This is a genomic window from Streptomyces sp. WAC03905 (assembly GCF_057371075.1).
Genome location: NZ_JBXYDZ010000003.1, coordinates 4,361,202 through 4,472,832, shown reverse-complemented (window position 1 = coordinate 4,472,832; position 111,631 = coordinate 4,361,202). Strand labels below are relative to the sequence as shown.

Below are 111,631 nucleotides of genomic sequence, written 5' to 3'. Positions count from 1 at the left end.
ATCTCCTCGTCGGAGAACTGGTCGAGGCAGCCGGCGACGATCGCTTCGAGTTGGGTGCCCTCGTGTTCGCCGACGGCGCGGGAGAGCGCGAGCAGTTCGTCGGGCCGGGCGTGCCGGGAGGCGACGGGGGCGCCGGCGCCGTCGGAATGGGTGGAGGACTGGGTGGTGGACAGGCCCCAGGCTCCGGCGTCCATGGCGTCGTGGAAGAGGTCGAGCATCTGCTGCATCTGCTCGGGGGTGGGCTGTCCGCCGACGGCGTCCTCGCCCATCACGTGGCGGCGCAGGGCGCAGTGGCCGACCATGAAGCCGGCGTTGACGGCGATGCGCCCCTCAAGGGCGTCGAGGTACTCGCCGAAGGTGGACCAGGTCCAGTCGACGCCCTCCTCCAGGGCCTTCAGGGCCATGCCCTCGACCTTGCTCATCATGCGGCGCGTGTAGTCGGCGTCCTGGGGGCGGTCCGGGTTCAGCGGGGCGAGGGTGAAGCCGCAGTTGCCGCCGGCGATGGTGGTGACGCCGTGGTTCATGGAGGGCGTGGCGTACGGGTCCCAGAAGAGCTGGGCGTCGTAGTGGGTGTGCGGGTCGACGAAGCCGGGGGTGAGGACGAGGCCGGTGGCGTCCTCGCTGGTGCGGGCCCCTTCGGTGACGGTGCCGGGTTCGCCGATGACGGCGATGCGGCCGTCGCGTATGCCGAGGTCCGCGACGCGGGCGGGGGCGCCGGTGCCGTCCACGACGGTCGCGCCCTTGATCAGGTGGTCGAGCATGACGTCCCTTCACACTTTCAGCCCCGCCGGCGTTCGAGGCGCGGGGTCCGGGGCGGAGCCCGCGCCTCGAACGCCGGCGAGGCTGGATCTGTGCCCCGGCCGGAGGCCGCCGGGCGACCGCGGCCTCGGCATGCCTCCGGCCGGGGCCGGTGCGGGACGGCGGTCCGGGAAGACGCCGTCCCCGTGGGTGCCCCCGCGGGGGTCAGGCGGACTGGCGGAAGCGCGTGGTGCGGTGCACCGGGTCCGTGTCGATCTGCGGGATCACGTGCTCGCCGATCAGCTTGATCGTGGTCATCGTGTCCTCGTACGAGACGCCGGTCGGCAGCCCGAAGGAGAGCTGGTCCGCGCCGGCCTGCTCCCACCGCTTGCACTGGGCCCGCACCTCCGACGGGTCGCCGCAGATGAGGAGTTCCTCGGCGATCAGCAGCTCGATGATCTCCGCGTTGTACTCCGGCAGGGTCTCGGGCCATTCGGGGATCGCCTCGGGCCGCGGGAAGGTGTCGTGGTAGCGGAAGACCAGTGACTGGAAGCGGTTCATGTTGGCGTTGACGGCGATCTCGACGGCCTTGTCGTGGGTCTCGGCGCAGATCGCGGTGGAGGTCACCATCACGTTGTCGTTGACGAAGGCGCCGATGGCCCTCGCCTCCCTGATGGCCGTCTTGTACTGGTCCAGGACCCACTCCATGTCGGAGACCTTCTGCACGCTGAAGCCCAGCACGCCGAGGCCCTTCCGGGCCGCCATCGCGTACGAGGACGGGGATCCGGCGGCGTACCACATGGCGGGGTGGGCCTTGCCGTACGGCTTGGGGAAGACCTTGCGCGGCGGCAGCGACCAGTGCTTGCCCTGGAACCCCTCGTACTCCTCCTGGAGGAACATCTTGGGGAATTCCGCGATGGTCTCCTCCCAGATCTCCTTGGTGCCGTTCATGTCCTCGATGCCCGGGAGGAAGCCGAGGATCTCGTGGCTGCCGGCGCCGCGGCCGGTGCCGAACTCGAAGCGGCCCTGGGAGAGGTGGTCGAGCATGGCGACCTTCTCGGCCACCTTCACGGGGTGGTTCACCGGGGCGAGCGGGTTGAAGATGCCGGAGCCGAGGTGGATGCGTTCGGTGGCGTGGGCGAGGTAGCCGAGGAACACCTCGTTCGCCGACAGGTGCGAGTACTCCTCCAGGAAGTGGTGCTCGGAGGCCCAGGCGTACTTGAAGCCGGACTTGTCGGCCTGGATGACGTATTCGGTCTCCTCGACGAGCGCCTTGTGCTCTGCCTCGGGGTCGACCTTGGACCGCGCCTCAGGCACGTATCCCTGCACGAAGAGCCCGAATTCCAAGGGGTTCACCGTCCTTTGGTTTCTGACGTTGCGTCAGATTCGATGTCTCGACTGTTCCACCGCGAGGCCCGGAGCGTCAATACCTGACGACCCATCAGCAAGCCTCGCTACAGGATGCTGACGCCCGCCATCCAGCCGCCGTCGATCACGAACGGCTGGCCCGTGATGTACGAGGAGTCGTCGCCGGTCAGGAAGAGCGCCAGCTTGGCGATCTCCTCCGGCTGCCCGACCCGGCCCATCGGGACCACCCGCCGGTACAGCTCCGCCATCGCGTCCCGGGCCTCGTCGGTCATGTTCGCGGGGTCCAGCAGGCCGGGGTTGGCCATCGGGGTGTCCACCGCGCCCGGGCACATCGCGTTGACCCGGATCCCCTTGGCCGCCAGTTCCAGCGCGGCCACCCGGGTCAGGCCCAGGATCGCCGCCTTGGTCGCGGCATAGGTGCCGACGTACGCCATGCCCGTGAGCCCCGTGTAGGAGGAGGTGTTGACGATGGTGCCGCCGCCGGCCGCCTCGATCTCCGGGGCGACCGTCCTGATGCCGAGGAAGGCACCCACCTGGTTGACCCGGACCACCTGCTCGAACTCCTCCAGCGGGGTGGAGGTCAGCTCGTTGAAGCGCAGGATGCCCGCGTTGTTGACCAGGCCGTCGATCCGGCCGAAGCTCTCCTTCGCGGCGGCCGTCGCGGCCACCCAGTCCTCCTCGCGGCTCACGTCCATGCGGACGTACCGCGCGCGGTCCTCGCCGATGTCCTTGGCGACCGCCGCGCCCTGCTCGTCCAGTACGTCACCGAGGAGCACCTTGGCCCCCTCGGCGGCGAAGAGGCGGGCCTCCTGCTCGCCCTGGCCGCGCGCCGCACCGGTGATGACGACGACGCGCCCGTCCAGCTTTCCCATGCCCGTGCTCCCTGCCGCTAGTCGTTGAGGTGCGGGGCCACCTCGGCCCCGAAGGCGGTGATCTGGTCGACGAGTTCGGCGCGGTCGCGACTGCGGAAGCGGACCTGGATCTGGTCCACGCCGAGCGCCGCGTACTCCCGCAGGGACTCGGCGAGCGCCTCCGCCTTGCCGGTGAGGGTGCGGCGGCCGGTGTCCCAGCCGGGCTCGCCGACGTAGAGCGCCTCGGTGATCGCGCCGACCTCGAAGGGGGTCTCCACGCCGGCCTCGGCGCGCAGCTCGCGGATGCGGGCGATCTGCGCCGGGAGCTTCTCGCGCGGGTCGCCCTGGGGGAGCCAGCCGTCCCCGCGGAGGGCGGCCCGCCGCACGGCGGCGGGGGAGGAACCGCCCACCCAGACGGGGATCCGCTGCTGGGCGGGCCGGGGCAGCTGCCCGAGGTCCTTGAAGGAGAACAGTTCGCCCTCGAACTCCGGGTACTCCTCGGGCCCGAGCGCCGCCCGCAGCGCGTCCAGGGTCTCGTCGAGGACGGGTCCGCGGCGCGCGAAGTCCACGCCGAGGACCTCGAACTCCTCCTGGACGTGCCCGGCGCCGACGCCGAGGATCAGCCGGCCGCCGGAGAGGTGGTCGAGGGTGGCGTACTGCTTGGCGCTGATCAGCGGATGGCGCAGGCCGAGGATCGCCACGTGGCTCATGAGCCGTACGTTCTCGGTGATCCCGGCGAGGAAGGACAGGGTGGCGACCGGGTCGTACCAGACGGTGCTCATGGGCCCCGCGAGCCGCCGCGGGATCGCCACGTGGTCGCAGGTGGCGACGTACCCGAAGCCGGACCGGTCGGCGGCCCGCGCGATCGCGGCGAGGTCGGCGGCGGTGGCCGACGCCTCCCAGGGTTCGGCGTAGATGGTGCTCTGCGACTGGACCGGGAGCTGCATCCCGTGGACCAGCCGACCTTCCGGAAACACGCGCGCCATGGCGGCCCGCCTCGCCTTCGTCTGCCGATGCGTCATGTCGGTGCCGGGCCATCGTGGTACCTGACGCTCCGTCAGACAAGAGCCGCGTCACGACGGCCGGGGCATGCGGCGTGGTGCGCCCCGGGCCTGGCCCCATCGGCACGACGCCCCCTAAGGTCTCGGCCGTGGATCTGACGCTCACGCTCATCAGCGGAATCGCCTGGACGGTCGTGTACGTGGAGGCCGTCCGCGTCGGGCTGCGCGACCGGACGTACGCCATGCCGGTCGCCGCGCTCTCGCTGAACTTCGCCTGGGAGGCGATCTACGCGGTCCACGGGGTCACGGAGGGCCTCTCCGCCCAGGGCGTGGTCAACATCGTCTGGGCGGCGGCCGACATCGTGATCGTGTACACCTACCTGCGCTTCGGGCGCGCCGAGCTGCCCGGGTTCGTCACCCGGCCGCTCTTCACCACCTGGTCGCTGATGGTGTTCGGCACCGGGTTCGCCGTGCAGGCGATGTTCCTCGCCCACTTCGGCGTGCACGACGCGACCCGGTACGCGGCGTTCCTGCAGAACCTCCTGATGTCCGGCCTGTTCATCGCCCTGTACGCCTCCAGACGGGGACCGCACGGGCAGTCCCTGACCATCGGCGTGGCCAAATGGCTCGGGACCCTGGCCCCGACCGTGCTGTTCGGCGTCCTGCAGGACGCCCCGTTCATCCTCGGCCTCGGCGTCCTGTGCAGCGTCTTCGACCTGGCCTACATCGGACTGCTGCTGCGCGGCCCGCGCGCCCCCGTCAGAAGCCTTCCGGCCCCATCACGATGACCGGCTTCGCCGCCGGGTCCAGGGTCTGCAGGACCTTGCGCATGGCGTCCTTGGGGATGCCCACGCAGCCCTGGGAGGGGCCGTCGTGGTCCACGTGGAGCCAGATGTTGCCGCCCTTGTCCTCGCCGTCCGGCATGACCGGGTCCAGCGGGGACCGGCCCGGGCGGCGGTTGAAGTCGATGGCGACGACGTAGTCGAAGGACCCCGCCAGGGACTCCCCGTTCACCCCGCGCCCCGTGGCGACGAAGCCCCCGTCCTCGTCGTACGGCAGCCGCGTGCCCGGCGGCGCCGACAGCAGACCGCCCGCGTCGGTGAGCGCGAACACCCCCTGCGGCGAGGTCAGGTCGCCGTACGTGCGCTCCGTGGACCAGCCCCGGGCGCCGTTGCGCGCCGGCCAGCTGTCGGTCTTGACCCAGTCGGCCCCGGCCGCGGGACGGGTGTAGAAGGCGGCGGTGGACTCCGAGGAGTCGACGGCCCTGCCGGTGACGAGGATCAGCTGGCGCGACTCGGCCGGGATCCTCGCCAGGGTCTGCTCGCTGATCCCGGACAGGCCCTGCAGGGGCGAGCGCGGGACGTCGCGCGCCGCCCGTTCCACGGGCTGCGGCCGGGAGTCCGCGCGGGCTTGCGCCGCGCCCGCGGCCGAGTCGGGGTCCTGGGCGACGTACGCCCAGCCGGCCGTGAAGGTCAGCAGGCCGAGGGTGGCGGCCAGGGCCGCGCGACGGGCCGTACGCCGGGACGTACGGGCGGGACGGGAGCGTGCTCGGGCGTGCTTGCTCATTCAACCGACCGTACCTCAACACACCATCAGAGATGGTTTGTCCGCGTTGTGCGCGAGGGTCGCGCCACGCCGGGCACGGGGAACCGGACGCGCACCGTCAGACCGCCGTCCGGCCCCGGATTCGCCTCCGCCGTCAGCTCCGCCTCGTGCGCCCGGGCGATCGACGCGGCGATCGACAGGCCCAACCCGGCCCCCTCACCTGCGGTGTGCTGCCGTTCGGTGCGTCTGCGGAAGGGCTCCAGGAGGCCCGGGACGTCCGCCGGGTCGATCACGGGACCGGTGTTGGACACCGCCACTTCGCCGTCCGCGGAGGTGCACAGCTCGATCCGGCCACCGGGGCGGTTGTGCCGCACCGCGTTCACCAGCAGGTTGCCCAGGAGGTGGCCCAGCAGCACCCGGTCACCCGTCACCGTCAGCGGCGCGAGGGTCCGTACGACCGTCAGGCCCTCCTGCGGGCAGGCCGCCGACTCGGCGGCGGCGAGCGCCGCCACGTCCACCGGACCGGTCGCCTCCAGCCCCTGCTCGGACACCGCGAGGAGCAGCAGCGACTCGATCAGGTGCTCGCTGGAATCGGCGACCCCGATCAGCCTGGCGCGGATCCGGGCCACCTTCTCCGGCGACGGGTCCCCGGCCAGCCCGATCTCGGCCGCCGCCCGCTGCACGGCCAGCGGGGTGCGCAGCTCGTGCGCCGCGTTCGCCGCGAACCGCCGCTGCGCGGAGACCAGCTGCTCCATCCGCCCCAGCATCGCGTCGAAGGTGTCGGCCAGCTCCTTGAGCTCGCCGGGCGGGGCGTCGAGGGAGATCCGTTCGTGGAGGTTCTCCCCCGACAGCCGGCGCGCCGTCCCGGTGATCACGCCGACCGGCCGCAGCACCCGGCCGGCCATCCACCAGGCGAGCCAGATCGACAGCACGGCGAAGACGGCCAGGGCGAGCAGCGAGTACATCAGCAGCCGGTGCCGGGTCGCCTCGGTGACGGCGTCCGAGAGGTTCTGGGTGTAGGCGTACGTCTTCAGCTCCTCGGCGGTGGGCGCCTCGCCCGGTGGCCGCCGCTGCGCCGGCTCGCACAGGCGACCCGGTTGCAGCAGCGGGCCGGGCGTGGCGCCGGGCGAGGGGAGGACGTAGGCCGGGCTGACGGTGCGGACGGCGCCGCTGACGCTCGCGTACAGGCCCTGCCCGACCATGACGTAGACCAGCGCGACCAGACCGCCGCCGGCCAGGAGCAGCAGCGAGCCGTACAGGGCGGTGAGGCGGCCGCGCTCGGTGCGCGGCACCCGCGGGGACCACCGGAACGGCTTCACCGGACCGCGATCCGGTAGCCCGCGCCCGGCACGGTCTCGATCAGTGGCGGCTCGCCCAGCTTGGCGCGCAGCTTGCTGAGGGTGACGCGGACGGCGTTGGTGGAGTAGCTGGTGTCCTGCTCCCACACCTGCTCGATCAGGTCGTCGTTGCCGACCACGGCTCCCTCCGCGCGCAGCAGCGCCTCCAGTACGGCGAACTCCTTGCGGGACAGCGCCAGCCGATGCCCGTCCCGCGTCGCGCTGCGCCGGGCGGTGTCGACGGCGACGCCCGCCCGCTCCAGTACGGGGGGCAGCGCGGGGCGGGCGCGCCGGCCCAGCGCCAGGACCCGGGCGAGGAGCTCGTCGTAGGCGAAGGGCTTGGTGAGGTAGTCGTCGGCGCCGAGACCGAGGCCCTCGACGCGGTCGCGTACGGTCCCCGACGCGGTCAGCATCAGGACGCGGGTCAGCAGCCGCTCGCGCACGACCTGGCGGCAGACCTCGTCGCCGTGCAGGCCGGGCAGGTCCCGGTCCAGCACCATGACGTCGTACTCGCCCAGGCGCAGCCGGCGCAGCGCTTCCGGGCCGTCGCCCGCCTCGTCGACGGCGAGCGCGTCGCGGCGCAGGCCCTCGGCGATCATCTCCCGGAGGAATTCCTCGTCCTCCACCACCAGTACGCGCATGCCGTCCTCTTTACCGGAGGTCGGTGTTTCGCCGTTGTAAGCAGGGTGCGAGAGGGAAACGAAAGGCCCTTTCACCGCAGGCTCGGGCCCATGAAGCGATCCCTGATCATGTCCACGGCCGCGGTCGTCACCGGGCTGACCCTGTTCGCGACCGGCTGCGCGAACGACTCCTCGGAGGGCGAGGACTCCTCCGCGAGCGGTGGCGGTGGCGGCGCCGGTTCCGCCGGCGGGGCCGGGGCGGACGCCGACCGCGCCGTGAAGATGCGCCAGTGCCTGCGCGAGCACGGCGTGGACGTGCCCGACCCCGAGCCGGGCCAGGACCCGCGCGGGATGACCCTGGGCGGCGGCGCCGACCCGCAGAAGATGCAGGAGGCGATGAAGGCGTGCGGGATGCAGGGCCACGGCTCCGGCAAGGAGCCCTCGCAGGAGGAGAAGGACAAGGAGCTCAAGTGGATCCAGTGCATGCGCGACAACGGCGTGGCCCTCAAGGACCCTGAGTACAACGGCGGGGCCCGGAGCGCCGTGGAGATACCCAAGGGTCAGGAGAAGGCCTTCGAGGAGGCCCAGAAGAAGTGCGAAGCGGCCCGATGAGGACGCGCGCCAAGTGGCTGCTGGGCTCGCTGGCCGCCGTACTGGCCGTCTCGGGCGGCGGCTACGTCGTCACGGCCCAGCCGCAACGCGACGACGCCGGGCAGGGGCAGCAGCGGCGCACGGGCGGGTTGCCGCCCGCCACCGCGCCGGTGCAGCGCGGCGACCTCAGCTCGGGCCTGCAGGCCGAGGGGACGCTCGGTTACGCGCAGGAGCGCAAGCTCAACGCCGGCGGCGCGGGCGTCCTGACGTGGGTGGCGGGCGAGGGCTCGGCGGTCGAGCGGGACGGGAAGCTGTACGAGGTCAACGGCCGCCCGGTGCGGCTCCTGTACGGGTCGACGCCGATGTACCGGCCGCTGAAGGCCGGTGACAAGGGCGACGACGTCAAACAGCTCAAGCGGAACCTCCTCGCCCTCGGGTACGGCACCGGGATCGACCCGGAGGACCCGGTCTTCACGGCGGGGACGACGACGGCCGTCAAACGGTGGCAGAGGGCGCACAAGGCGGCGCAGACGGGTGAGGTCGGCAAGGAGGACGTCGCCTTCGCCTCGGGTCCGCAGCGGGTGCGCGCGAAGGACGCGGCGGTCGGCGACGAGGCGGCGCCCGGCAGGCCGGTGCTGACGGTGACGGGCACCGAGCGCATCGTCCGCTTCCGGATGGACGCGGCGAAGGCGGCGGCGGCGAAGGCCGGCGAGCCGGTCACCGTGCGGCTGCCGGGAGGCGGCAGCGCCACCGGGAAGATCGAGTCGGTGGGAGCGCCCGCGCCGGACGGCGGCTCCGGCTCCGGTTCTGGTTCCGGCGGCCCGGGTGCGGGCGGCGGGGGCGGGGCGGGCGGCGGCGACAAGAAGGCCGAGGTCGAGGTGGTCGTCACGTTCGACGAGCCGGCCGAGGTCGACGCCCCGGACCGGTCCCCGGTGACCGTCGGTCTGACCGGCGAGACCCGCAGGGGCGTGCTCTCCGTACCCGTCAACGCCCTGCTGGCTCTCGCGGGCGGCGGCTTCGGCGTCCAGGTCGTGGAGGACGGCCGGGCCCGTGAGGTCCGTGTGGACCTGGGCATGTTCGGCAACGGCCGGGTCGAGGTGACCGGCGACGCCCTCAAGGAGGGCATGCAGGTGGGGATCCCCAGGCTGTGACGGCCACGACGCGTCCCGAACCGGTCGTGGAACTGACCGGGGTCACCAAGGAGTACCCGGGCGGGGTCACCGCTCTGCGCGGGGTCGACCTCAGCATCGGCGGCGGTGAACTCCTCGCCATCGTCGGCCCGTCGGGCTCGGGCAAGTCCACCCTGCTGCACGTCGTCGGCACCCTGGACCGCCCGACGGCGGGGGGCGTACGGATCGCCGGCCACGACATCGCGGCCCTGTCGGACCGTTCCCTGTCGGCCCTGCGGTCCCGGCACGTCGGCTTCGTCTTCCAGTCCTTCCACCTGGTGCCCGGCATCAGTGCCCGCGCGAACGTCGCCGAAGGGCTGCTGTACTGCGGCCTCTCGCGGGCGGAGCGCGGCCGCCGGGCGGCGGAGGCGCTGGAGCGGGTCGGCCTCGGCGACCGGATGGAGCACCGGCCGCACGAGCTGTCCGGCGGCCAGAAGCAGCGCGTGGCGATCGCCCGGGCCGTGGCGGGCGCGCCCGACCTGCTGCTGGCCGACGAACCGACGGGCGCGCTGGACACGGCCTCCGGGGAGTCCGTGATGGAGCTGCTGCACGAACTGAACCGGGACGGAGCCACCATCGCCGTGATCACCCACGACAACGAGATCGCGGCGAGCCTGCCGCGGCAGGTGCGCATCCGGGACGGGGAGGTCGTCGCGGACCTGCGCACCGGCCCGGCCGCCCCGATCGGAGCGGCGCGATGAACCGCCGCACGGAAGCACCCGGTACGGGAGCACGCGGTACAGGAGCATCCGATACGGGATCACCCGATACGGCAGCACCCGATACGGGGTCACGCCGTACAGGACCACGCCGTACGAGGCCACGCGGTGCGGGGTCACGCGGCACGGGGTCACGCGCCGGGAAGCCGGCCGCTCGGCTGCGTCCGCCGCGGCTGTCCCCGCGGGACGTCCTGCACGTCGGCTCGGCGGGCCTGCGCGCCCGCCCGATGCGGGTCTTCCTGTCCGCGCTCGGCATCGCCATCGGCATCGCGACGATGATCGCGGTGGTCGGCATCTCCTCCTCCAGCCAGGCCAAGCTGCTGCGCGAGCTCGACCGGCTCGGCACCAACATGCTGGTGGCGACGCCCGGCCAGGGCGTGTTCAGCGGCCAGGACACCACGCTCCCCGAGGAGGCGCCCGGCATGATCTCCCGTATCCCGGGGGTCGAGTCGGTCGGCACCACCGGGGACGTCGCGCAGTCCGTACGCCGCTCCGAGAACATCCCGAAGGCGGAGACGGGCGGGATCGCGCTCAAGGCCGCCAAGGACGACCTGCTGGGGACGCTGCGCGCCTCGATGGCGAGCGGCACCTGGCTCAACGCGGCCACCGGCCGCTACCCGTCGGTGGTGCTCGGCGACGTCTCCGCGCGGCGGCTCGGCATCACCGGACCGGGGCAGCAGGTCTTCATCGGCGGCCGGTACTTCACCGTGATCGGCATCCTCGGGCCGGTCCCACTGGCCCCGGAGATCGAACGCTCCGCCCTGATCGGCTGGGACGCGGCAGAGCGGCTGCTGGGCTTCGACGGCCACCCGACGGCCGTGTACGAGCGGTCCGCGGACGACCGGGTCGCGGCCGTCCGCGAGCTGATCGCCCGCACGGCCAACCCGCAGACCCCGAGCGCGGTCTCGGTCACCGACCCGTCGGCGGCCCTTCAGGCGAAGGCCGCCACCGAGGGCGCCTTCAGCACCCTGCTGCTGGGTCTGGGCGGGATCGCACTGCTGGTGGGCGGGGTCGGCGTGGCCAACACGATGATCATCTCGGTGCTCGAACGGCGGCACGAGATCGGCCTGCGCCGCTCGCTGGGCGGCACGAAGGGGCAGATCCGGATCCAGTTCGTGACGGAGTCCCTGCTCCTGTCCGGACTCGGTGGCCTGGCGGGCATCGTCCTGGGCGGCGCGGCCACGGCGGTCTACGCCCGCGCCGGTGACCTGCCGTGGGTGGTCCCGCCGTGGGCGGTCGGCGGCGGCTTCGCCGCCACCCTGGTGATCGGCACGCTGGCCGGCCTCTACCCGGCGGTGCGCGCGGCCCGCCTCTCGCCGACGCTGGCCCTGGCGACGGCGTAGCGGGCCGTCCGACCGGTGACCGGCTCCGGGGGCGCGGGGACGAGCCCGCCCCCGGAGCCGATCACCGACGTACCCTGAACCGATGAGGCGAACTCCACGTCACGCGGCGCGCGTTGTCATCCTGTCCCCCGAAGGATCGGTGTTCCTCTTCCGCGAGAACAACGTGGAGGTGGGCATCCACTGGCTGCCGCCAGGCGGCGGCATCGACCCCGGCGAGAGCCCCGAGGACTGCGTGCGGCGCGAACTGCGCGAAGAGACGGGCTGGACCGACCTGCACCCGGAACGGCTCCTGTGCACCTGGGAGCACGACTTCACCCACCAGGGCGTACCGGTGCGCCAGCACGAGCACATCTACGTCACCACGGGCCCCCGCCGCGAACCGGTCCTGGAGTCCCCCGGCATCCACTGGCAGTGGCTCTCGGCCCAACGCCTGGCCGCCCTCGACGAACCGGTCTGGCCACCCCGCCTCTCGGACCTCCTCACCCACCCCCGCCAAGCCCCGGTCCACCTGGGCCTCCTCCCCTGACCCCGACCGGAGCGCCCTCGGGGATGAACGGGTGGTGGAGGGTGAAGGCGTGGGGTGCGGGGGCCTGGGCGTGGAGGTGTTCCAGCCGGCAGACGCCGTCCTGCCAGGTGGGTATCGCGTCGTCGGAGACCCACCAGGCGACGTGGCTCGGGTGGGCGGACCTCTCGAACCAGTCGTGGCGCCTGTTCAGCGCCGCGCGGTGCTGCCCGGCGTAGACGGCGTCGAAGGCGGCGCGCGGGGCGGTCCAGAGCGAGAGGGTCGTGGCCAGGGCGGTGGTGTCCGCCGTCCGGCCCTTGCCGTACCAGGCCGGTACGGCGAAGCCGCCCCACGGGCCCCAGTCCGCGTCGAAGAGCACGCCCCGGCCGGTGTCCGCCGCTTCGGCGTGCGCGAGGTACCCGGGCTGCCGGGCGAGCTCCCGGTACACGGCTTCGCCGTGCTCGTAGAACTCCCGCGTGAGGGGCCCGGGGTCGGCGAGGGGCGACTTCAGGACGCCGAAGGTGTACAGCGCGAGGCGGGGCATACGTCTCCCTGGTCGGGGGGCCTGATCCGGATCGGCCCGGCCCGCAGCAACTCCGGTGCGACGGCGGCCGATCGACGCGAAGGTAGCCGCCTCCGCGAGCCCTGTCGAAGTTGCGTTTCCGCGTCCCGCATGGCCCTCGCCGCCCCGCGGCGCCACAGGTCGCCTGGGCCCTGTCGTCAACGTTGCACCTGGCCCGCGGCGCCCGGCACCGCACCTCGCCGCGTTGTCGGGGCGCCCACGTACGTCCAGTACTCGGGCGCCCCTCCGCCTTGCGATGCACGGCACCGGACACCGCGGGCCTGACCGGCGCCACCTTGACGACAGGACCTAGCGGGACGTCGTGGCCTTCGCGTAGAGGGAGGACGCGTATTCGCCGAGGATCGTGCTGGTCGAGACGTCGTCGGTGTCGCCGCCCGTGAGGATGCCGACGATCTTGCCGTCGCGGGCGATCCACGCGCTGCCGCTGGTGCCGCCCGGGAAGTCCGCGCAGTCGAAGCGCTGCTGGGTCGCGCTCTCACGGACCGCGGTCGCCGTGCAGGTGCGGGGGATCTTGCGGTCGGCGGGGTAACCGGTGACGGTGACCTCCTCGCCGGCCCGCCCGGAGGTGTCCAGCACCGCCGCGCCGGTCACGTCCTCGATCCTGCGGCCCTCGGCGTCGGGGGCGAGCGTGGCGAAGGCCAGGTCGTAGTCGTCGTCCGTGCCCTCCGCCCAGCGGTCGTCCTCGAAGACCTTCTCGATCTTCCACGTGCCGTACGGGGCGGTGTCGTTGGCGTAGGCCGGTGCGAAGACGGCGGTGCCGTCGCCCTGGTCCCCGGCGAGCAGGCAGTGCCCGGCGGTGACGATGAGGTTGCGGCCGGGGCTGTGCACCACGGTGGCCGTGCAGAAGTGGTCGCTGTCCAGGCCGTTGGTGAACAGCGCCCCGGTGAAGGCGGCGGGCCCCCCGGGCGGGGGCGTCACGGCCGGCGGCAGGGTGGTCGCGGGCGGGGAGGACAGCTGCGGCTTCGGCGCGTGCGTGCGCGAGGGCGCCGTGGCCAGGAGGGAGGGCTGCGCGGCCTTCGCCCGCGCGGGCGCCGCCGCCTCGGGGGGCGGCGCGAGCTCCGCCACCAGCGCGGACGCCCCCAGCGCTGCCATCGCGCACAGCACTGCCGTCACGACGTTCCGCTTGTCCACCGGCATGATGATCCTTCCGCTTTGCCCTGGCGAAGCATGCCTTGACCGCAGGGCCGGGTGCAAGGCACGGGACGACCCCTGTGTAGCCGGTCCGTCACCGCCGGCAGACCTCGCATGCCGGCCAACTCACCCCTGATGAGGGGGCTTTGGCCGGTTCGCCTATCATCGCCTCGATTCCCGCCGCCCCCGCCGCCGCGCGGTCCCGCGGAAGGGGGATCTTGACGAGAGGCCAACGACAACTTGCGATTCACAGGCAAGCACCGGATATCCATCGTGGCCGCGGCGGCCGCGGCCGCGCTCGTGGGAACCCTTCAGCTCCCCTCCACCGCCTTCGGGACCGAGGACAGCACGAGTACCACTGGCACCACGAGCTCCACTGGCACCACGAGCTCCACCGGCTCCGCGGACAGCGCCCCGCCGGCCGGGGACGCACCCGACGTCCACGCGGAGGACTCCGCCCTGCACGGCAGCGACGGGACGGTCTTCAGGAACGGCGTCATGTCGCTCGGCGACCCGCAGACGACGGCGGCACCTCCGGCCGCCCCGAAGTCCGCCGCCCCGAAGTCCGCCGCTGCTGCGGCCGCCACCCCGGCCGCCGGGCCCACCCCACCGCAGGGCGAGGGCTGGAAGCTGAGCGGCGCCACCAAGTGGCTGACGGCCGGCTACACGATCAAGTTCTACGACCAGAAGTCCGCGGACTGGCTCGGCCCGTACGTCCGGGCGACCGCCGCGGACCTGCGCCGCATCACGAACCTGCCGGTCACCGTCGACACCAGGCCGGTCGGCTGGGAGTACGTCCGGCCCAAGGGCGAGGTGGTCGTCGGGGTGCTGCACCGCCCCTGCGTGCCGCCGGCCGGCGAGGGCACCATGGGCAGCACCGGCTGGAAGGTCGTCCGCGACGGCACGGGCACCGCCCGTCTCAGCTGCGGCTTCACCAGCTCCTCCGTCGCCGAGACGGTGACCAGCGGGCACGCCTACATCGATGACTCGTTCTTCACCGCGGCCGGCAAGCCGACCGCCGCCATGGGCGAGACGTACATGCGCAACCACGTCAGCCACGAGCTCGGCCACACGCTGGGTCTGACCCACGCCAACCGCAGCCTGAACAAGGGGGACTGCGTCAAGGGCACCGACTCGGGCCAGTTCCCGGTCATGTGCTCCCCGACCTACGCCTACCAGGACAAGCGGGCGGGCACCTACGTCCAGCAGTTCGACGTCCAGGGCCTGCGCCGCCTCGCGGCGGGCGCCGGGGCGGCCCTGTCCCCGCAGGGCCGCGTGAGCGGGATCGGCTCCCAGTGCCTGGACGCCAAGGGCGGCAAGGCCGCCAACGGTACGCAGATCCAGCTCTACACGTGCAACGGCACCGCGGCCCAGTCCTGGATCCTGGGCAAGGACGGCACCCTGCGCACGCTCGGCAAGTGCCTCGACAACGCGCGCAACGCGAGCACCAACGGCAACAGGATCAGCCTCTACGACTGCAACGGCTCCGCGGCGCAGCGCTGGTCGGTCAACGCCAAGGGGCAGATCGTCCACGTGGCGTCGGGCAAGGTCCTCGACGCGACCGGCGGCGCGACCGCCAACGGCACCGTGGTCCAGCTCCACACCGCCAACACGAACAAGCGCCAGGTGTGGGTCACCCCGAAGTAGCCCACTGCGGCCGCACGGGCCACGCCGCCCGTGCGGCCCTCGCGCCGCCCGTGCGGCCCTCGCGCCGCGTGCGCGGACGTCGGGTACCGAGGCCGGCCGGGCCCAGCGCCCCGGGCGCCGAATAGGGCAACCGCCCGATCCGCCGCCCCCACCTCAGAACGCACGCTGGCTCCATGCGCGACTGGGGAAGCGGACGGGTCCTGCGGGACCGCAATGCGGGGCTCTACCTGCTCGGGGTGGTGGTGTCCGGGTTCGGCACGACGGCGATGTGGCTGGCCGCCGGGGTCTGGGTGAAGTCGCTGACCGGCTCGGACAGCCTGGCGGCGCTGACGGCGTTCGCCCTGTGGGCCCCGGTCCTCGCCGGGCCGGCCCTCGGGGTGCTCGCCGACCGGCTGCCGCGGCGGCCGCTGCTCGTGGCCGCCTGCCTCGTCATGGCCGCGCTGCTGCCCGTCCTGTGCCTGGTGGACTCGGCAGGCCGGGTGTGGCTGCTCTTCGCCGTCCTCCTCGTCTACGGCACCTGCGGCACGCTCCACGAGGCGGCCGAGGCGGGCCTGGTCGCCAAGGCGGTCGACGTCCGCCTCCTCGGCGACTTCAACGGTCTGCGGATGACGGCCGGCGAGAGCATGAAGCTGCTCGCGCCGCTGGCGGGCGCCGCCCTGTTCACCCGGTACGGCGGGGACGGCGTCGCCCTGCTCGACGCGCTGACGTTCGCGCTGGCGGCGGGCCTGTTCCTGATGCTGCGGGTGCACGACGACGCACCGGACCGGACCGCTCCGCACCCGGGCGGCCTCGTCCGGGCGCTGGAGGGCGGCCGGCGGCTGTGGGACTCGCCGGTGCTGCGCCCGCTGGTGTCGGCGGCGGCCGCCGTGATGTTCCTGGCCGGGATCAACGGCGCGCTGGTCTACGCCGTCGCCGACGACGTGCTGGGCCGCACGCCCGCCTACGTGGGGGTGCTGTACGCCGTCCAGGGGGCGGGGTCGGTCCTGAGCGGGCTCGTCGCGGGCCCGCTCCTGCGCCGGATGCCGGTCCGGCTGTTCACGGCGGCCGGTACGGCCCTGTTCGCGCTGGGCTGCGGCGCGCGGGCGGTGCCGTACGACGCGGCGGCCCTCGCGGGCAGCGCGCTGATCGGCGCGGGCCTGCCGTGCGTGCTGATCGCCGCCCTGACCACCGTGCAGCGCGAGGTCCCGGACTCCGTCGTGGGGCGCACGGCCGCCACCGCCAACACCCTGGTCTTCGTACCGAACGCGCTGGCGCTGGCCCTGGGCGCCGGTCTCGTCGCCGTCGTGGACGTACGGATGCTGCTGCCGGCGCTCACGGCGGCGGGGCTGGCCGTCGCGCTCGCCCTCGTGACCGCGCCGGGGGTCGGCGCGGTCACGAGCCGTCGGGCACCGGTGTGACCGGAGCCGTCAGGCGACCGGTCCCGCTCCCGCCCACAGGCCGTCCGCGGTGAGGCCGAGCAGGTCGATCGCGTTGCCGCGCACGATGCGCTCCACCACGTCCGGGGCGAGGTGGCCCATCTGGGCCTCGCCGACCTCGCGGGACTTCGGCCAGGTGGAGTCGGAGTGGGGGTAGTCGGTCTCGTAGAGGACGTTGCCGACGCCGATCGAGTCGAGGTTCTTCAGGCCGAAAGCGTCGTCGAAGAAGCAGCCGAAGACGTGCTCCGCGAACAGCTCCGACGGCGGCCGGAGCACCTTGTCCGCGACTCCGCCCCAGCCGCGGTTCTCCTCCCAGACGACGTCAGCGCGTTCGAGGATGTACGGGATCCAGCCGATCTGGCCCTCCGCGTACATGATCTTCAGGTTGGGGAAGCGTTCGAACTTGCCGCTCATCAGCCAGTCGACCATCGAGAAGCAGCAGTTGGCGAAGGTGATGGTGGACCCGACCGCGGGCGGGGCGTCCGCGGAGGTGGACGGCATGCGGGACGAGGACCCGATGTGCATGGCGATGACCGTGCCGGTCTCGTCGCACGCCTGCAGGAAGGGGTCCCACTCGTCGGTGTGGATCGACGGCAGGCCCAGGTGCGGGGGTATCTCCGAGAAGGCGACCGCGCGCACGCCGCGCGCCGCGTTGCGGCGGACCTCGGCGGCGGCGAGGCGGGCGTCCCAGAGCGGGATCAGGGTGAGGGGGATCAGACGGCCCCGGGCGTCGGGGCCGCACCACTCCTCCACCATCCAGTCGTTGTAGGCGCGTACGCCGAGCAGCCCCAGCTCACGGTCCTCGGCCTCGGTGAACGTCTGGCCGCAGAACCGGGGGAAGGTGGGGAAGCAGAGGGCCGACTGGACGTGGTTGACGTCCATGTCGGCGAGCCGGTCGGGAACCGAGAAGGATCCCGGGCGCATCTGCTCGTAGGTGATGACTTCCAGTTTGATCTCGTCGCGGTCGTACCCGACGGCGGTGTCGAGGCGGGTGAGGGGCCGGTGCAGGTCCTCGTAGACCCACCAGTCGCCGATGGGGCCGTCGTCGCCCTTCGCTCCCATGACGGGAGCGAACTTGCCGCCGAGGAAGGTCATTTCCTTCAAGGGGGCGCGGACGACACGGGGGCCGGTGTCCCGGTACTTGGACGGGAGCCGGTCCCGCCAGACATGGGGCGGTTCAACCGTGTGGTCGTCCACCGAGATGATCTTCGGGAAGGTCTCCATGACCCATACGGTAGCGCTGATCTGACGAACCGTCAGCTAGTTGGTCGGTGATCGGTCATGGACGGGCTGACGGGTACGCGCGAGACAGGGCAGACTGGCCCTTACACCGACGGAAGGCAGGGGGGACGACAGATGGACGGCGTACCGGCCATCCCGCACCCGCGGAACCACCCCGAGGTCCGTGCGGCTGCCGCCGCATCAGAAACCGTTCCCACGGCCGCCGTCCGCGGCTCGGACCGGGAGACCGGCGGCTCCCCCGCCGGACCGGCAGGGCCGAAGGCCACCGCAACCGGACCCGGGACGGGTACAGGACCGGAAGCCACCGCGGCCACCGGAGCCGGCACCGCACACCCCGCGCCCACCGCCGTCGCAACCGCAACCACGACCGGACCGGGTACGAGCACGGGCGCCACCCCCTCCGGGACCACCACCGCCCCGGCCGCCGCGCACACCGGCCGCCCGGCCGGCGGCGGAGCCCCGTCCGGCCGGCAGGCCGCCGCGGCCGCGACCGGTCCCGCCGCCCCGGCAGCCGACGCCGTCGGAGGCGGGACCCCCCGGCCCGCCCGCCTCGCCGCGGACGACCCGGCCGAGCCCGCCACCGTCCGCGCCACCGACACCGCCATGACCACCGCCCCGCGTCCGGCCCAGCCCGCCACCGGCCGACCCGCCGACACCACCGCGGACACCACCCCGCGTCCGGCCGGGCCCGCCTCAGGCGGCACGGCGAGCGGCGCGGCGAGCGGCACCGCGGGCGAGTCCCGGTTCGCCGTCCTCGGGCCCGTCCGCGCCTGGCGGGGCGCCGAGGCCCTGCCCTCCGGAACCCCCCAGCAGCGCGCCCTGCTCGCCGTACTCCTGCTCCGCGACGGCCGCACCGCCACCGCACCCGAACTGATCGACGCCATCTGGGGCGAGGACCCGCCCCAGCAGGCCCTGGCCACCATCCGCACCTACGCCTCCCGCCTGCGCAAGGTCGTCGCCCCCGGCCTGCTCGTCACCGAGTCCGGCGGCTACGCCATCCGGCTGCGGTCCGCCGCCACCCTCGACCTCGGCGTCGCCCGCGGCCTCGCCGCCGACGCCGAAGCGGCCCGGGCCGCCGGTGACCGCGGCCTCGCCCGTACGCTCCTGTCCCGCGCCCTCGACCTGTGGGAGGGCGAACCCCTCGCCGGGATCCCCGGCCCGCACGCCGAGACCGAACGCACCCGGCTCGCCGAATGGCGCCTGCAACTGCTGGAGACCCGCCTCGACCTCGACCTCGAGGTCGGTCACCACGCCGAGGCCGTCTCCGAGCTGACCGCCCTCACCGCCGCCCACCCCCTGCGCGAACGGCTGCGCGAGCTGCTCATGCTCGCCCTCTACCGCAGCGGCCGGCAGGCCGAAGCCCTCGCCGTCTACGCCGACACCCGCCGCCTCCTCGCGGACGAACTCGGCGTCGACCCGCGCCCCGAGCTCGCCGCCCTCCAGCAGCGCATCCTGAACGCCGACGCCGACCTGGCCCGCGCGGAAGACCCCGCCCCGGCCGCCGCGGCCGCTCACGTGAGGCCCGCCCAGTTGCCCGCGACCGTACCCGACTTCACCGGCCGCTCCAGTTTCGTCGCCGAGCTCGGCACGATCCTCTCCGGCGGCGCCCAGGACCAGGTCATGGCCGTCTCCGCGCTCGCCGGGATCGGCGGCGTCGGCAAGACCACCCTCGCCGTGCACGTCGCGCACGCCGCCCGTCCGCACTTCCCCGACGGCCAGCTCTACGTCGACCTCCAGGGCACCGAGGCCCGCCCCGCCGAACCGGAGGCCGTCCTCGGCTCCTTCCTGCGCGCGCTCGGCACCCCCGACACCGCCATCCCCGACTCCCCCGCCGACCGGGCCGCCCTCTACCGCTCCACCCTCGACGGCCGCCGCGTCCTGGTCCTCCTCGACAACGCCCGCGACGCCGCCCAGGTCCGCCCGCTCCTGCCCGGCACCGCCGGCTGCGCCGCCCTCGTCACCAGCCGGGTCCGCATGGCGGGCCTCGCCGGGGCGCATCTCGTCGACCTCGACGTGATGAGCCCCGAGGAGGCCCTCCAGCTCTTCACCCGCATCGTCGGCGAGGAACGCGTACGCGCCGAACGCCAGGCCGCGCTCGACGTCGTCGGCGCCTGCGGGTTCCTGCCGCTGGCCATCCGCATCGCCGCCTCCCGGCTCGCGGCCCGCCGCACCTGGACCGTCTCCGTCCTCGCCGCCAAGCTCGCCGACGAACGGCGCCGCCTCGACGAACTCCAGGCCGGCGACCTCGCCGTCAAGGCCACCTTCGAGCTGGGCTACGGCCAGCTGGAACCGGCCCAGCAGCGCGCCTTCCGCCTCCTCGGCCTCGCCGACGGCCCCGACATCTCCCTGTCCGCGGCCGCCGCCGTACTCGACCTGCCCGAGTACGACACCGAGGACCTGCTGGAGGCTCTGGTCGACTGCTCCCTCCTCGAATCCGCCGCCCCCGGCCGCTACCGCTTCCACGACCTCGTACGCCTCTACGCGCGTGCCTGCGCCGAACGTGACGAGCAGCCGCCGAGCGGGCGCGAGGCGGCCCTGGACCGCCTCCTGGACTTCTACCTGGCCACCGCATCCGGGGTCTACGCCCTGGAACGCCCCGGCGACCGGCTGCCCGCGCACCTGTCCGACACCCACTACCCCGGACTGGTCTTCGCCGAGCCGCGCACCGCCCTGGACTGGCTGTACGCCGAGGCCGGCCCGCTGCTGGCGTGCGTACGGCAGGCGTCCGTACGGGGCGGTGACTCACCCGTCCTGCGCCGGGGCGTGGACCTGCTGTGGGCGGCCAAGGACCTGGCCGAGTCGGGCGCCAACTCCAAGCAGTACGAGTCGGCCGCGACCGCCCTGCGCGACGCCGCCCAGGCCGCCAAGGACCCGTACGCCGAGGGCCGTGCCCGCACCACCCTCACCAACGTCCACCTGGTCGCCGGCCGCTTCGCCGAGGCCGACGACGAGGCCCGCCAGGCCACGGCCCTGGCCCGCGAGGCCGGCGACCCGCTGCCCAGCTGCTGGGCGCCCAACGACCGCGGGATCATCGCCCTCTACGAGGGGCGGCACGCGGACGGCGAGCGGTACCTGCTGCAGGCCATCCAGAACTTCCGCGCCGACGGCAACAACGTCGGCGAGGCGAGCGCCCTGTGCAACCTCTCCCGCATCCACGTGGAGCTGGGCCACCTCAGCAGCGCCATAGACCTCGCGCAGCAGGGCATCGCCATCTACGACCGGATGGGCCTGACCCTGCGCCTGGCCAACGGCCGCTACGCGCTCGGCATCGCGCTCACCCAGGCGGGCCGCCTCGGTGAGGCCCTCGCGCAGCTCACCGAGGCCCTGGCGCTGTTCCACGACAACCGGCAGCCCCTGTGGGAGGGCGTGACCCATTTCCGGCTCGCCGAGGCCCATCTCGCGGCGCGCCGGCCCACGCTGGCCGCCGCGCACGCCGAGCAGGCCATCGCGCTGCGCGGCATCGGCGGGGAGTGGCGGCGCGCGACCGTCCTGACCGTCCTGGGCAAGGCGCTGCGGCGGCTGGGGCAGACGGACCGGGCGCGGGTCTGCTGGCGGGACGCGGAGACGGTGTTCAGGCACCTGGGTTCGGCCGAACTGGCCGAGGTGCAGACCCTGCTGGCCACGGAGATCGCCGCCTGATCCGCACGGGCTCCGGTTGAACGAGGCGTTCATCGTTCGTTTATCGCCGAACGGCACGATAGGTGCATCGACCCGGTGCGTCGGGGGACATCCGGGCCGGTTGGAAGGATTGCCCGTTCGGCGGTCATCGGGGGAATCGCCGAACGGGTCCCACCCATCCATCAGGAGAACCGATGACGACGAACGAGAACCTTCTGCCGAACGACGGCACCGTCAAGCCGCTCGACAACCACGCCTCGGGCGTCGAGATCGAAACCCTGGACAACCACGCGTCGGGCATCGAGATCAAGCCACCGGCCGAGGGCGATCAGGAGCAGGCCGGGGGCGAGGAGATCCGGACGCTGGACAACCACGCGTCCGGTCCGCGCCCGTAACCGGCGCACGACCTACGGGGGGCCCACGGGGGAAACGGGGGCACGGGGGAGTACGGGGGAGCAACGGGGGAACGGCGGTCGCGGTGGCCCGGAGGGGGAGCCACCGCGACCGCCGCACACGTGCGCCCGGGCGGATTCCCGGCCGGGGTGCCGGGTGCGGCTTAGGCTGGGGGCGTGTTCTCCTCCCACGGGCCGAGCGTCCGCGAACTGGCAGTGCAGGGCCTCTCCTCCGTGGAGCGGGGCTACGACCTGCTCGCGCCGAAGTTCGACCACACCCCCTTCCGCACCCCGGACCGGATGCTCGACGCGGTCGAGGAGACCCTCGCCCAGCGGGAGGGCGGCTTCGGCGCCGGCCTGGACGTGTGCTGCGGCACGGGCGCCGGGATCGGGATGCTGCGGCGGCTGTGCCGGGAGCGGGTCACCGGGGTGGACCTCAGCGCGGGCATGCTCGCCGAGGCCGGGCGCACGCACGCCGACGACGACCGCGTGGACTTCGTACGGGCCGACGCACGGGCCCTGCCGGACCGGCTGGCGGGCCGCTACGACCTCGCGGTCAGTTTCGGCGCCTTCGGCCACTTCCTGCCCTCCGAGCGGCCCGCGCTCTTCTCCGGGGTGCGCTCCGCGCTGCGCGAGGGCGGTGTCTTCGCGTTCCCGATCGGCGCCCCGATCCCGGTGAGCTCACCGGTGTGGTGGGCGGTGGCCGGCTTCGACGCCGCGATGCGGGTGCGCAACGCGGTCTGGCGGCCGCCGTTCGTCATGTACTACCGGACCTTCCCGCTGAGCGGGGTGCGCGCGGACCTGCGGGCGGCGGGCTTCACGGTGGAGACGGTCCCGCTGGAGCACTTCGGCCGCCAGGCCGGCGGCGCCCCGCGCTGGCGCCTGGTCCTGGCCCGCCGCTGCTGACTCGGCGGAACGGCTGCGTCACCATCAGGACACCGGGCACAATCCGTGAGGAACCGTCAGGCAGCCTGCGTACCGCCCTCACTCCCTGGAGCAGCCGGTGTCGTCACAGGAAATGCTCATCACGATCACCCCTCAGCAGGCGACCTACGGTGTGATCCTCCCCGTGGAACTGCCGACCGGCACGGTCCGGCTGCGCATACCGCCCTGCCGCCACGGCGACCTGGTCAAGGTCCGCGTCGGCGGCGAGGAGGTCCTGCTGCGCATCCACGTCTCCGGAGCGGGTGCGGCGTGGATCGCGGGAGCCGGCGGCATCGCTCCCCCGCCCACGACCGCCGCCTTACCGCAGCAGCCCGTCCCGGCCCCGTCGACCGGTGGCGGGCGCGGCTGCCTGGCGGGGCTGGCCATCGCCGCGGTCCTGGTCATCGGCTTCTTCCTACTGGTCGGCAACGACGACGACTCGGACGCCAAGCCCACCGCCGACTCCTCGCCCACCTGGTCCTCCTCCTGGTCCCCGACCCCCACGCCCACGACGCCGTCCCCCTGGCCGTCGACGCCCGAAGCGGCCGCCACCACCCCGTACGACCCCGGACCGAGCGCCGAGCCGAGCCCCGAGCCCAGCCCGTTCGACCGCGGCACCTGCCTCAACGGCCAACTCCCGGACTCCACGACGCCCCGCAGCGTCAGCGGCGTCGAGGAGGTCCCCTGCTCGGCCTCCGACGCGCACTACCGGGTGATCGAGAGCATCCCCGGCACCTCGGACCTGAACAGCTGCAACGACAACCCCAAGACCCAGTACGCCTTCTCCTACCGCTACATGCGCGGCTCCCTCGTCCTCAACCAGTACGTCTACTGCCTGGTCGGCATGGGCTCCTACGCCCGCTGACCCCCTGTCCCCGACCGTCGCGTCAGCGGGCGCGGAGTTCGCGTTTGAGGACCTTGCCGCCGGCGTTGCGGGGGAGTTCGGTGACGAACTCCACCGTGCGGGGGACCTTGTAGTTGGCCATCTCCCGGCGGGACCAGGCGATCAGGTCGTCTGCGGTGAGGGTGGAGCCGGGGCGGCGGACCGCGTAGGCCCTGCCGACCTCGCCGAGGCGCGGGTCGGGGACGCCGACGACCGCGACGTCGGCGATGTCCGGGTGCAGGCCGAGGAGTTGCTCTATCTCGGCCGGGTAGGCGTTGAAGCCGCCGACGATGAACATGTCCTTGATCCGGTCGGTGATCCGCAGATTGCCGTGCTCGTCGAGCACCCCCACGTCGCCGGTGTGCAGCCAGCCCTCCGGGGTGATCGCCGCCGCCGTCTCGTCGGGGTCCTCGAAGTAGCCCCGCATGACGTTGTGGCCGCGGACCGCGATCTCGCCGGCGCTGCCGGCCGGCAGCGGCCGTCCCGCGCCGTCCAGGACGGCCACCTCCGTGTCGGGAATGGCCCGGCCCGAGGTGGCGGAGATGGTCTCGGCGGGGTCGCCGCGGCGGCACATGGTGACGATGCCGCTCGCCTCGGAGAGCCCGTAGGCGGTGAGGACGGTGGCGATGCGCAGTTCGCCGCGCAGTCGTTCGACGAGCCGGAGCGGGACCACGGCCGCGCCGGTGACGACCAGGCGCAGGGCGGACAGGTCGTGGTGATCGCGCTGGGGGTGGTCCAGGAGGGACTGGTGCAGGGTGGGCGGCCCGGGGAGTACGGAGATCCGCTCGGCGGCGACGTTGGCGAGGACGGTGTCGACGTTGAAGACGGGCTGCGGGACCATCGTCGCCCCGCGCATCAGGCAGGCGAGGATCCCGGCCTTGTAGCCGAAGGTGTGGAAGAAGGGGTTCACGATCAGGTAGCGGTCGCCCTCGCGCAGGCCCGCGAGTTCGCTCCACACGTCGTAGCAGCGCAGGGACTGGGCGTGGGTGATCACCGCGCCCTTGGGGCTGCCGGTGGTGCCGGAGGTGAAGATGATGTCGGAGGGGGCGGCGGGGTTGATGGCCGCGGCGCGCTCGCGGACCGCCTCCGCCGTGACCCGGTCCCCGCCCGCGAGGAAGTCCTTCCAGGTACGGAAGGTGTCGGGGGCGTCCTCGGCGAGCACGACGACCTGTTCCAGGTGCGGAAGCCCGGGCAGCGGCCCGCGGCCGGTCCCTTCGGCGGCGGCCCGGCGCAGCGAGGCGACGTAGGAGGTGCCGAGGAAGGTGCCGGTCACGAAGAGCAGCCGGGCCCGGCTGCGCCGCAGGACGTACGCGGCCTCCGTGCCCTTGAAACGGGTGTTGAGGGGGACGAGGACGGCGCCCGCGGAGACGGCGCCGAGCGCGGAGACGATCCAGTCCAGGGTGTTGGGGGCCCAGACGGCGACCCGGTCGCCGGACTGCACCCCGGCGGCGATGCAGGCCGCCGCGGCCCGTTCGACGCGTTCCCCGAGCTGCGCGTAGCTGATCCGGACGCGCCCGTCGACGACGGCCTCGCGGTCGGCGTACCGGGCCGCCGCCGACCGGACGAGCCCCGCGACGGTGCCCCAGCGCAGGTCCCCGCGCCGGTCCCCGCCCGGCTCCGCGCCCGGGTCCCCACCCGGGTCCGCGCCCAGGTCCGCGCCCGGGTCCGCGGCCGCGTCCCCGTGCCCGTCCTGCGGAGCGCTTTCGTCCGCGCCCGCGAGCGCGCCACCGGGCACGCCGGGCACGCCCCCGGCCATGCCCCCGTGGAGGCCTCCGCGCACGTCCTCGCGCAGCCCGTCGTCGCCCATGCGTGTCACCCTCCCGCGAACCCAGTAGCTGACTATCCGTCAGATTAGCTGTAGCCTTCGCGGCTGTCAGTACTGGCGCACCCCGGAGGTCGCGATGGCGGCAACGCTCAAGGACGCTACGGCGATAGTCGGCATCGGGCAGACCGCCTTTGCCAAGCATCTGCCGCAGTCCGAGAAGGAACTGGCCTGCCGCGCGATCCTGGCGGCCCTGGCCGACGCCGGCATCGACCCGTCCGAGGTCGACGCCTTCTCCTCCTACACCATGGAGGAGACCGACGAGGTGGAGGTCGCCAAGGCCATCGGCGCCGGCGACGTCACCTTCTTCTCCAAGATCGGCTACGGCGGCGGCGGTTCCTGCGCCACCGTCGGCCACCTCGCCGCCGCCGTCGCCACCGGCCAGGCCACCGTCGGCGTCGCCTGGCGCTCCCGCAAACGCGGCTCCGGCCCCCGCCCCTGGAAGAACACCACCGTCCAGCTGCCCACCCCCGGCCAGTGGACCCGGCCCTTCGGCCTGCTGCGCCCCGCCGACGAGATCGGCATGCTGGCCCGCCGCTACATGCACGAGTACGGCGCCACCCGCGACCACCTCTTCAACGTGGCGATGGCCTGCCGCAACCGGGCCAACGAGAACCCCGCCGCGATGATGTACGAGCGCCCGCTGACCCGCGAGATGTACATGACCTCCCGCATGATCAGCGACCCGCTCTGCCTCTTCGACAACTGCCTGGAGACCGACGGCGCACTCGCCTGCGTGATCGTCTCCGCCGAACGGGCCCGCGACTGCCGCCACCGGCCCGTCTACGTCCACTCCGCCGCCCAGGGCCTGCCCGCCCAGCACCACGGCATGGTCAACTACTGGAACGACGACCCCCTGTCCGGGCCCGCCTGGACCGCCGCCCGCCACCTGTGGAAGCAGGCCGACTTCGGCCCGGCCGACGTGGACGTCGCCCAGATCTACGACGCCTTCACCCCGCTCATCCCCCTCTCGCTGGAGGGCTACGGCTTCTGCGGACGCGGCGAGGGCGCCGCCTTCACCGAGGGCGGCGCCCTGGAACTGGGCGGCCGGCTCCCCATCAACACCGGGGGCGGCGGCCTCAGCGAGGCCTACGTGCACGGCTTCAACCTGATCAACGAGGGCGTCAAACAGCTGCGCGGCGTCTCCACCGCCCAGGTCCCGGACGCCGCGACCTGCCTGGTCACGGCCGGCGAAGGCGTCCCCACGTCCGCGATCCTGCTGAGGAGCTGACCGAGCCATGACCACCGCACCCCACTCCGCCCCGCCCGCGGACGGCCTCCTGCTGCCCGTCCCCGACGAGGACGGCGCCCCCTTCTGGGAGTACGCCGCCCGCGGCGAACTGCGCGTCCAGGCCTGCACCGCCTGCGGCCGGCTCCGCTTCCCGCCCCGCCCCTGCTGCCCGCACTGCCGGTCCTTCGACAGCGCATGGCGCCGCATGAGCGGCCGCGGCCGCATCTGGTCCTACGTACGGCCCCACCCGCCGCTGCTGCCCGCCTACGCCGCGCAGGCCCCGTACAACGTGATCCTCGTCGAGCTCGCCGACGCCCCGCACATCCGGCTCGCCGGGAACCTGGTGACCTCCGCCGACGCCCCGCTCGACTCCGTGGACCCGGCCCGGCTGCGCATCGGCGCCCGCGTCCACGTCGCCTTCACCGAGCTGGGCGGGATGGCCGTGCCGCGCTGGCTCCTGGAGAAGTCATGACCCTGCGGGTGGAGCGCGACAAGGCCACCGGGGTCGCGGTCGTCACCCTGGACCGGGAGCACCGGCACAACGCCGTCGACCTGGCCACCGCCGCGGAACTGGGCGAGGCCTGGCGGGAACTCCGGTTCGCCGAGGAGGTACGGGCGGTCGTGCTGACCGGCGCCGGAACGGCCGCCTTCTGCACCGGCATCGACCGCGGCGTCGACGTGCCGCAGCCCGCCTCGCCCTACTCCGCCGACGACCCGCTCCTCACGATCGGCCCCAAGTCCTGCGACCTGTGGAAGCCGGTGATCGCCGCCGTCAACGGCATGGCCTGCGGTGGGGCCTTCTACCTGCTGGGCGAGTCGGAGTTCCTCATCGCCTCCGAGACGGCCACCTTCTTCGACCCGCACACCACCTACGGGATGGTCAGCGCGTACGAGGCCGTCTACATGGCGCAGCGCATGCCCTTCGGCGAAGCCGCCCGGATGTCCCTGATGGGCACCGCCGAACGGCTCTCCGCACGCCGGGCCCACGAGATCGGCCTGGTCTCGGAGCTGGCCGGGCCCGACGGGCTGCTCCCGGCCGCCCTGCGCGCGGCGCAGACCCTGGCGGGCTTCCCGACGGAGGCCGTACAGGGCACCGTACGGGCGCTGTGGTCGGCGAAGCAGGCCGCCCTGCAGCAGGCCCTGGCACAGGCCCCGGCGCTGATCGCCCTGGGCAACCTGCCACCGGAACGCCAGGCCGGTCTGTTCGCGGACCGCCGCTCCGCCCCCCGGCCCCGGCTGCGCTGACGCGTCCCGTCAGCGGGGTTTGCGGGACTTGCTCGCGCCGGGCTTCGGCACGCCCGTGCCCGTGGAGGCCCCGGACGTCGCGCCGGAGCCGGGAGTACGGGTGGCGGTGGCGCTCGGCCCCGAACCGCGGGTGGTGGCCTCGCCCAGTCGGCAGCTCCTGACGTCCGCGGCGCGCGCGGGGTCGTCGAGCGGCACGTCGACCGTACGGGTCTCGCGCGCCCCCAGATCCACCTGGACGGTCCTGGAGTCGACGGCGGCGCCCCCGGCGCCCTCCCGGCGCAGGTCGACCTCGACGGTGGCCCTGCGGTCGAGCCGCGAGGTGAACCGGAGCGTGGTGACGGGCGTCCCGGAGCCGGTGCACGTGACCACGACGACGCTGGCCGGATCGCCACCGGAACTCGCGGAGGCGGTGGGCGACGCGGAGGCCGTGCCGCCGTTCCCGCCGCTCCGGCTCTTCTTCTTGCTCTTGGAGCTGGAGCAGCCGCCTCCGCCGCTGCCCTTGCTGCCGCTCTTGCTCTTCCCGCCGCTGCTCCCGCCGTGCGACGAGAACCCCGTCAGTGCGAACACGACGGCCACCAGTACCGCGGTGAACCTGATCCGACGCCCGGACACCATGGCCGACCACCTCCCCCTTGGACAGACGGCCGGTCACGCTACCAGGCGGCCCCGGAAACGGCGGCGGCCCCGGCCCCCGGGGAGGGGGCGGGGCCGACCGGCCGTGCCGGCGGGTGGGGATCAGGCGGCGTCGACGACGCCGGAGGCCGCGATCTCGACCTTGCCCTTGGGGGCGCCGGACTGGGAGCCCAGGGCCTCGATCTGGTCGACGAGCTCCTGGCCCTCGACGACCTCGCCGAAGACGACGTGCTTGCCGTCGAGCCACGAGGTGACGACCGTGGTGATGAAGAACTGCGAGCCGTTGGTGTTGCGGCCGGCGTTCGCCATCGACAGCAGGTACGGGCGGTCGTGCTTCAGCTGGAAGTTCTCGTCCTCGAACTTCTCGCCGTAGATGGACTTGCCGCCGGTGCCGTTGTGGTTGGTGAAGTCACCGCCCTGCAGCATGAACTGGGGGATGACGCGGTGGAAGCCCGAGCCGGCGTAGCCGTAGCCGTTCTGGCCGGTGGCCAGCTCGCGGAAGTTGCGCGCCGTCTTCGGGACGACGTCGTCGAAGAGGTTGAAGACGATGCGGCCGGCGGGGGCGCCGTTGATGTTGATGTCGAAGTAGACGTTGCTCATGGGGTCCATCCTGTCACTCCCGGTGCGGTGCGCTACCCGGCGGGGCCGATCCCGGCCCCCGCCGGGTCACCCGCTCGTACGGGTGCCCGTGCCCTTCGCCGCGTCCAGGGCGTACACGCAGCGGTCCTTGCTGCACGCGTACACCACGCCCGCCTCCGCGACCGGTGCGCCCGTGATCTCGCCGCCCGTGGCCAGCTTCCAGCGCAGCTGGCCGCCCGCCGCGTCCAGCGTGTACAGGCAGTGGTCGGCCGACCCGAAGTGCACCCGGCCGTCCGCGACCGCCGGGAGGCCCGTGATCTCGCCGCCCGCCGCGAACCGCCACTTCGGGGTGCCGGTGACCGCGTCCAGCGTGTAGAGCGCGCTGCCCGCCCCCAGGTGGACGTTGCCGCCCACCACGAGCACCGGGTCGGAGGACTGCCGCGACTCGGTCGCGATCCGCCAGCGGTCCTGGCCGGTGGCAGCGTCGAGGGCGTAGACGGTCCCCAGGTAGTCGGCGAGGTAGACCCCGCCGCCCGTGACGGCCGCGCCCGGCGCGAACGCCGGCGGGGCCAGGAAGACCGCGGGCGCCTCGAAGTGCCAGCGGACCCGGCCCGAGGCCCGGTCCACCGACAGGACCCGGGTGCCGGCCGCCACGTACACGTTGCCGTCCGGGGCGGGCGTGACCCGGACGGGCACGTTCCCGCAGGAACCCGCGTCGCCGATCGGGTACGACCAGGACTCGCGGCCGCTGCGGGCGTCCAGGGCGCGCAGCCGCGCGTCCTGCCACACGTACACGGTGCCGTCGTGGAGGACGGGCGCCGCCTCGGGCGTCTCGAAGTCGCTCTGCGCGCCGGTCAGCTCCCACAGCTTGTGGCCGGTGGAGGCCTCCCAGGCCTGGACGCCGCCGCCGCGCGTGGCGGTGACGACGGTGCCGCGCTCGGCGCGCAGCGCGTACACCCAGGCGTCGGTGGACAGCCGCCACCGCTCGGAGCCGTCGGAGCCGTCGAGCGCGTACAGGGAGGGCCCGTCGGAGGCGTGGATCCGGCCGTCGGCGACGGCCATGGACCAGGCGACGTCCCGGGTCTTGAACTGGCGGCGGCCGCTCGCCACGTCCAGCGCGTGGACCTCGAAGGAGGTCACGTAGAGGAGGTTGCCGGCGACGGTCGGGGTGCCCCAGACCTCGTTCGACATGCGGAAGCGCCACGGCCGCCAGCGGCCGCTGTCCGGGGCCGGTCCGGGGCTCGGCACGGACGACGCGGCCGGTCCGGCCGCATGCGCGGGTACGGACCCGTCGGGCGAGCGGACCCAGCCGGTCGCCGAGTCCACGGCGGAGGCGTGCGCGGCCGACGCCGCGGCCGTCGCGAACGGGCCGGGCCCGATCGGCACCGGCGAGCCGCCCAGGCGGACGGGCTCGCCCGACGGCACCGGGGACCGCGGCGGGTGGTGCGGGCGCTGCGGCACGGCCTGGCCGGTACGCGGGTCCACCCAGCCCTCGGCGCCGCGCGGGCGGCGGTGCGTCGCCTGCTCGGACAGCGGCCCGCGGGACCCCGCACCGCCACCGCGGCCGGGCGCGGGCACGGCAGCGGCGGGCGTACGGTTGCCCGCGCGCCGGGCCTCGATCATCGCGACGGCGCGGCCGGGCAGCCACGCCGACGCGGTACCGCTGTCGTCGCCGCCGTCGAACAGGTGCGGCGCCAGCTGCGCCTGCAGATCGGCCGGGGTCGGCCGCAGCGAGGCGTCCATCTGCATGCAGGACTCGATCAGCGGCCGCAGCTCCTCGGGCAGCCCCTCCAGGTTCGGGCCCTCGCGCAGCAGCATGAAGACCGTCTCCACCGGATTCGCCCCGTGGTACGGAGGGTGCCCCGTCGCGGCGAAGACCAGCGTGGAACCGAGCGAGAAGACGTCACTGGCGCCCTTGACGCTGCGCGAGTCCTTCGCCTGCTCGGGCGACATGTAGGCGGGGGTGCCGACGGCGACGTTCGTCATGGTCAGGCGGGTGTTCGAGACACCGCTCGCGATACCGAAGTCGATCACGCGCGGGCCGTCCTCGACGACGAGCACGTTGGACGGCTTCAGGTCGCGGTGGACGAGGCCGGCGCCGTGGATGGACTGCAGGGCCTCGGCGATGCCCGCGGCGAGCCACCGTACGGCCTGGGCGGGCATCGGCCCGCACTCGTTGACGATCTCCTCCAGGGAGGGCGCCGGGACGTACGCGGTGGCCAGCCACGGCACGGCGGCCCGCGGGTCGGCGTCGACCACGGCAGCCGTGTAGAAGCCGGACACGGCGCGAGCCGCCTCCACCTCACGCGTGAAACGGACGCGGAAGAGCTGGTCCTCGGCGAGCTCGGTGCGCACCGTCTTGATCGCGACCCGCCGTCCGGACGCGGACCGCGCGAGATAGACCAGCCCCATGCCGCCGGCGCCGAGCCGTCCCAGCACCTCGAAGGGGCCGATCCGTCTCGGGTCGTGCTGCGTCAGCTGCTCCACCACTCGCCTCCACACCTCCCCGTACGGGCCACTCACCGGGCCCGTTCCCACCGGCACGGGGCCGTGCCCCGTGCAGCGTCTCATTCCGGGGCGCAGCCCGGGTCGCGCAACCCCGATTCTGTCAGGCCCGGGCCGGGTCCGGCCCCGGCACGGCGAGCTGCGCGGTGTGATCTGCCCGGCGATCCGCCCGCGGCGGCTACCCGCCCGCCCCGGCGCGGGGTTCCGAGAGGAGCCCGAAGACCGCCCCCTGATTGTCCGCGACGACCGCGATGCGCCCGTAGGGGGTGTCGAAGGGGTCCGCGGTGACGCGGCCGCCGAGCCGCTGCACGGTCGCCACTGACCGGTCGCAGTCCGGGACGGCGAAGTAGACGAGGAAGTGCGCCGGCATGATCTCCGGGAAGGCGTCGGTGATCAGGCTGCGGCCCAGGACGGCGGTGTCCGTGCCGGGTGCCTTGCCGGGCGGCGACCAGATGCGGTACTCGACGCCGGCGTCGTCCTGGTCCTGCGGGACGTAGCCGAAGACCTTGGCGTAGAAGACGTCCACGGCGTCGCGGGCCCGGGTGTAGACCTCGCTCCAGCAGTAGGTGTTCGGCTCCTGCTGGGCCTCGAAGCCGTGGTGGGTGCCGGGCTGCCAGAGACCGAAGACGGCTCCGCCGGGGTCGGCGGCCATCGCGGCCGTGCCGTACGGGCCGACCGGCATCGGGTCCATCACCATCTGGCCCCCGGCGGCGCGGATGCGCTGGGCGCATGCGTAGGCGTCGGTGGTGTAGAGGTAGACCCCCCAGACCGTCGGCATCCGGCCGTCGGGCTTGGGGGCGAGGGCGGCGACGTTGCGGCCCCGGCTGTAGGCCTGCGTGTAGTGGCCGTACTCGGCGCCGGCGCTGTCCGCGTAGGTCCACCCGAAGAGCTCGCCGTAGAACCGCTTGCCCGCCTCGACGTCCGGAAGCGAGGCGTCCACCCAGCAGGGTGTGCCCTCCACGAATGCGGCCATGGCCCCGGTTCCTTCCGTTCTGCGGGGGTGTGTACCCTCCCACCTCTCCCAGCCATGATCCGCCCGAAAACTTGTCCACAGCCTGTTGATAAGACTATTCGGGGGAAACTCCGCGGAACCGGGCGACACGCCCGGTCAGGCCCGCGGGGAATCCCCGCCGGGAGACGCCGGGGTAGGCGGCCGGGAGACGCCGGGGCACGCGGCCGGGAGACGCCGGGGCACGCGGCCGGGAGACGCCGGGGCACCCGGCCGGGACAGCGGGGCGCCCGGCCCTGCGGCCACGCCCGCGCTGCGCCGGCGCCCCGCGCTGCGCCCGCGCCCACGCTCCGCATCCGGCTCACGACCACGCCCCGCACCCGGGCCGTCACCGCGCGCCGCACCGGCCCGAATCCGCCGGTTCGGCCGCCCGGGACGCCCTTCCACCCAGGCCAGGGACCCCGTAACCCCATTTGCAGGCGGCCGAATAGCGCGCCGATCACCCCTCGGTAAGCTGACGGCATGACAGGACAAGTACGCACCGTCGACGGGCGTGTCGCCGGCCGGCGCGGCCAGGCGACGCGGCAGAAGCTGCTCGACTGCCTCAGCGAGATGCTCAGCTCCTCGCCGTACCGCGACGTCAAGGTGATCGACGTCGCCCGCAAGGCCGGTACCTCCCCCGCGACCTTCTACCAGTACTTCCCGGACGTCGAAGGCGCCGTCCTGGAGATCGCCGAGCAAATGGCCACCGAGGGCGCGCAGTTGACGTCGCTCGTCGAGGGCCGGACCTGGATCGGCAAGTCCGGGTGGTCTGCCGCCGAGGAACTCGTCGACGGCTTCCTGGAGTTCTGGCGTCGCAACGACGCGATCCTGCGCGTGGTCGACCTCGGTGCCGCCGAGGGCGACAAGCGGTTCTACAAGATCCGCATGAAGATCCTGAACTCGGTCACCAACTCCCTCACGGAGTCGGTCAAGGAGCTCCAGGCCAAGGGCAAGGTCGACAAGGACGTCAGCCCCGCCGCGATGGCCGGTTCACTGGTCGCGATGCTGGCCGCGGTCGCCTCCCACCAGAAGGGCTTCCAGGCCTGGGGGGTCAAGCAGGCCGAGCTGAAGCCGAACCTGGCCCTGCTCGTCCACCTCGGCATCACCGGCAAGAAGCCGACCAGGTAACGGCGGACCCGCTCAGGGTCCGCCTCCCCCGGCCGGCCCCGCGCCAGCGCCGGCCCCCGCCCGGGATCAGCGACGCTCCAGGCGGAACAGCCTGATCTCACGCTCGATGCGCGCCTGGTACGTCGCGTACGGCGGCCAGAACCCCAGCACCGCCCGCCACGCCGCCTCGCGCTCCTCACCCGCCAGCAGCCGGGCCCGTACCGCGATGTCCCTCCCTTGCCAACTCACGTCCGCGTCCGGGTGCTTGAGCAGGTTCCCGGTCCATGCCGGGTGCCCGGGCCGGCCGAAGTTGGACCCGATCAGGATCCAGCTCGTCCCGCCGTCCTCCGGCATGCACGCGAGCGGAGTGGTGCGCGGCTCGCCCGTCCGCGCGCCCTTGGCCGTGAGGATCACGCCCGGCAGCATCCGGGCGCTCAGCATGACCTTGCCTCGGGTGAGCTTGTGCACCGCCTTGTCCAGGGCGGGGATGAAGTGGGGTGCGACCTTGGCGAACAGCATGGTCGAGGAGACCTTCTGCATCAGCTTGACGCCGGGAGCCACGCGAGCCATCAGACGGCCACCTTCTCTTGTGCGGGCGGGGACGCGGCGCCGGCCGCGGCGGAGGATGCGGGTGCGGACGCGGACGCGGACGCGGACGCGGAGGCGGAGGCGCCCCCGGCGGCCGGCCCGGACGCCGGGGACGCGGCCCCGGAGGGGGACGGGGACGGGGACGGCGCGAAGAGGCCCGCGCGGTCGGCGGCGTGGGCCCGCAGCCGGTGCACGGGGCCGAAGAGCAACTCGTCGGCGGCCGCCCGCTTGAAGTAGAGGTGCGCGTCGTGCTCCCAGGTGAAGCCGATGCCGCCGTGCAGCTGGATCGCCTCTCCCGCCGTCAGCCGCAGCGCCTCCAGCGCCTGCGCCAGCGCGAGGCCGCCCTGGGCCGGGTCCCAGGCGGCGTAGTAGGCGGCCGAGCGGGCCGCCTGTACCTGCACGTACAGGTCGGCGAGCCGGTGCTTGACCGCCTGGAAGGAGCCGATGGCCCGGCCGAACTGCTCGCGCTGGCGGACGTACTCCACCGTGCGCGCGAGCGCCTGGTCGGCCGCCCCGACCGCTTCGGCGGCGAGCACGGCGGCGGCGGTCCGCCCGGTGGCGGCGAGGGCCCCGGGCACGCCGACGGCCCCCGCGCCGTCGCTGCCGCCGTGGCTGACGTCGTGACTGACGTCGTGACTGACGCCGTGGCCGTGGCCGTGGCCGTCGCCCTCGCCGTCGCCGTCGCCGAGCAACTCCGCGGGCACGTCACGTAGTTCGATCCGGGCCTGCGGGCGCGTCTCGTCGAGGACGGTCTGCCGGGTCCGCACAAGGCCCGGCGCGTCCTCCCGTACGAGGAACAACAGCGTGCGGCTGCGTGCGAAGCCGCCGGTGTGCGCGGCGACCAGCAGCAGGGGCGCGCTGTGTCCGTCCAGCACCTGGGCGGCTTCCCCGTACAGCCGCCAGCCGCCGGACGCGTCGGTGCGGGCCTGGATCCCGCCGGCCCGTCCGCCGCCGGACCACTGCCCCTCGGGGTCGTCACCGGTGAGCGCGAGGGCGGTGGCGAGCGCCGGGCCGGGGACGGCGAGGGCGGCGGTCAGCCCGCCCGACGCGAGCGGCGGGAGCAGCGCGGAGCGCTGGGCGGCCGTACCGAGGGCGGTGATCAGGGGCACGCAGAGCGCGGCGGTGGCCAGCAGCGGCGAGGGCAGCAGCGCCCGCCCGGTCTCCTCGCAGGCCAGCGCCAGGTCGGCGGGGGTGCAGCCGACCCCGCCGTACTCCTCGGCGACGGCGATGCCCGGCAGCCCGAGCTGCCGGGAGAGCTGCTGCCACAGCTCGCGGTCGTATCCGGCCTCGGTGCGGACGGCGGCCTTGACCTCGTCGGGGCCGCAGCGTTTGCCCAGGATCTCGCGCAGGGTACGCCGGATCTCGTCCTGCTCCGCGGTGAAGGCGGCATCCATCGTCGGGCTCCTCCCCGTATCTGACGGGCCGTCATGTTAGGGCGGCAGGCGACAGATGCACAGGGGGCGACGGGACCGGGTTGCGCCCGGACGGGCACCCCGGGGGCGGCGCGGGGGCCGGCCGGGGGCGGCCCGGGGGCGTGGACCACGGGCGGAATCAGCGACCGAGGGCGGGGCCGGGAGGCGGGCCGCGCGAGGGGCGGGGAGTCGAGCCGAGGGCGGGGAAGGGGCCGGACCGCGGGGGGCGGGTGGGAAAGGGGCCGAGCCGCGGAGGGGCCGGAGCCCCGGACGGCCGGAGCCAGGCCGCGGCCTAGCATCTGACGATACGTCAGATGTACCGTCCTCGCATGCCTGGACTCACACCTGGAACCGCCCCCCGGCCCGCCCGGCGGGTCGCCGTGGTCGGCGTCGCCCTGTCCGATTGCGGCCGGGTCGACGGCCCCACCCCGTACGCCCTGCACGCGCAGGCCGCCCGGCGCGCCCTGGCCGACTCCGGCCTCGACCGCACCGTCATCGACGGCTTCGCCTCGGCCGGCCTCGGCACGCTCGCGCCGGTCGAGGTGGCCGAGTACCTGGGGCTGCGCCCCACCTGGGTCGACTCCACCACCGTCGGCGGCTCGACCTGGGAGGTCATGGCCGCGCACGCGGCGGACGCGATCGCCGCGGGCCACGCCAACGCCGTGCTCCTGGTCTACGGATCCACCGCCCGGGCCGACATCAAGGCCCGGCGCCGCACCTCGAACCTCTCCTTCGGCGCCCGCGGGCCACTGCAGTTCGAGGTCCCGTACGGCCACACGCTGATCTCCAAGTACGCCATGGCCGCCCGCCGCCACATGCACCAGTACGGCACGACCCTGGAGCAGCTCGCCTCCGTCGCCGTGCAGGCCCGGGCGAACGCGGCGACCAATCCCGACGCGATGTTCCGCGACCCGATCACCGTCGAGGACGTCCTCTCCGGCGAGATGATCGCCGACCCCTTCACGAAACTGCACTGCTGCATCCGCTCGGACGGCGGCTGCGCCGTGCTCCTGGCCGCGGAGGACTACGTGCCCGACACCGCGAAGGCGCCGGTGTGGGTCCTGGGTGCCGGCGCCTCCGTCTCCCACACCACCATGTCGGAGTGGGAGGACTTCACCGTCTCCCCGGCCGCCGTCTCGGGCCGCATCGCCTTCGAGCAGGCCGGTCTCACCCCGGCGGACGTCGATCTCGCGGAGATCTACGACGCCTTCACGTACATGACGCTGGTGACCCTGGAGGACCTCGGCTTCTGTGCGAAGGGTGAAGGGGGCGCCTTCGTGGAGAAGGGACGGCTGCTGCGCGAGGGAGAACTCCCGGTCAACACGGACGGCGGAGGCCTGTCGGCCTGCCACCCCGGCATGCGCGGCCTGTTCCTCCTGGTCGAGGCGGTCCGCCAACTCCGCGGCGAGGCGGGCGCGGGCCAGGTCACCAAACCCGGCGGCCACCTCCCCCAGGTCGCCCTGACGTCGGGCACAGGCGGCTGGTTCTGCTCCTCGGCCACGATCCTCCTGGGCCGAGGCTAGAAAAGACGACGGCGGGAAGGGGCGGGGGGCTGCGGAAGGGGCGGGGGCTCCGCAAGGAGCGGGGGCTCCGCAAGGAGCGGGGGCTCCGCAAGGAGCGGGGGCTCCGCAAGGAGCGGGGGCTCCGCAAGGAGCGGGGGCTCCGCAAGGAGCGGGGGCTCCGCAAGGAGCGGGGGCTCCGCAAGGAGCGGGATCCACTCGGCCGGCATCAGAGATGTCCTGGGGTTTCCCGTCAGTCCCATCGTCTTCCGTGTCGGACCGGCCCCTCAAGGGCGCTCCCTGCGGTCGCGTCACTTCGTGATGGCCTTCGGCCACCCTTGACCGCCCGCCCCGCCACGGAAAATTCGAGGACTGCCAGGAAGCCCCCAGAAGAACGGGCCGGGCCATCGATCAAGGGACGGGGTGTCGGAGACACCCAGCGGGGCCAGGGGTGCGCCACCAATCGCTACGCGCTCCTGCCAGACGGCGTCCGCGAGCCTCTTGGGCTGGGCATAAGCCGCCACCAATCGCTACGCGCTCCTCGACGACGGCGCCTGCGAGCCCCTTGGGCTGGGCATAAGCCGCCAGCGATTTACGCGTTCCTCGACGACGGCGTCAGCGAGCCCCCTGGGCTGGGCACAGGCCGCCACCTGTCGCGCACGCTCCTCTCTCACGCGGCCGCGGTCCGCCTGGGGCTTGGCATAAGCCGCCATCGATCGCGGCGCGCTCTCGATCACGCGTCTGCAGTTCGTCCGGGGCGGGTCGCAAGCCGCAGAAACCTTCCACCGCCCCGCGCAGACGGCGTCCGCCCCTCCCACGGGGTGGAAAAGCGTCAGACGACGGCAGGAGCGAACCCAATCCATGTGTGCGTGGGTGGGCGCCCCGGGAAGACGCCAATATGCCCCATTCACCCCTATCTGTACCGGCGGATGGGAGCCCACCATCCCGCTCTCTGGGGTTGGCATCGGCTGAGCCGATGGATCGCTCCCCGGTCCGCCGTTTTCTCCCGTCCCGACCGCGAACAAGCGTCGGACGCCTTCCGCGAGGGGCGATGGAAAGTTTCTGCGGCCCGCGGCCAGCCCCGGACGAACTGCAGACGCGTGATCGGGAAAGCCGGGCCGTAGTGGGCTGCCTCTGCCCGTCCCACGGGAGCGCCTAGCGATCGATGGCGGCCTCCGTCCGGCCCCAGACGGACCGCAGACGCGTGATCGAGGAGCGCGTAGCGATCGGTGGCGGCCTATGTCCAGCCCACGACATCTGCGGGCGCCGTCCCACAGGAGCGTGTAGCGATGGGTGGCGGCTTATGCCCAGCCCACGGGGCCTGCGGGCGCCGTCCTCGAGGAGCGCGTAGCGATGTGGGGCGCACCCCAACCACCGGCCCGCTTCTGTGACGCCCCGTCCCTGGAACGGAACGCCCGGCCCGTTCTTCTGGGGGCTTCCTGGCAGTCCTCGGATTTTCCGTGGCGGGGCGGGCGGTCAAGGGTGGCCGAAGGCCATCACGAAGTGACGCGACCGCAGGGAGCGCCCTTGAGGGGCCGGCCCGACACGGAAGACGATGGGACTGACGGGAAACCCCAGCACCTCTCCGATGCCGGCCGAGTGGATCCCGCCCCCTCGCGGAGCCTCCGCCCCCTCGCGGAGCCCCCGCCCCACCGCGGAGCCCCCGCCCCACCGCGAAGCCCCCGCCCCTCGCGGAGCCCCCGCCCCCCGGGTGGCTTTATTTGCCTTCCGCCAGCGTGTCCGCCACCAGGGCGTTCGCGTGGCCGTGGCCCAGGCCGTGTTCCGTCTTGAGCCAGGAGACGAGCTCCATGTGCTTGGTGAGCGGCGAGGTCCTGATGAGGTCCTTCCACTCGGCGATCGGGCGACCGTACTTCTTCTCGATCGACGGGAAGTAGCTGGCGGGGCCCTTCACGGTGTCGGCCATGGGTGTCTCCTACGTCTTCGTCGCGGTGCCGTCGTAGTGATGACCGTCGGCGGGCCGGAAACTGAGCGGACAGCGGGAGTGACGTGGGTCACATCTCACGATGATGTCCTCGTCCGGCGGCGGGCCTCCTTCACCTCGCGGGCCACGGCCCACGCGTCGGCGACCGGGCCGACGTGGCCGAGCTTCTCGGGGTTGCCCAGCGCGCGGATGGTGCGGATCCGGCCGTCGAGCACGTCGAGGACCATGAGGTGGAGCACCTTGCCATCGCGGTCGCGGAAGATCGCGCCGGGCTCGCCGTTGACGTCGTGCGGCTCGCACGTCACGTCGATCCGCACGAGCCAGGGATAGAACGCGGCCAGCAGGCGGGCCACGTTCGCCGCGCCCAGGACGGCCTTGGCCAGTTGCGGGGCGTTGCCGCCCGCGTCCCCGACGAGCTGCACCTCGGCCGCCAGCAGGGTCTGGAGCCCGTCCACGTCGCCGTCCCTGAGGGCGTCGAAGAACCGCGTCGCCAGTTCCTGCCGCTCGCGCCGGTCGGCCGCGAAGCGCGGCCGGCCGGCCTCCATGTGCCGGCGCGCCCGCACCAGCAGCTGGCGGCACGCCGCCTCCGAGCGCCCCACGGCGGTGGCGACCTCGTCGAAGCCGAAGGCGAAGACCTCCCGCAGCACGAACACCGCCCGCTCCAGCGGGCTGAGGCGTTCGAGCAGCAGCAGCGCCGCCATGGACACCGAGTCGGCCAACTCCGCCGCGCGCGCGGGATCCTCGTACGGGTCGCTGAGCAGGGGCTCGGGGAACCAGGGGCCGGTGTACTGCTCGCGCCGCACGCGGGCGGAGCGCAGTACGTCGATCGCGATGCGTGTGACGGTGGCCGAGAGGAAGGCCTTGGTCGACGTGGGCCGGGTCGCGGATGCGTCGAAGCGCAGCCACGTCTCCTGTACGGCGTCCTCGGCCTCGCCGACGCTGCCCAGGATCCGGTAGGCGATCGAGAACAGCAGCGGCCGCAGTTCCTCGAATTCCTCGACCTTGCTCACGTCCGGTTCCCCCTGAAGTCCTCCGGCCCGGGCGCGTGCACGCGCCGCGGGCGTCCTCCGACGATCATCCGATCCGGCCCGGTGTCCGCCCGTCACCGGGCCGGGTCGGGCCGGTTCGGATCCGGTCAGTGGAACTGCCCGGGCCGGTAGTCGCCGGCGGGCTGCCGGGTGATGACGTTCAGCCGGTTGGCCATGTTCATGAAGGAGATCAGCAGTGTGAGGGCGGTGAGCTGCTCGGTGTCGTAGTACTTGGCGGCGTTCGCCCACGCCTCGTCGTCGATGCCGCCCGCGGCGTCGGCGATCCGGGTGCCCTGTTCGGCGAGTTCCAGTGCGGCCCGCTCGGCCTCGGTGAAGACGGTGGCCTCGCGCCACGCCGCCACCAGGTGCAGCCTTACCGGGGTCTCGCCGGCCGCGGCGGCGTCCTTGGTGTGCATGTCGATGCAGAACGCGCAGCCGTTGATCTGGCTCACGCGCAGGGCCACGAGTTCCTGCGTCGCGGTCGGCAGCGGTGCGTCCTTGACCGCCTTGCCGGCCGCCATGACGTGCTTGAGGGCTTTGCCCGCGGTCTCGCCGGCGAAGTAGTTCAGTCGCGCGTCCATGGTGTGCTCCTCCGTCGTCGTCGGTGTCCGCACCCCTGAGACGAGATGGCCCGGCGCCCTGTGACACGGGCGGCGGCGCGGGCCGGTGTGACCTGCGTCTCGCGTCCCCCCTAGCCTGGCGCCATGAGCAGCGATACCAGCGACGAGGAATTCCGTTCCGTCCTGCACGCCCTGCGCGTGTGGGACTCCCCGCTCCCCGGCTTCGACACCGGGGCCGCGCCCGGTGAGCCGGTGGCGTTGTTCCGGGAGTGGTTCGTGCACGCCGCGCGGGCGGGGCAGCCGGAGCCGCACACGATGAGCCTGGCCACGGTGGACGGCGAGGGGCGGCCCGACGTGCGGACGCTGATGCTGCACGACGTCGACGGGCGGGGCTGGCACTTCGCCTCGCACGTCACGAGCGCCAAGGGCGTGCAGCTGGCCGCGCGGCCGGAGGCGGCGCTCGGGTTCTACTGGCCCTCGGTGGGCCGGCAGGTGCGGGTACGCGGCCGGGTCACCGCGTGCGGTCCGCAGGAGAGCCGGGCGGACCTGGCGGTCCGCTCGCGCGGTGCGCTCGCGGCCGCGCTCACGGGGCGGCAGAGCGAGGTGCTGGGCTCCGTGGAGGAGCTGGTGCGGGCTTCGGCGGCCGCCTGGGAGCGCGCCGGGTCGGAGCCGGACGCCCCGGCTCCGACCTGGACGCGGTACGTGCTCGCCCCCGTCGAGGTGGAGTTCTTCCAGGGCGACGCCGCGCGTCGGCACACCCGCCTGCGTTACCGGCTCATCGAGGGCGGCTCCTGGGTCCGCGAGCTGCTCTGGCCCTGAGCGGGGGCCGGTCCTGGTCCGTCGGTCACGCCCCAGGGCATGTCGTCGCGGATCGCGTCTGATCCGCGCGACCTCAGGGAGTCTCCGGCCGGAAGAGCGCCACCCACACCCCGTCCGCGGCCTCGCGGAAGGTGACCGTCAGCGGCATGCCGATGCGCAGGTCCGCCGCCGCGCAGTCCACCACTTCGGTCATCATCCGCGGGCCTTCGGCCAGGTCGACGACGGCCGCCGTGTAGGGGACGCGCGTGCCGAACGGCGGGAGGTCGTTGCGGTGGACCACGGACCACGTGTAGAGGGTGGCCCGGCCGCTCGCGGTCTCCCACGCCACCCGGTCCTCGCCGGCCCAGCAGTGGGGGCAGAACTCGCGCGGGTAGTGGTGGGCCCGTCCGCAGTCGCCGCACCGGCGCAGCAGGAGCCGGCCCTGCGCCGCCGCGTCCCAGTAGGGGCGGGTGAAGTCGTCGGTCTCGGGGAGGTCGTGGCGCACGGTGCCGCTCACAGGAACAGTCCGATCGCCGCGTCGAGGGACCAGGTCTGCCAGGACATGGCGAGGAGCGCGACGAGCGAGATGAGCGCCATCATCGCGTTCTGCCCCTGCTCGGCCCAGTCGTGGATCATCAGTACGAGGTAGAGGAGGTTCAGCAGGAGTCCGCCGATCAGGGCGACGGGGGTCAGGAAGCCGAGCACCAGGCCCAGGCCGAGGGCGAGTTCGGCGTAGACGACGACGTACGCCATCAGCTTCGGCCGCGGTGCGACGACCCGGTGGAAGCCGCCCTTGACGAAGGTCCAGCGGTGCTTGTCCGCGACGTCGGCGGCCCACGCGATGCCGGTGCCGCGTTCGAACCAGCCCTTCTTGTCCTTGTGGCGCCAGCTCTCCAGCCACCACAGGCCGAGGCCTATCCGGAGCACGGCGAGCCATTCGGCCCCACTGAGCCAGACGGTCTGCATCGGCAGCCCCCACTCCTCTCACCACTAATCTGACGGTACGTCAGTTCAGCGGATGCGGAGCGATCCCGCAAGGCCCCGGCGGGCCACGGCTTCCGCGCGCCCGGGCCGGCGAACCCGGCCGTGACCGATCCGCAATCGATTCCCTCCTTGTCCGAGACCCATCAACCCAGCGTGGCGATACGATCACACCTCATGCCCGCAGTCCCCACAGCAGCAGTCGACATGACCACCCAGCCCCGCCCCGTGTACGTCATCGGGGCCGGCCCCGGCGGCCTCGCCGCGGCCGCCGCCCTGCGCGCCCGCGGGGTCCGCGCGGTGGTCGTCGAGAAGTCCGACACCGTCGGAGCCTCCTGGCGGCGCCACTACGACCGGCTGCACCTGCACACCACCCGCCGGCTGTCCGCCCTCCCGGGCCTGGCGATGCCGCGCCGGTTCGGCCGCTGGGTCTCCCGCGACAACGTCGTGCGCTACCTGGAGAAGTACGCAGAGTTCCACGAGCTGGAGGTCGTCACCGGCGTCGAGGTGACCCGCATCGAGCCCGCCCCCGGGGTCGACGGCGGCTGGACCCTGCACGCCAGCGGCGGGCGGGTGCTGACCGCCACGGCCGTCGTGGTCGCCACCGGCTTCAACCACACGCCCAGACTGCCCGACTGGGCCGGCGTGGAGTCGTACGGAGGCCGCCTGCTGCACGCCGCCGACTACCGCAACCCGCAGCCCTACGCCGGCCAGGACGTCCTCGTCGTCGGCGTCGGCAACACCGGCGCCGAGATCGCCGCCGACCTCGCCGAGGGCGGGGCGGCGCGGGTACGGATCGCGGTGCGCACCGCCCCGCACATCATGCGCCGCTCCACCGCCGGCTGGCCCGCCCAGCGCAGCGGGATCCTCGTGCGACGGCTGCCGGTGCGGCTCGTGGACCGGCTGGGCGCGCTCGTCGCCCGGGCCTCGGTCCCGGACCTGTCGGCGTACGGGCTCCCGCGCCCCGCCACCGGCCTCTACAGCCGGGTCAAGGAGGGGGCGATCCCGGTCCAGGACGTGGGTCTGGTCGACGCGGTGCGCGCCGGCCGGGTGGAGCCGGTGGCCGCAGTGGAGTCCTTCGACGGGCCGGAGGTGGTGCTCGCGGACGGCTCGCGCATCACCCCCGACGCGGTGATCGCGGCCACCGGGTACCACCGCCGACTGGAGGGGCTGGTCGGCCACCTCGGCGTGCTGGACGAGCGCGGCCGGCCCCGCACGCACGGCGCCCGCACCGGGGAGGGGGCACGCGGCCTGTACTTCACCGGCTTCAGCAACCCCATCAGCGGCATGTTCCGGGAGATGGCCCTGGACGCGGAGAAGATCGCCAAGGCGGTGGCCCGGGGAGCGGCCCGGGGGGCTGCCCGCCCCTGAGCCGCGCGCACCGGCGGCCGTGAGGCGCACCGGGGCGTCGGCACGTCGGCCGCGGGAACATCGGCCGCTGGAACTTCGGCCCGCCGACCCACCGCCCCACCGGCCCGCCGACACGTGGCTCCACCCGTCACAGGAGGTGGTCCGGGTCGCGCAGGCGCCGGCGCCACCCGACTCCCCTGCGGCGCGGCTGCCGGTGCCGGCCGGGGCGGCACGGGCCTTCGCGCAGCAGCCATGGAATCGGTCACGAGGCGACCGCGGGCGGCCTCGGCCACCGTGGAGCCCGCTGGGCGTCGTCGGCGATCTCGGCCGGAAGTGCACTCTGGACCGGGTCCGGCGAAGTCTGCCACCGTTCACCACATCACCTCCACCAGCTTTCCTGCGCAGCCCTGTTCCTGACGGCACGTCAGTTCAGTAATCTGACTACGCGTCAGTTATTGAGTTCCATCGAGGTTCATCGAGCAGGAGCGGGCGGAACGATGCTTGGATCTACTCACGGCACCCTCACCACCGACTTCCGCGCACGAGTCGAGGCCTGCGGGGAAACCCCCAGGGCGGCCGTCCACTCGTCGGCGGCACCCTCCGCCGACGACGCGGTCCCCGTGGACGTCAGCGGGCGGCCGCTGCACGCCGACGTACCCGACCTGGACCGGTTCTTCCGGCCGGAGTCCGTGGCCGTCATCGGCGCCTCCGACGCCGAGGGCAGACCCAACACCGGCATCACCCGCCAGCTCATCGCCTGGGCGGAGCGCGTCGGCGCCCGGATCCACCCCGTGCACCCCACCCGCCCCACCGTCTTCGGGCTGGCCTGCCACGCGTCCGTGGCCGACCTGCCCGAACAGGTGGACCTCGCCGTCCTGCTGGTCTCCGACCCGCTGCCCGTCATCGAGGAACTCGCCGACACGAAGGTGAAGTTCGCCGTCGCCTTCGCCTCCGGCTTCGCGGAGACCGGCGGCGCCGGAGCCGCCGCGCAGGAACGCCTCGCCGCCGCCGTCGAGCGCTCCGGCCTGCGCCTGCTGGGCCCCAACACCAACCTCAACGCCTTCGAGGCGTTCCGCGACGACCTCGACGGCCCGGCGATCGCCCTGATCACCCAGTCCGGCCACCAGGGCCGGCCCGTCTACACCCTCCAGGAACTGGGCATCCGGCTGTCCCACTGGGCGCCCACCGGCAACGAGGCCGACCTGGAGACCTCCGACTTCATCTCCTACTTCGCCGAGCAGCCCGAGGTCGGGGCCATCGCCTGCTACGTCGAGGGCCTCAAGGACGGCCGGTCCTTCCTCCTCGCCGCCGACCGCGCCGCCCGCAACGGCGTCCCCGTCGTCGCCGTCAAGGTCGGCCGCACCGAGACCGGTGCCCGCATGGCCGCCTCCCACACCGGGAAGCTGACCGGCGCCGACACCGTCGTGGACGCCGCCATGCGCCAGTTCGGCGTCATCCGCGTCGACGGACTCGACGAACTCCAGGACACCGCCGCCCTCCTCGCCCGCGCCCGCAGGCCGAAGGCCGAAGGCGTCGTCGTGTACTCCATCTCCGGCGGCACCGGCGCCCACTTCTCCGACCTGGCCACCGAGGCGGAACTGACCCTGCCCACCCTCTCGCAGGCCAAGCAGGACGAACTCCACCAGTGGATACCGCCGTACCTGAACGTCGCCAACCCCGTCGACAACGGCGGCCACCCGGTCGGTGACTGGCGCGGCCGGAAGATCATCGACGCGATCCTCGCCGACCCCGGCGTGGGCGTCCTGATCTGCCCGATCACCGGCCCCTTCCCCCCGATGAGCGACAGGCTCGCCCAGGACCTGGTGGACGCCGCCGAGCAGACCGACAAGCTGATCTGCGTGATCTGGGGCTCCCCCGTCGGCACCGAGGACGCCTACCGCACCACCCTCCTCGGCTCCTCCCGCGTCGCCACCTTCCGCACCTTCGGCAACTGCATCACCGCCGTCCGCGCCTACCTCGGCCACCACCGCTTCACCGCCGGCTACCGCTCCCCCTTCGAGGACGCACCCCGCACGCCCTCCCCCTCGTACCGCAAGGCGCAGGCCCTCATGCGGCCGGGACAGCAGCTCAGCGAGCACGCCGCGAAGCAGCTCCTGCGCGCCTACGGGATACGCGTGCCCCGCGAGCAGCTGGTGACGAGCGCGGCGGCGGCGGTCCGCGCGGCCGGGCTGGTCGGCTACCCGGTGGTGATGAAGGCCTCCGGCCCGCAGCTGGGCCACAAGACCGAACTCGGCCTCGTGAAGATCGGCCTGACCTCCGCGAGCCAGATCCGTGACGCGTACCGGGAGCTGACCGACATCGCGCGCTACGAGAACGTCCCGCTCGACGGGATCCTGGTCTGCCAGATGGTCGAACGGGGTGTGGAGATGGTCGTCGGGGTCACCCAGGACGACCTCTTCGGCCCGACCGTCACCGTCGGGCTGGGCGGCGTCCTCGTCGAGGTCCTGCACGACGCGGCGGTCCGCGTCCCCCCGTTCGGGGAGGACCAGGCCCGCGCGATGCTCACCGAACTGCGCGGCCACGCCCTCCTGGAGGGTGTCCGGGGCGCGCCCCCGGCCGACGTGGACGCGCTGGTGGAGGTCATCCTGCGGATCCAGCGCATGGCCCTGGAGCTCGGCGACGAACTCGCCGAGCTGGACATCAACCCCCTGATGGTTCTCCCCCGGGGCCAGGGCGCGGTGGCGCTGGACGCCCTGGCCATCTGCCGCTGACGCTGCGCTCGCCGCCGGGCCGCCGCCGCGCGGGGCCTCTCCCCGCCCCGCCCTTTCTCCGTATCCCGGGGCGGGGCCCCGGACCCCGTACGTGCGCTTCGCGCCCGTGCCCTCAAACGCCGGGCGGGCTGGATCCTCCGGCCCCACCCACCCCTGAACGGGAGTCACCCGCATGACCGCCGCCCCCGAGGAGACCGTCCTCCACCGCACCGAGAACAACGTCTCCTGGATCACCCTCAACCGCCCCGACGCCATGAACGCCGTCACCCGGGACCAGCGCGAACGCGTCATCGCGCTGCTCGCCGAGGCCTCCGCCGACCCCGCGGTCCGCGCGGTCGTGCTCACCGCCACCGGCAAGGGCTTCTGCGCGGGCGCCGATCTGCGCGGCGGCCCCGCCACCGGGGCCGCCACCGGGCCCGCCACCACCGGCGACCGCGTCGCCGGTGACGTGGCCCGCATGATCCGCCTCGGCGCACAGCGCCTGATCACCGCAGTCCTCGACTGCGAGAAGCCGGTGCTCGCCGCCGTCAACGGCACGGCCGCCGGGATCGGTGCGCACCTCGCCCTCGCCTGCGACCTCGTGGTCGCCGCCGAAGGGGCCCGTTTCATCGAGGTGTTCGTGCGCCGCGGCCTGGTTCCCGACGGCGGCGGCGCGTACCTCCTGCCCCGGCTGGTCGGCCCGCAGAAGGCGAAGGAGCTGATGTTCTTCGGCGACGCCGTGCCGGCGGCCGAGGCCGCCCGGCTCGGGCTGGTCAACCGGGTGGTGGCGGCCGAGGAGCTGGAGGCCACCGCCCGGGAGTGGGCAGAGCGGCTGGCCCAGGGGCCCACGCGCGCCCTCGCCCTGACGAAGCAGCTGGTCAATGCCTCGCTGGACGGCGGGCGGGCGGCGGCGCTGGCCGCCGAGGCCACCGCTCAGGAGATCAACATGACCACGGCGGACGCGAACGAGGGCGTGGCGAGCTTCGTGGAGCGCCGCACGCCGAAGTACCTGGGTCGCTGATCAGGTCCGAGCCGAGGGACGCGACCTACATCCGCGGGTCGGGCTTCAGCAGCGCGAACACCGCCCCGGCGGGGTCCGCGAGCCAGGCGATCCGCCCGGCGCCCGGTGCGTCGGCGGCCGGCATGACGACGGATCCGCCGTTGTCCCGGGCCCGGAGGACCGTGGCGTCGACGTCCGCGACGTGGAAGTAGGGCACCCAGCGGGCCTCCTGGCCGCCGCCGCCGTCGCCTCCCGCGCCCTCGCCGAGCGGGGCGACCCCGCCGAAGGAGGCGTCCTCCAGGTCGCCGTCGGCGGTGCTGAGGACCCGGTACGTCATCCCGGGCGCCTGCATCTCGGAGTGCCGCCAGGCGAACAGCCCGGCGTAGAAGGCGATGTCCGCGACCGGGTCCGGCACGTGGAGCTCGGCCCACACCAGGGTGTTCTCGGCGGAGGCGACCCCGAAGCCCACCGTGTTCCCGGGCTGCCAGCACGCGAACTCGGCGCCCTGCGGGTCGGTGAACTGCGCCAGCCACCCCTCTCCCATGACGTCCATGGGTTCCATCCGGACGGTGCCGCCGCCGGCCCGGACGGCTTCCGTGGTGGCCTGGATGTCAGGGGTCATGAAGTGGTGCATCCAGGCCGGCCGGGCGCCCTCCTCGGTGAGCGGCCCGAGCGCGGCGACGGTCTTGCCGTCCTGCCGGAAGAAGCCGTACCCGCCGGTCCCGGGGCCGGCGGAGGCGAACTCCCAGCCGAAGAGCGCCCCGTAGAACGCGGCGGCCGCGCCGGTGTCGGGGCTGCCGAGGTCGAGCCAGTTGGGTGATCCGGTACGGAAGTCGGTGCCGAGCATGGGTCCCTCCCGGGGTACGGCGGCGCGGGGGCGCTGCGGGGTCGCTGCCACGATGCCGAGCCTCCTCCCCCGAGCGGCGACACGGTGCCGCCCACCGGCCCGGTTTCACCCGCGCGGGCGTACCCGGGGACCCTTCGTACAGCCGGATCGCGATCGGGTGCGCACCGGGGTTCACATCTGACGAACCGTCAGCTTCAATCGGAGGTGTGATGGGACATGCAGGGATGGCGGCCACCGTCGTCCGATACCTCAGGTCAGTCGGCTCCCCCACCTCCGCCACGGCGCAGCGGGAAACCGAGTCCGTCGACACCCTGCCGCGTCCCGATCTGAGGGCCGTCGGCGAGGACGAGCGGGCGCCCGTCGCGCCCGCCGAATTCCGTTCGGTACTGGGGAACTTCGCGAGCGGCGTCACGGTCATCACCGCGCCGCCCGGGGAAGCCGAGGACGCGCCCGCCGGCTTCGCCTGCCAGTCCTTCGCCTCGCTGTCCCTCGATCCGCCCCTGGTCACCTTCATGGTGGCCCGCACCTCGACCACCTGGCCGCGGATCGCCCGCGCCGGGGTGTTCTGCGTCAACATCCTCGGCGCCGAACAGGGCGAGCTGTGCCGGTCCTTCGCCGTCAGCGGCGCGGACAAGTTCTCCGGGGTGACCCACACTCCGGCCCCCGTGACCGGTTCGCCGCGGCTCGACGCCGTGCCCGCCTGGATCGACTGCCGGATCCACGCCGTCCACACCGGCGGGGACCACCTCATCGTCGTCGGCCGCGTCGTGGCCATGGGCGCGGCCGGCGAGGGCGATCCGCTCCTCTTCCACAAGGGCCGCTTCGGCCGCCTCGCCGACTGAGCGGGCTTCCCTAGGGCCGACGGCCGGCCCACCCCCTCAGGGCGGACCGGCCGTCGTCGTACGGGCGGGTCAGAAGGTGAGCACGCCGCGCGCCACCCGCCCGTGGTGGGCGTCGTCGACGGCCTTGGCGAAGTCCTCGACCGGATAGACCTCCGTCACCAGCTCGTCGAGCAGCAGCCTGCCCTGCCGGTACAGCTCCGCGTACAGCGCGATGTCGCGCTGCGGGCGCGAGGACCCGTACCGGCACCCCATGATCGTCTTGTCGAGGTACATCGACGAGACGAGGAAGGACGCCTCCTCCTTGAAGCCCGGCACGCCGAGCAGCACCGCTTGGCCGTGCCGGTCGAGGAGGTCGACGGCCTGGCGGATCAGCCTGACGTCGCCCACGCACTCGAAGGCGTGGTCGGCGCCGGTCGGGAGGATCTCGCGCACCGCCGCCGACGAGTCGGCCACCGCGGAGGCGTCGATGAAGTGCGTGGCCCCGAACTGCCGGGCCACCGCCTCCTTCGCCGGGTTCGCGTCCACCGCGACGATCGTGGTGGCCCCGGCGATCCGGGCGCCCTGGAGCACGTTCAGCCCGATGCCGCCGGTGCCGATGACGACCACGCTCTCGCCGTGGCCGACGCGCGCCCGGTTCAGGACCGCCCCCACCCCGGTCAGCACCCCGCAGCCGATCAGCGCCGCCGACGTCAGCGGGATGTCGGCGGGGATCTTCACCGCCTGCACGGCACGGACGAGCGTCCGCTCCGCGAAGGCGGAGTTCGACGCGAACTGGAAGAGGGGCCTGCCACCCCGCGAGAACGGCTGCCCCGGCATCCCGATCGCCTTGCGGCACATCGTCGGCCGGCCCCGGTCGCAGTCGGCGCACGCCCCGCAATTGGCCAGCGTCGACAGCGACACGTGATCGCCGGGCGCCACGTGCGTCACGCCCTCGCCGACGGCCTCCACCACCCCCGCGCCCTCGTGCCCCAGCACCACCGGCGGCGGGAACGGGATCGTCCCGTCCATCACCGACAGGTCGCTGTGGCACAGACCCGCCGCCCCGATCGCGACCAGCACCTCTCCCGGCCCCGGAGCGCGGATCTCCAGGTCGTCGACCACCTGGGCCTGCTTGCCGTCGAACACGACGCCTCTCACCTGGACTCCTTCGGCAGGCCGAGCACGCGCTCGGCGATGATGTTGCGCTGGATCTCGTCCGAACCGCCGTAGATCGTGTCGGCGCGGGTGAACAGGAACAGGCGCTGCTCCTCGTCGAGTCCGAGTTCGTACGGCAGGTCCGGCGCCCACGCTGCGGACCCGGCGGCGGCCGCGGCGCCCCGGACCTCCACCGCCAGCTCCCCGAGCCGCCGGTGCCAGCCGCCCCAGAGCAGCTTGGCCACGCTCGGCGCGCCCGGATCCCCCGGTGCGCCCGGACCGCCCCGCGCGCCCCCACCGTCCCGCCCGACCGGGCCGCCCCGCGCGCCGAGGGTCCGCAGCGCGTTCCACCGCATGGTGCGCAGCTCCGCCCACTGGCGCACGAGGCGGTCGCGGACCACCGGGTCGCCGGCGCCGGAGGCCGCGTACAGCCGGAGGACCCGCTCCAGCTCGGCCGCGAAACCGATCTGCTGCACCAGCGTCGAGACCCCCCGCTCCAGGGCGAGCAGGCCCATGGCCACGGCCCAGCCGTCGCCCTCCGCGCCGACGACCTCCGCCGCCACCGCCCCGTCGAAGAACACCTCGTTGAACTCGGAGGTCCCCGACATCTGCCGGATCGGCCGGACCTCCACGCGGCCCGGCTGGTCCATCCGTACGAGCAGGAAGGACAGCCCCCGGTGGCGCCGCGATCCGCGCTCGGTGCGGGCCAGGACGAAGCACCAGTCGGCCTCGCGGGCGAGGGAGGTCCAGATCTTCTGCCCGGTGACGCGGAACAGCCCGTCGGCCGGGTCGCGCACCGCGGCCGTACGGATGCCCGCGAGGTCGGAGCCGGCACCCGGCTCGCTGTAGCCCTGGCACCACAGCTCCTCGCCGCGCGCGATGGCGGGCAGGAAGCGGCGCCGCTGTTCCGGGCTTCCGTGGGCGATGAGGGTGGGCGCGAGGAGGTTCTCCCCGATGTGCCCGACCCGGCCGGGGGCGCGCAGCGCCGCGTACTCCTCCGCCCACACCACCTGTCCGGTCAGCGAGAGCCGCTGCTGCCCGTAGGCGCCGGCCGGGGCCTCCCAGCCCTGCCCGATCCAGCCGCCGCGGCCCAGCTCCCGCTCCCATTCCCGCCGGGCCTCCACGCCTTCGTGCTCGCTGCCCGGCCCGCCGAGGCCGACGGCCCGCGCGTACGGTCCCACGAGGTGTTCCGCCAGCCATGCGCGCGCCCGGCCGCGCAGGTCCTCGTCCGCGTCCCCGAAGCTGAAGTCCACGCCGCCCCCCGTCAGGCGTTGGGGCGGTCCTTGGCGGCCGCCGCCTTGGCCATGGCCTCCAGCTGCGCCAGCATCGGCATCGGGTCGGTGCCGACCGTCCCGGGCAGGAAGTCGGCGATCTTCTCCGGGGTCCAGGAGCCGTCGGCGTATCCGGCGCGCAGCTCGCGCGGCTGCGCCCACACGGCGATCTTGGGGCCGGCGATCGTGTAGACCTGACCGGTGATCCGCTCGCCGCCGACGGCGACGGCCCGGTCGGAGAGCAGATAGGTGACCAGCGCCGCGACGTCCTCCGGCTCGCCGATCTCCTTGAGCTCCATGGGGACGTTCGCGGACATGCGGGTGCGGGCGACGGGTGCGACGGCGTTGGCGGTGACCCCGTACTTGGCCAGGCCGAGCGCGGCGGAGCGGACGAGGGAGATGATCCCGCCCTTGGCGGCGCTGTAGTTGGCCTGGGCGACCGAGCCCTGGTGGTTGCCGCTGGTGAAGCCGATCAGGGTGCCCGATCCCTGGCGGCGCATGACGGCGGAGGCGGCGCGGAAGACGGTGAAGGTGCCCTTGAGGTGGGTGGCGACCACCGGGTCCCACTCCTCCTCGGACATGTTGAACAGCATCCGCTCGCGCAGGATGCCGGCCACGCAGACGACCCCGTCGAGGCGCCCGTACTGCGCGAGCGCGGTGTCGACGATGCGCTGGCCGCCCGCCATGGTGGAGATGTCGTCGGCGACGGCGACGGCCTGCCCGCCGGCGGCCTGGATCTCCTTCACGACGCCGTCGGCGATCTCGCTGGTGGGCTCCCCGCCCTCGATGCCGACTCCGTAGTCGTTGACGACGACCTTGGCGCCCTCGGCGGCCGCGGCGAGTGCCACGGCCCGTCCGATGCCCCGGCCGGCGCCGGTGACGGCGACGACCTTGCCTGCCAAGAAGTTCCCCACGTCGGCCCCTTCCCGCGTTTTCTGACGGACCGTTAGATTCTATGGGCAGTCAGATGCACGAGCACAAGCCCCCGTTACCGCATCTGCATCACATCCGCATCCGCATCCGCATCCGCATCCGGTATCCACGCGAGGAGCTGTCGACGCCCATGACCCTGCCCGCCGAGTTCCACGACATCGCCAAGCGCGTCAGCAACTGGGGACGCTGGGGCGCCGACGACGAGATCGGCACCCTGAACCTGATCACCGACGAGGTGGTACGGGCCGCGGCCGTGGAGATCCGCAGCGGCCGCCGCGTCCCGCTGGCGCTCCCCCTGAAGGAGGACGGCGTCCAGGTCGGCATGATCCCCGGCCGGATCAATCCGCTGCACACGATGGTGCAGATCAACCAGGAGCTCTTCGGCCCGGGCACGGTGGCGTGCAGCGACGACGCCGTCAGCATGGGCCTCCAGGCGGGCACCCACTGGGACGCCCTCACCCACGTCTCGCACTCCGGCCGGATCTACAACGGCCGCCCCGCCGGAACCATCACCGCGCACGGCCGGGCCGCATTCAGCGGGATCGACAAGGCCCCTCCGATCGTCTCGCGCGGGGTGCTCCTCGACGTGGCCCGCGCGAAGGGCCTCGACCGCCTGCCGGGCGACCACGCCGTGACCCCTGCGGACCTGGCGGAGGCCGAGGAGTTCGGCCGGGTCGGCGTCCGCGCCGGTGACGTCGTCCTGGTCCGCACCGGTCAGATCCAGGTCTACCTGGCGGGTGACAAGCACGGCTACGGCTTCCCCTCCCCCGGCCTGTCGGTCCGTACGCCGGAGTGGTTCCACGCACGGGACGTGGCGGCCGTCGCGAACGACACCCTGACCTTCGAGATCTTCCCGCCGGAGATCGAGAACCTGTGGCTGCCGGTCCACGCCCTCGACCTGGTGGAGATGGGCATGCACCAGGGCCAGAACTGGGACCTCGAAACGTTGTCCACAGCCTGTGCAGAAGAAAACCGGTACGCCTTCCTCCTCTCCGCCATGCCCGAGCCCTTCGTGGGGGGCACCGGCACGCCCGTGGCTCCGGTGGCCATCCTCTGAGACGCGTCCGCGCAGGTGGGGAGGGCGCGCCGACCCCGCCGGACCGGGCGCCGCGCCGGGTGGAACCATGTTGTGTCCATGACGCGTCACCGTTCTCGCGTCACCCCCCGCTCCTCACCACCCTCAGCACTGGAGAAGCGCATGACCAACCCGTACCAGGCGTCCCCGCCCCCGCCACCGCCGCCCTTCACCCCGGTGCCGCCGCGGCGCTCGGGCGGAAAGTTCGTCACCTTCCTGGTCCTGGCCCTGGTCGTCGGCGGCGCCTACGGCGCCTCCAAGGTGCTGGGCGCGGACGACGGCAAGTCGTCCACGTCCACCTCCGCCTCCTCCTCGCCCTCCGCCAAGCCGACGGCGAAGGACCCCGGGTCCCCCGAGTCCTCCTCCGACACCTCCAGCGCGTGGAAGGTCGGCGACTGCGGCGGCCCCGACCCGTCCAAGGGCGCCGACGCCTACAAGCGGACCGGCTGCTCCGACGCCGGGGCCACCTTCAAGGCCATCGACATCAAGGAAGCCAGCATCCTGCCGGGCTCCATCCAGTGCCCGCCGGGCACGGACGTGATGATCGAGGTGAGCATCTCCTACAACGGCGGCAAGTCGAGCGGGATCCCCACCAACACCGTCTGCGGCCGCAACGTGTCGAACGACCACCCCGGTGACGCCGGCGCCGGCGGCGGCCAGCTCGTGAAGGGCGACTGCGTGACCTCGCAGGCCAAGGAGGTCCCCTGCGGCGGCTCGGGCGCGCACAAGGTCCTCGGTCTGGTCAAGACGAAGGAAGAGTGCCCCTCCGGCACCACCGACCCCATCCGTCTGACCATCTCGGTGGGCCGCCCGTACGACGTGATCTGCACCGACGGCTGACCTCCGGCCCCGGACCCCGGCCCGCCCAGCGGCACCCGGGCCCGGACACCGGCGGCCGGCCCGCGCCCCCCGCCACCCGCTCCGTGAGATGCGGGTGGCGGCGGCGCGCGTGCACGCCCCGAGCGCGGCACGGCAGCCGCCACCCCGCGACCCGCACTCGTCAAGGCGTGTCCTTGGCGTCCCCTCGCGTCGAATCGCTCCACACCAGGGTGATCAAAAGGTGACGAACCGTCAACACCTCGTTAGAGGTACACGCGCGGTTCCCGCACCGGAGTGTGAATTTCCGACGTGCAGCACGGGGCTTCCGTCGAGGCTCCGCCCGTCGCCGCGTCCGACTCCGCCTTCCGCGCGCGGTCGATCTCGCACCAGATGCGTTTGCCCGCGCCCTCGCGCTGCCAGCCCCACCGGTCGGCCAGGCCGTCCACCAGCTCCAGGCCGCGCCCGCCGGTGTCCTCGCCGCAGGCCTGCCGCCTGGCCGGCGCCCGGTCGCTCGCGTCCGCGACCTCCACGCGCACCCCCGGCCCCCCGAACAGCATGCGCAGCACGGCCGGGCAGCCCGTGTGCACGACCGCGTTCGTGACCAGTTCCGAGATCAGCAGGATCAGCGTCTCGGCGAGCGGCTCGTCGTCCCCTATTCCGGACCCGGCCAACCGCGACCGGGCCCACCGACGCGCCCGGCCGACCTCGGCGGGATCCGCGCCTACCTCCAGCTGCACCTGAAGCACCTGCACCGCTCACACCATCCGAACCGGCGGACACTTCGCCTCGCGACGGGGCGGGATCACCGACCGTGACCCCCTTGCGTAGCAGCATGGTTGACGTACAGACACCACAACAAGCGCTTCGGGCATATTCCCGCGCGAAAGAGTAGGCGTGGTGCATACTGTGCGACGCTCACGCCGCTCAACCGCTCGCATTCGTCGGAGCGTACCGGAGCAAGCCCCTGACTCCGGGCCGTAAGGGGGCGAGCGCAGGACACAAAGCGATATCAACTCTCTGTAATCGGACATGCGTCCCGCGTCGTTGCCGCCGTACCCCTCCCGCCCCACCCGTCACCCCGGGCCGCCCCGGACACGGCCCGTCCCGGCGCCTCCGCTACTGCGCTCCAGCTGCTCCGGCCCCACCTGCTCCGGCCGACAGCAGCTCCTCCGCCAGCAGCTCCTCGGCCTCCACCGCCGTCCGCCACTGCTCGGCGCGCACCCAGGCCCGCTTCAGGTGCAGGTGCACGTCCGCCTCCCACGTGAACCCCATCCCGCCGTGCACCTGCAGGCAGTCGCGGGCGTTGCGGACCGCGGCCCCGTCCGCCAGCAGCTTCGCCGCCGCCACCTCCCCCGCCCCGCCCGTCACCGCCGCCGCGTACACCGCCGTCCGGGCCACCTCCGCCCGCACCAGCATCTGCGCGCACAGGTGCTTGACCGCCTGGAACGCCCCGATCGGCTGCCCGAACTGCTCCCGCGCCCCCGCGTACCGCACCGCCAGCTCCACCGTCCGCAGCGCGCTCCCGACCTGGAGCGCGGCCGTCAGCAGCGCCCCCTCCGTCAGGTACGCGGCGACGTCGCCGCCGTCGCCCCCTCCCCGGACCCGGTGCAGCGGCGTCAACGGGTCCGCAGCGCGCACCGGCTCGCCGTCCGGGAGCCCGGCCGCGCCGAGCACCGCGTCCGCCTCCGCCAGGTACGCCACCAGGTCCCCGCCCAGGTCGAAGGCGGTGACCACCGCCGTCCCCGCCGCCGCCCCCGGCACGGCCCCGGCGGCCAGGTGCGTGGCCACCAGCGGCCCCGGCACCAGGGCCCGCCCGGCCTCCTCGAAGACGACCGCCGCCTCCGGCAGCCCCAGCCCCACACCGCCCTCGGCCTCCGGCAGCCGCAGCGCGAAGAAGCCCGCCCCACCCAGCTCCCGCCACAGCCCGCGGTCCACGGCGACGCCCGAGTCCACCGAGGCGCGCAGCGCCTCCCGCCCGTACCGGCCCTTCAGCAGGCCCCGTACGCCCGCCCGCAGGGCCCGCTGGTCCTCCGTCGGCTGGAAGTCCATCCCGCTCACCGCCCCTTCGGGAGGCCGAGGATCCGCTCGGCGACGATGTTCCGCTGGATCTGCGACGTGCCCGCCGCGATCGTGTACGAGAGCGACGAGAGCCGGTCCAGGGTCCACTCCTCCTCCAGCGACAGCGACGCCGCCCCCAGGACCTCCGCCGCGGTGTCGTACAGCTCCTGGCGGGCGTGCGAGTAGGCCAGCTTGAAGACCGAGCCGCCGATGCCGGGGACCCCGCCCTGCGACCGCTGGGCCTCGCTCACGTTCCACTGGGTGAGCCGCCACAGCGCGCCGAACTCCCCGTACAGCCGGCCCAGCCGGCGCCGCAGCGCCGGGTCGTCCCAGCGGCCGTTCGCCTTCGCCGTACGGGCCAGCTCGCCCAGGGTCCGGCGGCAGGCGACGACCTCGCCGACGAAAGCGGTGCCCCGCTCGAACGACAGGGTGACCATGGTGACGCGCCAGCCGTCGTTCTCCGCGCCCACCCGGTCGGCGACCGGGACCCGCACCTCGTCGAGGAACACCTCGGCGAACTCCGTCGACCCGGCGAGCGTGCGCAGCGGCCGCACGGTCACCCCCGGCGCGTCCATCGGCATGGCCAGCCAGGAGATCCCGCGGTGCTTGGGGACCTCGGCGCTGACGGGCTGCGTGCGCACGAGCAGTTCGCACCAGTCGGCGACCTCCGCGTGGGAGGTCCAGATCTTCGACCCGGTGATCACGTAGTCGTCGCCGTCGCGGACCGCTCGCGTCCGCAGCGCGGCCAGGTCGGAGCCGGCGCCGGGTTCGCTGAAGCCCTGGCACCACACCTCGTCGCCGCGCAGTACGGGCGGCAGCCAGCGGGCCCGCTGTGCGGCCGTGCCCTCGGCGGCGATGGTCGGGCCGGCGTGCAGCAGCCCGACGAAGTTCGCGCCGACGTACGGTGCTCCGGCGCGCTCGGTCTCCTCCAGGAAGATCAGGTGCTGGGTGGGGGTGGCGCCGCGGCCGCCCGCGTCCACGGGCCAGTGCAGGCCGGCGTACCCGGCCTCGTACAGCCTGCGCTGCCAGCCCAGGTCGTAGGCGCGCCGGCCGGGCCAGTCGTCCGGGGACGGCCGGGCGGGCAGCTCGGGGAGGGTCTTGGCGAGCCACTCGCGCAGGCGGGCCCGGAAGTCCCGCTCCTCGTCGGTGTACGTCAGGTCCATCAGCGGCCCCTGTTCTCGGCCGGGTGCCTGTCCAGGTCCAGGCCGAGCATGCGGATGGCGTTGCCGCGCATCAGCTTGTAGACCGTCTCCTCGTCCAGCCCCTGCACGTGGTCGAGGGCGACCTCCTTGGTGTGCGGGAAGGTCGAGTCCACGTGCGGGTAGTCGGTCTCGAAGGTCGCGTTGTCGCGGCCGACGACGTCGAGCGAGGCGATCCCGTGCTTGTCGCGGAAGAAGCAGCAGAACATCTGCCGGTAGTAGTACGTCGACGGCGGCTCGGGGATCAGGTCGCGCACCCCGCCCCAGGCCCGGTGCTCCTGCCAGACGTCGTCCGCGCGCTCCAGGGCGTAGGGGATCCAGCCCATCTGGCCTTCGCTGTAGGCCAGCTTGAGCGTCGGGAACTTCACCAGGACACCGCTGAAGAGGAAGTCCATCATCGAGGCCATCGCGTTGTTGAAGCTGAGCGACGCCTGGACGGCGGGCGGCGCGTCCGGGGAGGCCGCGGGCATCTGCGAGCTGGACCCGATGTGCATGTTGACCACCGTGCCCGTCTCCTGGCAGACGGCGAAGAAGGGGTCCCAGTAGCCGGAGTGGATCGACGGCAGCCCGAGGTGGGTGGGGATCTCGGAGAAGGTCACCGCGCGCACTCCGCGGGCGGCGTTGCGCCGGATCTCGGCCACCGCCAGGTCGATGTCCCACAGCGGGATGATGCACAGCGGGATCAGCCGGCCGCCGCTGTCACCGCACCACTCCTCGACCATCCAGTCGTTGTAGGCGCGCACGCACGCGAGGGCGACCTCCTTGTCGTGCGCCTCGGCGAAGGTCTGCCCGCAGAAGCGCGGGAAGGTCGGGAAGCACAGGGAGGCCTCGACGTGGTTGAGGTCCATGTCCGCCAGGCGCGCCTTGGGGTCCCAGCACCCCTGGCGCATCTCCTCACGGGTGATGCCCTCCAGGGTCATGTCGTCGCGGTCGAAGCCGACGGCGGCGATGTTGCGCTTGTACGGGAACTTCAGGTCCTCGTAGATCCACCAGTCGGTCGGCGGGCCGTCCGGGTCCATGGTGATCACGTACTTGCCGCCGGTGTACTGGAGCTCACCGATGCCGGCCGTGAGCGCCTTGGGACCGCGGTCGCGGTACTTGGCGGGCAGCCAGACGTCGAACAGGTGCGCGGGCTCGATCACGTGGTCGTCGACGCTGATGATCCGAGGCAGTTCCATGGGCTCCCCAATCCGGTGCCAATCCGGCGCCAGTACCGTGCCGTGCCGTGCCGATGACATGCCGACGCCGTGCCGATCTGATGGATCGTCAGAAACAAGCTAGCCCCGCCACCCCTGGACCGACAAGCGTCGGCGCTCTACGCTCTGCGCCAGATCTGACTAACCGTCAGTTATTGGCCGAGGAGAGGTCTGGGATGACGGACACCGCGACCGCGACAGAACTGAGCCGCTCCCGCACCCTGTGGGAACTCATCGCCCGCCGGGCCGCACTCACCCCGGACAGCACCGTCCTCATCGAAGCGGCCGAAGACCCCGCCGCCGACCGCACCCTCACCTTCGGCCAACTGCGCGACCGCTCCGAACGCGTCGCCGCAGGCCTCCACGCCATGGGTGTCCGCCCCGGCACCGTCGTCGCCTGGCAGCTCCCCACCCGCATCGAGACCGTCCTGCTCTCCGCCGCCCTCGCCCGCATCGGCGCCGTCCAGACCCCCGTCATCCCCTTCTACCGCGACCGCGAGGTCGGCTTCGCGCTCCGCGAGGCCAAGGCCGACTTCTTCGCGACCCCCGGCGTCTGGCGGGGCCACGACTACCCCGCCATGGCCCGGCGGCTCGGCGCGCGCGGTGTCTTCGACGCCTACGACTCCCTCCCCGACGGCGACCCCGGCACACTGCCCCCGCCGCCCGCCTCCGGCACCGACGTCCGCTGGATCTACTGGACCTCCGGCACCACCTCCGACCCCAAGGGCGTCCTGCACACCGACCGCTCCCTCATCGCCGGCGGCTCCTGCCTGGCGCACGCCCTGCACCTGACCCCGTCCGACGTCGGCTCGATGGCCTTCCCGTACGCCCACATAGCCGGCCCGGACTACACCGTGATGCTGCTGCTGTACGGCTTCCCCGCCGTCCTCTTCGAGAAGTTCGCGATGCCGGACGCCCTGGACGGCTACCGCCGGCACGGCGTCACCGTCGCCGGCGGATCCACCGCCTTCTACTCCATGTTCCTCACCGAGCAGCGCAAGGCCCCGGACGTCCCCCTCATCCCCACCCTCCGCCTCCTCGCCGGCGGCGGCGCCCCCAAACCGCCCGAGATCTACCACGCGGTCGTCCGCGAACTCGGCTGCCAGCTCACCCACGGCTACGGCATGACCGAAGTCCCCATGATCACCATGGGCGCCCCGGACGACACCACCGAGAACCTCGCCACCACCGAGGGCCGCCCCCCGGCCGGCATGTCCATCCGCATCACCACCCCCGACGGCACCCCGCTCCCCCCGGACACCGACGGGGAGGTCCGCCTGCGCGGCGAGGCGGTCTGCCGGGGATACCTCGACCGGGACCAGTCCGCCGAGGTCTTCGACGCCGACGGCTACCTGATCACGGGCGACCTCGGCCACCTCACCCCGGACGGGTACCTGGTCCTGACCGGCCGCAGCAAGGACGTCATCATCCGCAAGGGCGAGAACATCTCCGCCAAGGAGATCGAGGACCTCCTCCACCGCCTCCCGGGCGTCGCGGACGTGGCCGTCATCGGCCTCCCGGACCAGACCCGCGGCGAACGCGTCTGCGCGGTCGTCGAACAGCCCGACGGAGCCGCCCCCCTCACCCTCGCCCAACTCACGGCCTACCTCCGCACGGAAGGCCTGGCCACCCACAAACTCCCGGAGCAACTGGAACTCCTCACCCCCCTCCCCCGCAACGAAGCCCTCCGCAAGGTCCTCAAGTACAAACTCCGCGAGCGGTACGCGTAGGGGGCGGCGGCGGGCGGCGGGCGGCGTGGCCTGCTGGGCGGAACCCCGGCGAGCGGAATCCACCGGGGCGGCATCAGAGACGTCCTGGGGTTTCCCGTCAGTCCCATCGTCTTCCGCGTCGGGCCGGCCCCTCAAGGGCGCTCCCTGCGGTCGCGTCGCTACGCGATGTCGCTGCGCTCCACCCTTGACCGCCCGTCCCGCCACGGAAAGTCGAGGACTGTCGGGAAGCCCCCAGAAGAACGGCCCGGGCCATCGATCAAGGGACGGGCACCTCAGCGACGCGAGCCGGTGGTTGGGGTGCGCCTCAGATCGCTACGCGCTCCTGCCAGGCGGCGTCCGCGAGCCTCTGGGGCTGGGCATAGGCCGCCATCGATCGCTACGCGCTTCTCCATCACGCGTCCGCAGGTCGTTCGGGGTGCGCATGTCCCCCCTACGGGCGATGGCACGGGCGACAGTTTCGAAGTAGCTTCAAAGTCATGAGCGCCGAGACCGCCGCTGTGAATTTCTCCGAGCTGGTCAACAAGAACAAGCAGACACTGGCCAGGCTGAAGGAATCCCCACGCCTCGTGCTGCACCGAAGAGATGGTGAGGATCTGGTCCTCACCACGGCTGCCAAGGCTGAGCAGGACCAAACCGTGGTGTCGGCCGCCACGCGAATGCTGTCAGCGATGGCGAGGCGAGAGCCCGGCAGCATGGAACTGCTCCTCGACATACTGCCTGAGGCGTTTCCCTGGGTTCGGTTCCTTCCAGAACCGGATGTCCACGCCTTCGCCGTCGAACTGGTCGACACCATGCGCGCAGCGGACTCGATCGGCAACCATGCGTCTGTCGCCCACATGCTCACCGCTTGGCAACACACAGCGGAGGTCCATTCGGACCCTGTGCTCTTGGCCGCACTGACTCAGGACCACGGAGCAGCCTACGGCCAGGCCCCGGACCCGAGGAACATGCATTGACGGCCGGTCGTGGCGACCGGACTGCGCCCCCAGCGCCGGCAGGACAGTGGGAAGTCCGCTTTGCCGACGCAGCATCAGCCAAGGGGTGGGAAGGTCTCACTCAGCAGGCCAAGGAGAACACGTACCGCGCCTGGCTGATCATGCGCACGGAACACCCAGGCCTGTGGTCGAGACGCCTCGACACCACCGCCTCAAGGGCACTCTGGCACACGGGACACGGCCCGTGACACATGCTGGATTACGTTCGCGGGTACGGGTCACCCACGGGCCACAGATGCCAGCCGCTGATGTCCGGCCCCAGACGGATCGCAGACGCGTGATCGAGGAGCGTGCGCGACAGATGGCGGTCTATGTCCAGCCGCAGGGGTTCGCTGACGCCGTCGTCGAGGAGCGCGTAGCGGTCGGTGGCGGCTTATGCCCAGCCACAGGGGTCTGCGGACGCCGTCCGGCAGGAGCGCGTAGCGATCTGGGGCGCACCCCGAGCACCGGCCCGCATCCGTGATCTGCCCGTCCCTGGAACGGAACGCCCGGCCCGTTCTTCTGGGGGCTTCCTGGCAGTCCTCGAATTTTCCGTGGCGGGACGGGCGGTCAAGGGTGGCCGAAGGCCATCACGAAGTGACGCGACCGCAGGGAGCGCCCTTGAGGGGCCGGCCCGACGCGGAAGACGATGGGACTGACGGGAAACCCCCAGCCCGGCTCTGATGCCGCCTCGGCGCATCCCGCTCACCCCGCCCCGCCCCGCCCGCCAGGGGACGCCCGCCCTACAGGCGGCTCAGGGACGCCGCCGCGAACAGGACGTCGCGGATCGCCTCGCGGTCGCCGTGCTGGCCCACCGCCGCGTCCTCCGGGGAGATGTGGCCGGCCGCCAGCTGGCAGAACTCGATGCCGTCCAGGGCGATCTCCGCCACCGTGCGGTCCGCCGACGGCTTGGCTCCCGGCGAGTCCAGTGCGATGTCCCAGCCGCCGCCACCCGCGCCCTCGATCTCCAGGTGCAGGGTCCGTCCGGGCGCGCCCGCCGCGACCAGGCCGCGCGCCGGGGCCGCCAGGCCCGCACGGCGGCGCTGGGCGAGTGCGCCCGGCAGCAGCCGCGCCGCCAGGTCGATCATGCGGTACAGGTGCGGGCCGGACGGGGGCTCGTACGGGTAGTCCACCGCGTCCGCGATGTCCGACGCGTGCACCCAGCACTCGAAGGCCCGCTCCAGGAAGGCGTCACCGAGCGGCAGCGCGAAACTGCCGTAGTCCACGGCGAGTTCGGCGACGCCGCGGCCCGCGAAGGACACGGTACGGACGAGCGTGTGGCCCTGTTCCCGCCACGGCTCGCGCACGTGGCGCGTCGTCGGATACGACGACGCGCCCCAGAAGTACTCCGTGCGTACGGTCGGGCCGCCGGGCGGCGCGTCCGACCCCAGCGGGTCGTCCAGCCCGAGGGCGGTGGCGATCAGCCCGTCGACGGTCAGGAGGTGACCGATCACGCCGGCCACCGTGGTCCGCTGCGACCGGCGCCGTTCCTCCTCGAACCACTTCAGGCGTACGGGGGTGTGCCACTCGGAGTCGCCGAAGTCCTGCAGCAGGGCGTCGAGCCGCGCGGTCTCGGTGTCGTACGGGCTCGCCCACCCCGGGACGGGAATGCGGGCGGGCCGCTTGCCGAGGCAGTCCTCCAGCACCCGCGAGCGCAGCAGCGGTTTGAGGTCGAGGGTCTCCTCCGGGTGCAGCAGTCCGACCGCGTCGCGCAGCCGGAGTGCCTCCTCCGCGCAGGGCGCGCATTCGGTGAGATGGTCCTCGACCGCCCGGGTCTCCTCGGTCGAGCAGGCGGCCAGCGCCCAAGCCCCGAGCAGGGACTTGAGCACGGCGTGCGAGGGCGGCGGCGACGGTGGCGACGACGGCGCCTCCGGCAGCGACAAGGGGAGCGGATGCGGCGCGTGGCCGGGGTCGAGGTCGTCGGCGGCCCCGCGCGGGCCCGGTATCCGGGCCTGGCCGCCGGGACGCTCGTATCCGTCGTCGGGCGACTGGGCGGGGCCGTTCATCGGGGTGTTCCGTATTCGCGCGGGCCGTGACCGGGCTGGGCGGTGTCCTCCTGCGGGAGGGCGTTGGCGGTCGACAGCAGCTGGAGCCCGAGCCGCAGCCTGCGGCGCGCCTCGTCCTCGCTGATCCGGAGGTCGGCGGCGGCCTGGCGGTAGTCGCGGCGCTTGAAGTAGGCGAGTTCGAGCGCGGCGCGCAGCGGCGCGGGCATGGAGGTCACGATGTAGTCCGCGCGGGCGGCGGCGTTCGCGCTGCGCACCTTCTGTTCCAGCTCTTCGCGGGAGCCCCGGCCCAGTTCGGCCTGGCGCAGCCGGGCCACTGCCTGGCCCTGGGTGATCCGGGCGACCCAGGAGCGCATGGAGCCCTGCTTGGGGTCGTAGGCGTCCGGGTTCTCCCAGATGTAGCCGAAGACTTCGCGGGTGATCCGGTCCGCCGCCTTCTCGTCGCCCAGGACGCGGTGCGCCAGGCTGTGCACGAGCGACGCGAAGCGGTCGTAGAGCTCACCGAGCGCGGCGGCCTCGCCGCGGGCCAGGCGCTGCTGCATGCGGCGGTCCCAGCGCGGTGGTACGTCCTTCGGCATAAGTGCCCCCAGCCGTGTGTCGACGCATCGAATGTAGTGGGCACATGGCGGATCGCGCCTGTTTTGGCCGAAGCTCCCCTCGGAAGTAGGCCCTCCGTGATAGGGGCGTTGCAGGGCGTGAACGGTGGTGCGGCACAAGGGGTATGGGTACACGCGTACGCGCCCCGCCGCGCTCCCCGTGCGCGGGTTCGATGCGGCCGCCTGCTTGACCGCTTCGCTTAACGTGCAGGCCAACTAGGCCGTACGCTCCTGCCTTGTCTTGATCTGAACCCCACGCACACGTGAAGGTGGAACGCCGCATATGGACAGCGCAGAATACGAGCGCAAGATCGCCGCCCGATTCGCCACCTTCGACCAGGACGGGTCCGGCTTCATCGACCGGGAGGACTTCAGCGCGGCCGCGAAGGCCGTCCTGGCCGAATTCGGTACCGCCGCACGGTCGGAGAAGGGCCAGGCCGTCTTCGGCGGTGCCGAGGCGTTCTGGCAGGGAATGGCCGGGATCGCTGACGTCGACGGGGACCAGCGGGTGTCCCGCGAGGAGTTCATCACGGGGGCGGCCAAGCGGCTGCGCGACAACCCGCAGCGGTTCGCGGAGATCGCGCGGCCCTTCCTGCGGGCCGTGATCGCGGTGGCGGACGAGGACGGACTCGGTGCGACGCCGCCGGCCGCGGCCCGGGTGCTGCGCGTCCTGGGGACCGCGCCGGAGCTGGCCGAGCAGGTGGCGCTGGGCCTCGACAGCGACGGCGACGGCCGCATCTCGGAGGACGAGATCCTGGCCGCGTTCGCGGGGTACTGCGGGGTGGAGGCCCCGGACGCGTAACGCCTGCGGCGGGCCCGCACGGGCCGGTCCGGCCGGGACCGCCCGGCCCGCCCGGCCCGGGCCTCCGCGGCCCTCACGGGCCGATCCGGGGCGGGTTCCGTGGGCCGGTACGCCGCGCCCCCTCGGCCTGCCCCGCCGGGGCGCCCGGCCCCCGGGGGTGCGCTCGTCCGTGGGGAGGATGCGCCGGGGCACCTGCGCATGAGGTCGCGCCACGCAGACGGGGGCGGCTTGCCATGCGGCCCGGACGGCCACCGTCCACGGACCCTGCGGCTACGGCACCTGGCAAGCCGGCCGGAAGACCGGCGGGCACGCCCGCACGGGCGCGCTCGGCCCGCACGGCCTCGCGGCCCGCAGGGCCCTGCGCGGGCGGGGCCCTCCGCGGTCGCAGGTGTCCGTGGCCGTGTCCGCGGCGCCGGTGCGGGGCGCGCGGGGTCAGGCGAAGACGACCGTGCGGGAGCCGTTCAGCAGGACGCGGTGCTCGCTGTGCCACTTCACCGCGCGCGCGAGCGCCTGGCACTCCACGTCGCGGCCGATCGCCACCAGCTGGTCCGGGGTGACCTCGTGGCCGACCCGCTCGACCTCCTGCTCGATGATCGGCCCCTCGTCGAGGTCGGCCGTCACGTAGTGCGCGGTGGCGCCGATCAGCTTCACACCGCGCGCGTGCGCCTGGTGGTACGGCTTCGCGCCCTTGAAGCTCGGCAGGAACGAGTGGTGGATGTTGATGATCCGCCCGCTCAGCTCCTTGCAGAGGTTGTCCGACAGGACCTGCATGTACCGCGCGAGCACGACCAGCTCGACGTTCTCGGCGCGTACGAGTTCCAGCAGCTGCGCCTCGGCCTGGGCCTTGGTGTCCTTCGTCACCGGGATGTGCACGAACGGCACGTCGTAGGAGGCGACGAGCTCGGCGAAGTCGGTGTGGTTGGAGACCACGGCCGCGATCTCGACCGGCAGGGCCCCGATGCGCGAGCGGAACAGCAGGTCGTTGAGGCAGTGCCCGAACTTGGACACCATCAGGACGATCCGCATGCGCTCCTCGGAGCGGTGGATCTCCCATTCCATCTTGAAGGACTCGCCGATGGCGGCGAAGCTCGCCCGCAGCTTCTCCACCGTGACCGCAGGCTCGGCCTCGAAGTGCACCCGCATGAAGAAGAGGCCGGTCTCCCGGTCTCCGAACTGCTGGCTGTCCACGATGTTGCAGCCGGTCATGAACAGGTAGCTCGACACGGCGTGCACGATGCCCTGCTTGTCGGGGCAGGACACGGTCAGGACGTACTGGGGCTGCTGCTGGGCCTGGGCCTCGTTGTGCGGGTCGCTCATGACCGCACAGCCTTTCACACCGCGCGGGTGAGGATCTTCAACACTTCGAGCGAGGTGGGCCGTACGTCCGGGTCGTCCCCGTCGGCCCGCGCCAGTCGTACGTGTGCCTCGCGCGCGGCGCGGACCGCCTCGGGCCACGCGTGGTGCTCCAGGTAGACGGATACGGGCGCGTCGGGGCCGACCTGGTGGAGGATGCGGAGCACGCGCAGCACGGCGAGGTCGACGAGGGCCGCCTCCTGCGAGTCGCGGAAGATCGTGCCGACGTACTTCTCGGCCGACCAGCTGTCGAGCCAGGTGTCCTCGACGAGCCGGTACACGGCGTCGGTGACGTCGCCGTACCCTTCGTCGCCGGCCAGCCAGGTGTCCTCGTGGAAGGCCGGATCGGAAAGCATGTGCAGCGCCGAGCGCACGTTGCTGCGCCAGCGCCACCACGGCATGTCGTTCAGGGGCATGCCGCCCATGGTGGAGGAGCGGCCGCCGCGTTTGGAAGAGTTCTTCGAACCTTGGGCGAATGTCACGCTTTCGATCGTACGTTCCCCTTCGATGCGATCTTGAAGCGCCCGCAAGGGACCGCACCCCCGCAATTCACCTCACCGTCACCGGATGTTGTGTCCATCTCACTCGACAGTTACCCGTGGGGCGGAATGGTGCATGGACATGACCATCTCGCGACGTGCAGCATCCCTCTCGCGCACCCTCGTGGCCACGGCGACGGGTGCCTGCCTCGTGGCCGGGTGCGGGACGCTCCCCGGCGGCTCGGGGGGCTCCGGGGGAACGATCACCGTCATGACCTTCGCGCCGGAGGAGACCAAGGCCACGAACATGCCGGGCATGACCGGCATGGCCAAGGCCTACGAGCGCTGGGTCAACGCCGGGGGCGGCATCAACGGCCACCGGCTCCGCGTGCTGACCTGCAACGAGAAGAACACGCCCAGCGGCGCCGCCGACTGCGCCCGCAAGGCCGTCGCGGAGAGGGCCGTCGCCGTCGTCGGCTCCTACAGCCAGCACGGCCGCGCTTTCATGGCGCCGCTGGAGGCGGAGGGAATCCCCTTCATCGGCGGCTACGGAGTCTCCTCCGAGGAGTTCCAGTCGCCGCTCTCCTATCCCGTCAACGGCGGCCAGCCCGTCCTGATCGCCGGCGCCGGCCACCAGCTGAGCCGCGCCTGCGACCAGGTGGCCCTGGTCCGCCCCGACACCCTCGCCGGGGACACCCTGCCGGTCCTGCTCAACGCGGGACTGCGCGCCAACAAGATGGCCGACGCCTCCGACATCCGGGCCGCCGAGGATTCCGCCGACTTCAAGCCGCAGGCCGGCGAGGCCATCGCGCACACCATCGGCACCGGCAAGGAGAAGGACAAGGAGAAGGGCTGCGTCACCGCCGTCCTCGGCGAGCGCACCGAGACGTTCTTCGACGCCTTCCGGCGCACCGAGCCGCAGCGCAAGAAGCCCCAGATCTCCTCCGTGCTGGGCAGCGTCAGCCAGTCCCTGGTGGACCGCACGGGCGGCCGGGAGAGCCCCTTCGAGGGCGCGTACCTCACCAGCTGGTACCCGGTGTCGTCCGACCCCCTCTGGGAGCCCATGCGCAAGGTCGTCACCGACTTCGCCTTCGGCGACGACACCGTCGACCCCGACGACAGCGGGGCGCAGACCACCTGGATCGCGTACACGGTCCTCGGGGAGATCGTGAAGCGCTTCGACGAGGGCGAGGGCATCGACGCGCGCAAGGTCAAGCGGTCGCTGAACGAGTCCCAGCCGGTGAAGACCGGCGGCCTCACCCCGGACCTGAGCTGGCGCTACCAGGACATGCGGGCCGTCGCCGGCTTCCCCCGCATCGTCAACGGGCAGGTCACCTTCCAGATCGTCCGGTCCGGGCGGCTCGTCGCGCAGCCGGGCGAGCAGCCCCTGGACATGACACCGACCCTGGTGCAGGCTCCGCGCACGGCCTGACGGGCCCGCGGCACGCGCCCGTCACGCGCGGGTCAGAGCTGGGACTTGTCGCGCTTGGTGAGGCCGTACTTGGCCGCGATCGTGTTCCACATGGTCGCGGCCGACTCCTTGGCCTTGGTCGCCTCGCCGCTCGACTTGTTGCCGTCGGAGGCGTTCTTGGTGGCCTTGGCCTTGCCGTCCTTGCACTTGTCGTCCTCCACGTCGTCCGCCCAGGCGGCGTAGCTGTTGTCGGCGTCCGCCGAGGCCTGCCAGGCCTTGGTCAGGGCTGCGGACAGCCGGGCGTGGTCGGGAAGTTTGTCGATCTTCAACTCCTGCAGGCGCGTGATCAGTTCCTCGCGCTGACGGGCCGCGTCGCGCAGGTCCGAGGACGCCTGGTCGAGGTTGGCGCAGCCCTTGATGTCCTCCACAGCCTTGATCACCGAGGCCCGGCTGTCGTTGCTGTCCGCGAGGAGCTTGTCCAGCTGGACGGCCTGCGGGCGGGCCGGGTCGACCGGCGCCTCGCCGGCGGGCGCGGCGGAGCCGCCGCCTGCGGTGGGCGCGGCGGGGACGGCGCCGGGGTCGTTGTTCTGCGGCTTGCCGTCGCCGAGCAGCGAGCCGACGCCGAGGCCGACCACGGCGAGGCCGATGACGACGGCGCCGATGATCGCGGGCGAGACCTTGCGGGACGGCTCCGGCGGCGGGGGCGGGGGCGGGGCGTACTGCTGCTGGAGGTGCGGCTGCGGGTGCGGCTGCTGCCGGCGCGGGTGCGGGGGCCGCGGCGGGCGGCCGCGCAGGACGGGTTCCTGGACCGGCGGGAGGTGCTGGGTGTGGCCGGCGGAGTCGTCACCGCGGAAGAGGCCGTCGAAGCCCTCGACGCCGGAGGCCGCGGGGGTGGGGGCCGCGGGCACGGGCGGTATGTACTGCGTCGCGGCTTCCTCGTGCCCGGGGGTGGCCGGGGCCGCCGGCACCGGCGGGATGTACTGGGTCGCCGCCTCCTCGGGCCCGGGGGTGGCCGGGACGGGCGGTACCGGCGGGATGTACTGCGTCGCCGCCTCGTCGTGGCCGGCGCCGGCCGGGACGGGCGGGATGTACTGCGTGACGGCCTCGGGCAGGGGCGGGTAGCCGTAACCGTGGGGTGCGCCGGGGCCGTCGTAGCCGGGGCCGACCACGTGCCCGGGTCCGGCGTCCGGGGCGGGGTACGCCTGCGGGTAGCCGTAGGCCGCACCGGGGTGCGGCTGCTGCGGCCGGGGCGGCTCCGGCTGCTCGGGGTACGCCGGATACCCGGACGCCGGGTCCGGGTCCCACGGGCCACCGGGCTGCGGTGCGCCCCCTTGTCCGCTCTGCGTCACCGGGACTCCTTCTCCGACTCGCCCGACCGTACGGAACGTCCGGCAACGCTACCTGCTCGCGCGGCGGAGCGGGGGCGGGGCCCGTGGAGCCGCGGACGTCGGCCCCGGCCGACGCCCCCGCCCACCCGCGCCCCCTCCTGGGCCCTGTCGTCAAAGTTGCACCTGGCCCGCGGCGCCCGGCACCGCACCTCGCCGCGTTGTCGGGGCGCCCCAGTACGTCCAGTACTCGGGCGCCCCTCCGCCTTGCGATGCACGGCACCGGCCACCGCGGGCCTGACCGGCGCCACCTTGACGACAGGACCTACCGGCCGTCGCCTCCTCCGGCGCTCTCGGCCCCGGCGGCAGGCTCGCGCGGCGCGCCCCGGTCGCCAGCTCGGACGGCGGGCGCTCAAGCGGCGGGCTCAGGCGACCCGGGCGGCGAATTCGCGGACCGCGGCCTCCTCCCGGTACGGGGCCAGGCGGGTCCGGAAGTCCTCCAGGTACTCAGCCCCCCGGTTGGAGCGCAGTCCCTCCAGGAGTTCCGCCGCCTGCGTCGCCGTGCGGCAGCCCTGTTCCAGCTCGCGCTGCTGCACCTGCGCCGCCGCCAGCAGCAGCAGGCCGATGGCCCGGCGGCGGGCCTTGCCCGCCGGGAGGCCGCGCAGGGCTTCCTCCGCCTGGCGGGCCGCCGCTTCGCCCTGCCCCAGGTCCCGGTAGCAGTGCGCCAGTTCGTCCGCGAGGTACGCCTCGTCGAAGTGGCGGATCCACACCGGGTCGTCGCCCGACTCCGGCTCCGCCCGCTCCAGTGCGCTCGCCGCCCGCGCGGACAGCACGCCCGTCGCCCGGGCGTCGCCCAGCAGCGCGTGCCCGCGCGCCTCGGCGGCGTAGTACATGGCCTCCACCCGCGGGGTGACCTGGCCTCGCGTCCCCTCCTGGGCGGCCCGCGCGAGCTGTGCGATCTCCCGCGGGTTGCCGAGTTCGGCGGCGAGGTGGCTCATGGACGCCGCCAGGACGTAGCCGCCGTACGCGCGGTCGCCGGCCGCCTGGGCCAGCCGTAGCGCCTGGATGTAGTAGCGCTGCGCCAGGCCCGGCTGGCCCGTGTCGACCGCCATGTAGCCGGCGAGTTCCGTCAGCCGGGCCACCGCCGCGAACAGGGCCCGCCCGACGGACTCCCGGTAGGAGCCGCCGATCAGGCCGGACACCACCGAGTTGAGGTAGTGCACGACCACCGGCCGTACGTGGCCGCTGCCGAAGCGGTGGTCGAGGTCCTTGAGGGCCTCGGTGGTCGCCCGTACCGCCTCGACGTCGGACATGCCGACGCGCGAACCGCCGCTGCGGGCCACCTGGGTGTCGGCGCCGGTGATCAGCCAGTCGCGGCTCGGCTCGACCAGCGCCGACGCGGCCACGCTGGACCCCACGAGGAAGTCTCGGCGGCCGACGTCGCTGCGCCACAGCTCGCAGACCTGCTCGATCGCGCCGACGACGGTCGGGGAGAACTGCAGGCCGACCCCGGAGGCGAGGTTCTTGCCGTTGGCCATGCCGATCTCGTCGATGGTGACGGTCCGGCCGAGTTTGCGCCCGATGGCCTCGGCGATGATCCCCGGCGCCCTGCCGCGCGGCTGCTGGCCGCGCAGCCAGCGGGCCACGGAGGTCTTGTCGTAGCGGAGATCGAGGCCGTGTTCGGCGCCGCACATGTTCACGCGCCGGGCGAGCCCGGCGTTGGAGCACCCGGCTTCCTGGATGAGCGCCTGCAGCCGTTCGTTCGGCTGGCGGGCGACGAGAGGCCTGGCTGCCATGAAAACCCCCTGCTGACCGCGGGTGATCCGTTGGAATGATCACTTCCCGCCTGATGTGCGGAGAATCTTCCGCTCTGCGTCGTGTCGCTACCCAGCGACAGCGCCCCGGCCTCCTACGCGCCCCCACACATGCATCAGTGCGCCCCGTATGCAGGATCGATGCTCCGCGCGCGGGCTGGTTCACGCCCGTAACCCCGGGTGACTAGGGCAGTTGTGATGGGCGTGGAAGAGACCATGGGAGTCACGGAGACCGCACCCATCCCCAAGCAGCGCGGCGAGCAGCTGCTGGACCATGCCGTGCGGTACGCGGAAGAACGGCACTGGGATGTCTTCGCCGGCACCTGGTTGGAGCCCGGGGACGGCCGGGAGCTGTGTTCCTGCGGGGCGGCGGACTGCCCGGCTCCCGGCGCGCACCCGGCGGTGAAGGACTGGGCGGCGCACGCCACCGGCAGCGCGGTGCAGGTGCGGCGTGTGTGGGGCAAGCACCCGCAGGCGTCGATCCTGATGCCGACGGGCCGGACCTTCGACGCGCTCGACGTCCCGGACTCCGCGGGCTTCCTGGCCCTGGCCCGGCTGGAGCGGATGCAGCGCACCCTGGGGCCGGTCACGCTGACGCCCGACCACCGGATGCTCTTCTTCGTGCTGCCGGGCGCCGGGGTGAAGGTCGCGGACCTCGTGCGCAAGCTGGGGTGGTCGCCGTCCTCGCTCGACCTCGCCGCGCGCGGCGAGGGAGAGTACGTGGCCGCCCCGCCCACCCGCTACGGCGGCCGGGGCGCGGTGCAGTGGGCGCGCCGGCCCACGCCGGCGAACCGCTGGCTCCCGGACACGGAGGAGCTGATCGACGCGCTGGCCTACGCGTGCGGCAGCGAGGCGGCGGCGGAGCGCAGGCGCCGCCAGGGCTGAACTCCGCGCCCGGTGGCGGTCCGTCCGGAAACTCATGACATAAGTAACTGATGAGGCCTCTCCCCCTCCTCCTATCGTGAAGGAGGAACGACCGAGGGGGACGCGATGAGAGGCAGGCGCATGCCGGACCAGGGCGATGCGACGGGTGGAGCGGACAGGACGGATGGTGCGCGAACCGCGCCGTCCGCCGTGCGCGTGGAAGGGCTGTGGAAGCGGTTCGGCGAGCAGGTGGCCGTCGCGGGGATCGACCTGGAGCTGCCCGCGGGCAAGTTCATCGGTCTCGTGGGGCCGAACGGTGCGGGCAAGACGACCACGCTGTCGATGGTGACCGGTCTGCTGCGCCCCGACATGGGGCGGGTCGTCGTCGCGGGGCACGACGTGTGGGCCGACCCGACCGAGGTGAAGGCGCGGATCGGCGTACTGCCGGAGGGGCTGCGGCTCTTCGAGCGGCTCTCGGGGCGTGAACTGCTCGGCTACATGGGCCGGCTGCGGGGGCTCCCGGGCGAGGAGACCGACAAGCGGGCCACGCAGCTGCTGGACATCCTCGATCTCGCCGGGTCGCAGCACAAGCTGGTCGTGGACTACTCGACCGGTATGCGCAAGAAGATCGGTCTGGCGGCCGCGCTGCTGCACAACCCCGAAGTGCTGTTCCTGGACGAGCCGTTCGAGGGCGTCGACCCGGTGTCGGCGCAGACCATCCGCGGAGTGCTGGAACGTTACACCGCGTCCGGTGCCACGGTCGTCTTCTCCTCGCACGTGATGGAGCTCGTGGAGTCGCTGTGCGACTGGGTGGCCGTGATGGCCGCCGGCCGGATCCGCGCCGCGGGCCCGCTGGCGGACGTACGGGGCTCCGCGCCCTCCCTGCAGGCGGCCTTCCTCGAACTGGTCGGCGCGCAGGGGCGGGACGCGTCCGGGGACTCGCTGGACTGGCTCGGCGGCGCCTCCGGGACGGTCGCGCGATGAGCGCGCCCGCCGCCTCCGCCGGAGCCTCCGGCACCCCGGGGGTGCCTTCGGGTACGCCGTCGGGTGCGCCTTCCGGAGTGACCGGGGCGGCCGGGTCCGCCGCCGGGCGCGCCCCGTCCGCGGCGCCGACCGCATTGACCCCGATCTTCGTCCGCATCAAGCTGTCGCTGCTGCGCAACGGTCTGAAGGGCTCCTCCAAACGCAAGGCCGCCTACTTCTCGTCGCTGGCGTTCGCGCTGGTGGTCGGCTTCTTCATGACGCTGGGCCTGGGCCTGCTGCGCGGCAACGCGCACGCGGGCACCGTGGTGGTGCTGCTGGCCGCGATCCTGGCGCTCGGCTGGGCCTTCATGCCGCTGTTCTTCCCCACCGGGGACGAGACGCTGGACCCGAGCCGGCTGGTGATGCTGCCGCTGCGGCCGCGGCCCCTGGTGACGGCGCTGCTCACGTCCTCGCTCATCGGCATCGGGCCGCTGTTCACGCTGTGCCTGGCGGTCGGTTCGGTGATAGCCGTCGCGCGCGGCGCCGCGGGCGGCGTGGCCGCGGTGGTGGCCGTACCGCTGCTGCTGCTCGGCTGCGTGATCATCGCGCGGGCCGTGGCGACCGCCAACGTACGGCTGCTGACCAGCCGCAAGGGACGCGACCTGGCGGTGCTGAGCGGTCTGGTCATCGCGGTGGGCGCGCAGCTCGCCAACTTCGCCAGCCAGAGCCTCTTCCAGTCGGGCGGCCTGGCGTCGCTGGAGCCCGTCGAGGCGGTGGTGCGGTGGCTGCCGCCGGCGACCGCCGTCGGCATGGTGGACTCCGTGGGCGAGGGTGCGTACGGCAGGGCGGCCGCCCAACTGGTGCTGACCCTGGCCGCTCTGGCCGGACTGCTGTGGTTCTGGGAGCGCAGCCTGACCCGGCTGATGGTCACCCCGGACGGTTCGACGATCTCCGCTTCCGGGCCGGTCAAGGAGGGCGGGGGCGCCGGCAGCGGCTTCTGGTCGCTGCTGCCGTCCGGCCGGACGGGCGCTTCGATGCAGCGCGCCCTGCGCTACGTCGTGCGCGACCCGAAGACGAAGTCGGCGTGGGTGACGGCGCTGGCGATCGGCATGATCGTGCCGGTCTTCAACGCGCTGCAGGGCACCGGCTCCGTCTACCTCGGCAGCTTCGGTGCGGGCATGCTCGGCGTGCAGATGTACAACCAGTTCGGGCAGGACACCTCGGCGTTCTGGATGGTCGCGCAGACCATCTCCGGCACCCGGGACGCGTATGTGGAGCTGCGCGCCCGCGCCTTCGCGCTGGGCCTGGTCACCCTCCCGTACACGGTCCTCGTCACCGTGGTCACCGCCGCGCTGCTGGACGACTGGCAGGGGCTGCCGGCGGCCGTGGGCGTGGCTCTGGCCCTGCTGGGATCGATGCTGTGCACGGGAGCCCTGGCCTCGGCCCGCTTCCCGTACTCCATCCCGACGGAGGGGGCGTTCAAGAACGTCGCCCCGGGGCAGGCCGGGCTCGCCTGGGGCGGCATCCTCGGCGGGATGCTGGCGTCGGCGCTGGTGTGCGCGCCGGTGATCGCGCTGGCGGTGTGGCTGAACATGGCCGCGCACCGGGACACCTCCTGGGTCGTGCTCCCGGTCGGCGTGGCCTGGGGCTGGCTGGCGGCCTGGGCGGGGCTGCGGCTCGCGGCGCCGACGGTGGCGCGCAAGCTGCCGGAGATCCTGTCGGCGGTGAGCAAGGGCTGAGCCCGCCGAGCCGCGCCGGGAACGGGCCGGTCCCCGCCCCCTTTCGTGGGGGCGGGGACCGGCCCGTTCCCGGTGGACCGGTGTCGGCGGGCGGCGAGCAGGAGGGGGCGGCGGGTCCTGGCCGCTGCCCGGCCGGTGCGGGTCAGGGGGTGGGGGCCGGGATGTCGTCCAGGAAGGGTTCCAGGACGGCACGCCAGGCTGCCGGTTGGTCGTAGTGGAGGTAGTGGCCGGCGTCGGGGATCTCGGCGTAGCGGCCGGCCGGGAGGACGCGGACCATCTCCTGGGCCTCGGCGCGGCCCAGTTCGCCGTCGAGGCCGCGGACCACCAGGGTCGGGCAGCGGACCTGGGCCAGCTCCTCCCAGTGCGCGTCGTGGACCCAGGTCTCGCGGGCCGTCAGCATCTGGCGGCGGGAGAAGAGCGGCCGCCAGCCGTCCGGTGACTCGTGCATGACCTCGGCGAAGAAGGCGCCGCGGCCGGGGTCGGGGCGCTCCACGCGGGGGTCGTCCTCGCCGAACCAGCGGCGGGCCGCGTCCTGGGTGGGGAAGGGAAGGGGCCAGAGGTGGAACCAGTCCTCCCAATCGCGTTGGGAGGCCGCGCCGAGGGCCGAGGCCCGCATGTCGCAGATGACGAGGGCGGCGACCAGGTCCGGGCGGCGGGCGGCCAGTTGCCAGGCCGTGAGCGCTCCCATGGAGTGGCCGATGAGGATGACGGGGGCGAGGCCGAGCTGTTCGACGGCGGCTTCCGCGTCGGCCACGAAGGCTTCGCGGCCCAGGGCGGTGGGCGGGGCGGCACCGGCGGGCGGGCGGTCGCTGTGACCGTGGCCGCGCTGGTCCAGGGCGACGACGCGGCGGCGTTCGCCGAGCCAGTGGGCGGTACCGGCCCAGTGGGAGGCGCGGCCCATCAGGCCGTGCAGTAACAGCACGCCGGGGCGGGGATCTGCGTCGGGGACCGGTTCTCGGAACTGCCAGGCGGCCAGCCGGACTCCCTCGGCCCCTGTCACATCGATGCGCTGTACCACCGCAGATGCACCCCCTTCGCTCCCCGCCAGACTATCGAACCCCCATTCGAAAACGGGGTTCTCGCCCTCAACACCGCTCTTTCGAGTGACCTTGCTCAAGGATTGGCCGCCGCTGCCGATGGAGATCCTTTCAGCAGGGAGGCGGGCCGCTCGGGGAAGACGGTCCGTGGGGAAGACCTTGAGAGCTCGGGGCTCCGGGTCACACAGGGGAGGACCGGTCCCGGCGCCGCAAGGCGCCGGGACCGACCCCTACCAGGGACCGATCCGAACGGGTCAGCGCTTCGCCACGAAGACGTGCGAGGCGATCTCGGCCTCCAGCTCGGCGGCCTCACCACCGCTGCCGACCAGCACGCCCCCCGGGGACTCGGTCACGCTCACCACCGAACCGGGCTGCACTCCCGCCCTCCGCAGCGTGTACATCAGCTGGGCGTCCGTCTGGATCGGCTCACCGATCCGCCGCACGACCACCGTCTTGCCCTCGGTACCCGGGTCGAGCTCGGACAGGCTGATCATGCCGTCCTCCAGGAACGGCTCGGCCTCGGCCTTCTCGCCCAGCTCCTCCAGTCCCGGGATCGGGTTCCCGTACGGCGACTCGGTCGGGTGGCGCAGCAGCTCCAGCACCCGCCGCTCCACCGCCTCGCTCATCACGTGCTCCCAACGGCAGGCCTCGGCGTGCACCTGCTCCCACTCCAGCCCGATGACGTCGACGAGCAGGCACTCGGCGAGCCGGTGCTTGCGCATCACGCGCGTCGCCAGCCGCCGGCCCTCGTCCGTCAGCTCCAGGTGCCGGTCCGTGGCGACGGCCACCAGGCCGTCACGCTCCATGCGCGCCACCGTCTGGCTCACCGTCGGCCCGCTCTGGTCCAGCCTCTCGGCGATCCGGGCGCGCATGGGGACCACGCCTTCCTCTTCCAGCTCGAGGATGGTGCGGAGATACATCTCCGTGGTATCGATCAGTCCGGACATTCGTGCCCCTCGGATTGCGTGCGCTGGCCCTGTCCCCAATTCTGACGCATCGGGCGGACAACCGTCCCGTGCCGTGGGTCAAGACCGCTCCCGAACGCCCCCCGGGCCTTCGGACACCGGATTGACGGCCGTATTGACACGCCCTTGGTCCAGACCGCACGGTGAGCGGCGGACACGGACGCACCCCACCCCTGGAAGGGCCTTCGGCGTATGAGCGAGAGCAAGCTGGCCGGTCAGTTCTTCGACGCCGCCATCGGCCTCCTGGAGCGGGTCAGGGACGAGGAGGCCCCGCGCATCGCCGAGGCCGGCACCCTCGTCGCCGACGCCGTCGCCGCCGGCAACCGCCTCTTCGCCTTCGGCGCCGGCCACTCCTCCCTCCCCGCCCAGGACGTCGTCTACCGGGCAGGCGGCCTCGCACTGATGAACTTCCTCGCCGTCCCCGGCACCGCCGGCGTCGACGTCATGCCCGCCACCCTGGGCAGCGCCCTGGAACGCGTCGACGGCCTCGCCGGCGCCGTCCTCGACAGCAGCCCCGCCTCCGACGGCGACGTCCTCGTGATCATCTCCCTCTCCGGGCGCAACGCCCTGCCCGTCGAGATGGCCATGAACGCCCGCGCCATCGGCCTCAAGGTCATCGGCGTCACCTCGGTCGCGTACGCCACCGACACCCGCTCGCGCCACGTCTCCGGCACCTTCCTCAAGGACCACTGCGACGTCGTCCTCGACAGCAAGATCGCGGTCGGGGACGCCGAGCTGAGCCTCGACGGCATCGACGCCCCCTTCGCCCCCGCCTCCACCGTCGTCACCAGCGCGATCATGCAGGCGGTGATGGCCACGGCCGCCGGTGAACTCGCCGCCCGCGGCCTGGAGCCCCCGCTGCTGCGCTCCGGCAACGTCGACGGCGGCCACGAGTGGAACGGCCGGGTCATGCAGGAGTACGGCGACCGGATCTTCTTCCGTCACTGACCACCCGCCCCGGGGCCGGCCCCGGAGTCGGCTCCGCGGTCCGCCCCCGGGTCGGCTCCGCGGTCCGCCCCGGAGCCCGCCGCCCCCCGTCCCGTCGCGAGGTCCAGGTCCGCCGCCACGCGGGCCGCGACCTCCTCCGCGTACGCCGCGTCCGCCCGCTCGAACGCCGCCCGCGAGGGCCCGCGCAGGAACGTCAGCGCCCCCAGGGTCCGGCCCCGGCTGCGCAGCACCGTGCACAGCACGTGCGCGGCGCCCTCGGGCCACTGCCGGGCCCGCGCCCACTCCGCGTCCGCCTCGCCCCGCGGGGCGCTGGTGCGCACCGAGCCGATCCGGTCCAGCGCCTGCAGCGCCGGGTGCCCGGCCGCGTACCGCACGGGGATCGAACCGGGCCCGGGCAGCGCGGGCGGCGACGCCGCGCACCGTACGAGCCTGCGCCGCTCGGAGTCGGCCGCGGGGGCCAGCACGTCGAGCAGCGCGTGCTCGGCGAAACCGGCGAGCGCGAAGTCCAGCCGTACGGCGGCCGCCTCCGCCGGGTCCTCGCACTCGGCGGCGGCCCGCCCCGCCCGGTGCAGCTGGTGGGAACGGAACCGTGCCTGCGCTGCGTCGAGCTGCTCCTGCCGTGCCTCGGTGACGTCCTGGAGCAGCCAGCCGACGCCCAGCGGCACCGGTTCCTCCGCGAGCGGCGAGGCCAGGCGCACGAACCCGCAGCGCCAGCACCGGCGCCGTACGCCCTCCGCCGTGCGCACCGACACCCACATCTCCACGGGCGCGGGCGGCGCTCCCTCCGCGAGCACGTGCTGGAGCGCGCCCTCCAGCTCCTCCACCCCCTGGGTCAGCAGCTCCCCGAGGGGCCGGCCGAGCACGGCGGTGCGGCCGGTGCCGAAGGCCCGTGCGGCGTGCGCGTTGACCACGGCGGGCCGCAGGTCGACGTCGACGAGGACGACACCCCAGGAGGCGTCCTCCATCAGGGCCTCGCTCAGGGCGATGGACCGCTCCAGGTCGATCTGCGCGTGCACCTCGCTGAAGGCGCAGTACACCCCGGCGGGCGAGCCGTCCGCGGCCGGCACCCCCGCCGACTGCGTCCGTACGAGGACGCGCCCGCCGTCCTTGGTGAGCAGGGCGAACTCGTGGACCTGCCGCCCGGGCACGTGCTGGGCCGACATCAGTCTGTCCTGGACGTCCTGCGCGTCGGCGGCCCGCACCGCCCATCCCTCGAACCCCTTGCGTCCCACGGCCTCGGCCGCGGACCAGCCCAGGATCCGCTCGGCCTCGCGGTTCCAGTGGGTGATCACCCCGTCGGAGTCGAAGGCGCACAGCGCGGCGTCCATCCCGTCCAGCAGCGCGGCGAGCAGATCGTCGGTGGTCTCGTCACGTCCGGAAGCACTCACCTGGAACCCCCAGCAGGTGTTGGCGTATGCGGCACGTCAGATCATTGAACTCGAACGTGACCCACACCACACCGCTTTCGCCGGATTGGGGACGCGAAATAAAACGGTTGTGGCCGTCGTCGTGCCTGCCTAGGCTCTGAGGTACACGAGAAGGGAGGTGGTTCCCGCAATGTACGGAAACCGGACGCGTGAGGTGGCTGCGGGCTAGGGCCCGTCGTCAGCAACGCACCCAGTGCGGTGCCCGGCGGATCGCCCGGCGCCAATCCCAAGCAGTCACCCGACCCGCGGGCTCGCCGGCACGTCCGGCCGGCTCCTCTCACTGCAGGAGAGGAACCCGAGCCCGCGGGTCGTCTGCTTTTCCCGCGCGGGCACGGGCTGAGGCCCGCGGGCAGGGGCTGAGGTCCGCGGGCACGGGCTGAGGCCAGGGGCTACGGGCAGAGCCGTTCCAGGCGCCACTTCTCGCCCTCCAGGACGTAGCGCAACCGGTCGTGCAGCCGGTTCTCGTGGCCCTGCCAGAACTCGATCTCCTGCGGCACCACCCGCAGCCCGCCCCACTCCGGCGGGACCGGGACCTGCTCGCCCTCGTCCTCCGGGTAGCGCGCGGCCAGCTCGGCGTAGCGGCGGTCCAGCTCCGCGCGGGAACCGATCACGCTCGACTGCTCGCTCGCCCAGGCGCCCAGCTGCGAGCCGTGCGGCCGGGAGCGGAAGTACGCCGCCGTCTCGTCGCGACCGATACGGGACGCCGTGCCGGTGACGATCACCTGGCGGGCGATGGGGTGCCAGGGAAAGAGCAGCGCGACGTGCGGGTTCCCGGCGATCTCCCGCCCCTTGCGGGACCCGTAGTTGGTGAAGAACACGAAGCCCCGGCTGTCGAACTGCTTCAGCAGCACGGTGCGCGAGCTGGGCCGTCCGTCGGGGGTGGCCGTCGAGACGACCATGGCGTTCGGTTCGAAGAGGTGCGAGTCGGCCGCCTGCTGGAACCACCGGGCGAACTGCTCCATGGGGTCCTCGGCGAGGCTCTCCTCGTGGACGATCTCCGAGCGGTACTGCTTGCGCATCATGGCGGGGTCAATGTCCTGATCGGTCACGCCAGCCATCCTGCCGCAGGTGGACCGGCGGCGGTGTGCCGTATGTCACGCTTCCGCAGGCGGGGCGCAGCCGCCAAAATCTTGGGGCCGGTCCGAAGGCCCCCGCACGGGTGACCATCGGCCGTGCCGGGCATCAACGGGGATGACCGCGCCGGACCGCGAGTCACGCCGGGAGCCGCGCGTGTTCGCACTATCTGAGGAGCCGCCTGATGTCCGACTTCGTACCCGGGCTCGAAGGGGTCGTCGCGTTCGAGACGGAGATCGCCGAACCCGACAAGGAAGGCGGATCGCTCCGCTACCGGGGCGTCGACATCGAAGACCTCGTCGGCCACGTCTCCTTCGGGAACGTCTGGGGCCTGCTGGTCGACGGTGCCTTCAACCCCGGCCTGCCGGCCGCCGAGCCCTTCCCCATCCCGGTCCACTCCGGTGACATCCGGGTGGACGTGCAGTCGGCGCTGGCGATGCTCGCCCCCGTATGGGGTCTGAAACCGCTGCTCGACATCGACGTGCAGACCGCCCGCGACGACCTGGCGCGCGCGGCCGTGATGGCGCTGTCGTACGTCGCCCAGTCCGCCCGCGGCCAGGGCCTGCCCATGGTCCCGCAGCGCGAGATCGACAAGGCCGGGTCCGTCGTCGAGCGGTTCATGATCCGCTGGCGGGGGGAGCCGGACCCGAAGCACGTCAAGGCCGTCGACGCGTACTGGACGTCCGCCGCCGAGCACGGCATGAACGCCTCCACGTTCACCGCGCGCGTCATCGCCTCCACCGGCGCGGACGTGGCCGCCGCCCTCTCCGGCGCCGTCGGCGCCATGTCGGGGCCGCTGCACGGCGGGGCGCCGTCCCGCGTGCTCGGCATGATCGAGGAGATCGAGCGCACCGGCGACGCCGTGGCGTACGTGAAGAAGGCCCTCGACAAGGGCGAACGCCTCATGGGCTTCGGGCACCGCGTCTACCGCGCCGAGGACCCTCGCGCCCGCGTGCTGCGGCGCACCGCCAAGGAGCTGGACGCGCCGCGCTACGAGGTGGCCGCCGCGCTGGAGAAGGCCGCTCTGGAGGAGCTGCACGCGCGCCGCCCCGACCGGGTGCTCGCCACCAACGTGGAGTTCTGGGCCGCGATCATGCTGGACTTCGCGGAGGTCCCGGCGCACATGTTCACCTCCATGTTCAGCTGCGCCCGTACCGCCGGCTGGTCGGCGCACATCCTGGAGCAGAAGCGCACGGGCCGCCTGGTGCGCCCGTCGGCCCGCTACACCGGGCCGGGCCGCCGCAACCCGCAGGAGATCGAGGGCTACGCCGACATCGCCGACACCGCCTGACGGCCCGCCCGCCCGCCGTACCGCGCAGGGGCGCCGCGTCCCGGATCGACTCCGGGGCGCGGCGCCCCTGCCGCGTTCCCGGCCCGGCCGGCTCAGCCCAGGGTCGTGTCGAGGATCCGGGACCACTGGGCCACGACGCGGGCCCGGCGGGCGGCGTCGTCGGTCAGTACGTTCGCCAGGCCCAGGCCGCGGGCCATGTCCAGGAGACCCTGCACGGTCTCCCGTACGCCCGGTACGGACTCGTCGGCGCCCAGCAGTTCGACGGCGATGCGGTGGGTCTCGCGGCCGACGCGGGCCTCCAGCTCGGTGACCCGGGGGCGCAGCTGCTCCTCGTTGGAGGCGGCGACCCACAGCTGGAGGGCGGCCCGGAACAGGGCGCCCGTGTACAGGTCGACCAGCGCCTCCACCACGGCCGGGCGGGCGGCCGGGCCGGCGTGGAAGAGGTCGCGCAGGGCGGTGGAGCGTTCCTCGGCCACGTACTCGACGGCGGCGGTGAACAGGTCCTCGCGCGTCGGGAAGTGGTGCTGCGCCGCTCCGCGGGAGACGCCGGCGCGTTCGGCGACGGCGGAGACGGTGGATCCGGCCCAGCCGTGCTCGGCGAGGCAGGACACGGCCGCCTCCAGGAGGTGGCGCCGGGTGACGCGGCTGCGCGCCTGCTTGGGGCCGGTGGCCGTGGCGGGGGCGGCCGTGGCGGGGGCGGCCGTGGCGGGGTGGTCGGTCACAGGGCCCATGACGGGTCCCGGCGCTCGAAGCGGGCGGTGATGCCCTCACGGGCCTCGGCGGAGGCGAAGTGGTGCGCGGACAGGTCGGTGAGGGCGGTGCCGTCCTGGGCGAGGGCCGCGCGCACGGGGGCGGTGACCAGTCGCTTGGTCGCGGCGAGGGCCTCGGGACCGGCCTTGCGCAGGCCGTCGAGGACGGGCGCGAGGACCTCGTCGACGTCGTCCCCGTGGAGGGTGAGCAGACCGATCCGTGCGGCCTCGGCGGCGTCGAAGGCTTCGGCGGTCAGGAAGTACCGGGCCGCGGCGCGCGGGTCCATGCGGGGCAGGAGCGGCGCGGAGATGACGGCGGGGACCACGCCGAGGTGGGTCTCCGTGAAGGCGTACGAGGACTGCGGCCCGGCGGCGGCGACGTCGCAGACCCCGAGCAGGCCGAGGCCGCCGGCCCGGACGTGGCCGGTGACGCGGGCGACGACGGGCTTGGGCAGCTCGGCGATCTCGCGGAGCAGACCCACGAAGTCGGCCGGGTCGAAGGGGGACTTGAGGTCGGCCCCGGAGCAGAACGTGCCGCCGGTGTGCGTGAGGACGACGGCCCGCGCGGCAGGATCGGCGCCGGCCGCGGCGAAGGCGGCGCGGAGTGCGGCGACGAGTTCGGCGGAGAGGGCGTTGCGGTTGGCCGGGGAGTCGAGGGTGAGTGTGGTGACTCCGGCCGCCGTGGTGGCGTGGACGGGTGTGGCCATGGCTCCTCCGGAGCGGTTCGGCGGGTGTTCGGGGTCCTCCGGGCCGAGCGTATGTCCTCCCGGAGGGCGGCCGGGGTACGGGTGCGGCCCCCCTGCGGTCGGCTTGGCGTGTGCGGGCCGGTGCCCGGGGCTCGGCGTGTGCGGGCCGATGCCCGGGCGCTGCCCGGACCCGCGCCTCAAACGCCGGCGGGGCTGGATCGTCGGTCCGGGTCGGCCTGGACGGTGCGGGGTGCCGCGGCGGGGTGTCTCCTCGGCTCGGCGCGTGCGGGCCATCGCGGTGGTGCCCGGGGGTCGCGCGCTCGTCCTGCGGGGACACCCCGCCCCGTCCCCCCTCCCCTCACGCCACCGGCGGGGTGGGGACACGCAGGAGGGTCCCCGCAGGACGAGGCGCGACCCCCGGGTACAGCCGCGAACCGCCCGCACGCGCCGAGCCGAGGAGATCCTCGTGCGGGGCACCACCCCACACCGAGACCCCGCCCAACCAGCCCCGCCGGCGTTTGAGGCGCGGGTCCGGGCAGCGCCCGGAACACCGGCCCGCACACGCCGAGCCGCCCGCAGGGCACACCGCGCGGGTCCGGGCAGCGCCCGGGACACCGGCCCGCACCGCCGAGCCGACCGCAGGGCGCACCGCGCGGGTCCGGGCAGAGACTGGGGCACCCGCCCGCACCGCCGAGCCGACCGCGGGGGGTCAGTAGGACTTGGGGAGGCCCAGCGTTTGGTGGCTGACGAAGTTGAGGATCATCTCGCGGCTGACGGGGGCGATGCGGGCCACGCGGGAGGCCGTGATGAGGGAGCCGAGGCCGTATTCGCGGGTGAGGCCGTTGCCGCCCAGGGTGTGGACGGACTGGTCCACGGCCCGGACGCACGCCTCCCCCGCCGCGTACTTCGCCATGTTCGCGGCCTCGCCCGCGCCCATGTCGTCGCCCGCGTCGTACAGCTGGGCCGCCTTCGACATCATCAGGCGGGCCAGTTCCAGTTCGATGTGCGCCTGGGCCAGCGGGTGGGCGACGGCTTGGTGGGCTCCGATCGGCTCCTTCCAGACCTGCCGGGTCTTCGCGTACTCGACGGCCCGGCCGAGGGCGTAGCGGCCCATGCCGATGGCGAAGGCGGCGGTCATGATGCGTTCGGGGTTGAGGCCGGCGAAGAGCTGGAGCAGGCCGGCGTCCTCGTCGCCGACCAGCGCGGAGGAGGGCAGGCGGATCTCGTCCAGGGTCAGTTCGAACTGCTTCTCCGCCGCCTGGAGTTCCATGTCGATGACGGACCGGCCGAAGCCAGGGGTGTCGCGCGGGACGATGAACAGGCAGGGCTTGAGGCGCCCGGTGCGGGCGTCTTCGGTGCGGCCGACGATGAGGGTGGCGTCGGCGATGTCCACGCCGGAGATGAAGACCTTGCGGCCGGTGAGGATCCAGTCGTCGCCGTCGCGGCGGGCCGTGGTGGTGATGCGGTGGGAGTTGGACCCGGCGTCGGGTTCGGTGATGCCGAAGGCCATGGTGCGGCTGCCGTCGGCGAGGCCGGGGAGCCAGGTCCGCTTCTGTTCGTCCGTGCCGAAGCGGGCGATGACCGTGCCGCAGATGGCGGGCGAGACGACCATCATCAGGAGGGGGCAGCCCGCCGCTCCGAGTTCCTCCAGGACGATGGAGAGTTCGGTGATGCCGCCGCCTCCTCCGCCGTACTCCTCGGGGAGGTTCACGCCGAGGTAGCCGAGCTTGGCGGCATCGGCCCAGAGTTCGTCGGGGTGGCCGCCCTCGCGGGCGACGCGGGCGAGGTACTCGCGGCCGTAGCGCTGTCCGAGGGCGGCGACGGCCGTGCGCAGGGCCTTGTGTTCGGCGGATTCGACGGTGGAGCTCATGGCTGCGGTTCCTCCTGGACTACGGCGAGCAGGGCGCCGAATTCGACCTGTTGGCCGGTGACGGCGTGGAGCGCGGTGAGCGTGCCGGAGGCCGGAGCGAGGATGCGGTGCTCCATCTTCATGGCCTCCAGCCAGAGCAGGGGCTGCCCGACGGTGACCGGGCTGCCGGGGGCGAGGCCGTCGGCCACGCGGACGACGGTGCCGGGCATGGGGGCGAACAGAGAGCCCGGTTCGGTGCGGTCCTGGGGGTCGGGGAAACGCGGGACGGGGGTGAGGGTGTGGGATCCGAGGGCGGAGTCGACGTAGACCTCGGTGTTGTTCGAATTGCGTTTCACGTGGAACATCCGCCGGATGCCGTCGACTTCAAGGGTGACGAGGTGCCGTTCGACGGACAGGACGCGAACGCCCGGGTGGTCGACGGGCCGGTACTGGACCTCGTACTCGGTGCCGGCGCAGGTGTAGCGGCGGGTCTGCGGCTGGGAGCGGAGGTTGCGCCAGCCGCCGAGGCGGGCGGCGAGGGAGGCCTCCGGGGCGGGGGCGGCTTCGGCGAGTGCGGCGGCGAGGGCGGCCGTGCCGGCGTCCGGGACGTCCGCGGTGAGGGTGGCGAGGTGGCGTTCGTAGAAGCCGGTGTCGAGCTGTGCGGCGGTGAACTCCGGGTGGCGCAGGGAGCGCACGAGGAGGTCGCGGTTGGTGGTGAGCCCGTGGACGCGGGCTGCGGCGAGGGCGTGGGCGAGGGCACGGACGGCCTCGGCGCGCGTGGGGGCGTGGGCGACGACCTTGGCCAGCATGGGGTCGTAGTGGATGCCGACGGTGTCGCCGTCGCTGAAGCCGGTGTCGACGCGGACCCGGCCGGGGAGGTCGAGGGTGTGCAGGACACCGGTCTGGGGGCGCCAGTCCTGGGCGGGGTCCTCGGCGTAGAGGCGGGCTTCGACGGCGTGGCCGGTAGGCTCCGGCGGTGTCGGGGGCAGCGCGGCGCCCTCGGCGAGTCGTAGTTGCAGGGCGACCAGGTCGAGGCCGAAAACGGCTTCGGTGACGGGGTGCTCGACCTGGAGGCGGGTGTTCATCTCCAGGAAGTACGGGCGGCCGTCGGCGGTGACGAGGAACTCCACGGTGCCCGCTCCGCGGTAGGAGACGGTGCGGGCGGCGGCGACGGCCGCGGCGTGCAGGCTCTCGCGGAGGGGCTCCGGCAGGCCGGGCGCCGGGGCCTCCTCGATGACCTTCTGGTGGCGGCGCTGGAGGGAGCAGTCCCGGGTGCCGAGGGCCCACACGGCGCCGTGGGCGTCGGCGAGGATCTGCACCTCGACGTGGCGGCCGCGTTCGACGTAGGGCTCGGCGAAGACCTCGCCGTCGCCGAACGCGGAGGCCGCTTCGGCGGACGCGGCGTGGAGGGCCTCCTTGAGGGCGGCCAGGTCGCGGACCACGCGCATGCCGCGCCCGCCTCCGCCGGCGGCCGCCTTGAGCAGGAGCGGCAGGTCGGCGGAGGTGGCGGTGGCCGGGTCGACGGGGTCGAGGAGCGGGACGCCGGCGGCGCGCATCAGGTCCTTGGCCCGGGTCTTGGAGGCCATGGCCTCGATGGCCTCGGGGGGCGGGCCGATCCAGGTCAGGCCGGAGTCCTGGACCTGGCGGGCGAAGTCGGCGTTCTCGGAGAGGAAGCCGTAGCCGGGGTGGACGGCGTCGGCTCCGGCGGCGAGGGCGGCCTTGATGACCAGGTCCCCGCGCAGGTAGGTGTCGGCGGGGGCCGCGCCCGGGAGGCGTACGGCGGCGTCGGCGGTGCGGACGTGCAGGGCGTCGGCGTCGGGGTCGGAGTGGACGGCGACGGTGGCCAGGCCCAGGTCGCGGGCGGTGCGGAAGATCCGTACGGCGATCTCGCCCCGGTTGGCGACGAGCAGGGAGCTGATCTGAGGGGTCATGTGCGGGCTCACATCCGGAAGACGCCGAAGCCGCCACGGGCGCCCTCGACGGGGGCGTTGTGGACGGCCGACAGGCACAGGCCGAGGACGGTACGGGTGTCGCGCGGGTCGATGACCCCGTCGTCGTACAGCCGCCCGGACAGGAACATGGGGAGGGACTCGGATTCGATCTGCGCCTCGACGAAGGCCCGCATCCCGGCGTCCTGTTCCTCGTCGTACGGGAGTCCCTTGGCCGCGGCGGACTGCCGGGACACGATGGAGAGGACTCCGGCGAGCTGCTGGGGGCCCATGACGGCGGACTTGGCGCTGGGCCACGCGAAGAGGAAGCGGGGTTCGTAGGCGCGGCCGCACATGCCGTAGTGGCCGGCGCCGTAGCTGGCGCCGATGAGCACGGACAGGTGCGGGACCTTCGAGTTGGAGACGGCGTTGATCATCATCGAGCCGTGTTTGACGATGCCGCCCTGCTCGTACTCCTTGCCGACCATGTAGCCGGTGGTGTTGTGGAGGAAGAGGAGCGGGACGTCGCGCTGGTTGGCGAGCTGGATGAACTGCGCGGCCTTCTGGGACTCGGCGCTGAACAGCACGCCCTGGGCGTTGGCCAGGATGCCGACCGGGTAGCCGTGGAGGGTGGCCCAGCCGGTGACGAGGCTGGTGCCGTAGAGCGGCTTGAACTCGTCGAAGTCGGAGGCGTCGACGATGCGGGCGATGACCTCGCGCGGGTCGAAGGGGGTCTTGAGGTCGGGCGGGACGATCCCGAGGAGTTCCTCCGGGTCGTAGAGGGGCTCCTCGGCCTTCGGCGGGTCCTGGTGCGGCTTGCGGTGGTTCAGGCGGGCCACGATGCGGCGGGCCTGGCGGATGGCGTCGTACTCGTCGAGGGCGTAGTGGTCGGCGAGTCCGGAGGTGCGGGCGTGCATGTCGGCGCCGCCGAGGGACTCGTCGTCGCTCTCCTCGCCGGTGGCCATCTTGACCAGGGGCGGGCCGCCGAGGAACACCTTGGAACGGTCCTTGATCATGACGGTGTGGTCGGACATGCCGGGGATGTACGCGCCTCCGGCGGTGGAGTTGCCGAAGACGACAGCGACGGTCGGGATGCCGTCGGCCGAGAGCCGTGTGAGGTCGCGGAAGATCGCGCCGCCCGGGATGAAGATCTCCTTCTGGGAGGGCAGGTCGGCGCCGCCGGACTCCACGAGGCTGATGACGGGGAGGCGGTTCTGCCGGGCGATCTCGTTGGCCCGCAGTGCCTTCTTCAGTGTCCAGGGGTTGCTGGCGCCGCCGCGGACGGTGGGGTCGTTGGCGGTGACCAGGCATTCGACGCCCTCGACCGTGCCGATGCCGGTCACCATGGACGCGCCGACGGGGTAGTCACTGCCCCACGCGGCGAGCGGGGACAGCTCCAGGAACGGGGTGTCGGGGTCGAGGAGCAGCTCGACGCGCTCGCGCGCCAGGAGCTTGCCGCGCTTCTTGTGGCGGGCCGTGTACGTGGCCCCGCCGCCCTGAAGGGCCTTGGCGTGCTCGGCGTCGAGGGCGTCGAGGCGCTCCAGGGCGGCGGTACGGGCGCTGGTGTGCTCGGGGGCGTGCGGGTCGACGGTGGTGCGCAGGCGGGTCATGGGCCGGTCCCCTCCGGGGCGGGTGCGGGGCCCTGGGCGGGCTGCGGGGCGGATACGGGCGCGGGGCCGGGGCCCTGGGCGGGCTGCGGGGCGGGGGGCAGGAGGTCGGCGGGGATGTCGAGGTGGCGGGCGCGCAGCCATTCGCCGAGGGCCTTGGCCTGGGGGTCGAAGCGGTGGCCGGAGGCGACGCCGTCGCCGAGGACGCCGGTGACGGTGAAGTTCAGAGCGCGGAGGTTGGGCAGTTCGTGCCGGTGCACGGCGAGGCCGCGGGTCTCGGGGAGCAGGGCCTGGAAGCGGTCGACAGTGAGGGTGTCGCGCAGCCAGTGCCAGGCGGGGCCGGACCGGGTCCAGACGCCGACGTTGGCGTCGCCTCCCTTGTCTCCGCTGCGGGCCCCGGCCAGCGCCCCGAGTGGGGCGCGGACGGTCTCCCGGGGCTCCGCCCCGGACCCGGCGGGGGCTGCGCCCCCGGACCCCCGCGCCTCGAACGCCGGCGAGGCTGATGGTGCGGCGGGCTCCGGCGAAGGCGGGGGCGCACCGGGCGCGTCCGGCGGGGCTGGAGATGCGCCCGGCGGGGTGGGAACTGCGGCCGGGATCGGGAGGCGGGTGCCGTTCGGGAGGACTGCGGTGTGGGGGACGGACGTGGCCGGGGCGGAGGTCGAGGCGAAGACGCCGTACGGCTGGGCCGGGCCGGGCGGGGTGGTGACGTGGAAGCCCGGGTAGCTGCCGAGGGCCAGTTCGACGGCGGCCGAGGTCAGGGCGCGGCCCACCCGGTCCGGGGACGGGTCGCGGACCACCAGGCGCAGCAGGGCGCTCGCCGTCTCCTCCGTGTCGGCGTCCTCGTGGTCGGTACGGGCCAGGGTCCAGGTGGCGTCGGCGACGCCCTCCAGGGTGTCGGCGAGCTGGGCGCGCACGAGGTCCGCCTTCGCCTCGATGTCCAGGCCGGTCAGGACGAAGACCACCTCGTTGCGCCAGCCGCCGATCCGGGTCACGCCCACCTTGAGGGTCGACGGCGGCCGCTCCCCGCGCACTCCGGAGATCCGCACCCGGTCGGGGCCGTCGTCGGTGAGCCGGACCGTGTCCAGGCGCGCGGTCACGTCGGGGCCCAGGTAGCGGACGCCCTGGGTTTCGTACAGGAGTTGTGCGGTGACCGTGCCCGCCGAGACCACCCCTCCGGTCCCCGGATGCTTGGTGATGACGGCGGAGCCGTCCGCGGAGATCTCCGCGAGCGGGAAGCCGGGGCGGCGGACGTCGTGGGCGGTGAAGAAGGAGTAGTTGCCTCCGGTGGCCTGGGTGCCGCACTCCAGGACGTGGCCCGCGACCACCGCTCCCGCCAGCCGGTCGTATTCCTCCGGCGCCCAGTCGAACCACCAGGCCGCGGGACCGCTGACCAGCGCCGCGTCCGTGACCCGGCCGGTGACGACCACGTCGGCGCCGGCCCGCAGGCAGGCGGTGATCCCGGCGCCGCCGAGGTAGGCGTTGGCCGTCAGGGCTCCGGCCTCGCGGGCGGCGAGGTCGTCGCCCTCGACGTGCGCCACCGAGACGGGCACGCCCACCTTGGCCGCCAGCGCCCGTACCGCGTCGGCGAGTCCCGCCGGGTTGAGGCCGCCGGCATTGGTGACGATCCGTACGCCCCGCTCGTGCGCGAGGCCGAGTCCCTCCTCCAGCTGGCGCAGGAAGGTCTTGGCGTAGCCGAGGTCCGGGTTCTTCAGCCGGTCCCGGCCCAGGATCAGCATGGTCAGCTCGGCGAGGTAGTCCCCGGTCAGTACGTCCAGCGGCCCGCCGGTGAGCATGTCGTGCAAGGCGCTGGAGCGGTCGCCGTAGAAACCGGACGCGTTGCCGATGAGGAGGGGGCGGCGGGTCACCGCGCGGCCCCCGGCTCCCGTCCCGCGCCCGCCGGTCCGGCGAAGGCCTGGGCGATGTCGAGCCAGCGGTCCGCGTCGGGGCCGGTCGCGGTCAGGGCCAGGTCGGCGCGGTGGGCCCGCTGGGTCACCAGCAGGCAGAAGTCGAGGGCCGGGCCGGTGATCCGCTGCGGGGACGCGGGCGGCCCGTACACCCATACCCCCGCGCCGTCGGGGGCGGTCAGCTCCACCCGGAACTCCCCGTCGGGAGCCGGCAGTCCGCGTACGGCGTAGGCGTAGTCGCGGGCCCGTACGCCGATCCGTGCCACGTGCCGCAGCCGGGCGGTCGGGGTGCGGCGCACGCCGAGCGCGTCGGCGACGTCCTGGCCGTGCGCCCAGGTCTCCATCAGGCGGGCGCTGGCCATCGAGGCGGCCTTCATCGGTGGCCCGTACCAGGGGAAGCGGGTGTCGGGCGGGGCCGCCGCGAGGGCCCGTGCGAGGGCGTCGCGCGCCGCGCGCCAGCGGGTGAGCAGCTCGGCGGGGGGCAGCTCCGCGCCCTCCCGGGCGCCGTCGTCGACGAAGGAGTCGGGGGCCTTCAGCGCCTGTTCGACCATGTGGCCGAAGCCGGCGGCGTCGGTGAGGGAGAGCAGCGAGGCCCGGTCCGTCCAGTGCAGGTGGGCGATCTGGTGGGCGATGCTCCAGCCGGGCGCGGGCGTGGGCCGGGCCCAGTCGGGGCCGGGCAACCGCTGGACGAGGGCGTCGAGTTCCCGCCCCTCCTCGCGCAGATCGGTGAAGACGGCGACGGCGTCGTCGACGGCGGACGGATCGGGCACGGTGCGCTCCCCTTCTCGGCGTGAGGGAAGACTGGCAGCAGCCAAGAAAACAATCAAGCACGCTTGCATGATTTTCTCGGCCGTCTCCGACCGGGTGACACCTTCCCGCCACCCGCACCGAACCGGCGCCGTCCGGCCGCAGTCGATCCACACCCGCACCGCCCGCAGGTTGCACGGCACGCGCCCGCCGGGGGCCGCGGAGGGCGGTTCAGGCCGTACGCCGGAAACCCGCGATACGTCACCGTATGGCCCGTCGATACTGAACGTTCCGCTCCGGGCCCGGGCGGGCGCCCACGTTCGTGTCACTCGACGCAGAGGATGAACTGACGTGACTCCAGCCGCCCGACCCCCCTTCTCCCTCTATCCCGAACTCGACGCGACCGCCCTCGGCGCCTTCGTCTCCGCGCTGGAGAGCGGCGACGTCACCGGGCTGCCGCCCGCCCGCGCCGCCGAGGTCGCCGAGGCGCGCGCCCTGGCCGTCTTCACCCGCGGCAGGGTGACCGGCGCCGACGGCGACCTCCTCGACGCGGCGCTCTGGCGGCACACCGGTGCCCGGCCGCGCCCGATGATCGTCATGCCGTCGCCGTGGACGGGCCTGGGCTGGCTCGCGTACGCCGTCCAGGCCACCCTCTTCGCGGCCCGCGGCTACGACGTCCTCGCCTACTCCACCCGCGGCTTCGCCGGCTCCGAGGGCCAGGCCGAGGTGGCCGGCCCGCTCGACGTCGCCGACGGCAGCCGCGCCCTGGACCACCTGATCGAGCGCAGCACCGGGCCCGTGACGAAGGTCGGCTTCCTCGGGGTCTCGTACGGCGCGGGCATCAGCCAGCTCGTGGCCGCGCACGACACCCGCGTCGACGCCGTCGTCGCCCTCAGCGCCTGGAGCGACCTCGGGGAGGTCTTCCACGAGAACTCCACCCGCCGCGTCGCAGCCGTGCAGGCCCTGCTCAAGGCGGCCGCGAGGGCCCGGCTGAGCCCGCAGACGCAGAGCGTCCTCGACAACGTCCTGACCGGGAGCGACGTCCGGGGCACCCTGCGCTGGGCCGAGGTCCGCTCGCCGTTCACCCACATCAAGGAACTCAACCGCCGCCAGGTGCCCGTCTTCTTCTCGCACGCCTGGCACGAGACGCTCTTCCCCGCGAACCAGACGCTGCGGATGTTCAACGAACTGACCGGTCCCAAACGCATCGCCCTCTCCCTGGGCGACCACTCCGGCCCGGAGATGTCAGGCCTCCTCGGCCTGCCCAACCGGATCTGGACAGACGCCCACCGCTGGTTCGACCACCACCTGAAGGGCGTCGCCAACGGCATCGACGAGGAGGACCGGGTCATCGGCGAGGTGATGTGGAGCAGGACCCTCGAACCCCGCCCCACCTGGCCCTCCGTCACCGAACAGCTGGAGCGGTTCTACCTCGCCGACGGCGGCGAACTCGGCCCCGAGCCGGAGGCCGGCTGGACGGCGACCGTGCTCTGCGGGATGGACACCCCGGCGACCGTCGCCGACCAGGTCGTCGAATCCGGCCACGCGGAGATGGCCGGCCGCCCGAAGGCCTACCTGACGGAGGACATCGACCGCACCGTCGCCGCCGTCTGGACCGCCGACCCTGCCGCGGAGACCGTCCGGCTGCGCGGCACGCCCCGGCTCCGGGTGACCTACCGGGCGGCGAACCCGGGGTCCACCTTCGTCGCGTACCTCTTCGACACGGCCCCGAACGGCACGGCCCACCTCGTCACCCACGCCCCGTACAGCGACCTGAAGTCTCCGCCGGACAGCCTGATCAGCGCGGACATCGAGCTTCCAGGCCACGGCGTACGACGTGCGGCGCGGCCACCGCCTGATGCTGGTGATCGACGCGCGCGACCCCTTCTACGCCGACGCCAACCTGCCCCGCGCGACGCTGGCCTTCACCTCGCCGGAGGCCACCCCGTCGTACCTGGACCTGCCCCTCGGCTGATGCCGTGCGCCCGCCCAGCCGGTCCCCCGCGGCCGTCCGGGCGGGCGCACGCTCCACAGATGACGCACGCCGCACCGGTCCGGTTGCAGGGCCGCTCCGACTACGGCGTCCCGGTCCGGGGGCGCCGCGGGGGCCGGTGCCCCGAGCACGCGAACCCCCGTACGCCCCTCACCCCGCCCCGCCCCCGCCCGCCCCGGCCGTGGCGCGGAGGAGGTCGCGGACGAGGCCGAAGTCCACCGTGGCGGGATTGCGGAAGCGGAGGCAGGCCTTGCCCATGTCGTGGCCCGCCAGGCGGTCCGCGAAGGAGTCCCGGACGTCCGTGCGCATCAGGTAGAAGGAGATGTACTGCTTCTGGTTCGCCCAGGCGATCTCCGCCTCCGTCCCGCCCTCCCGCACGTAGACCGGCATGCCGTACGCGATGCCCTCCACGAAGCCCGGCAGTTCCGTCACGCACAGCTCGCGCAGTCGGGCGAGGGCCGCCCGGCGGGCTTCGGGGGCGGCTTCCAGGTAGGTGATGACGTCCATCAGGCCGGCTGCTTTCCGATCTGGGAGCGCACCGCGCCCATGCTGGCCGCGATGACGAGGGCGATGGCGAGGGCGTCCAGCGTCGACAGGGCCTGGTCCAGGACCAGGAACCCCGCCGTGGCGGCGATGGCGGGCTCCAGGCTCATGAGGATCGCGAAGGTCGGGGCGGGCATCCGCCGCAGGGCGAGGAGTTCGAGGGTGTAGGGCAGCACGGAGGACAGTACGGCCACACCGACGCCCAACGCGAGGGTGCTCGGGACCAGCAGGTCCGAGCCGGCTTCGACGACACCCAGCGGCAGCGACAGGACGGCGGCCGCGGCCATCGCGAGGGCCAGCCCGTCGGCCTGCGGGAAGCGGCGGCCGGTCCGCGCACTGAACACGATGTACGCCGCCCACATCGCGCCCGCCCCGAGCGCGAAGGCCGCGCCCAGCGGGTCCAGCGAGCCGAAGCCGAGACCGCCCCCGCCGTGCCCGGACAGCAGGACCACGCCGCCGAGGGCGAGGCCGGCCCACAGCAGGTTCACCAGGCGGCGGGAGACGACGACGGACAGCGCGAGCGGCCCGAGCACCTCCAGGGTGACCGCCGGGCCGAGCGGGATGCGGTCGATGGCCTGGTAGAAGAGGCCGTTCATGCCGGCCATCGCCACGCCGAACGCGACGACCGTGCCCCAGTCGGAGCGCGTGTACCCGCGCACCTTCGGCCGGCACAGGAGCAGCAGCACGACCGCGGCGGCCGCGAGGCGCAGGGTCACGACGCCCGCCGCACCCGCCCTGGGCATGATCATGACCGCGAGGGCGGCCCCGAACTGCACCGAGACGCCGGCCGAGATCACCAGTGCGACCGGCCCGAAGCGGGACCGGACCCCCTCTGCGGAGGCGTCGGGGAGCGTGGCGGCGGGAGCGGTCGTCGGGGACGCGGTAGGTGCGGGCATGCATCCAGCCTAAGCCCCGGTAAGGAGTGTCGCCGCTTCTCTTTCCTTACATCTTGACTAAGGCCGTGTGTCGGCCAACGACCCGTCCTCCGGCCCGTCCTCCAACCCGTCCGCGAGGAGTTCCACGAGGTGGCGGGCCCGCACCCCGCCCAGCTGGGCGATCTGGGTCCGGCAGGAGAACCCGTCGGCCTGGACCAGCGCGCCCGGCGGGGCCGCGCGCAGGGACGGCAGGAGCTGCTCCTCCGCACACGCCACCGACACCTCGTGGTGGCCGGGCTCGAAGCCGAAGTTCCCGGCGAGGCCGCAGCAGCCTCCGGCGGGCTCCCCCACGAGGCCGGCACGTTCGCGCAGCCGGCGGTCCGCCGCGTCCCCGAGGACGGCGTGCTGGTGGCAGTGGGTCTGGCCGACCACCGGACGGTCCAGGCGGGGCGGCCGCCAGTCCGGCGCGTACTCCTCCAGGGTTTCGGCGACGGTCCGTACGGCTGCCGCCAGGCGGGCCGCGCGCGGGTCGTCGGGCAGCAGGGCGGGGAGGTCGGCGCGCAGGGCCGCGGCGCAGCTCGGTTCGAGGACGGTGACCGGGCCGGGGACCTCGCCGACGGTGTCCAGGGTCCGGCGCAGGACCTTGCGGGCGCGGTCGAGGCGGCCGGTGGAGAGGTAGGTCAGGCCGCAGCAGACCCGGCCGCGGGTCCGGGGGACGGACACGTCCAGGCCGGCCGCGCGGAGCACGCGGAGCGCGGCGTGGCCGGCCTCGGGGGCGAGGTACTCGGTGAAGGTGTCGGGCCAGAGCACGACGGCGGGCCGCCCGGCGCCCCGCCGGCCGGAGGCCCCCGCGGGGCCGGGGCCCGCACTCGGACCCGGGCCCGCACCCCCACCCCGACCGGGCCCCGCACCCGGGCCCGCACCCCCGCCCGGGGCAGCCGGGGCGCGGCCCGGGCCCGCGATCCCCGTCGTGAACGGCCGCCTCGCCAGGGGCGGCAGGGCGCGCTCGCGGGCGAGGCCCGGCACCGGGAACGGCAGGAGGCGCGCGGCCGCGTTGACGGCGCCCGCCGCCCGCAGGCGGGCGATCAGACGCAGCCACCCCGGCAGCCCGCCCAGCGTGTAGTGGGCGAGCGGCCGGATCCGGCCGGCCCAGTGGTGGTGCAGGAACTCCGACTTGTACGAGGCCATGTCCACGCCGACCGGGCAGTCGCTGCGGCAGCCCTTGCACCCGAGGCACAGGTCGAGGGCCTCGGCGACCTCCGGCGAGCGCCAGCCGCCGGTGACGACCTCCCCGGCGAGCATCTCGTGCAGGAGCCGGGCCCGGCCACGGGTGGAGTGCTGTTCCTCGCCGGTGGCCCGGTAGGAGGGGCACATCACGCCGGGCCCGCCGGGCTCGGCCGTACGGCATTTCGCGACCCCGACGCACCGTGCGACCTCGGTGGCGAAGGGCGTGGCCGGGAGCACTTCGAAGCGGAGGTTCTCGTCCAGCCGGGCGGGCCTGACCAGCATGCCCGGGTTCATGCCGCCCGCCGGGTCCCACACGGCCTTGTACGCGCCGAAGAGCCGGATCACGTCCTGCCCGTACATCTTGGGCAGGAGTTCGGCGCGCGCCTGCCCGTCGCCGTGTTCGCCCGACAGGGACCCGCCGTGGGCGACGACCAGGTCGGCGAGTTCCTCCGAGAAGGCGCGGTAGCGGGCGACGCCGGCGGCCGAGGCCAGGTCGAAGTCGATGCGTACGTGGACGCAGCCCTCGCCGAAGTGCCCGTACGGGGTGCCGCGCAGCCCGTGGGCGGCCAGCAGGGTCCGGAAGTCCCGCAGGTACGCGCCCAGCCGGGCCGGCGGGACCGCGCAGTCCTCCCAGCCGGGCCAGGCCATCCGCCCGTCGGGGGTCCTGGTCGCGGTGCCCGCGGCGTCCTCGCGGATGCGCCACAGCGCCCGCTGTCCCGCCGGGTCCGTGACCACCAGTGCGTCCAGCGCGTCGGCGCCCCGTGCCACGGCCCGCGCCCCGCCCTCGTCCGGCATCTCCACGAACAGCCAGGCCCGGCCGCGGGGCATCCCGGCCGCGCCCCCGACGGCCGCCGCCCCGCCGAGCAGGTCCTCGGCCATGCCCTCGACCGTCAGCGGCCGGTACGGCAGCAGCCCGGCGGCGGCGTCCGCGGCCGCGCCCTCGTCGGCGTACCCGAGGACGGCGAGGGCGGGCGCGGGCGGCAGTTCGACGAGGCGCACCACGGCCTCGGTGACCACCCCGAGGGTGCCTTCGCTGCCGCAGAAGGCCTCGGCGAGCCGTACCCCGCGTTCGGGGAGCAGCGCGTCCAGGCCGCCGTAGCCGGAGATCCGCCGTGAGAAGCGGGGCGGCAAGCCGGTGCGCAGCAGGCCGAGGTGGGCGCCGACCAGTTCGCGCAGGCCGTGGGGGGCGCCGTCCCAGCCGGTGCCGATGCGGTGGGCGGCGCCCGCGTAGGTGGTGACGGCGAGCTCCGCGACGTTGTCGGCGGTGGTGCCCCAGGCCACGGAGTGGGCGCCGCACGCGTTGTTGCCGATCATGCCGCCGAGGGTGCAGCGGGAGTGCGTGGAGGGATCGGGGCCGAAGGTGAGTCCGTGGGGGCGTACGGCGTCCCGGAGCCGGTCGAGGACCAGGCCGGGCTGGACGACGGCGGTGCGGGCGGCCGGATCCACGGACACCAGGGCGTTCATGTGGCGGGTGAGGTCGAGGACCACGCCCACGCCGGTGGCCTGCCCGGCGATGGACGTGCCACCGCCCCGGGGGACGACGGGCACGCCGGCGTCGGCGCACACGCGCAGTGCGGTGGCGACGTCGACGGCGTCGCGCGGGGCGACGACGCCGAGGGGCACGCGGCGGTAGTTGGAGGCGTCCATGGTCACGAGGGCGCGTGCCGCGGCGCCGAAATCCACCTCCCCGCGCAGCTCCGCCCGCAATGTCCGCTCGACTTCACCGGGTGTCGTCACGAGGCCCAGCCTGCCACCGTCCGATCGGCGTCGCGCCGCGTCTCATCCGGTGGACGCGCTTCCGGAGCGTGGACCCGGACCCGATACGCTCCGCTCGTGGCTGAGATCCAGATTCCCGCTGACATCAAGCCCGCCGACGGACGCTTCGGCGCGGGCCCCTCCAAGGTGCGGACCGAGGCGCTGGACGCCCTCGCCGCCACCGGTACCTCCCTGCTCGGAACCTCACACCGCCAGGCCCCGGTCAAGAACCTGGTCGGATCGGTGCGCCAGGGCCTCCGGGACCTCTTCTCCCTCCCCGAGGGCTACGAGGTGATCCTGGGCAACGGCGGCTCCACCGCCTTCTGGGACATCGCGACCGCCGGTCTCATCGAGCGGAAGTCCCAGCACCTGACCTTCGGCGAGTTCTCGTCGAAGTTCGCCAAGGCCGCGAAGCTCGCGCCGTGGCTGGACGAGCCCTCGGTCATCTCCTCCGAGCCGGGCACGCACCCCGAGCCGGTGGCCGAGGCGGGCGTGGACGTGTACGCCTACACCCACAACGAGACCTCGACGGGTGTCGCGGCGCCGATCAAGCGCGTCGCGGGCGCGGACGACGGGTCCCTCGTTCTGGTGGACGCGACCTCGGGCGCCGGCGGCCTGCCGGTGGACATCACCGAGACGGACGTCTACTACTTCGCGCCGCAGAAGTCCTTCGCCTCCGACGGCGGTCTGTGGCTGGCCGCGTTCTCCCCGGCGGCTCTGGAGCGCGCGGCCCGCGTGCACGCGTCGGGCCGGCACATCCCGGAGTTCTTCTCGCTGCCGACGGCGATCGACAACTCGCTGAAGAACCAGACCTACAACACCCCGGCGCTGGCGACCCTGTTCCTGCTGGACCAGCAGCTGGAGTGGATGAACGGCCAGGGCGGCCTGGAGTTCACCACGGGCCGTACGGCGGCCAGTGCGCGCAACCTGTACGGCTGGGCGGAGGCGTCCAAGTACGCGACGCCTTTCGTCAAGGACGCCGACAAGCGGTCCGCCGTCATCGGCACGATCGACTTCTCGGACGACATCGACGCGGCGGCCGTGGCGAAGGTGCTGCGCGCCAACGGGATCGTGGACACCGAGCCGTACCGCAAGCTCGGCCGCAACCAGCTGCGCATCGCGATGTTCCCGGCGATCGACCCGGCGGACGTCCAGGCGCTGACGGCCTGCATCGACTACGTGATCGAGAAGCTCTAGCCGCGATCTCAGGCACGTCCGGAGCCCCCGGTGACTCGTCGTCGCCGGGGGCTTCCCGCTGCTCGGGGGGTGCGGGGCGCCTCGCCGGCCTCCTCGCGGGCGCCCGCTCCGCCGCCGGACACCGACGTCGTCGTGTTCGCCCACCTCACGGGCGAGGCGTGGCCCGGCACGCGATACCTTCAGGAGTTCCGCGGGAGTTCCGTGGGGCGATTCTTGGAGGCAGCGGCGTGAGCGTGCGAGTGACGGCGGCCCAGAGCGGCGTGGACCCCTTCGGCACGGCCCGGCTGCGGCGCGGCGTACTGGACGCCTGGGGCGCCGGCCCCGCCCGGTTCCGCGAGGACGCCAACGCCGAGGAGGACCTCGCCCTCGGCGGCTACCGGGACCGCCTCGTCGTCGAGCTGGCCCAGAACGCCGCCGACGCCGCCGCCCGCGCCAAGGTGCCCGGCCGGCTGCGGCTCACCCTGCACGAGGGCGAGGACGGGCCCGCGCTGCTGGCCGTCGCCAACACCGGTGCCCCGCTCGACGCGACGGGCGTGGAGTCCCTGAGCACCCTGCGCGCCTCCGCCAAGCGCGAGCCCGCCGCGGAGAGCGTCGGCCGGTTCGGCGTCGGCTTCGCCGCCGTCCTCGCCGTCTGCGACGAGCCCGCGGTGCTCGGCCGCCACGGCGGCGTCCGCTGGTCCCTCGCCGAGGCCCGCGAGCTGGCCCGCGAGGCCGCCGTCGGCAGCCCCGGCCTCGGCGACGAACTGCGCCGCCGCGACGGCCACGTACCGCTGCTGCGCCTCCCCCTGCCCGCCGAGGGGACCGCCCCCGAGGGCTACGACACCGTCGTGGTCCTCCCGCTGCGCGACGCCGCCGCCGAGGACCTCGTACAGCGGCTGCTCGCCGGTATCGACGACGCCCTGCTGCTGACCCTGCCCGGGTTGTGCGAGGTCGTCGTCGAGACCCCCGCCGGCTCGCGCACGCTGAACCGCCGCGACGAGGGCGCGTACACCGTCGTCGAGGACACCACCGGCTCCGGTACGCGGACCACCCGCTGGCGCACCGTCCGCCACGGCGGCGCCATCGAGCGGGCGCTGCTCGCCGACCGGCCCGTCGAGGAGCGGCTGCGGCCCTCCTGGGCGGTGTCGTGGGCGGTGCCCGTCGACGCCGACGGCGCCCCGCTGCGCCCGGCCACCACGCCCGTGGTGCACGCCCCGACCCCCACCGACGAGCCGCTGGGCATCCCGGCGCTGCTCATCGCGACGCTGCCGCTGGACACCAGCCGGCGCCACCCCGCGCCGGGACCGCTGACCGACTTCCTCGTGGAGCGCGCGGCCGAGGCGTACGCCGAACTCCTCGGCTCCTGGGACCCGGTGAGCACCGGGCTCGTGGACCTGGTGCCCGGCCCGCTCGGCAAGGGCGAGCTGGACGGGGCCCTGCGCGCCGCCGTGCTGCGCCGCCTCCCCCGTACGGCGTTCCTCGCGCCGGCCGCGCCGCCCGAGCACGCGGAGGAGCGCAATGCCCTGCGCCCCTTCGAGGCCGAGGTGGTGGAGGGCGCGGGCGCCGAGACGGTACGCGTCCTGGCGGAGGTCCTGCCGACCCTGCTGCCGGCCGGGCTGGAACGCCGCCCCGAGCTGCGCACCCTGGGCGTGGGGCGGCTCCCGCTGGGCGACGCCATCGAGCGGATCGCGGGCATCGAGCGCACCCCCGAGTGGTGGTACCGGCTCTACGACAGCCTCGCCGGGGTGGACCCGGACCGGCTGTCGGGGCTGCCCGTGCCGCTCGCCGACGGCCGTACCACGATCGGGCCGCGCCACGTGCTGCTGCCGTACGCGCAGACGCCCGCGGACCTGGCCCGGCTGGGGCTGAAGGTCGCCCACCCGGAGGCGGCGCACCCGCTGCTGGAGAAGCTCGGGGCCCTCCCGGCGACGCCGCGCGCCGTCCTGACGACCCCGCAGGTACGGGCGGCCGTCGCGGCCTCCCTGGATGCCGGGGAGATCTGGGACGAGGACGCCGACACGCTGGACGCCGACGAACTGGCCGAGGTGGTGCTGGGGTTGGTCCGTGACGCGGAGCTGGCGCCGGGCGACGAGCCGTGGCTGGGCGCGCTGGCCCTGCCCGACGAGGACGGGGAACTGACTCCCGCGGGTGAACTGCTGCTGCCGGACTCGCCGTTGGCGTCGGTGATCCGCGAGGACGAGGTCCCGTACGTGGACGCCGACCTGGTCGAGCGGTGGGGCGGGGGCCCGCTGACCGCGTGCGGGGTGCTGGCGACCTTCCAGCTGGTCCGCGCCACCGACGTGGTCCTGGACCCGGACGAACTGGAGCCGCGCGAGGGCGATTTCGCCGAGCCGGACGACGCGGGCCTGCTGGACGCGGTGGACGTGTGGTGCGAGGACGTGCTGGACCAGTTGCCGGACCTGCCCGTGCCGCCGGTGGCGACCGAGCTGGTCGCCGTGCGCGACCTGGACCTCGTCGACGACGACTGCTGGCCGCAGGCCCTCGCCATGCTGGCGCTGCCGCCGCTGCGGGACGCGCTGACCCAGCCCGTGCGGATCCTGCTGCCGGACGGCACGACGCAGTCGGTGCGCCCGTACACCGCGTGGTGGCTGCGCGACCACCCGGTGCTGGACGGCCGCCGCCCGGCGGGCCTGCGCGCGGCGGGCGGCGACCCGCTGCTGGAGGGCCTCTACACCTCGGCGGACGCCACCGGTTTCGAGGACGAGCAGGTGCTGCGGGCGCTGGGCGTACGGACCTCCGTGCCGGCCCTGCTGGACGAGCCGGGCGGCGCGGCCGAGCTGCTGGGCCGGCTCGCCGACCCGGACCGCGAAGTGACGGACCGCCAGCTGCACGGCCTGTACGGTGCGCTGGCCGATCTCGATCCCGAGCAGGTGACCCTGCCGGACGAACTGCGGGCGGTGGTGGACGGCGAGGTGCTCGTGGTGGACGCGGCGGACGCGGTGATCGCGGACGCCCCGGACCTGCTGCCGCTGGCGGCGGGCCTGCCGCTGCTGCCGGTGTCCCCGTCCCGGGCGGCCGACCTGGCAGACCTGCTGCAGGTGCGCCGGCTGTCGGACACGGTCCCGGCGGAGGTGACCACGCCGGGCGAGGAGCACGAGGTCCCGGAGTCGGTGCGGGTCCTGCTGGGTCCGGCGACCCCGGCGACGTACGTCGAGCACGAGGAACTGGTCGCGGGCGGGACGGAGCTGGACTGGCGGCGCACGCCCGACGGCACCCTCCACGCGTCCACCCTGGAGGGCGTGGCGGCGGGCCTGGCCTGGTCGGCGGGCCAGTGGCCGCGCCGCTTCGAGGTGGCGGCCCTGCTGGAGGACCCGTCCCGCACCTCGGAACTGGCCCGCGACCGCTGGTTCGACTAGCGGGTGCCCGGTGGATCGAGGTCGGACGGTCCGGGCTGTCCGCCGCCCGTGAGCAGGGGCAGGAGGTCGGGGCGTTTGGCGGTGCGGCCGTCGCCGGAGGAGCGGCCGCGCAGGCGGCGGCCCAGCCAGGGCCCGAGGAACGCGGTGGCCCAGCGCAGTTCGGCGGCGACGGCCGAGCGGCGCTGTGCGTCCGGCGGGGGCAGCGGCCGCGTCCAGGTGTCGTCGCTGCCCGGGAGGCCGACGGCGTGGGCGAGGGCGGCGGCGATGCGTTCGTGGCCGAGGGAGCTGGCGTGGAGGCGGTCCTCCGTCCACATCCGCGGGTCCGCCACGGCCGCCGGCAGGGCGGTCTCGGCGACGAACACCCCGTGCCGGGCGGCAGCGGCGCGGACGCGCTCGTTGAGTTCGAGCAGGCGGGGGGCCAGCGGCCGGGCGAGGGGCGCGATCCTGCCGATGTCGGGGAAGGTCACGGTCGCGACGTGCGCGCCGGCGGCCGTGAGCGCGGCGAACATCTCCTCCAGGTGCCCGGCGGTGTCGGCCGCCACGAAGCGGGGCCGCAGCACGTCGTTGACGCCCGCGACGACGGTCGCGATGTCGGGGCGCAGGGCCAGGGCGGGTGCCAGCTGCTCGGCGCGGACCTGGCCGGCGAGCCGTCCCCGTACGGCGAGGTTGGCGTAGAGCAGGCCGGGGCGGGCGGCCTCCAGGTGGTCGGCGAAACGGTCGGCGAAGCCGCGCAGGCCCGCGGTGTCGTCGCCGTCGCCGAGGCCTTCGGTCTGGCTGTCGCCCAGGGCGACGTAACGCCGGTACTCAGTGTGCGTCGGCACGGGTGGCCCGCCTCTCTCGCTCTCGCAGGACGGCCGCGCTGCGGCGGCACCAGTCGCGGTGGCCCTGCTCGAAGGCGATGCCGCGCAGACAGGTCAGGTACCCGCCGATCGTGTCGCCGCGGAGCAGGAACTCCTCCTCGGCGAGGTCGCCGCGCATTTTGCGCAGCACCCTGCCGAGCAGGTCGATCTTGGCGTCGGCGGCGGCCGCCCGCTCCTCCAGCTGGGCGATCACGGGCGCGGTGCCGATCCGGTCGGCGGTCTGCACCTTGACCAGGAGGTCGTCGCGGATGACGGACGGCTTCACGGCCGCCGCCGCGAACGCCTCCAGTTCGGCCCGGCCGGCGTCGGTGACCTGGAAGAGCCGCTTGTTGGGCCGGGCCTCCTGGACCACTTGCCGTCCCTCGACCAGGCCTTCCTTCTCCAGTCTGGCCAGCTCGGTGTAGAGCTGCTGGGGGGAGGCGTGCCAGAAGTTCGCGACGCCGATGTCGAACGACTTCGCCAGCTCGTAGCCGCTGAACTCACCGTCCAGCAGCGCCGCCAGTACGGCATGTCGCAGGGCCATCGCGGCCGCCCCTTCCCTTTTCCTCGTGCTCCCCCGCATGATACTCACGAAACTGACTAGTCAATTCCTTGAGTATCAGGAGGAGCCGTGGACCCCGTGACGGAGACCGCCGAACGCTTTCGTGCCGCCGTGGAGAAGCGCGACCCGGCCGCGCTGGAGGAGCTGTTCACCGAGGACATCCGGCTGTACAGCCCGGTGAAGTTCCGCCCCTTCGAGGGCAGGCCGATGGTGCTGGGCCTCTTCGGGGTCCTGCTGCGCGTCTTCGAGGACCTGCGCTACGTCGGCCACTTCGACGGAGCGACCGAGACCGGTGCGGACGGCACCGAGGCGCCGGCGTCGGTCCTGCCCTTCCGGGCCACGGTGGACGGCAAGGAGATCCACGGCATCGACATGCTGCACTTCGACGCCTCGGGCCGGATCAAGGAGTTCACGGTGATGGTCCGCCCCCAGTCCGCGGTGCACACCCTCGGCCAGGCCGTCCTGAGGGGCCTGCAGTCGGACGGCCTGGCGTAGGACCCCGCCGGTCGGGCCGGTCGGGCCGGTCAGGCCGGTCAGGCGGGGAACTTGCGGTCCACCCAGCGGAAGGTGAACTCGATGAGGGTCGCGGCGGCCGCCGCGACCGCCACCGCCGTCCACGGCACGGTGGCTCCGACCAGCTTGAGCTGGAAGAAGTCCTGGAGCCACGGCACGATCAGGACGACCAGGAACGCCCCGCCCATCGCCGCCACGAGGGCCAGGCGCCACCACGTGTACGGGCGCGCGATGATCGCCAGGACCCACATCGAGGTCAGGAAGAGCGTCAGCGTCGCGGCGCTGGCCTCCGCGGGCAGGGCGTCCGGGCCCGTGTAGTGGTGGCGGGCGATCAGATAGGTGACGAAGGTGGCCGTCGCCGCGATCACACCGCCGGGGATGGCGTACCGCATCACCCGTTTCACGAAGTGCGGCTTCGCGCGCTCCTTGTTCGGGGCCAGCGCCAGGAAGAACGCCGGGATGCCGATGGTGAGGGTGGACAGCAGCGTCAGGTGGCGCGGCAGGAACGGGTACTCGACCTGCGAGCACACCACCAGGATGGCCAGCAGCACCGAGTAGACCGTCTTCGTGAGGAAGAGGGTCGCCACGCGCGTGATGTTGCCGATGACCCGGCGGCCCTCGGCGACCACGGACGGCAGCGTGGAGAAGCTGTTGTTGAGCAGGACGATCTGCGCGACGGCCCGGGTGGCCTCCGAGCCCGAGCCCATCGAGACCCCGATGTCGGCGTCCTTGAGGGCGAGCACGTCGTTGACGCCGTCGCCGGTCATGGCGACGGTGTGGCCCCGGGACTGCAGGGCGCCGACCATGTCCCGCTTCTGCTGCGGGGTCACGCGTCCGAAGACGGAGTTGCCGTCGAGGACCTCGGCCATCTCGTCCTGCTCGGCGGGCAGCTTGCGGGCGTCCACGGTGTTCTGCGCGCCGGGCAGGCCCAGCTTGCCGGCCACCGCCCCGACGGAGACCGCGTTGTCGCCGGAGATGACCTTCGCCCTGACGTTCTGGTCCTCGAAGTAGCGCAGGGTGTCGGCGGCGTCGGGGCGCAGCCGCTGCTCCAGGACGACCAGGGCGGTCGGCCGGACCCCGGTGGCGACGGCCTCGTCGTCCAGTTCGCGGGCGGAGCGGGCGAGCAGCAGGACGCGCAGGCCCTGTTCGTTGAGGTCGTTGATCTCGTCGAGGGCGGGGTCGCCTGCGGGCAGCAGGACGTCGGGGGCGCCGAGCAGCCAGGTGTTGTTCTCGCCGTCGCCCTCGCTGAAGCTGGCGCCGCTGTACTTGCGGGCGGAGGAGAAGGGCAGGGACTCCGTGCACCGCCACTCGGCGCTGTCGGGGTAGGCGTCGATGATCGCCTGGAGGCTGGCGTTGGGGCGCGGGTCGGACTCGCCGAGCGCGCCGAGCACCTTCTTGACGTACGCCGGTTCCGCGCCGCCGAGCGGGCGGAGCTCGGTGACGTCCATACCGCCCTCGGTGAGCGTGCCGGTCTTGTCGAGGCAGACGACGTCGACGCGGGCGAGGCCCTCGATGGCGGGCAGCTCCTGCACGAGGCACTGCTTGCGGCCGAGGCGGATGACGCCGATCGCGAAGGCGACGGAGGTGAGGAGGACGAGCCCCTCGGGGATCATCGGCACGATCCCGCCGACGGTCCGGGCGATGGCGTCGTCGAGGTTGTTCTCCTTGACGACGAGCTGGCTGATGATCAGGCCGATGGAGGTCGGGATCATCATCCACGTGACGTACTTGAGGATGGTGGAGATACCGGAACGCAGTTCGGAGTGGACGAGCGTGAAGCGGGAGGCCTCTTCGGCCAACTGGGCGGCGTAGGCCTCGCGTCCGACCTTGGTGGCGGTGAACGCGCCGCCGCCGGCGACCACGAAGGAGCCGGACATGACCAGGTCGCCGGGCTTCTTCAGGACGGGGTCGGCCTCGCCGGTGAGCAGCGACTCGTCGATCTCCAGGCCGTCGGCCTCGCCGACGGACCCGTCGACGACGACCTTGTCGCCGGGGCCGAGTTCGATGACGTCGCCGAGGACGATCTCGGAAGTGGAGATCTCCGCGGTCCGGCCGTCGCGGCGCACGCTGGGTTTGGCCTCGCCGATGACGGCGAGGCCGTCGAGGGTCTTCTTGGCGCGCAGCTCCTGGATGATGCCGATGCCGGTGTTCGCGATGATCACGAAGCCGAACAGGCTGTCCTGGATCGGCGCGACGGCGAGCATGACCACCCACAGGACGCCGATGATCGCGTTGAAGCGGGTGAAGACGTTGCCGCGGACGATGTCGGCGGTGGAGCGCGAGGAGCGGACGGGGACGTCGTTGACGTCGCCGCGGGCGACGCGTTCGGCGACCTCGGCGGTGGTCAGTCCGCCCGGCTTGAACCGGGGCGCCGGTGGCCGCACGGGGTGCACCGGGTCGAGTTCCGCCCCGGCGTCGATGGCCGTCCCGGGGCCGCCGCCCGGCTCCCGGCCGTCATGGTCCGTCCTCGCCCGCTCCGTCATGGTTTCGACGGTAAGCGGGGTTGTATGGCTTCACCCGCCGAGAAGCCCGAAGACGCGACCTCGGGATGACCCGAATCGTCCCCGAGGAGGAGCCGAGGCCGCCCCCGCGACCGGTCGACCCCGCCGCGGGGCCGGGGACACTCCGGGGTGACCCCGCAGGCCGAGCGAATCCACCGCCCGGGAAAAGCTGCCCGGCCGCGGGCCCCGTCAGGCTGCCGCTCCGCCCGGCTCCTGCCGAGCCTGCGCAGCGGCCTCGGCATGGCGCTTCAGCGCCGCCTCGCGGCCGCGGACGTACCAGATGCCGATCAGGCCGAGGAAGCCGCCGGCCGCACAGGTCCAGACCCACCACAGCTGGCCGCGGTCGGCGAACCATCCGTAGAAGGGGAGCTGGACCACGAAGAGGACGAACCACAGGATCGTGCCGCCCGTGACCGTCGCGACGACGGGGCCCTCCAGGGGCTCGGGCGCCTCGTGCTTCGCAATCCATTTCGCCATGCCGCAAGTCTATGGGGGAGGCCGTCCGGCCCCCTCCGGCCGGGCCCGCCACGGGCCGCGCTGTCTACGCGCGGAGATGGACGGCCCTTCTCTCATGTGTTCATACTGAAACGGTTTGGGCGCGGCCCATTTTCGTCGTATGAACCACCAATGAGGACCGTATGAGCACCCCGGCCCCCGCCCCCGCACCCGCCGCTCCGGAGCCTTCCCCTCGGGAGCCCTCCGGCGGGCTGGACCGCTATTTCAAGATCTCCGAGCGCGGCTCGACCGTCGCCCGCGAGGTCCGCGGCGGTTTCGCGACCTTCTTCGCCATGGCGTACATCATCGTGCTGAACCCGATCATCCTGGGCAGCGCGAAGGACATGTACGGCCACCAGCTCGACAGCGGCCAGCTCGTGACGGCCACCGTCCTGACGGCCGCCTTCACCACGCTCCTCATGGGCGTCATCGGCAACGTCCCCATCGCGCTCGCCGCCGGCCTGGGCGTCAACACCGTCGTGGCCCTCCAGCTCGCCCCGCGCATGAGCTGGCCCGACGCGATGGGCATGGTGGTCCTGGCGGGCTTCGTCGTGATGCTGCTGGTCGCCACCGGGCTGCGGGAGCGCGTCATGAACGCCGTCCCGCTGGGCCTGCGCAAGGGCATCGCCATCGGTATCGGCCTGTTCATCATGCTGATCGGCCTGGTCGACTCCGGTTTCGTCTCCCGCATCCCGGACGCCGCGCACACCACGGTCCCGCTCCAGCTCGGCAGCGACGGCCACCTGCACGGCTGGCCCGTCCTGATCTTCGCGATCGGCACGCTGCTCACCCTCGCCCTGCTGATCCGCAAGGTCCCCGGCGCGATCCTGATCTCCATCGTGGCCATGACCCTCGTCGCGGTCGTCGTCCAGCTCGTCGCCGACCTGCCCGACTCCGGCTGGGGCCTGACCGTTCCGGCCTGGCCGGGCAACCCGGTCGCCTCGCCGGACTTCGGGCTCGTCGGCCAGGTCAGCCTGTTCGGGGGCTTCGGGAAGGTCGGGGTGCTCACCGGCATCCTCTTCGTCTTCACGGTGTTGCTGTCCTGCTTCTTCGACGCCATGGGCACGATCCTGGGCGTCGGCGACGAGGCCAAGCTGATCGACAAGAGGACCGGCGAGTTCCCCGGCATCAACCGCGTGCTCTTCGTCGACGGCCTCGCCGTCGCCTCGGGCGGCGCGACCTCCTCCTCGGCCACGACCTGCTTCGTGGAGTCCACGGCCGGGGTCGGCGAGGGTGCCCGTACGGGCCTGGCGAACGTCGTGACGGGCGGCCTCTTCACCGTGGCGCTGTTCCTCACCCCGCTGGCCACCATGGTCCCGTCGCAGGCCGCCACGCCCGCGCTGGTCGCGGTGGGCTTCCTGATCCTGGCGGGGTCGGTCAGGGACATCGACTGGAGCGACTTCACCATCGCCGTCCCGGCCTTCCTGGCCATGGTGATGATGCCCTTCACCTACTCGATCACCAACGGCATCGGCATCGGCTTCATCGCCTTCAGCGTGCTGCGCCTGGCGACCGGCCGGGGCCGTGAGGTCCCGACCGCCATGTACGTCGTGTCGGCGGTGTTCGTCTTCTACTACGCGATGCCCGCGCTGGGCCTCGGTTAGCCGCACGCCCCGCGGCGCGCGGGACGGGCTCACGTCAGCCCGTAGAACTTCTCCGTCTCGTCGACGGCCGCCTTGAAGCGCTCGTCGAAGTCGTCGCGAATGAGCGTCCGGACCACATAGTCCTGGACGCTCATTCCGCGTTTGGCGGCATGGATCCGGAGCCTGTCGAGGAGCTCCCCGTCTATGCGCATGCTCAGCACATGTGTCCCCATGGCGAAAGAGTCGGGGCACAGGGTGCGCGCGCGGGTCACTTTCGGCCGACCACTCACCCGTACGAGTGACGTGGCACATACCGGGCGCATGAGCGGGAAACCCGGTGTTCTTTAGCGAGAGTAATGAGTTATTCTAAATACATGCCTGACCTCTCCCATGGCTACGATGCTGCCGCCGTGAACGACCTCCGCTCCGCCGTCATGCGGCTGGGGCGGCGCCTGAAGCACCAGCGCGTCGACGAGTCGCTGAGCCCGACCGAGATGTCGGTCCTCGGCACCCTCGCCCGCTGCGGCCAGGCCACACCCGGTGAACTGGCGCGGCGGGAGCACGTCCAGCCGCCGTCCATGACGCGCATCGTCGCGTTGCTGGAGGCCAAGGGACTGGTCACGCTGGAACCGCACCCCGACGACCGCCGCCAGAAGGTGGTCCGCCAGACGGAGGAGGCCGAAGCGATGCTCGAAGAGAGCCGCCGCAAGCGCAACGCCTTCCTGGCCGGGCTCGCGGCAGAGCTGACCGAGGACGAATGGGCCAAGCTACGCGCGGCCGCACCCGTCCTGGAGAAGCTCGCGCACCTGTAAGGAACGACGCCAGGAGGCGAACGCTTTTGAGTACGGGAAACGGAGCAGATTCCGCACCCGGCCACATATCCACCCCCACGACCGCCGCGCGAACCGCCGCACCCGCGGCACCCGCGGCACCCGCGGCACCCGCGAGCAGGAACTCGATGTTCAGCTCGCTGAAGATCCGCAACTACCGGCTCTTCGCCACCGGCCAGGTCGTCTCCAACACGGGCACCTGGATGCAGCGCATCGCCCAGGACTGGCTGGTCCTCTCCCTGACCGGCTCCGCCTCCGCCGTCGGCATCACCATCGCCCTGCAGTTCCTGCCGATGCTGGTGTTCGGCCTCTACGGAGGCGTACTCGCCGACCGGCTGCCCAAGCGGCCCCTGCTCCTCGCCACCCAGAGCGCCATGGGCCTGACCGGCATCGCGCTCGCCGCCCTCACCCTCGCCGGACACGTCCAGGTCTGGCACGTCTACCTCGCGGCGTTCCTCCTCGGCCTGATCACCGTCGTGGACAACCCGGCCCGCCAGACCCTCGTTCCCGAGATGGTCGGCAAGGACCAGGTCGCCAACGCCGTCAGCCTCAACTCGGCCAACTTCCAGTCCGCGCGTCTGGTCGGACCGGCGATCGCCGGCGTACTGATCACCGCCGTCGGCTCCGGCTGGGCGTTCCTGCTGAACGGACTGTCCTTCGCCGCGCCCATCGCCGGCCTGCTGATGATGCGGACGAAGGAGCTGCACCCGGTCGCGCCCCGGCCCCGTGCCAAGGGCCAGCTGCGCGAAGGACTGCGCTACGTCGCCGGCCGGCCCGAGCTGGTCTGGCCGATCGTACTCGTCGGCTTCATCGGGACCTTCGGGTTCAACTTCCCGATCTGGCTGTCGGCGTTCGTGAGCGACGTCTTCCACGGCGACGCGGGCACCTACGGACTCTTCAACACCCTGATCGCGGCCGGCTCCCTCGCGGGCGCCCTGCTCGCGGCCCGGCGCGGACACTCCCGGCTGCGGCTGCTGGTGGCCGCGGCCGCACTGTTCTCCGTCCTGCTGCTCGTGACGGCCTTCGCCCCCGGCTTCTGGCTGTTCGCCGCACTGCTCGTACCGATCGGCGTCTTCGGTCTGACGGTGAACGTCACCGCCAACTCCAGCGTGCAGATGGCCACCGACCCCGAGATGCGGGGGCGGGTCATGGCCCTCTTCATGATGGTCTTCACCGGCGGCACCCCGCTGGGCGCCCCACTGCTGGGCTGGATCACGGACACCTACGGCGCGCGCATCGGCATGGCCTCGGGCGCGCTGATCTCCCTGGCCGCGTCGATCGGCGTCGCGGTGGTCCTGGCACGCGTCGGCAACCTCCGGCTGCGCGTCGGCCGGCACGGGGTGGCCTTCGTCCCGGCCGTTCCGCGCCGCCGTGAACTGGTGACGGTGGCCTGAGCCCGTCGCCTCCGGCGGGGTCCGGCGCCTCACGGGGCTCCGCCCGGACCCCGCCGGGCCGTCTCGGCCCCGCCGGCGTTCGCGGTGCGCGGGTCCGGGGACAGGAGCCCCGGCAGCGGCGCCGCACCCCTATACGCTCCTCGCATGAGACTGTTCGCAGCCGTCCTGCCGCCCGAGGAGGCCGTCGCCGCGCTCCGGGAAGCCGTACGGCCGGTCCGCGACGACCGGCTGACCTGGACCGCCGAAGCGGGCTGGCACTTCACGCTCGCCTTCATGGGCGAGGTGCGCGAGGACGTGCTGCCCGACCTGTACGACCGCCTGGAGCGGGCGGCCCGCCGTACGGCGCCGTTCACGCTGCGCCTGCACGGCTGCGGGCACTTCGGCGACCGGGCCCTGTGGGCCGGCGCCGCGGGGGAGCTCGACGCGATGCGCCTCCTCGCCGACCGGGCCGACGCCGCCGCGCGGCGGGCCGGGGTCCCCATGGAGCAGCACCGCCGGTACACCCCGCACCTCACACTGGCCCGCAGCCGCCACCACGCCGGACCGCCGCTGCGGCCGTACCTGGACGCGCTGGCGGACTTCGAGGGCACGGCCTGGCAGGTGGACGCGCTGAGCCTGGTCCGCAGCAACCTGCCCGTGGGCGGGGTGCCGGGCGAGCAGCCGCGTTACGAGACCGTGCGCGCCTGGCCGCTGGCCGGCTGAACCGGGAACGCCGTGAGGCGGCCCGT

The 111,631-nt window shown here is 73.4% G+C and carries 98 protein-coding genes and 1 pseudogene (1 of these 99 running past the window's edge); 42 read left to right on the top strand and 57 right to left on the bottom strand.

What is annotated here, in order from left to right:
• The 4 genes from AC2RP6_RS22850 to AC2RP6_RS22835 all read right to left on the bottom strand — a co-directional run.
• On the bottom strand, positions 1–761 hold the start of the coding sequence (locus AC2RP6_RS22850; RefSeq protein WP_486447873.1) for an N-acyl-D-amino-acid deacylase family protein. The gene continues 979 nt to the left of window position 1, outside the view; the window shows 761 of its 1,740 coding nt (coding positions 1–761); it begins with the start codon at positions 759–761; its stop codon lies off the left edge, out of view.
• A 202-nt stretch (positions 762–963) separates the two neighbouring features.
• Positions 964–2,085, bottom strand: coding sequence for an LLM class flavin-dependent oxidoreductase (locus AC2RP6_RS22845; RefSeq protein ID WP_486450413.1), 1,122 nt, complete (start codon positions 2,083–2,085; stop codon positions 964–966).
• Positions 2,086–2,192: 107 nt separating this feature from the next.
• Entirely contained in the window at positions 2,193–2,978 is a 786-nt protein-coding gene (locus tag AC2RP6_RS22840) for an SDR family NAD(P)-dependent oxidoreductase (protein ID WP_486447872.1), read from the bottom strand.
• 17 nt (positions 2,979–2,995) lie between these two features.
• Positions 2,996–3,943 carry an LLM class F420-dependent oxidoreductase gene (locus AC2RP6_RS22835; RefSeq protein WP_486447871.1) on the bottom strand — a complete coding sequence of 316 codons (948 nt, stop codon included), beginning with the start codon at positions 3,941–3,943 and terminating at the stop codon, positions 2,996–2,998.
• Between the two features lie 53 nt (positions 3,944–3,996).
• Between AC2RP6_RS22835 and AC2RP6_RS22830 the strand changes: the two genes are divergently transcribed.
• Entirely contained in the window at positions 3,997–4,746 is a 750-nt protein-coding gene (locus tag AC2RP6_RS22830; RefSeq protein ID WP_486447870.1) for a transmembrane-type terpene cyclase, read from the top strand.
• Here AC2RP6_RS22830 and AC2RP6_RS22825 read toward each other — a convergent pair.
• The 3 genes from AC2RP6_RS22825 to AC2RP6_RS22815 are packed head-to-tail and all read right to left on the bottom strand — an operon-like array spanning position 4,718 to position 7,481.
• Positions 4,718–5,524, bottom strand: coding sequence for a L,D-transpeptidase family protein (locus AC2RP6_RS22825; protein WP_486447869.1), 807 nt, complete (start codon positions 5,522–5,524; stop codon positions 4,718–4,720). The genes AC2RP6_RS22830 and AC2RP6_RS22825 overlap by 29 nt on opposite strands.
• A gap of 26 nt (positions 5,525–5,550) precedes the next feature.
• Complete coding sequence (locus AC2RP6_RS22820; RefSeq protein ID WP_486447868.1) at positions 5,551–6,822, bottom strand: sensor histidine kinase; 1,272 nt, start codon at positions 6,820–6,822, stop codon at positions 5,551–5,553.
• Positions 6,819–7,481: a response regulator transcription factor gene (locus AC2RP6_RS22815; RefSeq protein WP_486447867.1), complete on the bottom strand. Its 663-nt coding sequence runs from the start codon at positions 7,479–7,481 to the stop codon at positions 6,819–6,821. Before AC2RP6_RS22815 ends, AC2RP6_RS22820 begins: the two co-directional genes overlap by 4 nt.
• Before the next feature lie 90 nt (positions 7,482–7,571).
• On the opposite strand from AC2RP6_RS22815, the gene AC2RP6_RS22810 reads away from it, so the two are divergent.
• The 5 genes from AC2RP6_RS22810 to AC2RP6_RS22790 all read left to right on the top strand — a co-directional run bounded on the left by AC2RP6_RS22810 (position 7,572) and on the right by AC2RP6_RS22790 (position 11,808).
• Positions 7,572–8,072: a hypothetical protein gene (locus AC2RP6_RS22810; RefSeq protein ID WP_486447866.1), complete on the top strand. Its 501-nt coding sequence runs from the start codon at positions 7,572–7,574 to the stop codon at positions 8,070–8,072.
• A complete protein-coding gene (locus tag AC2RP6_RS22805) occupies positions 8,069–9,202 on the top strand; it encodes a peptidoglycan-binding protein (protein ID WP_486447865.1) in 1,134 nt (377 codons plus the stop codon). The genes AC2RP6_RS22810 and AC2RP6_RS22805 overlap by 4 nt, the downstream gene beginning before the upstream one ends.
• A complete protein-coding gene (locus AC2RP6_RS22800) occupies positions 9,199–9,921 on the top strand; it encodes an ABC transporter ATP-binding protein (protein WP_486447864.1) in 723 nt (240 codons plus the stop codon). The genes AC2RP6_RS22805 and AC2RP6_RS22800 overlap by 4 nt, the downstream gene beginning before the upstream one ends.
• 245 nt (positions 9,922–10,166) lie before the next feature.
• Positions 10,167–11,282, top strand: coding sequence for an ABC transporter permease (locus tag AC2RP6_RS22795; protein ID WP_486447863.1), 1,116 nt, complete (start codon positions 10,167–10,169; stop codon positions 11,280–11,282).
• A gap of 82 nt (positions 11,283–11,364) precedes the next feature.
• On the top strand, positions 11,365–11,808 hold the full coding sequence (locus AC2RP6_RS22790) for an NUDIX hydrolase (protein WP_486447862.1): 444 nt from the start codon (positions 11,365–11,367) through the stop codon (positions 11,806–11,808).
• Here the strand turns inward: AC2RP6_RS22790 and AC2RP6_RS22785 are convergent.
• Together AC2RP6_RS22785 and AC2RP6_RS22780 are read right to left on the bottom strand one after the other, a co-directional pair.
• On the bottom strand, positions 11,762–12,328 hold the full coding sequence (locus tag AC2RP6_RS22785) for a DUF3291 domain-containing protein (protein ID WP_486447861.1): 567 nt from the start codon (positions 12,326–12,328) through the stop codon (positions 11,762–11,764). The two genes, AC2RP6_RS22790 and AC2RP6_RS22785, sit on opposite strands and share 47 nt — an antisense overlap.
• Positions 12,329–12,655: 327 nt before the next feature.
• Positions 12,656–13,498, bottom strand: coding sequence for a trypsin-like serine peptidase (locus tag AC2RP6_RS22780; RefSeq protein ID WP_486447860.1), 843 nt, complete (start codon positions 13,496–13,498; stop codon positions 12,656–12,658).
• 240 nt (positions 13,499–13,738) lie between these two features.
• Here AC2RP6_RS22780 and AC2RP6_RS22775 point away from each other — a divergent pair, with 240 nt between their 5' ends.
• Both AC2RP6_RS22775 and AC2RP6_RS22770 read left to right on the top strand, forming a co-directional pair.
• Entirely contained in the window at positions 13,739–15,145 is a 1,407-nt protein-coding gene (locus tag AC2RP6_RS22775; RefSeq protein ID WP_486447859.1) for a ricin-type beta-trefoil lectin domain protein, read from the top strand.
• A gap of 173 nt (positions 15,146–15,318) precedes the next feature.
• Positions 15,319–16,542, top strand: coding sequence for an MFS transporter (locus AC2RP6_RS22770; protein WP_486447858.1), 1,224 nt, complete (start codon positions 15,319–15,321; stop codon positions 16,540–16,542).
• 9 nt (positions 16,543–16,551) lie between these two features.
• Here AC2RP6_RS22770 and AC2RP6_RS22765 read toward each other — a convergent pair whose 3' ends face one another.
• Positions 16,552–17,784 carry an amidohydrolase family protein gene (locus AC2RP6_RS22765; RefSeq protein WP_486447857.1) on the bottom strand — a complete coding sequence of 411 codons (1,233 nt, stop codon included), beginning with the start codon at positions 17,782–17,784 and terminating at the stop codon, positions 16,552–16,554.
• A gap of 621 nt (positions 17,785–18,405) precedes the next feature.
• Between AC2RP6_RS22765 and afsR the strand changes: the two genes are divergently transcribed.
• From afsR to AC2RP6_RS22745, 4 genes are all read left to right on the top strand, one after another.
• Complete coding sequence (afsR, locus tag AC2RP6_RS22760) at positions 18,406–21,441, top strand: SARP-family global regulator AfsR (protein WP_486450412.1); 3,036 nt, start codon at positions 18,406–18,408, stop codon at positions 21,439–21,441.
• A 173-nt stretch (positions 21,442–21,614) separates the two neighbouring features.
• Positions 21,615–21,815, top strand: coding sequence for a hypothetical protein (locus AC2RP6_RS22755; protein WP_486447856.1), 201 nt, complete (start codon positions 21,615–21,617; stop codon positions 21,813–21,815).
• A gap of 174 nt (positions 21,816–21,989) precedes the next feature.
• Positions 21,990–22,718 carry a class I SAM-dependent methyltransferase gene (locus AC2RP6_RS22750; RefSeq protein ID WP_486447855.1) on the top strand — a complete coding sequence of 243 codons (729 nt, stop codon included), beginning with the start codon at positions 21,990–21,992 and terminating at the stop codon, positions 22,716–22,718.
• A gap of 97 nt (positions 22,719–22,815) precedes the next feature.
• Entirely contained in the window at positions 22,816–23,601 is a 786-nt protein-coding gene (locus AC2RP6_RS22745; protein ID WP_486447854.1) for an LppU/SCO3897 family protein, read from the top strand.
• Between the two features lie 22 nt (positions 23,602–23,623).
• Here the strand turns inward: AC2RP6_RS22745 and AC2RP6_RS22740 are convergent, their stop codons facing one another.
• Positions 23,624–25,426 carry a FadD3 family acyl-CoA ligase gene (locus tag AC2RP6_RS22740; RefSeq protein ID WP_486447853.1) on the bottom strand — a complete coding sequence of 601 codons (1,803 nt, stop codon included), beginning with the start codon at positions 25,424–25,426 and terminating at the stop codon, positions 23,624–23,626.
• A gap of 94 nt (positions 25,427–25,520) precedes the next feature.
• Here AC2RP6_RS22740 and AC2RP6_RS22735 point away from each other — a divergent pair, with 94 nt between their 5' ends.
• From AC2RP6_RS22735 to AC2RP6_RS22725, 3 genes are read left to right on the top strand one after another with little or no spacing between them, the layout of a single operon-like run.
• Positions 25,521–26,672, top strand: coding sequence for a lipid-transfer protein (locus tag AC2RP6_RS22735; RefSeq protein ID WP_486447852.1), 1,152 nt, complete (start codon positions 25,521–25,523; stop codon positions 26,670–26,672).
• Between the two features lie 7 nt (positions 26,673–26,679).
• Positions 26,680–27,144, top strand: a complete 465-nt coding sequence (locus AC2RP6_RS22730; RefSeq protein WP_486447851.1) for a Zn-ribbon domain-containing OB-fold protein — start codon at positions 26,680–26,682, stop codon at positions 27,142–27,144.
• Positions 27,141–27,917 carry an enoyl-CoA hydratase/isomerase family protein gene (locus tag AC2RP6_RS22725; protein WP_486447850.1) on the top strand — a complete coding sequence of 259 codons (777 nt, stop codon included), beginning with the start codon at positions 27,141–27,143 and terminating at the stop codon, positions 27,915–27,917. The genes AC2RP6_RS22730 and AC2RP6_RS22725 overlap by 4 nt, the downstream gene beginning before the upstream one ends.
• Positions 27,918–27,926: 9 nt before the next feature.
• On the opposite strand, the gene AC2RP6_RS22720 is transcribed toward AC2RP6_RS22725, so the two are convergent.
• The 4 genes from AC2RP6_RS22720 to AC2RP6_RS22705 form a co-directional block, all read right to left on the bottom strand.
• Positions 27,927–28,532: a hypothetical protein gene (locus AC2RP6_RS22720; protein WP_486447849.1), complete on the bottom strand. Its 606-nt coding sequence runs from the start codon at positions 28,530–28,532 to the stop codon at positions 27,927–27,929.
• 120 nt (positions 28,533–28,652) lie between these two features.
• Positions 28,653–29,150, bottom strand: a complete 498-nt coding sequence (locus AC2RP6_RS22715) for a peptidylprolyl isomerase (protein ID WP_486447848.1) — start codon at positions 29,148–29,150, stop codon at positions 28,653–28,655.
• Between the two features lie 66 nt (positions 29,151–29,216).
• On the bottom strand, positions 29,217–31,616 hold the full coding sequence (afsK, locus tag AC2RP6_RS22710) for a protein serine/threonine kinase AfsK (RefSeq protein WP_486447847.1): 2,400 nt from the start codon (positions 31,614–31,616) through the stop codon (positions 29,217–29,219).
• Positions 31,617–31,812: 196 nt separating this feature from the next.
• Entirely contained in the window at positions 31,813–32,607 is a 795-nt protein-coding gene (locus AC2RP6_RS22705) for a VOC family protein (RefSeq protein WP_486447846.1), read from the bottom strand.
• Between the two features lie 498 nt (positions 32,608–33,105).
• Here AC2RP6_RS22705 and AC2RP6_RS22700 point away from each other — a divergent pair, with 498 nt between their 5' ends.
• A complete protein-coding gene (locus AC2RP6_RS22700; RefSeq protein WP_486447845.1) occupies positions 33,106–33,753 on the top strand; it encodes a TetR family transcriptional regulator in 648 nt (215 codons plus the stop codon).
• Between the two features lie 66 nt (positions 33,754–33,819).
• On the opposite strand, the gene AC2RP6_RS22695 is transcribed toward AC2RP6_RS22700, so the two are convergent.
• Together AC2RP6_RS22695 and AC2RP6_RS22690 are read right to left on the bottom strand one after the other, a co-directional pair.
• Complete coding sequence (locus AC2RP6_RS22695) at positions 33,820–34,302, bottom strand: nitroreductase family deazaflavin-dependent oxidoreductase (protein WP_486447844.1); 483 nt, start codon at positions 34,300–34,302, stop codon at positions 33,820–33,822.
• Complete coding sequence (locus AC2RP6_RS22690; protein WP_486447843.1) at positions 34,302–35,714, bottom strand: acyl-CoA dehydrogenase family protein; 1,413 nt, start codon at positions 35,712–35,714, stop codon at positions 34,302–34,304. The genes AC2RP6_RS22695 and AC2RP6_RS22690 overlap by 1 nt, the downstream gene beginning before the upstream one ends.
• Before the next feature lie 347 nt (positions 35,715–36,061).
• Between AC2RP6_RS22690 and AC2RP6_RS22685 the strand changes: the two genes are divergently transcribed.
• Entirely contained in the window at positions 36,062–37,255 is a 1,194-nt protein-coding gene (locus tag AC2RP6_RS22685) for a thiolase C-terminal domain-containing protein (RefSeq protein WP_486447842.1), read from the top strand.
• Positions 37,256–38,948: 1,693 nt separating this feature from the next.
• Here AC2RP6_RS22685 and AC2RP6_RS22680 read toward each other — a convergent pair.
• From AC2RP6_RS22680 to AC2RP6_RS22670, 3 genes are all read right to left on the bottom strand, one after another.
• On the bottom strand, positions 38,949–39,155 hold the full coding sequence (locus AC2RP6_RS22680; RefSeq protein WP_486447841.1) for a DUF4287 domain-containing protein: 207 nt from the start codon (positions 39,153–39,155) through the stop codon (positions 38,949–38,951).
• 95 nt (positions 39,156–39,250) lie between these two features.
• On the bottom strand, positions 39,251–40,183 hold the full coding sequence (locus AC2RP6_RS22675; protein ID WP_486447840.1) for an RNA polymerase sigma-70 factor: 933 nt from the start codon (positions 40,181–40,183) through the stop codon (positions 39,251–39,253).
• 125 nt (positions 40,184–40,308) lie between these two features.
• A complete protein-coding gene (locus AC2RP6_RS22670; RefSeq protein WP_486447839.1) occupies positions 40,309–40,782 on the bottom strand; it encodes a carboxymuconolactone decarboxylase family protein in 474 nt (157 codons plus the stop codon).
• 123 nt (positions 40,783–40,905) lie between these two features.
• Here AC2RP6_RS22670 and AC2RP6_RS22665 point away from each other — a divergent pair, with 123 nt between their 5' ends.
• The gene (locus AC2RP6_RS22665; RefSeq protein WP_486447838.1) at positions 40,906–41,580 is read left to right on the top strand and encodes a pyridoxine/pyridoxamine 5'-phosphate oxidase; all 675 of its coding nucleotides are present in this window, start codon (positions 40,906–40,908) and stop codon (positions 41,578–41,580) included.
• 73 nt (positions 41,581–41,653) lie between these two features.
• Here AC2RP6_RS22665 and AC2RP6_RS22660 read toward each other — a convergent pair whose 3' ends face one another.
• Both AC2RP6_RS22660 and AC2RP6_RS22655 read right to left on the bottom strand, forming a co-directional pair.
• On the bottom strand, positions 41,654–42,109 hold the full coding sequence (locus AC2RP6_RS22660; protein ID WP_486450411.1) for a Zn-ribbon domain-containing OB-fold protein: 456 nt from the start codon (positions 42,107–42,109) through the stop codon (positions 41,654–41,656).
• Positions 42,073–42,525: a DoxX family membrane protein gene (locus tag AC2RP6_RS22655; protein WP_486447837.1), complete on the bottom strand. Its 453-nt coding sequence runs from the start codon at positions 42,523–42,525 to the stop codon at positions 42,073–42,075. Before AC2RP6_RS22655 ends, AC2RP6_RS22660 begins: the two co-directional genes overlap by 37 nt.
• 192 nt (positions 42,526–42,717) lie before the next feature.
• On the opposite strand from AC2RP6_RS22655, the gene AC2RP6_RS22650 reads away from it, so the two are divergent.
• From AC2RP6_RS22650 to AC2RP6_RS22640, 3 genes are all read left to right on the top strand, one after another.
• Positions 42,718–43,911, top strand: coding sequence for a flavin-containing monooxygenase (locus AC2RP6_RS22650; protein ID WP_486447836.1), 1,194 nt, complete (start codon positions 42,718–42,720; stop codon positions 43,909–43,911).
• Between the two features lie 476 nt (positions 43,912–44,387).
• Positions 44,388–46,622 carry an acetate--CoA ligase family protein gene (locus tag AC2RP6_RS22645; RefSeq protein ID WP_486447835.1) on the top strand — a complete coding sequence of 745 codons (2,235 nt, stop codon included), beginning with the start codon at positions 44,388–44,390 and terminating at the stop codon, positions 46,620–46,622.
• 172 nt (positions 46,623–46,794) lie between these two features.
• Entirely contained in the window at positions 46,795–47,622 is an 828-nt protein-coding gene (locus tag AC2RP6_RS22640; RefSeq protein WP_486447834.1) for an enoyl-CoA hydratase/isomerase family protein, read from the top strand.
• A 25-nt stretch (positions 47,623–47,647) separates the two neighbouring features.
• Here the strand turns inward: AC2RP6_RS22640 and AC2RP6_RS22635 are convergent, their stop codons facing one another.
• On the bottom strand, positions 47,648–48,448 hold the full coding sequence (locus tag AC2RP6_RS22635; protein WP_486450410.1) for a VOC family protein: 801 nt from the start codon (positions 48,446–48,448) through the stop codon (positions 47,648–47,650).
• 209 nt (positions 48,449–48,657) lie between these two features.
• Here AC2RP6_RS22635 and AC2RP6_RS22630 point away from each other — a divergent pair, with 209 nt between their 5' ends.
• Complete coding sequence (locus tag AC2RP6_RS22630; protein ID WP_486447833.1) at positions 48,658–49,290, top strand: flavin reductase family protein; 633 nt, start codon at positions 48,658–48,660, stop codon at positions 49,288–49,290.
• Between the two features lie 69 nt (positions 49,291–49,359).
• On the opposite strand, the gene AC2RP6_RS22625 is transcribed toward AC2RP6_RS22630, so the two are convergent.
• The 3 genes from AC2RP6_RS22625 to AC2RP6_RS22615 are packed head-to-tail and all read right to left on the bottom strand — an operon-like array spanning position 49,360 to position 52,609.
• A complete protein-coding gene (locus AC2RP6_RS22625; RefSeq protein ID WP_486447832.1) occupies positions 49,360–50,427 on the bottom strand; it encodes a Zn-dependent alcohol dehydrogenase in 1,068 nt (355 codons plus the stop codon).
• Positions 50,424–51,677, bottom strand: coding sequence for an acyl-CoA dehydrogenase family protein (locus AC2RP6_RS22620; protein ID WP_486447831.1), 1,254 nt, complete (start codon positions 51,675–51,677; stop codon positions 50,424–50,426). The genes AC2RP6_RS22625 and AC2RP6_RS22620 overlap by 4 nt, the downstream gene beginning before the upstream one ends.
• Before the next feature lie 11 nt (positions 51,678–51,688).
• A complete protein-coding gene (locus AC2RP6_RS22615) occupies positions 51,689–52,609 on the bottom strand; it encodes an SDR family NAD(P)-dependent oxidoreductase (RefSeq protein ID WP_486447830.1) in 921 nt (306 codons plus the stop codon).
• Between the two features lie 149 nt (positions 52,610–52,758).
• On the opposite strand from AC2RP6_RS22615, the gene AC2RP6_RS22610 reads away from it, so the two are divergent.
• Both AC2RP6_RS22610 and AC2RP6_RS22605 read left to right on the top strand, forming a co-directional pair.
• Positions 52,759–53,685: a cyclase family protein gene (locus AC2RP6_RS22610; RefSeq protein ID WP_486450409.1), complete on the top strand. Its 927-nt coding sequence runs from the start codon at positions 52,759–52,761 to the stop codon at positions 53,683–53,685.
• Between the two features lie 141 nt (positions 53,686–53,826).
• The gene (locus tag AC2RP6_RS22605; RefSeq protein WP_486447829.1) at positions 53,827–54,543 is read left to right on the top strand and encodes a hypothetical protein; all 717 of its coding nucleotides are present in this window, start codon (positions 53,827–53,829) and stop codon (positions 54,541–54,543) included.
• 242 nt (positions 54,544–54,785) lie between these two features.
• Here AC2RP6_RS22605 and AC2RP6_RS22600 read toward each other — a convergent pair whose 3' ends face one another.
• From AC2RP6_RS22600 to AC2RP6_RS22585, 4 genes are all read right to left on the bottom strand, one after another.
• On the bottom strand, positions 54,786–55,274 hold the full coding sequence (locus AC2RP6_RS22600) for an ATP-binding protein (RefSeq protein WP_486447828.1): 489 nt from the start codon (positions 55,272–55,274) through the stop codon (positions 54,786–54,788).
• Between the two features lie 364 nt (positions 55,275–55,638).
• Complete coding sequence (locus AC2RP6_RS22595; RefSeq protein WP_486447827.1) at positions 55,639–56,571, bottom strand: acyl-CoA dehydrogenase family protein; 933 nt, start codon at positions 56,569–56,571, stop codon at positions 55,639–55,641.
• A gap of 5 nt (positions 56,572–56,576) precedes the next feature.
• Positions 56,577–57,743: an acyl-CoA dehydrogenase gene (locus AC2RP6_RS22590; protein ID WP_486447826.1), complete on the bottom strand. Its 1,167-nt coding sequence runs from the start codon at positions 57,741–57,743 to the stop codon at positions 56,577–56,579.
• Entirely contained in the window at positions 57,743–58,957 is a 1,215-nt protein-coding gene (locus tag AC2RP6_RS22585; RefSeq protein WP_486447825.1) for an amidohydrolase family protein, read from the bottom strand. The genes AC2RP6_RS22590 and AC2RP6_RS22585 overlap by 1 nt, the downstream gene beginning before the upstream one ends.
• Before the next feature lie 194 nt (positions 58,958–59,151).
• On the opposite strand from AC2RP6_RS22585, the gene AC2RP6_RS22580 reads away from it, so the two are divergent.
• Positions 59,152–60,705 carry a class I adenylate-forming enzyme family protein gene (locus tag AC2RP6_RS22580; protein WP_486447824.1) on the top strand — a complete coding sequence of 518 codons (1,554 nt, stop codon included), beginning with the start codon at positions 59,152–59,154 and terminating at the stop codon, positions 60,703–60,705.
• A gap of 476 nt (positions 60,706–61,181) precedes the next feature.
• A complete protein-coding gene (locus AC2RP6_RS22575; RefSeq protein ID WP_486447823.1) occupies positions 61,182–61,661 on the top strand; it encodes a hypothetical protein in 480 nt (159 codons plus the stop codon).
• Between the two features lie 761 nt (positions 61,662–62,422).
• Here the strand turns inward: AC2RP6_RS22575 and AC2RP6_RS22570 are convergent.
• Both AC2RP6_RS22570 and AC2RP6_RS22565 read right to left on the bottom strand, forming a co-directional pair.
• The gene (locus AC2RP6_RS22570) at positions 62,423–63,685 is read right to left on the bottom strand and encodes a zf-HC2 domain-containing protein (protein ID WP_486447822.1); all 1,263 of its coding nucleotides are present in this window, start codon (positions 63,683–63,685) and stop codon (positions 62,423–62,425) included.
• On the bottom strand, positions 63,682–64,260 hold the full coding sequence (locus AC2RP6_RS22565; RefSeq protein WP_486447821.1) for a sigma-70 family RNA polymerase sigma factor: 579 nt from the start codon (positions 64,258–64,260) through the stop codon (positions 63,682–63,684). The genes AC2RP6_RS22570 and AC2RP6_RS22565 overlap by 4 nt, the downstream gene beginning before the upstream one ends.
• A 301-nt stretch (positions 64,261–64,561) precedes the next feature.
• Between AC2RP6_RS22565 and AC2RP6_RS22560 the strand changes: the two genes are divergently transcribed.
• On the top strand, positions 64,562–65,080 hold the full coding sequence (locus AC2RP6_RS22560; protein WP_486447820.1) for an EF-hand domain-containing protein: 519 nt from the start codon (positions 64,562–64,564) through the stop codon (positions 65,078–65,080).
• Between the two features lie 432 nt (positions 65,081–65,512).
• Here the strand turns inward: AC2RP6_RS22560 and purU are convergent, their stop codons facing one another.
• Entirely contained in the window at positions 65,513–66,397 is an 885-nt protein-coding gene (gene purU / locus AC2RP6_RS22555; RefSeq protein ID WP_486447819.1) for a formyltetrahydrofolate deformylase, read from the bottom strand.
• 14 nt (positions 66,398–66,411) lie between these two features.
• Complete coding sequence (locus tag AC2RP6_RS22550) at positions 66,412–66,858, bottom strand: SCO4402 family protein (protein ID WP_486450408.1); 447 nt, start codon at positions 66,856–66,858, stop codon at positions 66,412–66,414.
• Between the two features lie 196 nt (positions 66,859–67,054).
• On the opposite strand from AC2RP6_RS22550, the gene AC2RP6_RS22545 reads away from it, so the two are divergent.
• Complete coding sequence (locus AC2RP6_RS22545) at positions 67,055–68,344, top strand: ABC transporter substrate-binding protein (protein WP_486447818.1); 1,290 nt, start codon at positions 67,055–67,057, stop codon at positions 68,342–68,344.
• Positions 68,345–68,376: 32 nt separating this feature from the next.
• Here the strand turns inward: AC2RP6_RS22545 and AC2RP6_RS22540 are convergent, their stop codons facing one another.
• Both AC2RP6_RS22540 and AC2RP6_RS22535 read right to left on the bottom strand, forming a co-directional pair.
• Complete coding sequence (locus AC2RP6_RS22540) at positions 68,377–69,672, bottom strand: ferritin family protein (protein WP_486447817.1); 1,296 nt, start codon at positions 69,670–69,672, stop codon at positions 68,377–68,379.
• A 401-nt stretch (positions 69,673–70,073) separates the two neighbouring features.
• Complete coding sequence (locus AC2RP6_RS22535; RefSeq protein WP_486447816.1) at positions 70,074–71,444, bottom strand: NsdA family TPR-like regulatory protein; 1,371 nt, start codon at positions 71,442–71,444, stop codon at positions 70,074–70,076.
• A 234-nt stretch (positions 71,445–71,678) separates the two neighbouring features.
• Between AC2RP6_RS22535 and AC2RP6_RS22530 the strand changes: the two genes are divergently transcribed.
• The 3 genes from AC2RP6_RS22530 to AC2RP6_RS22520 all read left to right on the top strand — a co-directional run bounded on the left by AC2RP6_RS22530 (position 71,679) and on the right by AC2RP6_RS22520 (position 75,028).
• Complete coding sequence (locus AC2RP6_RS22530) at positions 71,679–72,347, top strand: bifunctional DNA primase/polymerase (RefSeq protein WP_486447815.1); 669 nt, start codon at positions 71,679–71,681, stop codon at positions 72,345–72,347.
• A 120-nt stretch (positions 72,348–72,467) separates the two neighbouring features.
• Positions 72,468–73,310, top strand: coding sequence for an ABC transporter ATP-binding protein (locus AC2RP6_RS22525; RefSeq protein ID WP_486450407.1), 843 nt, complete (start codon positions 72,468–72,470; stop codon positions 73,308–73,310).
• On the top strand, positions 73,307–75,028 hold the full coding sequence (locus AC2RP6_RS22520; RefSeq protein WP_486447814.1) for a transporter: 1,722 nt from the start codon (positions 73,307–73,309) through the stop codon (positions 75,026–75,028). The genes AC2RP6_RS22525 and AC2RP6_RS22520 overlap by 4 nt, the downstream gene beginning before the upstream one ends.
• 142 nt (positions 75,029–75,170) lie before the next feature.
• Here AC2RP6_RS22520 and AC2RP6_RS22515 read toward each other — a convergent pair whose 3' ends face one another.
• On the bottom strand, positions 75,171–76,046 hold the full coding sequence (locus tag AC2RP6_RS22515) for an alpha/beta fold hydrolase (RefSeq protein WP_486447813.1): 876 nt from the start codon (positions 76,044–76,046) through the stop codon (positions 75,171–75,173).
• Positions 76,047–76,319: 273 nt separating this feature from the next.
• Positions 76,320–77,012: an iron-dependent transcriptional repressor DtxR gene (locus AC2RP6_RS22510; protein WP_030665907.1), complete on the bottom strand. Its 693-nt coding sequence runs from the start codon at positions 77,010–77,012 to the stop codon at positions 76,320–76,322.
• 210 nt (positions 77,013–77,222) lie between these two features.
• Between AC2RP6_RS22510 and AC2RP6_RS22505 the strand changes: the two genes are divergently transcribed.
• A complete protein-coding gene (locus AC2RP6_RS22505) occupies positions 77,223–77,978 on the top strand; it encodes an SIS domain-containing protein (protein WP_486447812.1) in 756 nt (251 codons plus the stop codon).
• On the opposite strand, the gene AC2RP6_RS22500 is transcribed toward AC2RP6_RS22505, so the two are convergent.
• Positions 77,972–79,366, bottom strand: coding sequence for a PAS domain-containing protein (locus tag AC2RP6_RS22500; protein ID WP_486447811.1), 1,395 nt, complete (start codon positions 79,364–79,366; stop codon positions 77,972–77,974). The genes AC2RP6_RS22505 and AC2RP6_RS22500 overlap by 7 nt on opposite strands.
• 428 nt (positions 79,367–79,794) lie before the next feature.
• On the bottom strand, positions 79,795–80,463 hold the full coding sequence (gene pdxH / locus AC2RP6_RS22495; protein WP_486447810.1) for a pyridoxamine 5'-phosphate oxidase: 669 nt from the start codon (positions 80,461–80,463) through the stop codon (positions 79,795–79,797).
• 200 nt (positions 80,464–80,663) lie between these two features.
• Between pdxH and AC2RP6_RS22490 the strand changes: the two genes are divergently transcribed.
• Positions 80,664–81,770, top strand: a complete 1,107-nt coding sequence (locus AC2RP6_RS22490; protein WP_486447809.1) for a citrate synthase 2 — start codon at positions 80,664–80,666, stop codon at positions 81,768–81,770.
• Between the two features lie 92 nt (positions 81,771–81,862).
• Here the strand turns inward: AC2RP6_RS22490 and AC2RP6_RS22485 are convergent, their stop codons facing one another.
• From AC2RP6_RS22485 to AC2RP6_RS22450, 8 genes are all read right to left on the bottom strand, one after another.
• A complete protein-coding gene (locus AC2RP6_RS22485; protein WP_486447808.1) occupies positions 81,863–82,501 on the bottom strand; it encodes a TetR/AcrR family transcriptional regulator in 639 nt (212 codons plus the stop codon).
• Positions 82,489–83,226 carry an enoyl-CoA hydratase family protein gene (locus tag AC2RP6_RS22480; RefSeq protein WP_486447807.1) on the bottom strand — a complete coding sequence of 246 codons (738 nt, stop codon included), beginning with the start codon at positions 83,224–83,226 and terminating at the stop codon, positions 82,489–82,491. Before AC2RP6_RS22480 ends, AC2RP6_RS22485 begins: the two co-directional genes overlap by 13 nt.
• Before the next feature lie 688 nt (positions 83,227–83,914).
• Positions 83,915–85,075: an acyl-CoA dehydrogenase family protein gene (locus AC2RP6_RS22475; protein ID WP_486447806.1), complete on the bottom strand. Its 1,161-nt coding sequence runs from the start codon at positions 85,073–85,075 to the stop codon at positions 83,915–83,917.
• Entirely contained in the window at positions 85,072–86,985 is a 1,914-nt protein-coding gene (locus AC2RP6_RS22470; RefSeq protein ID WP_486447805.1) for an acetyl/propionyl/methylcrotonyl-CoA carboxylase subunit alpha, read from the bottom strand. The genes AC2RP6_RS22475 and AC2RP6_RS22470 overlap by 4 nt, the downstream gene beginning before the upstream one ends.
• Before the next feature lie 8 nt (positions 86,986–86,993).
• Complete coding sequence (locus tag AC2RP6_RS22465; RefSeq protein ID WP_486447804.1) at positions 86,994–88,592, bottom strand: acyl-CoA carboxylase subunit beta; 1,599 nt, start codon at positions 88,590–88,592, stop codon at positions 86,994–86,996.
• Positions 88,589–90,382 (bottom strand): acyclic terpene utilization AtuA family protein, encoded by a 1,794-nt coding sequence (locus tag AC2RP6_RS22460; RefSeq protein WP_486450406.1) that lies wholly within the window; start codon positions 90,380–90,382, stop codon positions 88,589–88,591. The genes AC2RP6_RS22465 and AC2RP6_RS22460 overlap by 4 nt, the downstream gene beginning before the upstream one ends.
• 68 nt (positions 90,383–90,450) lie before the next feature.
• Positions 90,451–91,263, bottom strand: coding sequence for a TIGR03084 family metal-binding protein (locus AC2RP6_RS22455; protein ID WP_486447803.1), 813 nt, complete (start codon positions 91,261–91,263; stop codon positions 90,451–90,453).
• 360 nt (positions 91,264–91,623) lie between these two features.
• Positions 91,624–91,839 carry a hypothetical protein gene (locus AC2RP6_RS22450; RefSeq protein ID WP_486447802.1) on the bottom strand — a complete coding sequence of 72 codons (216 nt, stop codon included), beginning with the start codon at positions 91,837–91,839 and terminating at the stop codon, positions 91,624–91,626.
• On the opposite strand from AC2RP6_RS22450, the pseudogene AC2RP6_RS22445 reads away from it, so the two are divergent.
• Positions 91,829–92,938: pseudogene (locus tag AC2RP6_RS22445) on the top strand (alpha/beta fold hydrolase); the annotation flags it as partial. The gene AC2RP6_RS22450 and the pseudogene AC2RP6_RS22445 sit on opposite strands and share 11 nt — an antisense overlap.
• Here AC2RP6_RS22445 and AC2RP6_RS22440 read toward each other — a convergent pair.
• A complete protein-coding gene (locus AC2RP6_RS22440) occupies positions 92,914–93,051 on the bottom strand; it encodes a hypothetical protein (RefSeq protein WP_486447801.1) in 138 nt (45 codons plus the stop codon). The pseudogene AC2RP6_RS22445 and the gene AC2RP6_RS22440 sit on opposite strands and share 25 nt — an antisense overlap.
• Positions 93,052–93,077: 26 nt before the next feature.
• Here AC2RP6_RS22440 and AC2RP6_RS22435 point away from each other — a divergent pair, with 26 nt between their 5' ends.
• A complete protein-coding gene (locus tag AC2RP6_RS22435; RefSeq protein WP_486447800.1) occupies positions 93,078–93,215 on the top strand; it encodes a hypothetical protein in 138 nt (45 codons plus the stop codon).
• A gap of 168 nt (positions 93,216–93,383) precedes the next feature.
• On the opposite strand, the gene AC2RP6_RS22430 is transcribed toward AC2RP6_RS22435, so the two are convergent.
• The 3 genes from AC2RP6_RS22430 to AC2RP6_RS22420 are packed head-to-tail and all read right to left on the bottom strand — an operon-like array spanning position 93,384 to position 97,615.
• Positions 93,384–93,740: a DUF1801 domain-containing protein gene (locus tag AC2RP6_RS22430; RefSeq protein ID WP_486447799.1), complete on the bottom strand. Its 357-nt coding sequence runs from the start codon at positions 93,738–93,740 to the stop codon at positions 93,384–93,386.
• Positions 93,740–94,672, bottom strand: a complete 933-nt coding sequence (locus AC2RP6_RS22425; protein WP_486447798.1) for an EamA family transporter — start codon at positions 94,670–94,672, stop codon at positions 93,740–93,742. The genes AC2RP6_RS22430 and AC2RP6_RS22425 overlap by 1 nt, the downstream gene beginning before the upstream one ends.
• Positions 94,673–94,729: 57 nt before the next feature.
• A complete protein-coding gene (locus tag AC2RP6_RS22420; protein WP_486447797.1) occupies positions 94,730–97,615 on the bottom strand; it encodes an FAD-binding and (Fe-S)-binding domain-containing protein in 2,886 nt (961 codons plus the stop codon).
• A 96-nt stretch (positions 97,616–97,711) separates the two neighbouring features.
• Here AC2RP6_RS22420 and serC point away from each other — a divergent pair, with 96 nt between their 5' ends.
• Together serC and AC2RP6_RS22410 are read left to right on the top strand one after the other, a co-directional pair.
• Positions 97,712–98,830 (top strand): phosphoserine transaminase, encoded by a 1,119-nt coding sequence (gene serC, locus AC2RP6_RS22415; protein WP_486447796.1) that lies wholly within the window; start codon positions 97,712–97,714, stop codon positions 98,828–98,830.
• Positions 98,831–99,057: 227 nt separating this feature from the next.
• Positions 99,058–102,186, top strand: a complete 3,129-nt coding sequence (locus AC2RP6_RS22410; protein ID WP_486447795.1) for a sacsin N-terminal ATP-binding-like domain-containing protein — start codon at positions 99,058–99,060, stop codon at positions 102,184–102,186.
• Here the strand turns inward: AC2RP6_RS22410 and AC2RP6_RS22405 are convergent.
• The gene (locus tag AC2RP6_RS22405) at positions 102,183–103,007 is read right to left on the bottom strand and encodes an SGNH/GDSL hydrolase family protein (RefSeq protein ID WP_486447794.1); all 825 of its coding nucleotides are present in this window, start codon (positions 103,005–103,007) and stop codon (positions 102,183–102,185) included. The two genes, AC2RP6_RS22410 and AC2RP6_RS22405, sit on opposite strands and share 4 nt — an antisense overlap.
• A complete protein-coding gene (locus AC2RP6_RS22400) occupies positions 102,991–103,569 on the bottom strand; it encodes a PadR family transcriptional regulator (RefSeq protein WP_486447793.1) in 579 nt (192 codons plus the stop codon). The genes AC2RP6_RS22405 and AC2RP6_RS22400 overlap by 17 nt, the downstream gene beginning before the upstream one ends.
• Before the next feature lie 96 nt (positions 103,570–103,665).
• Here AC2RP6_RS22400 and AC2RP6_RS22395 point away from each other — a divergent pair, with 96 nt between their 5' ends.
• Entirely contained in the window at positions 103,666–104,082 is a 417-nt protein-coding gene (locus AC2RP6_RS22395) for a nuclear transport factor 2 family protein (protein ID WP_486450405.1), read from the top strand.
• Between the two features lie 38 nt (positions 104,083–104,120).
• On the opposite strand, the gene AC2RP6_RS22390 is transcribed toward AC2RP6_RS22395, so the two are convergent.
• Together AC2RP6_RS22390 and AC2RP6_RS22385 are read right to left on the bottom strand one after the other, a co-directional pair.
• Positions 104,121–106,583, bottom strand: coding sequence for a cation-translocating P-type ATPase (locus AC2RP6_RS22390; protein ID WP_486447792.1), 2,463 nt, complete (start codon positions 106,581–106,583; stop codon positions 104,121–104,123).
• A 207-nt stretch (positions 106,584–106,790) separates the two neighbouring features.
• Positions 106,791–107,078, bottom strand: coding sequence for a DUF2530 domain-containing protein (locus AC2RP6_RS22385; RefSeq protein WP_486447791.1), 288 nt, complete (start codon positions 107,076–107,078; stop codon positions 106,791–106,793).
• A gap of 161 nt (positions 107,079–107,239) precedes the next feature.
• Between AC2RP6_RS22385 and AC2RP6_RS22380 the strand changes: the two genes are divergently transcribed.
• Complete coding sequence (locus tag AC2RP6_RS22380) at positions 107,240–108,700, top strand: NCS2 family permease (protein WP_486447790.1); 1,461 nt, start codon at positions 107,240–107,242, stop codon at positions 108,698–108,700.
• A gap of 29 nt (positions 108,701–108,729) precedes the next feature.
• Here AC2RP6_RS22380 and AC2RP6_RS22375 read toward each other — a convergent pair whose 3' ends face one another.
• A complete protein-coding gene (locus AC2RP6_RS22375) occupies positions 108,730–108,912 on the bottom strand; it encodes a hypothetical protein (RefSeq protein WP_030010567.1) in 183 nt (60 codons plus the stop codon).
• Positions 108,913–109,053: 141 nt separating this feature from the next.
• On the opposite strand from AC2RP6_RS22375, the gene AC2RP6_RS22370 reads away from it, so the two are divergent.
• The 3 genes from AC2RP6_RS22370 to thpR all read left to right on the top strand — a co-directional run bounded on the left by AC2RP6_RS22370 (position 109,054) and on the right by thpR (position 111,605).
• Positions 109,054–109,491 carry a MarR family winged helix-turn-helix transcriptional regulator gene (locus AC2RP6_RS22370; RefSeq protein ID WP_486447789.1) on the top strand — a complete coding sequence of 146 codons (438 nt, stop codon included), beginning with the start codon at positions 109,054–109,056 and terminating at the stop codon, positions 109,489–109,491.
• A gap of 26 nt (positions 109,492–109,517) precedes the next feature.
• Positions 109,518–110,903 carry an MFS transporter gene (locus AC2RP6_RS22365; RefSeq protein WP_486447788.1) on the top strand — a complete coding sequence of 462 codons (1,386 nt, stop codon included), beginning with the start codon at positions 109,518–109,520 and terminating at the stop codon, positions 110,901–110,903.
• Positions 110,904–111,047: 144 nt separating this feature from the next.
• Positions 111,048–111,605, top strand: coding sequence for an RNA 2',3'-cyclic phosphodiesterase (gene thpR / locus AC2RP6_RS22360; RefSeq protein WP_486447787.1), 558 nt, complete (start codon positions 111,048–111,050; stop codon positions 111,603–111,605).
• The last annotated feature ends 26 nt before the right edge of the window (positions 111,606–111,631 follow it).

Excerpts from the sequence above, each read along its gene's own strand:
- AC2RP6_RS22560 (WP_486447820.1), top strand. The coding sequence starts at position 64,562 with ATGGACAGCGCAGAATACGAGCGCAAGATCGCCGCCCGATTCGCCACC.
- AC2RP6_RS22700 (WP_486447845.1), top strand. The coding sequence starts at position 33,106 with ATGACAGGACAAGTACGCACCGTCGACGGGCGTGTCGCCGGCCGGCGC.
- AC2RP6_RS22645 (WP_486447835.1), top strand. The coding sequence starts at position 44,388 with ATGCTTGGATCTACTCACGGCACCCTCACCACCGACTTCCGCGCACGA.
- AC2RP6_RS22570 (WP_486447822.1), bottom strand. The coding sequence starts at position 63,685 with ATGAACGGCCCCGCCCAGTCGCCCGACGACGGATACGAGCGTCCCGGC.
- AC2RP6_RS22440 (WP_486447801.1), bottom strand. The coding sequence starts at position 93,051 with ATGTCCGCGCTGATCAGGCTGTCCGGCGGAGACTTCAGGTCGCTGTAC.
- AC2RP6_RS22785 (WP_486447861.1), bottom strand. The coding sequence starts at position 12,328 with ATGCCCCGCCTCGCGCTGTACACCTTCGGCGTCCTGAAGTCGCCCCTC.
- AC2RP6_RS22605 (WP_486447829.1), top strand. The coding sequence starts at position 53,827 with ATGACCAACCCGTACCAGGCGTCCCCGCCCCCGCCACCGCCGCCCTTC.
- AC2RP6_RS22380 (WP_486447790.1), top strand. The coding sequence starts at position 107,240 with ATGAGCACCCCGGCCCCCGCCCCCGCACCCGCCGCTCCGGAGCCTTCC.
- AC2RP6_RS22835 (WP_486447871.1), bottom strand. The coding sequence starts at position 3,943 with ATGGCGCGCGTGTTTCCGGAAGGTCGGCTGGTCCACGGGATGCAGCTC.
- AC2RP6_RS22610 (WP_486450409.1), top strand. The coding sequence starts at position 52,759 with ATGACCCTGCCCGCCGAGTTCCACGACATCGCCAAGCGCGTCAGCAAC.
- AC2RP6_RS22525 (WP_486450407.1), top strand. The coding sequence starts at position 72,468 with ATGCCGGACCAGGGCGATGCGACGGGTGGAGCGGACAGGACGGATGGT.
- AC2RP6_RS22470 (WP_486447805.1), bottom strand. The coding sequence starts at position 86,985 with ATGACCCCTCAGATCAGCTCCCTGCTCGTCGCCAACCGGGGCGAGATC.
- AC2RP6_RS22550 (WP_486450408.1), bottom strand. The coding sequence starts at position 66,858 with ATGGGCGGCATGCCCCTGAACGACATGCCGTGGTGGCGCTGGCGCAGC.
- AC2RP6_RS22815 (WP_486447867.1), bottom strand. The coding sequence starts at position 7,481 with ATGCGCGTACTGGTGGTGGAGGACGAGGAATTCCTCCGGGAGATGATC.
- AC2RP6_RS22370 (WP_486447789.1), top strand. The coding sequence starts at position 109,054 with ATGCCTGACCTCTCCCATGGCTACGATGCTGCCGCCGTGAACGACCTC.
- AC2RP6_RS22805 (WP_486447865.1), top strand. The coding sequence starts at position 8,069 with ATGAGGACGCGCGCCAAGTGGCTGCTGGGCTCGCTGGCCGCCGTACTG.
- AC2RP6_RS22485 (WP_486447808.1), bottom strand. The coding sequence starts at position 82,501 with ATGGGCCCTGTGACCGACCACCCCGCCACGGCCGCCCCCGCCACGGCC.
- AC2RP6_RS22725 (WP_486447850.1), top strand. The coding sequence starts at position 27,141 with ATGACCCTGCGGGTGGAGCGCGACAAGGCCACCGGGGTCGCGGTCGTC.
- AC2RP6_RS22530 (WP_486447815.1), top strand. The coding sequence starts at position 71,679 with ATGGGAGTCACGGAGACCGCACCCATCCCCAAGCAGCGCGGCGAGCAG.
- AC2RP6_RS22480 (WP_486447807.1), bottom strand. The coding sequence starts at position 83,226 with ATGGCCACACCCGTCCACGCCACCACGGCGGCCGGAGTCACCACACTC.
- AC2RP6_RS22720 (WP_486447849.1), bottom strand. The coding sequence starts at position 28,532 with ATGGTGTCCGGGCGTCGGATCAGGTTCACCGCGGTACTGGTGGCCGTC.
- AC2RP6_RS22680 (WP_486447841.1), bottom strand. The coding sequence starts at position 39,155 with ATGGCCGACACCGTGAAGGGCCCCGCCAGCTACTTCCCGTCGATCGAG.
- AC2RP6_RS22545 (WP_486447818.1), top strand. The coding sequence starts at position 67,055 with ATGACCATCTCGCGACGTGCAGCATCCCTCTCGCGCACCCTCGTGGCC.
- AC2RP6_RS22385 (WP_486447791.1), bottom strand. The coding sequence starts at position 107,078 with ATGGCGAAATGGATTGCGAAGCACGAGGCGCCCGAGCCCCTGGAGGGC.
- AC2RP6_RS22715 (WP_486447848.1), bottom strand. The coding sequence starts at position 29,150 with ATGAGCAACGTCTACTTCGACATCAACATCAACGGCGCCCCCGCCGGC.
- afsR (WP_486450412.1), top strand. The coding sequence starts at position 18,406 with ATGACCACCGCCCCGCGTCCGGCCCAGCCCGCCACCGGCCGACCCGCC.
- AC2RP6_RS22755 (WP_486447856.1), top strand. The coding sequence starts at position 21,615 with ATGACGACGAACGAGAACCTTCTGCCGAACGACGGCACCGTCAAGCCG.
- AC2RP6_RS22450 (WP_486447802.1), bottom strand. The coding sequence starts at position 91,839 with ATGACGATCATCGGGCGCGGCCGGGCACCGGTGTGCCGCCAGAGCGCC.
- AC2RP6_RS22635 (WP_486450410.1), bottom strand. The coding sequence starts at position 48,448 with ATGCTCGGCACCGACTTCCGTACCGGATCACCCAACTGGCTCGACCTC.
- AC2RP6_RS22465 (WP_486447804.1), bottom strand. The coding sequence starts at position 88,592 with ATGACCCGCCTGCGCACCACCGTCGACCCGCACGCCCCCGAGCACACC.
- AC2RP6_RS22810 (WP_486447866.1), top strand. The coding sequence starts at position 7,572 with ATGAAGCGATCCCTGATCATGTCCACGGCCGCGGTCGTCACCGGGCTG.
- AC2RP6_RS22650 (WP_486447836.1), top strand. The coding sequence starts at position 42,718 with ATGCCCGCAGTCCCCACAGCAGCAGTCGACATGACCACCCAGCCCCGC.
- purU (WP_486447819.1), bottom strand. The coding sequence starts at position 66,397 with ATGAGCGACCCGCACAACGAGGCCCAGGCCCAGCAGCAGCCCCAGTAC.
- AC2RP6_RS22375 (WP_030010567.1), bottom strand. The coding sequence starts at position 108,912 with ATGGGGACACATGTGCTGAGCATGCGCATAGACGGGGAGCTCCTCGAC.
- AC2RP6_RS22510 (WP_030665907.1), bottom strand. The coding sequence starts at position 77,012 with ATGTCCGGACTGATCGATACCACGGAGATGTATCTCCGCACCATCCTC.
- AC2RP6_RS22670 (WP_486447839.1), bottom strand. The coding sequence starts at position 40,782 with ATGGACGCGCGACTGAACTACTTCGCCGGCGAGACCGCGGGCAAAGCC.
- AC2RP6_RS22655 (WP_486447837.1), bottom strand. The coding sequence starts at position 42,525 with ATGCAGACCGTCTGGCTCAGTGGGGCCGAATGGCTCGCCGTGCTCCGG.
- AC2RP6_RS22490 (WP_486447809.1), top strand. The coding sequence starts at position 80,664 with ATGTCCGACTTCGTACCCGGGCTCGAAGGGGTCGTCGCGTTCGAGACG.
- AC2RP6_RS22705 (WP_486447846.1), bottom strand. The coding sequence starts at position 32,607 with ATGGCCGCATTCGTGGAGGGCACACCCTGCTGGGTGGACGCCTCGCTT.
- AC2RP6_RS22765 (WP_486447857.1), bottom strand. The coding sequence starts at position 17,784 with ATGGAGACCTTCCCGAAGATCATCTCGGTGGACGACCACACGGTTGAA.
- AC2RP6_RS22825 (WP_486447869.1), bottom strand. The coding sequence starts at position 5,524 with ATGAGCAAGCACGCCCGAGCACGCTCCCGTCCCGCCCGTACGTCCCGG.
- pdxH (WP_486447810.1), bottom strand. The coding sequence starts at position 80,463 with ATGGCTGGCGTGACCGATCAGGACATTGACCCCGCCATGATGCGCAAG.
- AC2RP6_RS22595 (WP_486447827.1), bottom strand. The coding sequence starts at position 56,571 with ATGGACTTCCAGCCGACGGAGGACCAGCGGGCCCTGCGGGCGGGCGTA.
- AC2RP6_RS22575 (WP_486447823.1), top strand. The coding sequence starts at position 61,182 with ATGAGCGCCGAGACCGCCGCTGTGAATTTCTCCGAGCTGGTCAACAAG.
- thpR (WP_486447787.1), top strand. The coding sequence starts at position 111,048 with ATGAGACTGTTCGCAGCCGTCCTGCCGCCCGAGGAGGCCGTCGCCGCG.
- AC2RP6_RS22425 (WP_486447798.1), bottom strand. The coding sequence starts at position 94,672 with ATGCCCGCACCTACCGCGTCCCCGACGACCGCTCCCGCCGCCACGCTC.
- AC2RP6_RS22475 (WP_486447806.1), bottom strand. The coding sequence starts at position 85,075 with ATGAGCTCCACCGTCGAATCCGCCGAACACAAGGCCCTGCGCACGGCC.
- AC2RP6_RS22770 (WP_486447858.1), top strand. The coding sequence starts at position 15,319 with ATGCGCGACTGGGGAAGCGGACGGGTCCTGCGGGACCGCAATGCGGGG.
- AC2RP6_RS22430 (WP_486447799.1), bottom strand. The coding sequence starts at position 93,740 with ATGGACGTCATCACCTACCTGGAAGCCGCCCCCGAAGCCCGCCGGGCG.
- AC2RP6_RS22695 (WP_486447844.1), bottom strand. The coding sequence starts at position 34,302 with ATGGCTCGCGTGGCTCCCGGCGTCAAGCTGATGCAGAAGGTCTCCTCG.
- AC2RP6_RS22580 (WP_486447824.1), top strand. The coding sequence starts at position 59,152 with ATGACGGACACCGCGACCGCGACAGAACTGAGCCGCTCCCGCACCCTG.
- AC2RP6_RS22400 (WP_486447793.1), bottom strand. The coding sequence starts at position 103,569 with ATGGCCCTGCGACATGCCGTACTGGCGGCGCTGCTGGACGGTGAGTTC.
- AC2RP6_RS22740 (WP_486447853.1), bottom strand. The coding sequence starts at position 25,426 with ATGGGCGACGACGGGCTGCGCGAGGACGTGCGCGGAGGCCTCCACGGG.
- AC2RP6_RS22640 (WP_486447834.1), top strand. The coding sequence starts at position 46,795 with ATGACCGCCGCCCCCGAGGAGACCGTCCTCCACCGCACCGAGAACAAC.
- AC2RP6_RS22630 (WP_486447833.1), top strand. The coding sequence starts at position 48,658 with ATGGGACATGCAGGGATGGCGGCCACCGTCGTCCGATACCTCAGGTCA.
- AC2RP6_RS22590 (WP_486447826.1), bottom strand. The coding sequence starts at position 57,743 with ATGGACCTGACGTACACCGACGAGGAGCGGGACTTCCGGGCCCGCCTG.
- AC2RP6_RS22795 (WP_486447863.1), top strand. The coding sequence starts at position 10,167 with ATGCGGGTCTTCCTGTCCGCGCTCGGCATCGCCATCGGCATCGCGACG.
- AC2RP6_RS22535 (WP_486447816.1), bottom strand. The coding sequence starts at position 71,444 with ATGGCAGCCAGGCCTCTCGTCGCCCGCCAGCCGAACGAACGGCTGCAG.
- AC2RP6_RS22520 (WP_486447814.1), top strand. The coding sequence starts at position 73,307 with ATGAGCGCGCCCGCCGCCTCCGCCGGAGCCTCCGGCACCCCGGGGGTG.
- AC2RP6_RS22390 (WP_486447792.1), bottom strand. The coding sequence starts at position 106,583 with ATGACGGAGCGGGCGAGGACGGACCATGACGGCCGGGAGCCGGGCGGC.
- AC2RP6_RS22505 (WP_486447812.1), top strand. The coding sequence starts at position 77,223 with ATGAGCGAGAGCAAGCTGGCCGGTCAGTTCTTCGACGCCGCCATCGGC.
- AC2RP6_RS22585 (WP_486447825.1), bottom strand. The coding sequence starts at position 58,957 with ATGGAACTGCCTCGGATCATCAGCGTCGACGACCACGTGATCGAGCCC.
- AC2RP6_RS22690 (WP_486447843.1), bottom strand. The coding sequence starts at position 35,714 with ATGGATGCCGCCTTCACCGCGGAGCAGGACGAGATCCGGCGTACCCTG.
- AC2RP6_RS22565 (WP_486447821.1), bottom strand. The coding sequence starts at position 64,260 with ATGCCGAAGGACGTACCACCGCGCTGGGACCGCCGCATGCAGCAGCGC.
- AC2RP6_RS22730 (WP_486447851.1), top strand. The coding sequence starts at position 26,680 with ATGACCACCGCACCCCACTCCGCCCCGCCCGCGGACGGCCTCCTGCTG.
- AC2RP6_RS22460 (WP_486450406.1), bottom strand. The coding sequence starts at position 90,382 with ATGCTCACCGGCGGGCCGCTGGACGTACTGACCGGGGACTACCTCGCC.
- AC2RP6_RS22735 (WP_486447852.1), top strand. The coding sequence starts at position 25,521 with ATGGCGGCAACGCTCAAGGACGCTACGGCGATAGTCGGCATCGGGCAG.
- AC2RP6_RS22840 (WP_486447872.1), bottom strand. The coding sequence starts at position 2,978 with ATGGGAAAGCTGGACGGGCGCGTCGTCGTCATCACCGGTGCGGCGCGC.
- AC2RP6_RS22665 (WP_486447838.1), top strand. The coding sequence starts at position 40,906 with ATGAGCAGCGATACCAGCGACGAGGAATTCCGTTCCGTCCTGCACGCC.
- AC2RP6_RS22790 (WP_486447862.1), top strand. The coding sequence starts at position 11,365 with ATGAGGCGAACTCCACGTCACGCGGCGCGCGTTGTCATCCTGTCCCCC.
- AC2RP6_RS22685 (WP_486447842.1), top strand. The coding sequence starts at position 36,062 with ATGCCTGGACTCACACCTGGAACCGCCCCCCGGCCCGCCCGGCGGGTC.